This is a genomic window from Spiroplasma endosymbiont of Atherix ibis, assembly GCF_964020005.1.
GTDB lineage: Bacteria > Bacillota_I > Bacilli_A > Mycoplasmatales > Mycoplasmataceae > Spiroplasma_A.
The window spans coordinates 634,387-749,729 of sequence record NZ_OZ026474.1 but is presented as its reverse complement, the minus strand read 5'-3'; the positions used below and the strand labels follow the sequence as shown (position 1 = coordinate 749,729).

Sequence of the window (115,343 nt, the reverse complement as noted above, 5' to 3'; positions counted from 1 at the left end):
TACAAGAGCTTTTTTAAAATCTAAACAAGTAAAAATGGTTTCTGAAGGAGATTATCTTGCAAGACTAAGATGTTGTTGTAAAGTAGTATATAGCATGCCAATTCAAATTATCTGAATTGCTTTATTCTTTTATGCAAGAATTGTAGTTCAAAAATATATGAATAATTCAGCAAATGGAATAAAATTAGAAGATTTATGATTATATAAAGATCAAATAAATGTTTTAAATACATTTATGTTTATTCAAATTTATCATTTATTTATAATGTCAGCAGTTTTAATTGTTATGTTAAATATGACGATGGGTAAAGGAACCACTTTTTTTACAACAATATTTAATATTCTCTATATTTCAGAAGGATTACTTTATGGAAGTTTTTTATTTGTATTAGATTGAGTGGGAATCCTTCATAAATTTCAAGATATTTCACAATTGCTTGAAATTCTTAAAACACAATGACTTTGAATATTTGCTATTTTTATAGCGTTATTTTCATATGTTCCACTAAAATCAATTTTTAAAGATATAAATATGTGAAACAGAGAATGAATTAGAATTCAAAGATATCGAAAAACAGAAGATAGAGAAAATGGTTTTATTTTTAAAACATGAGTTACTCCTGGAGAAATTAAAGCAAGAATATTAATGATTAGTGCTGGATGATTTTTAATTGTTTCTGCTAGTGTATTTCATTTAATGGATGTTTTTGCATCAACCAATTTTAATACTATTAAATATATAATACTTATTTCTGGATACATTATCTTTTTAACTTCTTATGTAATACCTTACAATACAATAAGTTTAATTTTTTATTGAATATATCAATTTTTATTATTTGCATTTGTAATATATGCACTTTATATGGTACAAAATGTAGCGTGACTTTCATTTATGTGATATCATTATTTAAATTTAATATTGCTTATTCCTTGAATGCTTTCATTAAGCTCATCAATAAGATATACTTGAACCATAAAGGACAAAGAAGAAATAAAAGCTGTTGCTTTAAATATGTTTGAAACTGAAGATGATTTTGAAGAATTTATAGATGAAAAAGAAGTAGAACAAAAAGTTAAAGAATCAGAAAATATAATTTAGGAGAGAAGAAATTGCAAAAAATTAAATCAGGATTTATCAGTATTATTGGAAGACCAAATGTGGGTAAATCAACACTTTTAAACACTTTATTAGAAAAAAAAGTATCAATTGTTACAGATAAAGCACAAACAACAAGAAATAGAATAAATGGTATATTAACACAAAGTGATGCTCAATATATTTTTGTTGATACACCTGGAGTTCATAAAGCACAACATGAATTAGGAAGATTTATGAATAAAGTAGCACTATCTTCTACAAAAGGAGTAGATTTAATTTTATTTTTAGCTCCTGCTGATGAATTTATTGGAGATAATGACAAATATATTTTAAATGCTCTAAAAGAACGTGATGTTCCTATATTTTTAGTAATAACAAAAAGTGATTTAGTAAAAAAAGATAGACTAGAAACTAAAATTAAAGAATGAAAACTACAAGATTTTCAATTTAAAAAAATATTAACTATTTCTTCTACAATGGGAAATAATTTAAATGAGCTTTTAATTGAAATTAAAAATGCTTTACCTGAAATAGGTATTAAATTTTATCCTGATGATACTTTTACAGATCAACCTGAACGTTTTTTAATAAGAGAAATTATTCGTGAAGAAATATTGTTACAAACTGAACAAGAGATTCCTCATTCAGTTGCTATTTTAATTGATAAATTTGAAGAAAAAAAAGATATTATTAAAGTAATTGCTTCAATAATATGTGAAAGACAAAGCCAAAAAGGAATTATTATTGGAAATAAGGGGTCTAAAATTAAATCAATAGGAATTAATTCAAGAGAAAAATTAGAAAATTTATTTGATAAAAAATTTTATTTAGAATTATTTGTTAAAACAAAAGAAAAATGAAGACAGTCAGCTTCACTAATTAAACAGTTAGGTTATGATAAAGATAGTTATTAGGTGAAATAAATGGGGGCAATAAAAATAAATGCTGTAGTTATTGAATCAAATTATTATGATGACTTTGCAAAAATTGTTAAAGTATTTAGTAAACAATTTGGAAAACTATCTTTTATTGCTCCAGGTTTAAATAAATCAACATCTAAAAATAGATATTCTATTCAAACTTTTAGTTTAAGTGATTTTGAAATTTTTAAAGCAAGAAAAGAAGAAAAAATAAGTAAATTAAAAACAGGAATTTTAAAAAAAGATTATTTTAAAATAGCTCAAAATTATAATAATTATGTTTATTGCTCAATTATATTTAAAATTTTAGATCAAATAGAACAAATTAGTCATAAAAACTACAAGATTTTTAAGATGCTTATTTTTTCTTTAGAGAATATAAATAATAATAAAAATTCTTTTATAAATTATTTATTTTTTATAACTTATTTAATACAAGAATCTATTCAACCTTTAAGAATTAAAAGCTGTGTAAGATGTAAAAAATCACCATTTCCTATAGTAAGATTTGAATATAGTGAATATGGTTTTATTTGCACTAATTGTTTATTACCAGATGAAAAAAAGCAACCAGATTCATTTATTAAATTATTGGCAAATATTAATAAAAAAACAATTTATTTTAATGTTGAGCAGAAATATTATTATACTGATTTAATAGTGTTGCACAATATTGTTGTTAATTATTATGAAAACGTTTTGGGTATTTATATGGGACCAATAAAAATGCTAAAAGATACTGTAGCTTTAAATGTTAATGAAATAGAATCAAATAAATATAAATAACACTCATATTTTATTGACAATAACTAATATATATTAGAAAATTCATAAGTATCTCGATATATGCAAACTAGAAGTTTGCTTTTTTTATTGTTAGGAGAAAACTATGAAAATAGAAATAGATAAATTAATTTCCCATTTAAAATCACAAGGATTTGTATTTCAAGGTTCAGAAATCTATGGAGGACTTGCTAATTCATGAGATTATGGTCCATTGGGTGCAGAAGTTAAAAATAAGTTAAAAAAACTATGATGAGATTTTTTTGTAAGAAGAAATGAGTACAATATAGGTTTGGATTCATCAATTATATTAAATCCAAAAGTTTGAGAAGCTTCAGGTCATTTAGGTAATTTTAATGATCCATTAATAGATTGTAAAAAATGTAAATCACGTTTTAGAGCAGACAAATTAATTGAAGAAAAATTTACAGAAATGAATGTTGGGGGATGAACAAATCAAGAAATTGAAGAGTTTATTAGAGAAAAAAAAGTTAATTGTCCAAAATGTGAAGCTAATGATTTTACAAATATTAGACAATTTACATTAATGTTTAAAACTAATCAAGGAGTTATTGAAGATGCTTCTTCAACTGTGTATTTAAGACCTGAAACAGCTCAAGGAATTTTTATACAGTATAAAAATTCACAAAGAGCTTTAAGAAAAAAACTTCCTTTTGGAATAGGACAAATTGGTAAATCATTTAGAAATGAAATTACTCCAGGGAATTTTATTTTTAGAACAAGAGAGTTTGAACAAATGGAATTGGAATTCTTTTTCTCTCCAAATGATTCAAATGATTGATTTGAATATTGATTAGAAAAAGTAAAATTTTTCTTAGAAAAAATAGTTCAAATTAATAAAAAAAATTTTTCAATAAGAGAACATGATAAGCAAGAACTTTCTCATTATTCTAAAAGAACTGTAGATATTGAATTTGATTTTCCATTTGGAAGAGGAGAATTATGAGGTATAGCTCATAGAAGTGATTTTGATTTAAATCAGCATCAAAAGTATTCTGGTCAAGATTTAACTTACTTAGATCCAGAAACAAATAAAAAATATTTAGCCAATGTTATTGAACCAAGTGTTGGACTTGAAAGATTATTATTAGCAATTTTTTGTCAAAGTTATGTTGAGGAAAAAATTGAAAATGGAGAAAGAATTGTAATGAAATTACCTTATAAACTTGCTCCTTATTTAGTTGCAATTATGCCTTTACAAAAACAACAAAATGAAAAAGCTAATCAACTTTATAAAGAACTTTTAGTTGATTTTGATGCAACTTTTGATGAAACAGGTAATATTGGAAAACGTTATAGACGACAAGATGCAATAGGTACTCCATTTTGTATAACAATTGATTTTGACACACTAACAGATAATTGTGTAACTATAAGAAATAGAGATACAATGAGTCAAGAGAGAATTGAAATTACAAAAATTAAAAAATATTTGGTAGAAAAATTAATTTAAGTAAGGAGGGATAATTTGTCAATCTCACAACAGCAAATTGATTTAGTTTTAAATAAAGCCAATATTGTTGATGTTATTGGCAAATATATTGATCTTCAAAAGAAAGGAAGAAATTATGTTTCTATTTGTCCTTTCCATGATGATTCAGATCCTTCACTAAATGTATCTCCAGATAAAAAAATATTTAAATGTTTTGTCTGTGGAACAGGTGGAAATCTTATTACATTTGTTCAAGAATTTAACAATATAACATTTTTTAAAGCATTATCATTAATTGCAAAAGATTTCAAAATTAAAATTGAAGGTTTAAAGGATTTTGATGATAAGCCTAAATATAATTCAAAAGAAAGTATTTTATTTGATATTAATAAAGCAGCATCAGAATTTTTTAATGGTTTATTAATTTCTTCTTTATCAGCTAAAGCAAGAAATTACTTAAAAGAAAGAAAAATAACTAATGCAGAAATTAAGAAATTTAAAATTGGTTTTTGTCCTAATAAAGTAAAAATTTATGATTATTTAATTAAACTTGATTTTTCTCAAGAAAATATCTTTGAATCAGGAGTAGTTTATAAAAATGGAATTGATTATAATTGTGCTTTTGAAAATAGATTAATATTTCCAATTACAGATGAAGATGGAAATATAATTGGATTTTCTGGAAGAGTGATCGATTCAAATGAAAGTCCAAAATATAAAAATAGTAGTGAAAACTTAATTTTTAAAAAATCACAATTAGCTTATAATTTTGATTGTGCAAAAAAAGAAGCTAGAATAAAAAATGAAATTATTATTTTAGAAGGTTTTATGGACGTAATAAGTTTGGAATCTATTGATATAAAAAATACTGTAGCTATTATGGGAACAAGTTTAAGTGATTATCATATAAGACTTTTTTCAAGAGTTGCTAAGCGATACAAATTATTCTTGGATGGAGATAAAGCAGGAGTTAATGCTGCTTTAAAAATATCTCAATTTCTACTTGAAAAAAAAATAGATGTAACTGTAATTGAAAACAATACAGGAAAGGATCCTGATGAACTTGTTAAATTAGGAGAAAAGAATTTAATCAATCAAATGATTGAAAATTCTATTCATCCAGCAAATTTTGCAACAAGATATTTTTCAAAAGATCTTGATACAAAAAATTCAATTAAAGTTAGTGAATTCATTGATAAAGTTGTTTCAATTTTAAAATTTGAATCCAACGAAAGTATAATAGATTCTACAATACTAAATTTATCTGAAATCACTAAACTTGAAAAAAATATAATTAGAAATATTTTTAATCAAGAAAAAGAAAAAATAAAACCTTCATCATTTAAATTAGATAAACCTAATTTAAATGAACATTATAAAAATAATTTTATTAATAATGAAGATTATATAAATAGAATGATGAACAGTTATGTTGAAGAAGAAACTTCTAACTTTGAAATTCCAGAGTATGCATATGATACAATTAAAAAAGAAAAAATTGAAGAAACTAAATATAAAAATATTAATAGTAAAAGTTCAAAAAATTTTGCTGAAGCAGCTTTAATTTGAAATTTATTGGAAAATGATTCTTTAAAAGAAGAATTATTAAAAAAAATTAATATTATTGAATCTGTAGGGGTCAAAAAAATACTAAAATTTATAATTAATCATTATAAAGAAAATAAGTATTTTGGTCATAATTGAGAACAAATAGCAAATGACTTAAAAGAATTTGGCCCTAAATATTGTGAATATATATATGAAATTAAAAATAGGCATTTTTCTTCAATGCAAAAAACTTTATCAAAAAAAGGTGTAGAGGATTGTTTTGATGCAATAGAACTTTACAATATTGAAGATGAAATAAAAACTTATAATGAAAAAATAAATTTAACAAAAGATCCAGAACTTAAAATTCAATTTGCAGAACATATAGAGCAGTTATTAAAAGATAGAAACAAAATTTATGAAAAAAGGAGAAAAATATAATGGCACTAAATTTAAAAAAATTTGAAACAATAGAAGATTTTAAAGAATATCTTTGAAATTATTTAGATAAAAATGACAATGAAATAGCTCAAGAAGAAATTCAAGAAGTTATTTTTAAAAAATTTCAAGATATTGATGAAGATGAAGTAAGTTTACTTTTTGATGAACTTGCTAAAAGAGATGTAGTTTTTACAGATGATTTTATCGATGAAGATGATGATGAAGATGAGATAGATGAAGAAATAGATGATGATGCTGATGAACTTGAAGGAGAATTTAGAAAAAGAGATAAAGAAAGAAAAGATCTAAAAAAAGCAAATGAAAATAATACACCTGTTAAATATAGAGTGGGTGGAATTAGTAATGAAACTAAAATTCAAGATATTATTAAATCATATTTTAATCAAATAGGTTCTTCAAAAATTTTAACTAAAGATGAAGAAGTTGAATATGCAAAAATGCTAGAAGATTTAGATCCAGAAATAGCAAAAGAAGGAAGAGATAAATTAATTACTTCTAATTTAAAACTTGTTATTTCAGTTGCTAGAAAACATTTAAATAGAGGTTTAGATTTTGCTGATTTAATTGAAGAAGGAAATATTGGTTTAATGAAAGCTGTTGATAAATTCGACTATAAAAAGGGATTTAAATTTTCAACTTATGCAACATGATGAATTCGTCAAGCTATAACTAGAGCTATTGCCGATCAAGCAAGAACAATTCGTATTCCAGTTCATATGGTTGAAACTATCAATAAACTTACAAGAATCGAAAGACAACTTACTCAGGAATTAGGAAGAGAACCTACATCAAAAGAAATTGCAAAAACTTTTGGAAAAGGAATCACTTCACAAAAAGTTATTGAAATTAAGAAATTATCTATTGAACCAGTTAGTTTGGAAAAACCATTTGGTGATGAAGATGATACACATTTTGGAGATTTTGTTGAAGATAAAGATATTTCTTCTCCAGATGAGTACGCAGAAAAAGAAGCTTTAAGAGAAGTTATTGATCAAGTATTTAATGATATTTTAGCTCCAAGAGAAGAAAAAGTTGTAAGAATGAGATTTGGCATATTGCCAACTAAACTAAGAACTTTAGTTAGACTTGCAGAAGATTGTGAAGATGAAAACTGTGAACAATTAAAACAAGTAATTGCAGATTTAGATATTCACTATGACACATCAATTGAAAAAATTCAAAAATACAACAATCCTGTTATTCAATTTCATCTTGCAAAATATGATTCTCCAAAAACTTTAGAAGAAGTAGGTAAAGAATTAAAAGTTACAAGAGAAAGAATTAGACAAATTGAAGCAAAAACAATTAGAAAATTTAAACCATCTGCATCAAATCCTAAAGCAAAAGCTTTAAAAGATTTCTTTAAAGGATAAATTGAGTTTTCTTACTCCACGATTATTTTCACTTGCTAGTTTAATAACAGAAGGTGAAGTAGTTGCAGATATTGGAACTGATCATGCATATCTTTCTATTTATTTGGCCAAAGATGGCAAAGCAAAGAAAATATATGCAACTGATGTAGCATTAGGCCCACTTAAAGTAGCAAAAAATAATTTAACTTCTTTTGGTGTTGCTGATAAAGTTGAAACAATACTTGCAGATGGTATTGAATGAACAATATTAAATAAAATAAAATTAGATTCTTGTATTATAGCAGGAATGGGTTCAGCTTCTATTTTGGATATTCTTAAAAAAGATAATGAGAATATTTATTCTTATATTATTGCTTCAAATACAAATTTAGAACCAATTAGAAAATGAACTAAAGACAAAAAGTATTTTGTAGAAAAAGAATTAATTGTTGAAGATAATAAAATTATTTATGAAATTATTAAAATAAATAAATTTGCAGGAACTAAAATAAAAAATAAAAAGGATATTTTATTTGGTCCATTATTAATTAAAGATAAAAAAAATAAAGTATTTCTACAAAAATGATTAGAAGAAGAACAAAAACTTTTTAAACTATTACAACAAATTCCTAAAAAAGATAAAAAATATAAAGTTACTTTAAAGCGAAAAAAAGAAATTAGTAAACTTTTAAAAAGGAGAACTTTAATAAATGAATAAAATCAAAGCAAATGCTTTAACTAATTATTTAAATGATATGTTTCCACAAAAAAGTGCAGCTGAATGAGATAAAGTTGGTTTTCAATTAGAAGAAGTTTACAACTTGGAAAGTCAAGATGAAATAGAACATATAGTTATTTGTCTTGATGTTACAAAAGAAGTTGTTAAATATGCAATTGAAAAAAAATCAAATTTTATTATAAGTAGACATCCATTTTTGTTTATGGATTTTGAAGTTGAAATGAAAAATTTAGCAAAAAAAGAAATTTATGATATGTGTATAAAAAACGAAATTCAAATTTTTTCAATACATACAAATTATGATAATAGTGATAAACAAAATATTGTTGATTTAATTGAAACACAATTAAATGTTAAAAGTGTAGATAAAGTTGGTCTATTTAATGAAGGTTACAAAATTAAATTATTAAGATCATTTACTTTAAAAGAAACAATTGAAAAATTAAAGTTTATATTTGGCAAACAACAAGCACTATTAACAAGAAACTTTAATTTAGAAAAAGAAATTGATAAAATTTATTTAACTTCTGGTAGTGGAGCATCAACTATGATGGAATTAAAGTTACAAAATACTTTTTTTGTAACAGGAGAGGCAAAATGAAATGAGTGACTTTATGCTGATCAAAATAATATGGATATGTTAACTCTTGGTCATTATATGGAAAATCATTTTATTGATGATTTAAGAAGCAAATTATTAAAAACATTTGGAAATGAAGTTAAAATTAGTGCATTTGATATTAAAAATACATTTATAATTTATTAAAAATATCTGGTAAAATATTATTTAAAAAAAGAAAATTGTTTTAATATTTAGTATAATTATTTCTTTTTTAGCAGCTATTTTTTTGTGATATTTTATTTTTAATTGCTAAATATGAATATAGTAGAATAAAATAAGAAACTAAATTAGATACCGTAATTAAAGTAAAAGAAGAATTAAAAAATGAAATTATTTAATTGATTTCATTTTTTAATTCTTCTAAATATTTAATGAACTGGTTTTGAATAACACTTGAAGTAGATGCTCCAGCAGTAACAGCTACCTTATTTATATTTTTTAAGTCATCTAAATTTATTTCTTCTTTTCTATTTATTCTAATAGTTTTAATACCTTTATTTTCAGCTAATTCAACTAATTTTAAAGTATTATTACTTCTTTCATCTCCAACTACATACAATAAATCAACTTCTTTGGGATTCAAATCTAATACAGCTTGTTGTCTTACAAGAGTTGCTTCACAGATATCATTTTTATAAACTACATTAGGATATTTTTCTTTTACTTTTTTGTATATTAAATCTATATCAATTATTGAAAGAGTTGTTTGATTTGTTATAAAAATATTTGTATTTACAATATTTAAATTTTCTACTTCTTCTAAATTAGTTACTAAGTGAATTTTTTGCTCATCTAAACTAGTTAAAGCAATTGTTTCTGGATGATAGTGTTTTCCAATAAAAACAATATCATATTGTAAATTTAGATATTTTTGAATAACTTCTTCTGTTTCCAAAACTCATTCACATTTTGTATCTACAATTATTAATTCTAATTTTTGAGCTAAGTTGATAACTTTAGGATCTGTTCCGTGAGCTGAAAAAATAACAACACTTCCTTTAGGAATTGTTTTTATTATATCTAAACGTGATTTTTTTCAATCATCAATAGCAATTATTCCAAGCTCTTCTAATTCTTTTACAATTATTTTATTGTGGACTAAAAGACCTATCATGTAAATTTTCTTTTCAGGATACATTTTAATTGCATCTTTTGCCATTTTTATTGATTTTACTACTCCAAGACAAAAACCTCTTGGAGTTACTTTTAAAACATTCATAAAGCACCTCACACTATTTATTCTACTATTTAAAATTAGTAAATAAATATTATCTTTTTTACTTTTTCTTAATTTATAAACAATATTTTCCTTTAAAATATTATTATGGAGCAAAAATATGAAAAAATTTAGTAATTTCTTAATAAAATTAAAACCATATAAAAGATTGTATAAAATTTTTTGAATGATATTTATAATTGTGAGTTTATTTATTTTTCAAATAATTATGTTAAGTCTTTCTTATGCAGTGCCCCATAAAAATGGTGGATTTTACTATTGAATTAAAGGACTATATTTTTTATTTTGAGAATCTCGAATAGAGCCAAATTCAGCACAAGGTTTCATTTTTGCAGCAACAGTTATTGGTTGCCTTCCAATTATTCCAATTATTCCAATATTGTATTTCACATTTGCAAATTGATTTATTCAAGAAAAATTAAGTGATAAATTTATTAATGTACCAAAAGATAAATATTTATATTGAACAACTTTTATTCACTTTTCAGGAATAGCAATTTTATTTTTAATAATTCCAGGACTTTTAACTTATATTAATGGGGGAGGAATACTTCCACATCAAACATACAAAGCAGTTCCAGGAGCTTTTAGTAATAATTTTGCAGAAAGAATTGCAGGAGCAAGTGCAATTGTATATTATGCAATAGGTTGTCTTTTTGCAACAATTATCTTATTTTGAATTATTTGAATGGGACTTTGTTGAATTGGAAAACAAATTCAAAAACTTATTGAATCATTTAAACGCTGAAGAATGATACAAAAAGAAAAAAAACGTGAATTAAAACTTCAAAAATTAGAAAGTAAAAAAAGTAAAAAAACAAATAGTAAAAAATAATAGTATAATAAAATAAATTTGAAAGGAATGTTAAGATATGAAAAAATTATGTTCGTTTTTAGGTGTGCTTAGTTTAACAATAGTTTCTTCATCAACTGTTATTGCTTGTAATGGTGGTCTTGACATGTCACTTAGTCATACTGATCAAGAAAAAATAGTATCAATATACAATTTAACAGAAGATCAGCTTGTAAAAAATGGAGTTCGTATTAATTCTTTAATGACTGATGAAAATATTGATAAAGTAGTAGAAGCAATTGGTTTAACAGAACTAATTAATAAAAGTCCAAATGGAGCAGTACTTAAAAAAACTTTAGGTGTTTATATAATGTCTAATCAGTTTTTAAATGAAATTTCTTCAAAAGTACCGGGATATGAATGAATTGCAAATAAATTATCATGACAATCACAGTGAGCAATAAAAGATTTAGTAAAAGATGAAAATACAAGTTTAGCACTTTTTAATAATGTAAGTGGTTGAATGACTAAAAAAGATAGCAATTGATCTTTATCAGTTACTTTTTTAAATGAAGAATTGTTGGGATGAAATGGAATAGAAGATCCAGTTTATGCTAGAGTTAATATAAACAGAAAACTTAAGTCAAACAAGGATGGAGAAGTACAACCTAAAGATTCAAATGAAGAGGCAATTCATTTAGGTGATGATACATCTTATATTCCAAATTCACAAGATTCATTCTTAGATGAAAAAAATCCAAATAAAGGTATGATTTATCAAGGATATGCAAATTCTTCAAGTTTATTTAAACTTGAAAAGCTTCTTTCAAAAGAATCTTCAAAATTACCTACAGGCTTTTTTAATTATTCACCAAGTGCAACTGATTTTATTAATAATACTGTAATTAACTTAGATTTTGCAAATATGGTTTTACAAAATTCTCAAAAAGAAATTGAATCTATTTTAAATCAATATCTATTGGATAATCCTATTTTTTTAAGTGAAGGAATGAGCAGTACACAAGTAGAAAATATTGTTAAAAATCAAATTTATGCTGTTATGCTTAAAAATTCAATTGACAGAAGAAATCTTATAGATAGCAATGGAAATCCAGTTTTTATAAAAGAACAATTAATAGAAGCTGATTTAATTATTAAATCTATGATACTAAAATTAGAACAAAATATTAAAAGAATAACACAAGAAAATTCATGAATTGATAATCAATTATTAAAAAAATTTGCAAATATGATAGATACATTACAATCAGAAAATAATGAATTTGTATCAGTAAATAAAGATGAATTTTTTAATTCTTTTAGAGCTATCATAGAAGATTCAAGAGAAAAAGATAATCCAGAATCTGGACAGTATGCTTTTTTTACAGGATGATTAAATGCTAATTTATATAAAACTAATGAACAAGGAAATTTAGCTTTAGTAAAATTCTCAGATTATTTAGATTTTGGCTATGATTCTTCATATAAATTTAAAGTTCATTATTGATCAAAAGTAACTCCAGTTGATGGAAGTGAAAAACAATGATATTCTCCTGATGATTCTAGAGCAGAAGATGAGTATATTGCAGATAAAGGATTTAGAAATGTTTTTTTAAGTCAAAGATTAATGAATAAAGCTTATAATATAGAAACTTATAATGTTTTAAATAAATATCAATCACTATTGCCAAATGAAAGTTTAGAATTAGATATATTTGGTTTTGATTCAACATCTAGCATTCTAAACCAAGCTAATTTAGAAGCAATAATGCTAGAAAAATTAAAAGAAGCTATGGAATTAGGTTCAAAAAATAGTGATCAAGCAGTTGCTGAGTCATGAAGAATTTATCATTTAGCAGCTTTAATTAATAAATATTCAAATTATAAATTACATGAAGTATTTGAAAAAGCAAAAAATAGTGATGAGCTTGAAATTCACACTAAAAATGTAAGTTTGGATTTTTCAAAAAAAAGTATTAATTTATATACTAATTTTGCAAAAGCAGATGATGATATTGCATTTTATGAGCTACTTAAAAACAAACAAATAAATTTAATAACAAATGATTATAAAGAGTGAATTAATTCTACAATAAGAGAAAATGTTTTTGTACAAGGAATTGAGACTTTGTGAAATTATTCTCAAACTCAATATATTTTTGCAGGTACTGTTAATACTTTTGGAAAATCTATAGATCAAGATATTGAAAATATTAATAAATGATGAAAAAGTAGTAAAAAATCATATAATCAATTTAATTATAGAATTGCAATATCTGATAAATGAAAGGATTTATTAATAAAATATTGAGAAAAAAATGTTTCTAAAAATAAAAAAAATCCAGATTATAATCAATATTTGTAGATAAACTTAAAAGATTAAAAAGAAAGATAGAAATATAATTATAATCTATTAAACTGTTTACGATTAATTAATAGTACAAAAAAATGCACTTTATAAAGTGCATTTTTTTATATTATTAATCATGCTTTCGCATATGTAATTGATTTGCTAATAATTAAAAAGATATGAATGAGTAATAAGACCACTTATGGACTATGATAAATATAAGTGGCCTAAATCGAAAGAAAGGATATTATATTAATTAAAAAATCAAATAACAGACAATTGATGTAATCTGTTTAGATTTTTTAATTATCATAGTCGTGTCCAAAAGGACAATATTAAATATATCAAAAAATAACTAAAAAATCAAATTTTTTAGTTATTTTTTAAGAAATTTACTAAAAAATAAATTTCTTTAGAGATATTTAAAATATAATTAATTTATTAGAAAAGAGATGATAATAATGAAAGAACTTATATGTATTAATTGCAAAAATAAAGCTGATTTTAAGAAAATAAGTAAACTAAATGTTATCACTTTAATTTGTAAATAGTGTGCAATTAAAGAATTAAATGTAAAAATTGCAAATAAAAATAAATGTGAAACATGTGAAAATAATTCTAATTATATGCTAATAACTCAATTAAATAGAGTTAAAAACTATTGTGAAAATTGTTTATTAAAAGATTATAAAAAAATATAAATTCAAAAATTTAGAATGATTTTTCTTTATTTTAAAAATATTAACATTAGAAAAGTTTATATCAAGTTTTATTCTTAAAAATAGTTATTTTAATTAATTGACTATGGTTATTTTTTTATTATATTGTAGAATCATTTTTGGAGGATATAAGATTATGAAATTACCTTATATTGGAAGCGATTTAGATGGAACTGTTGTTAAAAACAATGACTTTGAAATATTAGAAGAAACAGTTAATGATATAAATAATTATCAAAAAGAATCAAATAATAAATTCTTTATTGTCACAGGAAGAGCATTTCAAAATATGAAGTATTACATTAAACAATTAAATGTAACTTTACCTGTAATTAGTTCAAATGGAGGAGCAATCACAGATCCTGTAACTTGAGAAGTGTACTATGAACATGTAATGAATAAAGATTTAGTAATTGAATTATTACAATACTCAATAAAAAATGATTTAAGTTTTTCTTTATATACTGCAACAACTTTATGTGCACTTAAAACTGCAGAAAGAGTTAAGGCATATAAAAAAATTTCTGGTCATTATCTTGAAGAAGATCAGCCAGAATTTATTTTATATAATAACTATAATGAATTAATTGAAGATGTTAAAAATGATGTTCATAAAACAGTTAAATTAATGTATTCACTTGATTTTCAAAAAGAAATTGTAAAAGTTGAAAGCTTAAAAAAATATTTAGAGTCTAAAAATTTATATCATCCTTCAACAATAATTCAATCAAGAATTTTAGTTGATGCAATGCCAAAAGGAATAAATAAAGCTAGTGGTATAAGAAAATGAGCTGAAATTATGAATGTTGATTTAAAAAATATTCATGTAATAGGAGATAACAATAATGATATAGAAATGGTTAGTGAATTGCCATTTGGAATAGCAGTTGGAAATGCTGTTGAAAATTTAAAAAAAGAAGCTTGAAAAGTTATTGATCATATTGATAATAATGGTGTTGGTAAATATTTAAAAGAACTAATTAGTAAGGGATAAAAAAATGAAAAGAGTTGCTTTGTTTGGTGGAAGTTTTGATCCTGTTCATACAGATCACATAAATATAATTAAAAGTTGTAAAAATAAATTAAATTTTGATGAAGTTTGAGTTGTTCCTGCATATATTAATCCTTTTAAAGTACTTTCATCTTCAAGTGTTATTCAAAGATTAGAAATGTTAAAAATTGCAACAAAAAATTTAAATTATGTAAAAATAGAAACATATGAGATATCAAAACATAGTTCAAGTTTTACTTATGATACTGTTAAATATTACAAAGCAAAATATCCTAATTTAAAATTTTCTTTTATTATGGGATCAGATCAATTAGATAATTTTGAAAAGTGAGATCAATTTGATGAACTTATAAAAGAAATTGATTTTAAAGTTTTTTTAAGAACAAAAGAATTTAATCAAAAAATTGTTAAAAAGTATAATTTAGAAATTTTTGAATTTGAAAATAATTATTTAAGTTCAAAAAAAATAAGAAATTTAGAAGATTTAAATTTACAAATAAAAGAAATAAATGATTATGTAAATAATCAATTAATGTATTTGTATGAAAGATTAGAAAGTAAAATGGATGAAAAAAGATATTTTCACTCTTTAAATGTTGGTCAAATGGCATTAGAATTGGCTATTTTAAATAATGTTGATTTACAAAAAGCATTATTGGCAGGAACATTACACGATATTGCAAAACGCTGAAGTGAAAAAGAAATGAAAGAATGTTTATTAAAAAATAATAAAGAACTTTTAAAAGAACCTGAACCAGTATGACATTCTTTTGTAGGAGCATATCACTTGAAAAATGATTGACTTTTAGATGATCAAGAAATAATATCTGCTGTTTTTAACCATACAGTAGCATCTAAAAATATGAGCATATTAGATATGATAATATTTTGTGCTGATAAAATTTCTATAGAAAGACAATATGAAGGTGTAGAGAATTTTAGATCACTTGTTAAAGCAGATTTATTAACTGGCTTTAAAGAATTGCTTAAAAATCAATATGAAGTGGCTATTAAAAAACATTCAAAAGAATCAATTGGTGCCAAATTAATTGAATCTTATAATTATTGAATTAAAGAGGAAAAATAATGAAAAAAGCAAACTGAGCAATTTTATTTGCTATGAAAGATGAAGCACAAAGTTTAATAAATGAACTTAATGCTAAATTATTAGAAAATAAATACTTTGAAATATATCAAAAAGATAATATTTATATAGCAATTTCTAAAATAGGTTTAATTAATGCTACAAGTTGTTTTTCTTATGTTAATCATAAATATCAAATTGATTTTTATATTAATGTTGGACTTGTAGGAACTTTTTGTAAAGATTTATTTTTATTAGAACCAGTAGTAGTTAAAAATTCTTATCTTGGTAATGCTGATGCTACTGGATTTGGTTATAAAATGGGTCAAATTCCTAGAATGAAAGAATTTTATTCTTCTGATAAAAAGTTATTAGAAATTTTTCAAGATTTTAAAAAAGTAGATATTTGTTCAAGTGATGTATTTATTAATTCACAAGAAAAAATAAATACTATAATAAAACCTTTAAGTAATTCAATTACAGTATTTGATATGGAGAGTTTTGGATTTTATCAAGGAGCATATCTTTTTAAAAAACCTTTAATAGCTCTTAAAGTAATAAGTGATCATATTGATAGTGGAAGCAATGAGGAACAATTTAAATTAGTATTAAAGCAAGGTAGTATAAAAATTAGTGAAATTTTATTGCAAATTTTAAAGTAAAAGAATATTTACTTAAAAAGTAATAAAATATATTTGAAAGGAAGTGAAGTAATCGTGGAATGTAATAAAGATTGTAAAGACTGTAATTGTTCTTGTGACTTCGATGATAACTGTGCTGAATGTCAAATGTGTTCAACTGACAGTAACCACGGTTAGTATTAATTTTTAAAACCAACATAAAGTTGGTTTTTTTAGTTTTTAATAAAAATTTCTATATTAAATTTAGATTCCTGCTATAGAGAAAATGTTTTTTTATTTTTATTTATTCTAATTCTATCATTATTATAAAAGTCTAATCATGCTCATGTTATTTTTAGACATTGATTGATGTTTTCAAATCTCATTTTTTTTGCTTCTTTTAGATAATTTTTTCTAATAGTCTCTTTATATTTTTTAATTTCATATTTAGCTTGTTTCTTAATATAATATGTAATATGATTAATTTTTTTAAATATACGTTCTATTTTTTGTGATTTATTATAAAAGGGTCAATATAGTTCAATTTAAAATATAAAGATTATTTTTTAGCACTATAAGCACTAAGAAAATTATTTTTTTCAATTTCTGAAATAATTAAACTTATAATTATTGTATTATTGAGGAAATTCATTAAAGTTTTATTTTTTTTATATGCTGATGCTCTATTGATATCTAAAATTTTGCAAATTATTATTCTATTATATTTTGTATTTATTAATAATTGGTTTAATTCTTTTTGGTTTGCGCTTGTAGGTTCATTGTTTTTTAAAATATTATTCTCCTTAGTTAATTTCTTTATTATAGTTAAATAGAATTCCTACAAACAAATCATTTGCTTTTTGAGATATGCTGTAATCTATTTTATAAGGCTAGTAAGATTTTGCAGCACTTATCTTTGTATTTTTGTATTTGTTAATTTTTGATCCAGTAGTTGAGTTAAATTTTAATGCTATTTCCTTTATAGAATAGCAATTCAAACTTAATTCAATAATTTTTTCTTTTTCTTCTTGAGTTCATTTTCTAAACTTTTGTCCTTTTTTAGCCATATATTTTTTCCTTTCTATTATTATATAAAAGTGTCTCCTAAAATGGGGGAACCTTCTATTAAAAATAGTTAAAAAAAGTATTGAACTTTTTTTTTTTTTTTTATAATTATTGATATGAATTTGAATTGTTTATTTGCTTTTTTAAAGCTCTTAAAAAAGGAGGAAGAATGAAAAAATATTAAGTATATTGGCAACAGTAGGTGTTGTTGTATCATCAACTGTTAGTGTAGTTGGATGTGGTACAAAAAAAGAAGATAAAAAAATTCCAGAAGAACCTAAAAAAGATATTACTCAAATAGTTCAAGATTTTGAACAGGATGTGACAAAAATATGAACAGAGCATTATGAAAAAGAGGTAGATGGTTATTTGATTGTTCTTGAGAGTATGGAATAGGGAAATGAGTTTTTGAATAAGTATAATATTCAGAAGTTTACAAAACAAGAAAATAAAGATAAGTTGACAATTCAAAATAAACAACAATTAACAAATGATGTTGAGAAGTTGTTTAAAGTAAAATTGTTAGAAGAGAAGCTAAATGATCTTAAAAAAGTAAATAAATATAAAATAATTCTTGATGAGGTGGATTCTGTTTTTGAACATGTTGAGTTGGTTTTTAATGATAATTTTAAAATTAATTCAGGGGAAATAGTTTCTGGTAGTTACATAGGGAATGTGATAGTGGACTATAAAGTTGTAACTCACTATAAAGGACTTAATGATGTTGAGAAATTTAAACAATTAGGAACTTTGAAGTATACTTCAACTGAGAGCAAATCTTTTAAAAAAGTTGGAGATGCAATGCATAAGAATATTGCAAAAGATATGTTTACTTCACAAGAAACGCAAAAGTATGTAAATTTGAATTGAAGTGATATTAAACAAGGTAAAGATAATTCAGAAGCTTATGTAAATTCTAATGCTCAGTTAAAAAAATATTATAATGAAAATAATGAATTTCATAATTCATTGTTAAAAATAATTAATGATAAATATTTTAAACAACAGTTTCCATCAATGTAAATTAGTTATGATAAAAAAAGTATTTATAAAACAGATGATTTTGTAGAACAAAATAAGGATTACTTAGTTATAAATAATTTATATAAAAATGATGAAGATATCGTAACTTTCGATTTGGCAAATTCAGAACAAAAAAAACAATCTATTGATATGATTAGATCTTTAAAAGAAAATGTAAATAATTTTTTAATGAGAGATCAATTTAATGCTTTAAAATGATCAAAATTTAGAGATAATTATAAAACTGTTCAAAATATTTTTTTAAATACTTTTTTAAATAAAAATGAAATATCTGAATATCAAAAGACTTATAGTTATAAGCTTGCAATAGCAATGGGTTATGTAGATTTTGTTGGACCTAGTATAAAAATAGGAACTGGTGAATTAACTTATAATCATCAAATGCCTGATTTTAAATTAGCTATTTCTTATTCTATAAATGGACTAACAGATGAAAATTATAAATCTCTTGTAGATTTCTCCTCAAGATTATTTAAAATTTATACTGAATTATATTATACTAATCATCATCATAGTTCATCAAATTGATATTTTGAATGACAATTTGTTTCTTATCATAATATTTGAGATTTAAGTTATCATAAACAATTTTCAGATTTAAAAAATTCAGAGATTAATAATTTGTTAACAACTTTTAGTAGAAAATATTATACTGAAAAGTCAGAAAGATTAAATTGATTAGGAATATCTGATAAATATTTAAAAGAAAAGAATGTGTATTTTTCAATTAAAAATGTTGATGACAATTTAAAAAATGATGTTGAATTTAATTTTATTTCTCAAGAAGGAAAAGATAATTTTTCTTTAGATCCTTTTTTCTTATTAAAAAATGTATCTGATAAAAAACCTTTTAAAAATTTTGATTATATGATATTAAATTTATTTGGAGTAATTAAAATTAAATTTAAATTTAATAGAGAAGAAATAAATACATATAATAAAATTGCTATTCTTTAAGAATATTTAATTATTGTTTATTGACCCAATTTACATTGGTTTTTTATTTTCTTTAAAAGTTATAAATTTATTTTTAAATAATTAGAGATATTTGCAAAAAAACTTCTTTAAAGTAGTAAAAAACTTTATATATAAACCAAGAATTACTAGTTTGTATGGTAAAGTTTTAACAAATATTATAGTTAGAAAATTAAATGAGTGTCTATAAGGTATTATTAAATTTGAATTGAAAGATATAATGAATTATATAAGTTAATTAGATTATTTACATTTTTCTTTAATATTATTATTATAAAAAACATATCTATTAAAAATTTGAAAAAGGCATTCAAGAATAAATTAGAGTTATTCAAATATAGTCACAATATTTTAATTTAAATTTTTATGTTAAAGTTTTAAAAAAAATAAGGAATATATATAATTCTTTAGATAATTATATAGTTCATAAAATTTAACATTTATTTTATATTATTATTTTTAAAAGAATTTTAAAAAGTAGAGGAATTTTCATGGAAAATTATTACAAAAAAATAAGTAGTTTAATTTATAATGTAACAAAAACTCCTGGAACAAGTATTGACAAAGATCTTGAGTTTTACAAGTTTAAACTATTACCAATAGAGGGAAAAGTACTTGAAGCAGTTGTTGGAAATGGAAGATTATTTATTCCACTTTTAAAATATAAAGTAGATATTACAGGAATAGATAAATCACAAGAAATGATTGATATTTGTAAATAAAATTTAAAAAAAGAAAATTTGAAAGCAAATTTAATTTGTCATGATTTAGAAAATTATATTGAAAAAAATACATATGAATATATAATAATGCCTAATGCAAGTTTTAATTTGCTAGAAACAAGACAAAAAGCTTTAAAAGTATTAGATAACTTTTATCAATCTTTAACTGATAATGGAACTCTTATAATTGATTTAATATTTCCCATTGAATTTAAAGCAGGATCAAAGCATGAATTTACTCATCATTTTGAAAATCAAGATATTTTAGTAAAAAATTTATCAAAAGAAATTAATTGAGTAGAACAATATACAATTAATCAAATAGATTATTTTGTAAATAATGAATTAAAAGAAACTCAATAATTTAAATTATCTTGATATGGAGCACAAGAATTTTGTGAAATTTTAGCATCAAAAGGATTTAAAGATGGTATATTTATTATCAATTATGGTAGTAAAATGAACTTAAATGTAAAAACAGTTACATTTATTTTTAAAAAATAAATAGAGTAATATTATTAAATTTTTTAAAAGTAATGAGGTAAAGAGATGAAAAATTTAATTGATAATAAAAATATTTCTTTAAGTGAGAAAAAAGTTATAAATTATATTATTAACAATATTGATATTTTAGATACAATGAGTATAAAACAAATTGCAAATCAATTAAAGGTTAGTGAATCTTTAATAACTAAAAGTTGCCAAAATGTTTCATTTAGTGGTTTTAAAGAATTTAGAGAATATTTATTAAAACAATATCATTTGAAAAAAAATAAAGATATTAAAAATGATTTTTACAATAGTTTAGTAGACAGCTTAAAATTATCTAGTAATACATTAAAATATGATTTAATAGAAAATGTAGCAGATAAATTATCAAAACATAAAGGTAAAGTAATTATTTTTTCAACAGGAAAAAAAGCAATTTTAGCAAAATATTTTTATTTTACTTTATTAGAATATTGATTTAACTGCTCTTTAGTTTCTTCATTATATAATGAAGAAAATTTTGATAGTAAAAATGCTGTAATATTTGTAATTTCTATTTCTGGAAATAACTCTAAAGTTAATCGATATTTAAATATTATTAATTCTATAAAAGAACATAATTTTATATGTGCTTTGACAGCAAATTCTAATTTTTTGTCAAAAGAATTAATAGATTTTCATATTTATGGGAATGTTGAAAAATATTTTTCAATAAATCAAAAAGCAAATCCTATAATTGAAAAATACACAGTTATGTATTTAATGGATAATTTAATATTAAGTTTATTTGAAAAATTAGAAAATAATAGTATTGAGTTTTTTGAAAACGTTAAGTCAAAAAACTTTATATAATTTCGATATTTTAAGAAAAAAGGAAAGAAACTTTTTAAATACTTTTTCATATTTATTATTAAATAAATGTGGAGGTAAGAAAAAAATGAAAGAAATAGATAATGTTCATTGATTAAGGTTTAAAAAAGGTTTATCTAAAAATCGAAGTGGTATGGAATCTTTTGGAAGAGCAATATTGGTTCCAGTAACAGTAATTCCTTTATTAGCATTAATTGGCTCTTTAGGCTATGCTATGCAAGTAATAGCAACTCAAGCTGGAACTTATGAAGGAACTGTCAAAATAATAGCTGATGCTATTAAAAATATTGGTATGATAGCAATTACAAATATAGATTTTTTAGTTGCAATTGGATTAGCAGCAGGATTGGCTAAATCTGAAAAAATAGCTGCTGCACTTTCAGTTTTAATGGCATATGCTGCAATGCACTTTTCAGCTAATTTAATGATTAATTCAATTTATCCTGAAATGTTAGTTGGTGATGGTCCAAAAATAAATGGATTAGCAATTATATTTGGTGTTATGTCCTTTCAATATAATGCATTTGGGGGAATGATTGCAGGATTGATCGGATTTATTGTTCATAAATATACTTATAAATTAAAATTTCCAAAATATTTAGCATTCTTTGGTGGACCTATATTTTCACCCGTTGCTTCTACTTTAGTTGCCTGATTTATAGGAATGCCTTTAGGAATTTGTTAAATTTATATTTCAAAAGGTTTAGTTTCATTTGTAAAAGGATTGGCATCAATGGGTCCTGCTTCGCCATTTTTATATGGAATGGCAAATAGAGCTTTAATTCCTTTTGGATTACATTAAGTTGTCAATTACTTTTTATATTACACATCTGTTGGAACAACATGAATTGATCCAACAGGAAAAACTATTGAAGGGATTTATAATGTAGCAATTGCTAAATTGGGTGCAAATCAATTTATTACTGCAAAAAATACTTGAATTATAAATGGAACATTTCCAACAAATATGTTTAGTTTATTGGGAGCTTCACTTGCTCTATACTTTATTATTCCAAAAGCTAATAGAAAAATAGTTGGAAGTTCTATAATTTCAGCAATGATGGCTTAATTTTTAGCCGGAACAACTGAACCAATAGAGTTTACATTTTTATTTACAGCACCTTGATTGTATGCACTTCATATACTATTTACAGGTATTACATATCTTTTGATGTATGTTTGCAATTTTGCTCAAGTTTCAACTAGGGGAAGTGGTTTAATAACTTGAATTGCTGTTAATGGAGTAAATTTTAAAAATATTCAAAATGTTTGAGGTGTATTTATAATAGGGCCAATAATGGTGGGAGTTTATTTTACTACATTTTATTTCTCAATTAAATACTTTAATTTAAATACACCAGGAAGAGATGGAAAAGCTGCTTTAATTGGTATGGATATTAAAAAAACACAAAATAATGAGAATGAAAATAAAATAGAAAATAAGAATTTAGAAAAAACTCAAAAAAATAAAGATTTAGAAGAAATAGAAATTATTGTTAAAGGTTTAGATGGTAAAGAAAATATAAAAGTCTTAACTAACTGTATTACAAGATTGAGAGTAACTTTATATGATAAAACAAAATTTAATGAAGATATTATAAATAAAACTAATCCTTTTGGAATTAAACAAATAGCAGATCAATATCAAATTATTTATGGAGGTAGAGTTACAAATATTGCAACATTGGCAAAAGAATATTTAGGATTGGAGGACTAATATGGCTTTTAAAAAAATTTTAAATAATTTATATCTTGGAGATCAATTTTCAAATAAAGTAGATGCTAATTTTCAATTAAAAATAAGCAATATTTATTATGATATATTGCTAAATCAAAAAGAAGAACAAATAGAGTATTGTAATAAAGATAATTTTGTTAAAACAAAAACAAAATTAGCTATAAATTTATTAGATTCTCACAGTGAAAGAGATTTTAACAATATTTTATTTGCTTCAGCAATTAAATTTATTGAAGAAAATGTTAATAAAAATTATATCTATACTCACTGTCAATTGGGAGTTTCTAGAAGCTCATCAGTTATATTTGTTTATTTAGTTATTAAAGGTTAAATTAGAAATGATAATTTTCAAAAAGCCTTAACAAAGTATATAGATCAATTTTATTCTTTTATGAAGTTAAATTTTGGAGTTTACAGTTTTTTAAAACATAATTTTCCTTTTAATCAAATAAAAGATTTATCAACAAAAAGCTGAGGTGAATTAGAATGCATTATATAGATATTGATTGAAACGAAATATTAGTTTATAAAGATCAAAAAGTAATTCATAGAGAATCTTCAATGATTTTAAGAGATTTAAAAAATGAAAAATTACTTTATATAGGCAAACAAGCAAAAGAACATTTATCAGATAATATAAATTTATTAGCTATTGTTCCTGTTGAAAGTTTACAAGTGACTTCAATTGATGATTTAAATATACTTTTAGACTATATTTTAAAGAAACTAAATATAAAACAAGCTTATCTTGTAAACAGATACTGTATAAGAGAAAATAATATCAAAGGGAAAATTGATTTAATTGATGTTATTGATTTTATTAAAATAATATCTAACAAAGAAATTTATTTAGAGGTTAGAAATTTAGAAACTAATGTCTTTAATTTAACTTCTAAAATAATAAATTACTTTGATTTAGGAATAATTAAAATTTTAAGATATTTAAATAGATTCTTTTATTTAAATAAAAATGGTTTATTAAATACTTCTAAAACAATGAAGTTATTTAATGATTTAAGTGAAAATAAAAAATTAGATATAGAAATAAAAGAAATAGATACAGGAAAAAATATTCTAATTAAAAATTTAGATAATAAATTATTATTAGAAAATATTGATATTTTTTATAAAAACCTTTTAAACATAATAAATAATTCAGAATTTGAATACAACGAAAATATGAGTAAGCTAATAAAAATATATGACTAGTATATTAATATATGTATTTTTTGGATTATTATTGATAGTTTTAGGTTTCTTATCATATTTTTTATTGAAAAAACAAAATAATAATTTCTGTATAAAAAAAGGTATTGTAAAGTATTTTTTAGACAGTATTCCTATAATCTTATTTGTATCAGGTTTATTAATAATAGTTTGTGGATGTTTCTTTTAATTTTGATCAAATATTTAAAAATAACTTTAAACTATTAGAAAAGAATAAAATAATAATGCTTTTAAATTAAGAGCGTGAAATTTTCTAAAGAAGTGGTATTCAATTCAATTAACTTTTTAAATCCTGAGATAATAATTATTAGAGAGAAGTATCACAGTTAATAATAAAGAATTTATAACAGAAATTATAAAAACTTTGAGAAGTAACTCAAGATGTAAATTATAAGATTAAATTTGAATTTGTTCAAATTTAATAAAATGTAACTTTATTGAGATGTTGTAAATGTAGATTATTCTACATTTTTTTATTTTCATTAATCTAATTAAAATTAAAAATGATATTGCTTTGTAATTTGATATAATAGCAATGGTTAGTAGAAACTTTACTTATTTAAGGAGGGAATTTTATGTGTTTTATAAAAAAAATACAAGAAGATTTTTTTGTTATTAATTTAATTGGCAATATTGTAATTGCAAAGTATAAATATCTTCATCAAGCAGTAATGCATATTAATAGTTTAAAAAAATATACTTATAATAATAAAAGTAACTTTTTAAATACAAATTTTAAAAAAGAACAAAAAAATGATTTTTCATTAGAAGATGAATGTTCAAATAATTTAGAAAATAGTTTAAATGATATAAGTTTTAATTTAGAAAATCAATTAACAATTATTGATAAAAAAGTTGAAAATGAGTTTGAAAATAAGAAAATTAAAATTTTAGTGCAAAATAAAATTAATCAATTAAATCAAAAAGTAGATTTAATGAATAAAAGTGATAGTGAAAAATTAGATGTTTATAATGATTTAGAAAACCTTATTTTAGAAATTAAAAGTTATATGCTTTTATTAAATTCAAAAGAAGTTGAAAACCAAAAGGATTCATACTCATCTGAAATTGATTTAACAGCATTTGATTTAAATTCAGATTTTTTAACAAAATCAGATGAATTATTAGCATAAAAAATTAAAGAGAAAATATAAAAGCATTTTAAATTAACTTAAATAAAAAAGTAGATTGTCTACTTTTTTTATTATGTATTTATTTAAAAAGTTAATCCTGTTAAACTTTTTATATAGAGGTATTTTTTATGGAAAAATTTAAAAAGGGAATATATGATCTTTTAATTAGAGAAAAATAACTACCATTTTTTCAAGAAGATGATATTAGAGAATTAGAAAATATTGATGATGAATGATTAGCAAATCAATTTTCTAGACATATTAAAGAAAATTTATCTAATTTTAATACAATAGAAGATAAAATAATATTTTTAAATAATTTAATAAAGGAAGATAAGTGAACTTCATTAAGAGCAGTAAAGAAAGAGGTTAAAATTAATAGATTAGAAGAGATAAGTACAAATAAACTTATTAAAAAGAATTTATGATCTAATTTAAATAAGGAATTTGAAACATCAAATGATATTCAAATAATTTCGCCTTTTATTTCAAATCATATGATAAATATATTAAGAAATAGTTTAGAAAATAATTCAAGCATAAAATCCTTAAAAATAATAGCAACAACATATGATGGTACTTCAAAATTTTTAGCTTTAGAAGATTTAATAAAACTAGTTAATGACTATAGTAATATAATTCAAGTTAAAATAGAAAATATATTTAAAAAAAGTGAAAAAAGATTACATATAAAATCTTATTTATTTAATAGAGAAAATGACTTTAGTTCTTTATATGTTGGAAGTAGTAATTTTACAAAAACAGGTTTAGTAACTGGAAAAGAACATAACTTAAGAATTAGTGAATTTAAAGATAAAAAAATTATTGAAGAATATAGAAAAGAATTTGATGACTTGTTTAAATCAAGTGATTTAATTGATATAAAAGATAATGAACAGATTCAACAAATAATAATGCATCAAAAATTAGAAAATAATAAATTAGAAGAAATTAATGTTTCTATATTAGAAAATGAAGAAAATATGTCAATTCAGTTTGAAAGATTAAATACAAAAAATAAAGGAATAGATCCATATACTTATCAAAAAGACATTGTAGAAAATATTTTAAATAGAGTGAATAATGGAAAAAATAAACACTTACTTGTCATGGCTACAGGAACAGGTAAAACTAAAACCATGATTTTTACATATGAGGCTCTTGCAAATCTTTGAAAAAAAGAAGAACCAAGTTTATTGTATATAGCTCCTTCAAAAGAAATACTTGATCAAACTGTTAAAGATTTTAGAGATTATCTTGAAATTTATGATTTTGGCTTGGAATTTTATGATAGTAGAAATAATAATGTTGATATATTAAAAGAAAATTGAATATTTACAAATACAGAAACTTTAATAAGAAGAAAAGAAAAGCTAATAAATAAGAAATTTGATGTTGTAGTTTTTGATGAAGCACACCACGTTGAAGCAGATACATTTAAAGAAATATATTTATTAGTACTTCCAAACACTAAACAAATATTTGGATTAACTGCAACTCCAGAAAGAACTGATAATGTAAATGTAAATATTTATTTTGATGATTAATACGCAGCAAATTTAAGATTACTTGAAGCTATTGAAAAAGAATTATTAAGTGATTTTGATTATTTTTTTATAAAAGATGATTCAATTGATTTAACAAATATAGATATTTTGAAAACTGAAAAATTAAATAAAGTTTTAAATATTAAAGAGAGACATGAATTCATTTATGAAAATCATAAAAAAATATATAGGTACAAATTCTAGAAATATTAAAGCTATATTATTTTGTAATTCAATATAACATGCACAAGATTTATCACAATACTTAAATGAAAAGGGAGAAAGAAGCGAATTTTTAGTTTCTGAAAAAATTACAAAAGAAAAAAGACAAAAAATATTAAGAGACTTTAAAAGTGGAAAAATAAATTTTCTTTGTGTAAGAGATATTTTAAATGAAGGTGTGGATGTTCCTGAAATAGATACTGTAATGTTTTTAAGACCAACTGCTTCTATTTTAATTTATTTGCAACAGCTTGGTAGAGGATTGATAAAAGTTACTGATAAAAGATTACAAATATATGATTTTGTAAATAATGTTGATATTAAAGTAAATAAAAAATATAATCCTTTAATGGCTTTTAATGTTCTTACAAGTGACTTAAAAATAAGTGAATTTGAAAAAAATATAGATCATATTAATAACTTTTTACCAGGAGATTGTAATTTTATACTTTCAAAATTTATTAAAGAAGATTTCTTGAAAAAACTTAAAGAGTATGAAAAACATAATTTATATGTAGCAATTATTGATGAATATAGAACTGGAATATTTGAAGATTATGAATCATTTTTTAAAGATAAAGAAGTTAGTATCTATGAATTTTATAATCTTGAAAAAACATATTTTAAAGAAAATCAAATAGCTAATAATCCAACACGAATTCGTCAATTTATTTTCTTTAATAATGAAAATTTAATTAAAGAAATTTTAAAAATAATAGAGAATAAAAAAATTTCAAATAATAAACTTGTAAACAAAGTATTTTTAGCTTCTTTTTATTATTCACCAACAAAAAAAGATAATTTTTACTATGATTTAAATTTTGCTTTTAAATCTATTTTTAATCCTGAAAATGAGATTCTTTTAAAAGAAATTACTTTCTTATTAAAATTTAAATTAAATAATGAGAAATTATTAAAAAAAATTTTAAATAATGAAATTGAAAGTTTTAAAGGTTTGCATTTAAATCATAATCAATTTCAAGCATTATGTTCTATTACAATAAAAGATAATCAATTTAAAGGTAAAGGTGTAGGGGGAATTATTAGTAATAAAGAAGATAAAATTTTTGCAATTGATGCTTCAACCAATACAATTTCAACAAAGTTTGGACATGGTAATATTTATGATTATGAAAAGCAAATTTTATATTGAGATACTCCAGACGATTGAAAATTTGATTTAAATAAAATTACAGAAGTGCAAAAAAATATGATGAATTTAAAAGAATATAAAACTTATATTTTCTTTTCAGATGAAAAACTTAGAAGTGAAAAGGGAGATAAGGCAAAAATTTTTATTGAAAAAATTGAAAAAATAATAGATAGAAAAGAAGTTAAAAATGGATCTGAGAAAAAAATTCATAAAAAACCAAAATTTATTTTTAAAATTAATTAGTTAACCTCTTGTAAAAAAAAAAAAAAAATTAAAATTACTCTTAGCGGGGTATTTTTTTATGAGTAAATTAAGAGTATTTGAAACATTTGCTGGTATTGGAGCACAACATAAAGCATTAGAAATACTTAAAGAAAATGTAGAGGGTTTTGACTATAAAATAGCTGGAACAAGTGAATGAGATATTTGAGCAAATTTAAGTTATAATGCTATACATCATAATAATAAAAATATAGCAGAAAAGCTAGGCGATGATGAAATTAATAACTTTATTGCAAAATATACTCTTTCAAATGATGGAAAAAAACCAGCTTATGAAAAATTTATATTAAGACAACCTAGAAAAGTTAGAGAGTTATTATATAGCTCTTTAATCAATTGCAATAATCAAGGAAGTATTTTAGAAATAACTGGAAAAACACTTATTAATAATATTGGAGAGTTTGATTTATTAACTTATTCTTTTCCTTGTCAAGATTTATCTGTTGCAGGAAGTTTTCATGGTTTTAATCAAGGAATGGCAAAAGGGTCTAATACTAGAAGTGGTTTACTATGAGAAATTGAAAGAATACTTAAAGAATTAAAAAAACTTAATAAATTACCTAAATATTTATTATTGGAAAATGTTAAAAATATGATATCTAATAAACATAAAGATGATTATATTGAATGATTAGAGTTTTTAGCTTTTTTAGGTTATGAAACAAAAACTTATATATTAGATGCTAGTAAATATGGAATACCACAAAAAAGAAAAAGAGTATTTGCAATTAGTATATTAAAAAATGAAGAAATTTTATTAGATATAGAAAATTTCATAAATGATTCAGATGATATTGAAGATGTATCTAAAGAATTTAAAATTAATAAACAACTAAAAAAAATTTTAAAAATAAATTATTCAATACAAAAATATAAAAATGAAGCTAAAATTTGTTCGCCAAATAATACACCGAGTAGAAGAAAAATGTATAAAGAAAATCCTAAAATATTTCAAATTATAAAAGGAGAGCATAGATATCTTAGTTTTGTAAGAACTATTACAATAAAACAAGATAGACACCCTAATGCAGGTATTGTTGTTCTCAAGGAGACAGAAATAATAAAAGAATTAGAAAAAACGGGTAAATCCAATTATAGATTTTTAACTCCTAGAGAGACTTTTTTATTAATGGGATTTACAGAAGATGATTTTGAAAAGGTTACAGTCTTTAATAAAAGAAAAGAAATACTTTATAGGCAAGCAGGAAATTCAATTGCAGTAAATGTATTGGTAGCTCTTTTTAATAATATGATGAAAGAAGGAAAAAAATAATGAGATCAGGAAACGCATGAAATATTGCAACAAATTTTAATATTTATATAAAAGATTATATAAAAACTAATTGTTTTAAAAAAGGAGATATTTTAAATTTTTCTCTTACTCCATCAGGAAAAGAATTAAAAGTTAAAATAAATAAAAAAGATATTAATATAATTAAAAAAGGAGATAGAAGTACATTTGTACAAATTTTAAGAGTTTGATGTACATTAGGATTTATTAAATTAAAAAATGCTGAATTCATTGAAAAACTAGATACTTTTTTTGAATATGATTTTATTGTTGAATATGGTTTTGACGAAGATTTAGAAAAACAAGCAAGAGAAATTATTGAAAAAAGACTAAATGGTTATACTGAATACAGTTTTAAAAATGAACACACTTTTTATAATGGATTTTCTATTGCTACATTAATACAAAATGAATTAACTTATGATGATATTGATTAAAAGATAAAAAATACAATTAATAAAGCTATTTCTAAATGTGATAATAAGGCAGATTTTTTAGTTGATAATTTAGATGATATAAAAAATAATGAATCTCTTAAAAGATTGCTAACAACATATAAAGTAAAAGGAATTTATGATAATAAAAAAATAATTCAAGCCTGTTATAAGTATATTTTTGAAAAAGAGTGAATTGATTATTACAAAATCAATGATGTAGAAAATATGTTTATTTATGATAATTTTAAAAGGTTTAAAGTTAGTAAAGAAAATATTATAAATTTACCTATGAATTGAAGTGGTGAAGAGTTAATTTATTCAAAGAATTATTCTTTTGGAGAGTTTATAAATCATTATTTTTTAAAAACTGGTGATAATTCAAAAATTGCAATTCCTATTTATCAAAGGCAATATAATTGAGATCAGAAACTTGCAATAGGCCTTTTAAATGATATTTTAAATTTAGATTCTGGAAAATATCATTATATTGGAGGTATTGTATTATTTATTTCATTTAGAGATAGATTAAACAATAAATTAATTGATGGACAACAAAGATTAACAACTTGTTTAATAATTTTAAGACAAATATATAATGTATATTTGATAAAGGATTATAAAATACCCGATATTTTATATAATTTATTTAATCTTGATCAATATGATGAAAATGCAATATCAAAGACCTTTAAAAGAATAGATACTAACAGTGATTTTAGAACATTTAACAACATTATAAAAGGTGAACAAATTCAAGAAACCACAACTTCAGTATTTACAAATTCAATTGCAGTTTTTAATATGATTAGAAATTTTGATGAAAACAATTTAAATAGTTTTTTTAAAAAAATTTATGAACAATTAATTCTCTCTGTTACTATAGACCATATTTCAAACGAATATACTTTATTTGAAAATTTGAATACTAAATCTTTACAACTTTCTACTATGGATTTAATAAAAAATTTTTTGTTTATGCATATAAATCATCAAATAGTTGATAAACACGAACAACAGTTACAATTTACTTTTGAAGAAGAAATTATTTCAAAATTTAAAAATTTTAAAAATCCTACATCAAAAATGGATAGTTTTATAAATGTATTTTTAAGATTGAAAGAAAAAAAATATGAAGCTGATTCAGCTTTTGAAAGTTTTAAAGAAACCTTAATTTCTGATTTTATTAATAATAGAAATTTAAAATCTTTTGAAGAATCTAGAAAACTATTTATAGATTTAGGTAAATACATATATATGTATATTTCTGTTTCAGATTCTAATTCATTTAATAAATTAGAATATTTAACATATAGATTTAAAGATATTTTAACCATGTTAGAAGGTAGAGAAATTTATTATCCTCTATTAATGAAAATTTTAATAAACTTTGATTATGAAAACAATAAAACAAATAAAGAAATTACAAAACAAATAAGAAAAGTTTTTTTTGAAATAGAAAAATATGAAGTACGACTTCAAGTTTCCAATTATAAAGGTCAATCCCTTTCTCAATATATTGATCTTAATATCTTAAAAGAGCTAGGAAATGGAATTATAACTCCTGATTTTATAAGAAAATTATTTATAGGAGAACATGAAGATGAATTAAATAATAGAATTTCTTTAGAAAGATTTAAAAATAGTTTAATGGAATATGATATATCAAATAAAATAGCAACTCTTATAGGATATAGAATAGAGAATTATTTATCTAATAATAAGAACTTATTTGGAGATGATTATAATTATATTGATACAAAATATGAAAAAAGAACGCTTGAACATATAATTCCTCAAAAACCTAATGAAGAGTGATATCAAGATATAATTGTATGAAGTGATCATGAATTAACATTAGAAGAAGCAAAGAGATGAAAAACTAAGTTTTTAAATAAATTAGGTAATTTAATGTGTATTGAAGGTAAATCAAACTCTAAAATTCAAAATAAAACTTTTAATAATAAAATTTATGAATATTCAAAAGAAGGAAAAATTCTTAATTCATATCAGTTTAAAGGTTATAAAGATGAATTTTTAGAATTAACAGGTTTAAGAAGTTTTAATAATTTTTATGAAGATAATATCAAAAAAAGAACTAAACAATTAACAAAAATTTGTTGTGATATTTGAAAAGATAATTAAATTTGATAATTCACATTTATAAAATTTTAATTTATTTTATAATTATTTATTATTTTTTTATTCAATCATTAAACATTATAATTTGACCCACTTTAACTTATTTGTTATTATAAAAAAGTTAAAGGGGGTTTTATTATTTTATTGCTTTCATCACAAAGTAAAGAAATGGCTAGTTTAATTCTTGGATGAATTGGATTTGCAACAAGCTTTTCAATGTTAATGCCTCAAGTTATTAAAGTTTGTATTACAAAAAATACTAAAGCACTTTCCCCAATAATGTTCTTTTTAACTTTTTTAAATTCATGTATATGAACAAGTTATGCATTTTTTACAAAAGAAACACCAGACTTACAAGTAGGGTGTGCAAATTTAGCTGTAATGGGTGCATCATTATTTATTTTAATCTTTATTATATGTAATAAAGTTAAAGACAAAATTACTTTAAATAGATTAAAAAAAGATAAAAAAATAAATGAAAATTTAGAAGAAATTTCAGTAACAGAAATACAAAATGAAAATGAGCTTTTAAGTGAAGAAATAATTAATATGCAAAAATAAATTGAAAAATTAGAAGAAAATGTAGAAGTTTTAGAAGAACAAGTTGAAATTCTAGAAGAGAAAATAGAAAATTAATCAATATATTATATATTAATAAAACAGTTTTTTTTTTTTTTTTCAAATCAAAAAAAAAATTTTATTATTATAAAATATTTTTACTTTTAATATATTTTAAAAAACAAGAAACTTTAAATTTATAATTATATTAAGCTTGATTGTGTTAGTCGGGCAAATTATGGAGGAAAAAAATAATGAAAAAATTATTAGGATTATTAGGTGCAGCAGGATTAGTTGCAACTACAAGTGCAACAGTTGTTGCTTGTGGAAACAAAGCAAGTGATGTTACTTTAAGTGAAACTAATTTATCAAAAGAATTTTCAGTTAAAACAAGTAAAATTACAGCTGATGGAACAATTACTTTCAAACTAGCTAAAGATTCAGTTTTAAATGTAGAAGTTAAAGCTGGTTCACAAAAAGCAGGAGAAGTAATTATTGTAGTTTCAACTACAGCAGATAAAGTAAAAGATAAAGAAGTTAAAGAAACAGTTGATGTTATTCATAAAGTTAAAGATTCAACTAAAAGTGAAGAAACAGTTTCATCAGTTTCAGTTAAAATTGAAGCTAAAAAAGCATCTACAGGAAAAATTAAATTAGATACAGCTGATTTTAAATTAACAGCAACAAATTCTACAACAAATGCAGAAGTAATTGCAGCTTTAAAAAAATTTAAAGGACTTGAAAAAGTAGTAGAAAAAATAGATGTTAAAATTACTAAAACAAATGCTACTTTAAGTGCAAAAGGATCAATTAAAATCGAAGCAGTTGGAACTTCAACATTAGTTGAAGCTTCAAAAACTTTTGAAATTGATCAATTAGTAAAAGTTGATTTATCAACAGTTAAAAATTTATTAACTCCAACAAATGATACAACAGTTGATGAAGTTATTAGGGCTTTAAAAACAGTTAAAGGACTTGAAGAAGTAGCATTAACAACAGATGTTAAAATTACTAAAATAAATGCTGGTACATCATTAGATGGATCAATTGTAATCGAAGCAGTTGTAACTTCAACATTAGTTTCAGGTAAATTAGATTTAGTAATTGCTAGATCATAGTTTATTAATTTTCAATTATTAATAATAAAAAAATCTCTATTTTAAAATAGAGATTTTTTTATTTAAAAATTACATTTTTGTTAATTATAAATTCATATGCAGGAAGCTTAAAATCTTTTTCGTTGACTTTATAAGTTGCATATTCATTTTTTTTACTTTTTCTTAAACTAATTGATAGATTATCTTTTGTTTTTACAAAATTAGGCTCTTCTTTATTTAATTTATTTTCTTTGATTAATTTTTCAATTTCTTTTCTAGTATTATAAAAAACTAATTGAGCATTTTTTATATCTTGTTCATTTAAATTAAATAGTTTAAAGTTTAGTATTTTATTAGTATCTTTTTCAATCATAATTACTAAATAATTTTTTAATATTATATCTTGATAAAATGTACTTTCTTCAAATTCATCATTCATTATTTCAAAAGGGTCTAATTCATAATTGGTTGTAATTTGTTCTTGTAAATTACTGTTTTGAGTTAACTTATGTATTAATTTAAAATTTGTAATTTTTAAAAAATTATATAAATCACGATTATTCTCTTTTAAAAATTTTTCAAAAGCAATTTGATGTTTTTGGTTTGCTTTTGATTGTGTATAATTTGAAATATCTTTTCCAATTATACTTGTCATATATTCTTCAATTTGTTCATGTTTAAATTCAACAATATCTTTTATTTCTTTTTCTTCAAAAATTTCATTAATATATTCAACTTTATTTTTGTGCCTTGAAATAATTTCTTTTAAAAAATTAATATTAAATGAATAACTTCTAAATCTTGCAAGTACATTTGAATAGGGCTGTTTTTTTAAATCAATTCTACTTTGACTTTTAGTTGAAGAGCAAAGAATTTTTGTAAATCCTTCATTTAATTCTTCTGCTTTTCCTTTTTTTACTTTCTCTTGAATAGCAATTCAGTCATTTACTATTAATAAAAATTCTTTTTGTCTAGAAATATCTATTATAAAAGCATCATGAATTTTAAAATCCAAAAAATCTTTTTCGTAATCATAAATATAAGTTATGATTAAAAGTAATTGATTTCTATTAATACATTTCGAATCTTTAAATATTTCATTTACTATTTCATCATAGTAAATATCATTTAAAAGTAAACGCTCTTTTACTATTAATTCATCATATTTATTTCTTTTTAAAGCAACTGGCTTTAATTCTAATTGAAGATCTTCAAAAGTATATTCTACTTTACTTAATAGAGGCATATTAAATATTGCTTGTTGAAGAAAATGTTTTACTTTATCTTTATTGTCAAAATATCTTATTTTATCAATATTTTTATTTGCAAGTTCTCTTAAAGTTTTTCCTTTAGCTTTTTGAGCTATTTCATATATTTCTAATAAATATTGTTTATATTGTTTGTCATCCATGTTAACTAAGTTTCCTTTATACTTATTGATTATAAAGTAAATTAAACTATTATATTCTATTTCAAAGAAATTTTTTATAATTATTTTATTTAAATATACTTATAAGTTTATCATTTTTTTATAAGTTTATAAAAAAATATTAAAAAAAACGTTCCCTCTATAGGGGGAACGTTTTTTTTTTTTTTTTATCATTTTTTATTTATTCTAATTTTATCATTATTATAAAAATCTAATCATGCTCATGCTATTTTTAAGCATTGATTGATGTTTTCAATATGACATGTTCTTATAGTTTCATCTTTTAAACGACTATGAAAACTTTCATGCTTGCCATTATGATTAGGTGTTCCTGGTTTTGAATAACTTCTAATGATTTGCAAATCATTACATAAATTTATGTAGTTTTCAGAAGTATATTGATTTCCATTATCTGAATGTAATAATATTGGACCTAAATATTTTTTATTTTTATATGCAATTTTTACAGCTTCAAGTACAAAATCTGTCTTTTGATTATCTATTCTTTTAGATTTTCCTATTATTTCTCCAGTTAAATTATCTTGAACTGTGCAAATATAACCTTTTTTTGTTTTAACTGAAAATTGAGTTATTTCACTAGTTCAAATGTTTTCAAATACCATTTATTTTGCTTCTTTAAGATAATTTTTTCTAATAGTTTCTTTATATTTTTTAATTTCATGTTTAGTTTGTTTCTTAATATAATATGCAATATGATTAAATTTTTTAAATATACGTTCTAATTTTTTGTGATTTATCCTAAAATGGTCAATATAATTCAATTTAAAATATAAAGATCATCTTTTAGCACTATAAGCACTAAGAAAATTATTTTTTTCAATTTCTGAAATCACTAAATTCATAATTCTTGTATCATTGAGGAAATTCATTAAAGTTTTATTTTCTTTATATGTTGATGTTCTATTGATATTTAAAATTTTGCAAATTATTGTTCGATTATATTTCATATTTATTAATAATTCCTGAATTATTTCTTTTTGGTTTCGCCCTTGGAGGCTCATTGCTTTTTTAAAATATTATTCTCCTTAATTAATTCTTTATTATAGTAGAATAGAACTCCTATAAACAAATCATTTGCCTTTTTAGATATGCTGTAATCTATTTTATAAGGCAAGCGAGGTTTTGCTTCACTTATCTTTGCATTTTTATATTTGTTAATTATTGTTCCAATTGATCCAGTAGTTGAGTTAAATTTTAATGCTATTTCTTTTAGAGAATAGCAATTCAAACTTAATTCAATAATTTTTTCTTTTTCTTCTTGAGTTCATTTTCTAAACTTTTGTCCTTTTTTAGCCATATATTTTTTCCTTTCTATTATTATATAAAAGTGTCTCCTAAAATGGGGGAACCTTCGGGGAAGGTAATTTATTTTTCCGGGTTTAAAGCATTGACTTTTTTTTTTTTTTTTACAATCATACATATCAACTTGAATTATTTGTTTGTTTTATAAAAGTCTTAAAAAAGGAGGAAAATATGAAAAAGTTATTAAGTGTATTGGCAACAGTAGGGGTTATTGCTTCATCAACTGTTAGTGTTGTTGCGTGTGGTACAAAATCTGAGAAGAAACCAGAAGAATATAAAAAAGATATTACTCAGGTTGTTAGAAATTTTGAACGGGATGTGGCAAAGATATGATCAGAACATTATGAAAAAGAGGTTGCAAGTAATTTGATTACTCTAGAAGATGTAAAGAATGATTATAAATTTTTGAATAAAAAAAATATTCAGAAATTCTCAAAATCATAGAATAAATTGACAGTTGAAAATAAAAAACAGTTGACTAGTGATGTTGAGAAATTATTTCAAATTAAGTTATTAAAACAGAAGTTAAATGAGTTAAAAAAAGTTAATGAATATAAAGTTATTTTGGATGAGATCGATTCGGTTTTTGAACATTTTGAGTTGCTTTTTAATGATAATTTTGAAATAAATTCAGGAGAAGTGGTTGAGGGAAGTTATATAGGTAATGTGGTAGTGGATTATAATATTGTGACTAACTATAAAGGGCTTAATGATGTTGAGAAGTTTAAACAATTTGGAGCATTGAAGTATACTTCAACAGAAAGTGAGTCGTTTAAAAACGTAGGGGATGTGATGTATAAAAATATTGCAAAGGATATGTTTATTTCACAAAAAACACAAAAGTATGTGAATTTGAAGTGAAGTGATATTAAAGGAGCAAAACAAGATTATGAGGCTTATGTAAATTCAAATGCTGAGTTGAAAAAGTATTATAATGATAGTGAAGATTTTCATCAGGCTTTATTGAAGTTACTTAAAGATAAGTATTTTAAACTTGCTTTTCCAACATTAGATATTAGTTATAGTAAAAGAAGTATATATAGATCAAATGATTTTTTAGTAGAGAATAAAGAGTATTTGATTATGAATAATTTTGATAAAGAAAATGCTATAAAGTTAAAAGAAGGTCAAGATACACAAACTATATCAAAAATTCTTTTAGGTGATGAAGTGCTAATAAAAGAAACTTTGAAGTCACAAGTATTTAATTTAAGAGCTTTGCAGAAATATAGAGTTGCTCAAGATGAGTTTTTAAATAAGTTTTTAAATTCTGTGGAGTTTGAAAAGTATAATGTAACTGATAGTTACTATGATTTAGCAGTGGCTATGGGTTATGCAGATTTTGTTGCTCCTGTTATTGGAGTTGGAGTAGCAGGGGGAAGTTCTTATCAGTATAAGTTGCCTGATTTTAAGTTGGCGATTTCTTATTCAATGAATGGAGAAAATGATGAGATTAGTGAGAGTTTTATAGATTTATCATTGAAATTGTTTGGTGTTTATAAAGAACTATGAAATCCTTATGAAATAAACGAAAGCAGTTTTTTATTTAAAGTATGGTATAAAAATAAAGGAAAAATTTGAGTTTATAAAGATAAAATAAATAACTTTATGACAGGAAAAGAAATAAATTTAGATTTAAATAATTATCAACAGTTTTATTTTGTAGAGTTGGAGAAAGCTTTTAGTTTATTGGATATGACAAGAAATGTTTTTAAAAGTTTAAATGTTTTATACTCAATAAACATGAAAAATTATGATTTAAGATTATCAACTATTAATTTTAATAGTTCAAATGAATATAAATGAACTTTTTTTGCAAAAAGAAAAGTAGCAAAAGATGAATTAATTTTTTATGAAGAGATTAATTATTTACAGTTTGATTTGTTTGGGATAGTAGAAATGGATATTTACTTTGATGAACAGAAATTAACAGAATATATATTTTAAAAGAATTTTTATAAGTATTTAAAAATATAAATTATATAGCTTATGTTTTTTTATTTATTAAAATAATATAATAATAAATAGTAAAATATTTTTATTTTAGAATTAAAAAAAAGTGTTATATTAATATAAATGAGGAAACAAAAAAATGAAAACAGTTATAATTATTGCAAACCCAAAGCCAAATAGTTTTAATCACGCAATTTCAAACTCTGTTATTGAAGGTTTAAAAAAGGCAAATAAAGAATATGAAATTTGAGACTTGTATGAAATGAAATTTAATCCATTAATAACCAAAGAAGAATTTGAACTATTTGGTTATGGACAATATGATGCAACATTGGAACATTTTATGAATGTATTAAGAGATGAATGTGAACAAATTGTATTAATTTATCAAATAGTCTTTTTTGAAATGCCAGCTATTTTAAAAGGATTTCTAGATAGAGTATTTATAGGAACTTTAATTAAGGAAGGTGATGATCCAATTAATTGAATGCCTTCAATTAATATAGAAAAGACTTTCATTATAGAAACTTCTCTTGGAGATATGTGATCTCTTGCAGGAAACCAAAATAAAAAACAAAATGAAGCTCTTACAGCACAAATAATGAGAAGAATAGGTTTATATAATCCTATTATAGAAATATATAAAAATTTATCTAAATCAACTTTAAAAGAGCATGAAAACTTTCTAAAAAGAATAGAACAATAATTTTCAACATTTAATGTTTAAGAATTTTAATTTATTAGTAATTTTGTTAAAACGATATATTAAAACTTATAGTAATTAAAAAACCATAGTTTAAATAATAAATAATTTAAGGTGCTTACAAATAAAAATATCCTTAAATTTGAAAATAATTCTATTTATACACAGATATTTAAAATTAAAAAAATTGTTAATAGTTTTAGTTAAAATGATTTTTAACATAAAAATATAAATTTATAATAAAGTAATTAAAAACATAGTTTTTTACTATGTTTTTTTATTATTAACTATTTAATTAATAACTTTAAATTATTTTATTTTGTTAGGAAGAGTAATTAAAATTCATAGTTGTTATAATAAATAAAGCAAAAGGAGTTTTGTAAAATGACAAACAAAGATGTTCTAATTATTATTATAGTTTCAACATGACTTATTGGAGTAATAATTACAGGACTTTTAGCATTAATTTTTAAAGATAAGTTTAAAAACTTTAAAGAACAAAATATATTAATTCAATCTCAATTAAAGCAAGAAAAAAGTGACTTTAAATTAAAAGAGGTGAATATAAATTTTGAGTTACCAAAAGAGGAAAAGTGTTTTTTTTATGAAAATAATATTAATTTATTTAAAGTAAAATTAAATAATAAGACTTCAAAGCAAAATTATAAAAAAGAATTAAAAGAATCTAATCTTATTTGCTCAATATATGTAACAAATAAAAGAATAATGATTCAATTAAATGATCAATATTTTCAATATAATATAGAAAATATAATTTATTGTAATTATCTTTTAGTTTATTTTAAAAAAACTTGACTAAATTCAATACAATTAGAAATAAGTGAAGATAAATATATTGTTATAAATAAAAAATTTGATTTATTGTTAACTGTTAAAGAATTATGTAAAAAGGAGAAATAAAGTAATGTTATATTCAAATACATGAACAAGTAGTGCAATTACTGGCTATATTTTAATGTTATTTACAACATTAGCTTTATATCTTTTCTTTGCAAATCATTTTAAACGATTAAAAAAAATGAGATTAATTTGACCTAAAAATAAGTATTTGAATAAGAAAATGTATAATTTCTTTAATTTATATATTTTTGTAGGTTTTATACCTATGTTTTTTGCAATGACAATTTTTTTTGCAATAAGCTTAGTATTTAAAGATATTAAATTATTAAGTATTATATTCACATTTTGTTATTTAATTTATACTGTTCAACTTTTTATATACATAATTCTTTTAAATAGTAAACAATCTTCAATTGTAGCTTTTGAATATGAAAATCAATTAATTTTATTTAATGAAGTAATAAAATTAGATGATATTGTTGAAATTAGTTACAATCTTAAAAGAACAATTATTTTTATTACATTTAAAGATGAAAAACAATTAGAAGATATTGTAAAACTTAACTATAATTGAAAATTGTTTGATTTTTTAAAAAGTTTAAACTTGAAAATAAACAAGTAAACTAGTAAATTTGTTTTATAATTTAATTAAGTTTAATAAGGAGTTTTCAAAATGATAGAAAAATTATTAAATAAGCAAGAAAAACAGTTATTTTCTTTAAAAACTTTAAATAAAATTAAAAGACAAGATTTTAAAGATTATTTAGAGATACAAGAAAGTATTTTAAAATCTCTTGAAAAACAAATCCAATTAGAACAAAAATATATTAATGAAATTTTACAAGAAAAAATTTTAAAATAACAAAATTTTATTAATAAATTAACTAGTTACTATAATGAAGTAGTTTTGAAAAAGAATAAAAAAGTAGTAGAAGTTGATTTTATTACAGAAGAGTTTGAAAATATAATAAAAGAATTAGTGAAAATTCAAAAATAAAAGTGGAGAATAAAATATTATGATAAAACAAGCTAAATTTATTACTTCAGCTGCAAATAAAAGTGGTTGATTAAAAGAAAGTATTCCTGAAGTTTGTTTTATAGGAAGAAGTAATGTAGGAAAATCTACTTTTATTAATGCTTTAACTAATCAAAATAAATTGGCAAAAACTTCATCAACACCAGGAAAAACAAGATTATTGAATTTTTTTGATATTAATAATAATCAATTTAGAATAGTTGATGCTCCAGGTTATGGTTATGCAAGAGTTAATAATGATCAAAAATTAGCTTTTGCTAAAATGATGGATGAATATTTAACAAGTAGAGAACAGTTAAAATTTATTTGTCAATTAGTCGATTTAAGACATCCCCCAACTAAAGATGATATTGAAATGTATAAGTTTTTTAAACATCATAAAATTAAAGTTTTTATTGTGGCAACAAAAAAGGATAAATGTAAAAAAAATGACATTCTAAAAAATGAAAAAATAATAAAACAAAATTTAGAATTTGATTCAAATGATAAATTTATATCAATTTCATCAACAGAAAAAAATAATTTAGATAAAGTTTATGATATTTTTATTGAAATGTTTGAAATGAATTAATAATTTTTAACAATAGGAGAGAGAACAATTTTTTATAAAAATTCATTAAAAGCTATTGTAGATGTAGTTTCAAACTTTAATTTTTGAAGTATTTTATTAGCAACTTCTCTTGTTATATTTATAGGGTTTATTTTTCAAAAAAAACGATTAATTTTTGATAATTGAGAAAAGGTAATTGTTAAAATAATATTGTATGTTGCATTACCAGCATTAGCTTTAAAAAGTTTTTTAATAGATATTAATACAGAAAATATTTGAGAATCAGTGGCAATAGCAATAATTGGTCTTATTTTTTACACAAGTTTAACTTTTGGATCAAAGTACTTTTTTCTAAAAACTACAAAATCAAAGCAAGATATCCTTGCAATGAGTGTTGCTTTTTCTTCAGCAGTTTATTTTGGAGTAATGATAATTAAGGCAATATATTCTCAAAAGCAACAAGTAATTGATTTATATTCATTTTTATTTTTAATAGGATTTTGAATTTTTATGTATTCGGCTGCTGCAAATATTATGATGAAAAAACAATTCAAGAATTATTATTGGATAAAAAGAAAAAATGATGAGATTTTTTTAAAGTTTTTAAAAATCCTATTATTATTGCAACTTTTGTTGGAATATTTTTATGACTATTTCAATTAATACCTGGTATTCATATTATTAAAGGAGAATATTCAATAAGTAGAATTGATAAATATATTCCAGGAGTAAATCAAATTTTGTCAATTCTAGCTCCTTTAGCAAGTCCACTTGCATGATTTTCTATGGGATCAATTTTGGCAAAAAGTGAAATAAAAGAGGCATTTAAATCAAAATTAGTTTGATGAGCTTCTTTTGTTAAAAGTTTTATAACACCTTTAATTTGTCTTATTTTATTTATTATATTTTCATTAATTTTTAAATCAATTTCAGGAATTTCAATATCATCTTTAGCTTTAGTTTTAAGCATTGCAATTGTTGCATCTCCAACAGCAAATACAATAGTGGGTTATGCTATTTTATATGATAAAAGAACCTAAAGTAGCATCTTATGTAGGAACATTAACAATATTTTTAAGTATTATGGTAATACCAATATGAATACTTGTTGCATCCGCAATAGGAGCAACAAGTTTATTTACACAATAAGTGCAAAATTAAAAAAAAAAAAAAAATTATTTTTAATAAAAGAAGGTTCCCCCATTTTAGGAGACACTTTTATATAATAATAGAAAGGAAAAAATATATGGCTAAAAAAGGACAAAAGTTCATTTTCTAAACTTTTGTCCTTTTTTAGCCATATATTTTTTCCTTTCTATTATTATATAAAAGTGTCTCCTAAAATGGGGGAACCTTCTATTAAAAATAGTTAAAAAAAGTATTGAACTTTTTTTTTTTTTTTTATAATTATTGATATCAATTTGAATTATTTTTTAAGGGTCTTTAAAAAGGAGAAAAATATGAAAAAGTTACTAAGTGTATTGGCAACATTTGGTATTGTTGCTTCATCAACTGTTAGTGTAGTTGCGTGTGGTGCAAAATCAGAAACTAAACCAGAAAAGCCAGAAGAACCAAAAGAGGATTTAAATGATATTATAAGAGATTTTCAAGAAGAAGTTACAAATATTTATATTGATCATATGAAAATTGAAGTTATTCAAAATCTTATTGTTTTGTCAGAAACAGAAAAAAATTATTTGTTTATTAAAAAAGATAATATAAAAGCTTTTTCAAATAGAGAAAAAGAAATAACTTTTGAAAATAAAAAACAAATTGAAAATGATGAAAATTTAATTTTAAAATCAAAATTATTAGCAGAAAAGTTAAATGAGTTGAAAAAAGTTAATAAGTATAAAGTTATTTTGGATGAGGTAGATTCACTTTTTGATGGTGTAGAAATTATTTTTAATGATAATTTTAAAATAAAATCAGGAGAGTTATTTCAAGGCGTTTATATATGAAATTTTATAAATGAGTATAAAATAAATATTAAATATAAAGGTAAAAGTGATATTGAAAAGTTTGAACTTAAAGATACTTTAAAATATACTTCAACAGATAGTGAAATTTTTAAAGTAGCAGGAGATAATTTAGTAAAAAATATTGAAAATGATTTTTTAGTATCAAATGAAATGAAAAAATACTCTAATTTTTAATGAAATAATATAAAAAGAAATAAACAAACTTATGAGGGGTATGGTTAATTTTTTGATGAAATAAAAAATTATATAAATTCAAGCGATGAATATAAGAATAATTTAATTAATTTTATTAAACACAATTATTTTAAAAGTTTTGAGAACTTAAATATAAACTTTAATCAAAATAATATTTATATAGATTCAGTTTTTAAAACTATTTTTAGAAATGATCCTAATACTGAATTAAATAAAGAATCTTTAAAAGAACTATATTTTACAAATACTAATATGAATAAATGAAATAAAGAATTATTTGTTTTAAAAAATAATTATCTTAAAAATTTAAAATTAACAGAACAACAAAATAACTTAGTACAAGAATCAGTTGAGTATATTAGTGCAGACTCTATTGGAAATATTAAATTAAAGGGAACAACTATTGTTATTGGTTCAGGAGATAATAAATATGTTCATGAACTATCTGATTTTAACTTATCTGTAACATATAATATTTCTTCAAAAGTAGAAGAGAAAATTGACTTTTTAAGTGAGTTTACTTCAAAAGTATTAATAAAAGGTATGCATAATTTTTATGGCATGGATTCAAGTTTTAAATACCCTGAATTTAACTCAGATGAAAATTATTTAATGAATATTGGAAATAAAAAAATTATTCCTAATATTTTGGAAAATCTTGCTAAACCTTATAGCTATCCTGGTTCTATATCTAGAATATTTTGATCTCTTTGAAGTCACCTTAGTGATCAAAACATAAAATAATTTTTTAATAACACAAAATTTTACAGTTTGATACATAATTGAAGAATGTCAGCGTTTATTTTTTTTAATTACTCAAATGATTTAAAAGATTATGATACAAATAGTGATACTACTAGATATAATAATAAAATTGATTTTACTTTTAATAATCAATATGTATCTTTTGTACTAGCAAAAGATGGAGCAAAGGATAAAAATCCTGACTTACTTACTTTTAAATTGGGTTATTTAGCAGTTAACTTTAAGTATGAAAAGTTGTTTAAGTTATCTGAAAATCAAAAATCTAAATTTTTTATTAAATTTATGTAGTTTAAAAATTTATATAAACATTTATCTATTAAAATCTCAGAATATGATATCTTAAATTTACCAGTTAGCATTAGTTAATTGGTTTTTTTCTATTTATATTTCTACAAATCCTTTAAATTTACTATAAAATTCATCTAATAAACTAAAAAGTAACTATAAATTTCATTATTTAAGTAAATAATTATTTTATTTATTTTTTTATAATATTAATTACTATTTTAAAGCTTTATCAAGTCTTTTATTAGCCATAGTTTTTTTCTTTAATTTTAATTGTTTAATTTTAATACTAATTTTGTTATATTTTTCAAAGTTATATATTGAATATTTTAAATTATTTTATTTTAATTTGAATAGAATATGTGTTAATATATCTTTAAGTTTAGGACCAAGATTAATTTTAGGGGTAAACTTTATTTTGTTGTAAAATTTAATGAATAAAAATTCATATAATAAAAAATATACTTATAAGTTATTTTATAAAATTTTGTAGGTGATTTTATGTTAAAAATAAAAAAAATGAATAAACATTTAATGTACTTTCTTTTTATAGCAGTAATTTTTATTCACTTCTTTTTAATAACTATAAGTGAGTATCAAGTTTTTATAAATAAAAGAACATATATTATATTCAAACATTTTAATATTGTTTTAAATACATTATTTATGATTATAATGTTGTTTATTTTGACTATTCAATTCAGTAAATTTATGTACTTTGTTGATATTAATAGTAATAATCAAAATTTAAGATGAATAATAAAAAAAGATACTTTAGAAACTTTAGTTAAAATAGTATTTTTAATTTTGCCTTTTATTATTTTATTTTTAATAAATTTTTATATATGAAGAAGTAGACAAATTGAGTTTACTATCTGAATTTTAACTTGTATTTCCCTAATTACTATTTTAATAATTGCTTTAACAATATTAACTTTTATTTATAAATTTGTTATTAAAAAAAATATTATAACAAATTATGAAGATGACTCTATTTTGGAAATGCAATTACTATATTTAAGTTCTTTGGTTCATTTAGAAACTTTTAATTTTAAAGATAAAATATTTGAATTTAAAGAAGCTATTAAAGTTTTTCTTTCTTATCTATATCAAGAAAATGAAATGAAGTATTCAATAAAAAACTCTGTATCTTTAAGAACTATAAAAAAATCAACAGTTCCACCAAGTATTTATTTTTTATAATAACTTGAAAAAAATATTTATAGGCTTAACTTCAAAGTTTAAAATTTTTAAGTATAAATTTAAAGGAAAGAGAAGTATAAAATTATGAAAAAATTATTATCATTATTAGGAGCAGTTGGAATAACTGCTTCTACAAGTGCAACAACAGTTGCATGTACAAAACCTAGCACAAATCCAGAATCAGAAGATGTATTATTGGATAATGTTTTACCTGAAACTATTTTAAATGCTTATAAAAAGAAAAATCCAAGTGCAAATATAAATGAACTTGAAGTATTTGATTATAATCAAAATAGTGCACAATTAGTTTATAAAAAATCTACATCATCTAATTCTAAATTTAATCCAATTATTTTTAATTATAAAATTAAAGCATTGGATTTATCTGATGACAATGAATCATTGGTTAGAAATATTCTTGTAGGAGAAATGGATGAAAATGGTGTTGTAAATAAATCAATTAGTATAAAAGATGTAATGAAAAATAAAAAAGTTACAAAAAACTCAATAAGAACTTCATTTGCAATAATGAACGGAGTTTTCTTAAATGAGCAAGATATTGAAATAGGAGATATAGATTACAATAACAGTAGAGTTATAATAAAATCAAAAAATCAAAATATTTTAAAAGGAACTGAAGAAGTTATTTTAACAATTAACAAAAATATAAGTTCAGATGATGTTTTAAAAGTTACAGATATAGGAAATATTTATTTACCAGGATCTTTATATGATAACAGAAGAGAATGTTTTGATGGAACTTATAAAGATGAGCATGGCAATAGTGTAGCTAAAGACAATATTTTGATAGCTTTACCTGTGTTATTTCAAAACTTGGGAGATAGAAATAAATTATTTGCTTATTTAGCAAGAGATTTATTTACATCTGCTGTAGCTATTGCAGGAGTTAGTGCATCAAAAATAGAAGAAAATATGTCTATGGATAATTTTAAAATAAATCTATCATGAGGGGGAGAAGAAAAAATTTTAGTTAATGATAATATAATTACAGCAACTGATTCACAAACAGTAACTGTTAAATTCAAATTGGCAAAAGAAGATAGATTGATTTTTGGAGAATATAGACCAAATTCAAAAGATTTTATAGTATCAAAAAAAGCATATTCTTCTAAAAATATTAAAACAATAGTTTCAGAAATTTATGATCAAGCAGGTGAATCTTTTAAAAATCAAGTATCAAAAGAAATGTTTACAAAGTTTTCAACAATTAATTTTGCAAATGAAAATGAAGTTCCAACAATTGAATTACTTCCTGGAGGAGAGTATGTTTATTCATTTGATCAAATGGCATTTTTCTTAGTTTCAACTAAATTAGATCCTGAAAATGATAAAGAATTAATTAAAAAACTAACACCTCCAAAAGAGGGAAAAACTTATGGTTATAAATTTGTAGTACAAGAATAATTTGACTAAGCAAAAATTATTTTTTAGAAACATGTTTAAAAACATTATTAAAAATAAATTACAATTAGTAATGGTTATTTTGTTAATGTTTTTATCTGTTTTTATATTTACTATGACAGATTCTTCTTCACAAAGATTAATTAAGAGTAGAGAAGAGTTTGCATTAAATAGTAATTTACATGACTCTATTATTCAATTTACAGAAAGTAACTACAATTATATAGAAAATGATGAATTTAAATCTATTACAAATAATGAAGTAAGAGATGAAATTATTTTAAATTACTTAAAATATAGTTTAGAGAAAAAAAATAGTAATTTAAAATTTGATTTTGACAGAACTGAAACTAGAAATTTTATTTTAGACTCAAATAAGAGTATTAAAGTTATTAACTTAGAACCAGACAAAAAAGTTGACGTTTTTATTGTTAAAAAAGGAATGAGTTTAGAAACTTGAAAAAGTTATATTGATTCAGAAAATGATTTATCGAAAAGATGAGTTTATCTTTCTGAACAGTTTGCTAAAAATAATAACATTGAAATTAATGATATTATTCGTTTAAATGATGATTCTTTTGGTTCTAGTGTTTTAGTTAAAAATAGTGAAAATAATTCAGTTGACATTTCAAAATATAAAAATAAAGATATTAATGAATGAATTAATAGTTCAAACTATTCATCAATGAATTGATTTCAAGTTGTAGGATTTGGATCAAGTGCTGACTTTATGATGCCTATAATATCTTCTAACTCACCATTACCAAATTTAAATAATGAAGGATTAGCTTATGTAAATCCAAAAAATTTTGGTTGACAAAGAACTTATTTAACAACTTCTTTTAAAAAAAATATTGTAAATAAAATGAAAGAAGTTATTGATGATCATGAAATTGAAAACTTTAGAGTTTGAAATTCTAATTCTGAAACTCAGTCACAAGAAACTCTTAGAATAATATCATCTAAAGATAAAGAAGTTTATTATTCTCTAAAGTTTATAAATAAAATTAGTCAAGAAATGAATATTGAATTAAATTCAATATTAACAAATCTAAATAAAGCACAAGAGTATGGTTTAACAATTAGTTATAATCCTCCAACTCATAGTTCTAACAAAGTTGTTTATGATGTTGCAGATAAAGATTACTCTTTTGTATTAAGAACACAGATGTATATGAAAATAATTAAGTATTTTAAAATAATTATGTATGCAGTAACAATTGTAACTGTGTTAATTGGAGTATGAATTTTAACTATAATTTTAAGAAATAATATTCAAAAAACGTTTGGACAAAATGGAATTTTATTATCTCTTGGTTATAAAAAAAATGAACTTATAATTTCCAATTGTTTATATCCAATTTTTATTTCAATAATAGGGGGAACCTTAGGTTATCTTCTTGCTTTACCAATGCAAATATTTATAATAAATATTTTTAAAAATTTCTTTACAATAAATTTTGTACAAATTAGTTTTTCCTGATTAGGTTTATTAACAATGGTTATAGGATTATTTTCATTTTTACTAATAGTTACACTTTCTATTTACTATTTTGTTTTTAATAAATATAATGCTTTACAGATGATAAATTATGAAAATATATCAACAGTAAATAAATATAAACTTAAATTTCAAAAATTATTAACAAGAAGTAAAAAATTTGATTCTAGATTTAAAGGAGCAATTTTGGCTTCTTCATTATCAAGATTGTTTACTATAACATCAGTTATGTTGATATCTTCAACAATAATTTCTGTAGGTATTATTGCACCTTCAATTTTAAATAACTATATAAAGTATAAATATTTGGACAATGATTATGATAATCAAATTGAATATGAGTCACCAATTTATAATGCACCAACAACTTTTTATAAAACATATAACCCTCTAAGTAAAGAAAAGAATAAATTAAATAGTGCTCAAGAAATATTTGATATGTATTTAAATAATCAAATATCATATTCAACATTTACTCCAAAAGAGGATGTTGCAACATTATCAGATTTAGCTTATAAAAATTTAAATAAAGATTTTTTAACAAATCCTAATTTAAAATTAAACATTAATATTGAAGGAATAGACAATTATATCTTAAGAGGAACTTTAATATCTAGTGTTTGAAAAGATTATAAATTTTATAAACTTGATCATTATTATGAAGTATCAAAAGTTTTAGATGTACTTAGTAGTAAAAATAATTTAAAAGATAAATTAGAGGATTTTGAAAATCTAAGAGTTTTTTATTTAAAATATAAAACAACAATAGGTTTAAATATTCAAAGAAATGAGTATTTTGAAAATGGACAGTATAAAAGTAATTTAAAAGAATTAATTAGCAATGAGCAGTTAAATAAAATTGGAATAAGTGGAGGAGATGTAACTCCAGTATTAGCAAAATCAGGAAGGATTAGAAAAGATTCTATATTTGAAAAAAGTTTTTATGAAGATTTAGAAGCCAATAATGAAAATACATGATGACAAAATACAGCTCGTAATGCAGCTGCTATTTATAATTGAATTAAAGCGTATTTTATTGATAATCTTCAACAGGGATTTTTACAAGGAGTATATGCAAGTTGTCCAGAAGCTTTAAGAAAAGTTATTTCAGATAGTTTCTTAGATGAAAGTAAATATTTTAATGCTTTGTTTAATGTAATACCTTATATTACATCAACAGATGATTTAGGAATCACAATTAAATCATCTTCTAAAAATAAAGCATTTAAAATATATTGTCTTAACAAAAATAATAAAACTCAATCTCTTTTTGATATCAGCAATAATAATTTAAAAGATAAACTTTTTGAAGATGAAAATAATATAGTTATAAATTCATCTCTTGCAAAAATTTTAAAAGTTAAAGTTGGAGAAAGAATAGATATTGAGCACTTTAAAAAAGTTTTAGCTGTAGATGAAAAAGAATTAGATCCATATAGTTGAGATACAACAAAAATGGATGCAGAAGGAGAAGGAGGATATACAAATTCTAAAGAATTGTATTCAAGATCTTTTGCAAGTTCTAAACAAAAAGGATGAAAAAATAATATAATAACTCAAAATAAAGATAAATTTGTTTACAATACAGATTTAGATACAACATCTGAAACAATGACAAAGCCAACAGAAATGTCTGAGAAAGTAGATTCAGGTAGGGTTACTAAAAAAACAGTAAGTGAAAATAAAACTTATAAAGTTGTTGGAATATCTAGACAATATGGAAGTGCAAAAGCATGAATTCAAAATGATAATGTTAAAAAAATATATGGATATGATAAAAGCGAACAAATTCTTTTTCAAAATTTTATTAAAGAATGAATTAATCCAAAAGATAAAGGTAATGTAAATTTAGTTTTAAAAGAGTTTATTCAAAAAATTCCAAACTGAGAAATAAAAGTTTATTCTCCAAATGAATATAAAAATAAATTTGAAGATTTTAAAAACTGAGTTAAACAAGATTCAAAAAGAGAAGATATACTTAAACTTTTTGAAAGTGAATATCCGATATTTAATTATAAAAATTCAAATGATAGTTCCTTTAGTGATTTAAGTAAAGGAATTAATGTAAGTCAACAATTTGGTGATTTCTCAAGCTATGGTTTAAATGGGGGAGTTGCAAATTCTCAAACTATTTCAGGATATCAAATCTCTACAATTAAAACAATTGATCAAAAAGAGGCAGCATTAAAAATAATATCACGCATAATGAAATATGCAAAAGTTGTTGTTTACTATGTAACAGCTACTTTCTTATTAATTTGTGTAATTATAATTATGTTAATAGTTAACTTAGTAATAGTTAAATATCAAAAAAATATAGCTGTATTGAAAGTACTTGGATATAAAGATTTTTATATAATTAAATTATTTATTGGAATGTATATTCCTATAGTTCTTTTAACTACATTAATTGGTATAGGATTTGGTATTTTAATAGTTCAAGTTGTTACTTCAAATTTAGTGTCTTCAGGTATTGTTGTTCCATTTTTTGCAACAACATGATGATATAGTGTATTAACATTTGTATTAGTGTGAATTATTTATATATTAGCTTCAATAATAAGTTGATTTATTTTAAAAAGAATTAATTTATTATTAGCTGTTCAAGAAAGTTAGGTAACTTGTATGAAAAAAATATTGATGCTTTTAACAACTATTTCAATAACAACATCAACTTCTTTTAGTGTGCTTTCTTGTAAATCTTTATCAGATTATGAAGAAATATCAATACCAGATCCTGTATACTTAATAAAACAATCTGGTTTTAAAGGTTTTGATAGTAAAAAAATAGATGTTAAAAAATATATTTATACTTATGATCTTATTGATGAATTAGATAAACATTTGCAATTAGCTGGATATGATTTAAATAATTTAACTTGAGATATAACTCGCAATAAAATGATTCTTGAAAAAGGTTTAGAAGATAATTTATTAAGAAATGGAAATTATATTTTTATTATAAAAAATAAGTTAAATAAAAATGATAAAATTGAAATTAAACAAAAAATAACTAATTCAAAATATCTAAAAGATGTAATTTCGAAAACTAATTTAAAAAATATTGAAGATAATAGAGTAAAAACTGTACTTATGAAAATGATTTTTAATAATTTAAACTTAATTTCTAGAATCGATGATATTGCAAAAGAAATGCTAAATAGTGAAAATATTACAATAACAGATAAAAAGGCGATACTTAATTTTAAAGATTTTGATAAAAATAATAGAGATAAGTTTTATGGACAAATTACATTAGATTTTGATGTTGTTGGTCCAAATCCAAATTTACCTTCTGAAAAAATTGATATTAATAATTTGGCAAAAGAGGCAGGCACTATTGTAAAAAATGATTTAGGAACACTTACAATTGTAAGTCCTTTTCAAATTTTTTCTCAATATGTTACTTTAAATTTTTCAAATAAACTACAGTATTTGACAATTTTGGTAAATGATATTGATATTGAAGGTTTAAAAATTACTAAGATAGATAAAAACTATTATAAAGCAGTTTTTGAAACTATTGAAAGTCATAACAATGAATATAAAAGTTATCTTTCAGGAAAATTAGAATTAACTTTTAATTATTTTGGAGATGAAATAATTTTATAAATAAAAAACTAGTAATGGTTAAGTTTAGTAAATAAAATAAAAAAGTTGTTTTTATAATATTGTCAAGAGCACTTGTTGCTTCATCAAGAATTAAAACTTCAGGATTTTTTAAAATTAATCTTGCAATTAATAAACGTTGTTTTTGTCAACCACTTAGTTGTGCTCCACGTTCAAATAAAATTGTTTCATATTGATTTGGTCAACTCATAATTAAGTCATGAATTTTAGCTTTTTTACAAGCTTTAATTACATCTTCTTGACTTTTATTCTCTAAACCATAACTTACATTTTCATAAATATTACCACTCAATATTTGAGGCTCTTGGTCTACATAACCAATTTTATCTAGTCATGATTTTAAATTTAAATCCCTTAATTTAACTTTATTGTTAATAAAAATTTCTCCTTGTTGAGGATCATAAAATCTAAGTAATAATTTTGCAATTGTAGTTTTTCCACTTCCAGTAGGACCAACAAAAGCATATTTTTTTCCTTTAACTAAATCAATATTAAAATCTTTAATAATAAATTCATTTGTTTCAGGATAAGCAAAACTTATATTTTTTAGATTAATTGAATTAATTGTTTATTTAATTAATTTTTCTTTATCTTTTTGAATAAATATTTCACTTTTAAGTAATGTACTAATATTAGTAGCAGATACTCGTGCTTGAGGTGCATAAGAAATTATTTGTCTCAATTGCATAATTGGAATTGTCATAACAATAACACCAGCTGTAAATGAAGTCATAATACTAATTAAAGCTTGAGTTTGGTTATAAAATAGAAATACTCCAAAGATAATTGCTGCCATTGAAAAACTTCCTATACCTCCAATTATCAATGCAGAAGGGATTTCTGATGCAAAGAATTTTTTCTTTTTCTTTTTTGAAACATGAGTTATCATTTCATCAAAATGTTTTTTTTCTTCTTTAAAAGTTCCAACAGATTTAATTAATCTAATGTTATATATTTTTTCACTTAATTCATTATCTAAATCTTGTGATATTTTGCTAATTTTTTTTGTAGTTTTATTTGAAATTATTATTGTTATAAAAATTATTAACATAAAAGTAAGTAGTAGTCCAAATACACATAAAGCTAGTTTTCAACTAATATTAAACATTAATATTGCAGAAAATGAGATTATAATTACAGATAAAAAGTAAATTATTGGTGCTTCTTTTATATAAGAAGTTACAATTGAACTATCTTTTACTATTGTTGAAATTAATTGACCATTTTTATTGGAATTAAAATAATTTAAATCTTGATCAATTATCTTATTTATCAGATTTATTTTAAATTTTGTTTCATATGCTTGAGCAATATGGCCACTAATAATAAAATTTATATAAGAGAGTATTACAACAAGTGTAACATCAAAAATCATTGAAAAGGATAAATCATATAGGCCAAAATTTTTCCCAAATAAAATTATAGATATATTTTGCCAATCATAATATATAAAATCATAAAAGAATTTTTGAATTATTTGTTCATAGATATTAGAATTAAAGTTTAAACTATTTCAAATTTTATCAATTTGTTCTTGAGTAAAATTTAATCCTAATTGTTTGATTATTTCATAAATGTCAGTTGTTTTCATTGAAAGCATTGAATCCAAAACACTTTTAGATACTAAAAGAGCTGTAATATATTCAATAGCTTTAATATTTCAAATTAACAATAAAGCAATTAAAGCTGTTAAGATAAACATTAAAAATGTTAATAGTTTCTTGTCTTTCATTGCTCTAAATAAGTGTGTATAGAGTTCTATTTTTTTTCTTTTTTTAATAATCATTTTTATATTCTCCATATTTTTCTTTATAATAGATATTAGTAATAAAATTTTATTTTAAATAAATTAACTTGTTTCATATGAAACAAGTTAATTTTACAATAGTATTTGTGAGGTGTCAATGAAAAAACAATACAATTTAGATAATTTAAGTACTCTTGTAAAAGGTAACTTAGTTATTATTATTTTAAGTAAAAGAATAAGTTTAAAAATGATAAAAAAATATTCAGATCTATATAGAATGGCATATTTACATTTAATGTTTATTAAGAATGTTGAAGGTATTAGTCAAGTAGAATTAGCTGATTTAACAGATACAAATATTTCAACAATGCATAGAAATATTCAAACTTTAATTAAAAATAATTATATTGAAAAAAAAGTTTCTTCAAGAGCAAATGAAAATGAGATATATTTAACTCAAAAAGGAGAAAGTGTAGTTAAAGATATTACTCAATGAGTTAATGAATATGAAAAAGAAATGGGTTTTAACGAAGAAAATACAAAAGAGTTATCATTAATGTTTAAAATAATGATAACTAAATATTCTGATTTTTAAAATAAACTTTATATTTTAAAAATAGTATATATATGAAGGTTCCCCCTATAGAGGGAACGTTTTTTTTATCATTTTTTATTTATTCTAATTCTATCATTATTATAAAAATCTAATCATGCTCATGCTATTTTTAAGCATTGATTGATGTTTTCAATATGACATGTTCTTATAGTTTCATCTTTTAAACGACTATGAAAACTTTCATGCTTGCCATTATGATGAGGTGTTCCTGGTTTTGAATAACTTCTAATGATTTGCAAATCATTACATAAATTTATGTAGTTTTCAGAAGTATATTGATTTCCATTATCTGAATGTAATAATATTGGACCTAAATATTTTTTATTTTTATATGCCATTTTTACAGCTTCAAGCACAAAATCTGTCTTTTGATTATCTATTCTTTTAGATTTTCCTATTATTTCTCCAGTTAAATTATCTTGAACTGTGCAAATATAACTTTTTTTTGTTTTAACTGAAAATTGAGTTATGTCACTAGTTCAAATGTTTTCAAATCCCATTTCTTTTGCTTCTTTAAGATAATTTTTTCTAATAGTTTCTTTATATTTTTTAATTTCATGTTTAGTTTGTTTCTTAATATAATATGCAATATGATTAAATTTTTTAAATATACGTTCTAATTTTTTTTGATTTATCCTAAAAGGGTCAATATAATTCAATTTAAAATATAAAGATCATCTTTTAGCACTATAAGCACTAAGAAAATTATTTTTTTCAATTTCTGAAATCACTAAATTCATAATTCTTGTATCATTGAGGAAATTCATTAAAGTTTTATTTTCTTTATATGTTGATGTTCTATTGATATTTAAAATTTTGCAAATTATTGTTCGATTATATTTCGTATTTATTAATAATTCCTGAATTATTTCTTTTTGGTTTCGCCTTTGGAGGCTCATTGCTTTTTTAAAATATTATTCTCCTTAATTAATTCTTTATTATAGTCGAATAGAACTCCTATAAACAAATCATTTGCCTTTTGAGATATGCTGTAATCTATTTTATAAGGCAAGCGAGGTTTTGCTTCACTTATCTTTGCATTTTTATATTTGTTAATTATTGTTCCAATTGATCCAGTAGTTGAGTTAAATTTTAATGCTATTTCTTTTAGAGAATAGCAATTCAAACTTAATTCAATAATTTTTTCTTTTTCTTCTTGAGTTCATTTTCTAAACTTTTGTCCTTTTTTAGCCATATATTTTTTCCTTTCTATTATTATATAAAAGTGTCTCCTAAAATGGGGGAACCTTCTCAAAAGAAGTCAAAAAAAAAGCATTGACTTTTTTTTTTTTTTTTATATATACAATCAGTGATATCAACTTGAATTGTTTTATTTGTTTTATAAAAGTCTTAAAAAAGGAGGAAAATATGAAAAAGTTATTAAGTGTGTTGGCAACAGTAGGGTTTGTTGCTTCATCAGCTGTTAGTTTCATTGGATGTGGTACAAAAAAAGAAGATAAAAATCCTAACCCAGAAGAGCCAAAAGAAAATTTAAATGAAATAATAAAAGATTTTCAAAAATAAGTTACAAATATTTATATTGATCATATGAAAAATGAGGTTAATCACAATCTTATTGGTGTACAAAAAAATGAAAAAAAACATTTATTTATTAAAAAAGAAAATATACAATCTTTTTCAAATAAAGAAAAGGAATTAACTTTAAAAGATAAAAAAGAAATTGAACAAGATGAAAATATAATCTTAAAATCAAGTTTACTTTCTGAAAAATTAAATGAGTTAAAAAAATAAATAAATATAAAGTTATTTTAGAAGATATTGATTCGCTTTTTGATGGAGTAGAGATTATTTATAATGATAATTTTAAAATAAAATCTGGGGAGTTGTCTCAAGGAGTTTATATAGGAAATTTTATAAATGAGTATAAAATAAACATAAAATATAAAGGTAAGTATTCTTTAGAAAAATTTGAACTTAAAGATATTTTAAAATATACTTCAACAGATAGTGAAACTTTTAAATTAGTTGGAAATAATTTTGTAAAAAATATTGAAAAGGATTTTTTAGTCTCAAATGAAATGAAAAAATATTCTAATTTTGAATGAAGTAATATAAAAGATAATAAAAATTTTTATGAGGGATATGGTGAATTTTCTGATGAGATAAAAAAATATATAAACGCTAATAATGAATATAAAACTAATTTAATTGATTTTATTAAACAAAAGTATTTTACGAGTTTTAAAAATTTAAATTTAGAGTTTAATAAAAATGCTATTTACATAGATTCAGTTTTTAAAACTAATTTGCTAAATGTTTTTGAAAATAAAATTGCAAAGTCTTTTGAAAACTATATGGATTCACAACAAAATTCAGAGAAAATTTTTAAAAGTATTTTTAGAAATGATCCTAATAAGCAAGAAAGCATAGATATTTTAAAAAACTTATATTTTACAAAATTGAATATTGATAAATGAAATAAAGAATTATTTAATTTAAAAAATAATTATCTTAAAATTATAAAATTATCTGAAGAGCAACTTAATTTAGTTCAAAAAACAAATGAGTTTATTAATGCAAGTTCTATTGGAAATATTAAACTTAAGGGAATAAATATTATTATTGGTTCAGGAGATAATAAATATGTTCATGAATTGCCAGATTTTAATTTATCTGTAACGTATAATGTTTCTTCAAAAGTAGAAGAAAAAATTAACTTTTTAAGTTAGTTTACTTCAAAAACTTTAATAAAAGGATTACATGATTTTTATGGAATAGATTCAAATTTTAAATATCCTGAATTTTAACTCAGATGAAGATTATTTAATGAATATTGGAAATAAAAAAATAGCTTCAAGAATTAAAGAGAATATTAAAGAAAATCAAAGTTCTTCAGGAAGTTTAAGTATTTTATTTTGATCTATTTGAATTAGTCTTGGAAATGAATTCGATAATGAACTTATGAATAAATTAAAAATATTTAATTTCATAAATGAAAATTCTAGTAAAATATTTTATATTTTTCCAAATTATTTTAATGACTTAAGCAACAATGATCATGCTGGTAATGGTTTAAAATTTAATAATAAAATTGATTATGTTTTAAATGAAAAGGATATATCTTTTGTACCTGCTAGAGGAGGAGCAAAGGATAAAAATCCAGATTCTATTACTTTTAAATTAGGTTATTTAGCAGTTAATTTTAAGTATGAAAAATTGTTTACTTTATCTGAAAATCAGCAATCAAAAGCTTTTATTAAGTTTATTTAGTTAAAAGATTTAATTTTTTGAAAACTTTGATTATATGACATAAATATGTATTTTAAATAACAAAAAGTAACTTACTATAAAAACTAAAAAAATAAATAAAAAACTTTTAAGTTTAAAATTAAACTTATTATAGAAAATATAGTAAAACAACTTTTTAATAAAATATATTTTATATACTTACAAAATATATTTATAAATACTTTCTAGGTATTTTTTTTATTTTATTTATGATTAAATTATTAAGAAATAAGTGATAAGATGATTATTCAAATTATTGATTTATATGAAAAAGATAATAGAAATTTAGCAAAATATTTATCTAAAAAATATTCAATAGTTTTTTGGATATATCTTATTTTACAAATAACTATAAAAAAGAAATACTTGATAACTATAGTTCATTTATTTTAAATAATCAAGATTTTATTATAACTAGTTCAACGTCTAAACTAATTTATTCCTCTTTTTATAATAGAGATTATTTAATTTGATTAGATAAAGAGAAAATTATTAATAATATTAAAATTAAAAAATCTAACTCAATGTAAAAGGAATTTATAATAGCTAAATTTTTTAAAACAATTATTGATTCAAATTTAAAATTAAAAGAGCAAATAAAATATTTTTAAGTATTATGGAGAAAAACAATTATGATTACATACAAGGGAAAAATAAGTAGATTTATTTATAAAGGAGAAAATGGATATGCAATAGCTATTTTTATTTTATTTAATAATGAAAAAAAATCTATTACTTTAACTGGACCGATTTCTTTAATGAAAATGCAAGTTATTTATGAAGTAACAGGAGAAGAAGTTGAAGATATAAGAAGAAATCAAAAAAATTTCTCAGTTAAAAGTTTTACACAAGTTAAGCATTTTGATAGAGAGGGATTAATAAAATATTTAAGTTCTCCAACTTTTCCAACTGTAGGTAAAAGGCTTGCAGAAAATATTGTTGATTATTTTAAAGAAGATATTTTTAAAAAAATACTTGAAAATAAGTCAGAACTTTTAAAAATTAAAGATATGACAGAGTCAAAAGCAGAAATTATTTTTGATGTAGTTTGTTCAAAATTTGGCGATAGCAAAATACTTGATATATTTATTAAAAATAGTTTAAAAATGGAGTTTTTAAACTTGTTGCAAAGAGAATTTGAAGATTCAAATATTATTGAAGATATTTTAAGAAGAGATTTCTATAATTATGCAAATGAAAATAAATTACAACCTTTTTTTGAAATTGATAGAGTAGCTTTAACTTTTGGCATAGAAGAAAATGATGAAAAAAGAATTTCATGATATGCTAGTGAATATGTAAAAGAAATTTTATTTAAAGAAGGCAATACATATACTTCTTTAGAAGAGTTAATAAAAAAATTAAAACAGCAATTTAATTTATCTGAAAAAGAACTTTATAATAAATTGCTTTTTGCTAAAAATGAGAAAATACTTTATTTCAAAAATGAAAAAATTTATACTAAAGAAAGTTATGAAGATGAACAATATATTGCAAAAGAATTATGCAATCTTTCTAATAAATCAAATTCTCTTTTAAAAGAATTTAATTTTGAAGAAAAAATTAAGGAAGTAGAAAAGTTTATTTCCTCTAGAACAGAAATTGAGAATTTTAAATATAATGATGAGCAAATTGAAGCAATAAAAAATTTTATTAATAATGATGTTTCAATTATTACTGGAGGTCCAGGAACTGGTAAAACAACAGTTATTACAGGAATTATAAAAATTTATGAGTTGCTTTATAATGATTCAAATTTTGCCATCACTGCACCAACTGGAAGAGCTGCAGGAAAAATAAAAGATGATTCTGGATATAAAACTTCAACAATTCATAGACTATTGCAATACTCTGGAAATGATATATTTGAAGCTAATGAAGATAAGCCAATTTATAAAAATTTAGTTATTATTGATGAATGTTCAATGATTGATAATCATTTATTTGCTTCACTTTTAAAAGGAGTAAAAGGAATTAAAAAAATTTTATTAGTTGGAGATATTGAACAATTACCAAGTGTAAGTTATGGTAATTTATATCAGGATTTAATTGAATGTAATCAGTTTAAAACTACAAAACTTATTAAAAATAATAGACAAAAAACTAATAAGGGTGAATTAAATTCAATAATTGAAATTTCTAATGCCATTAAAAATGAAACTGTTAAAGATTTTGATTTTGAAAACTCTACAAATGTAAATTTTGTATTTTCAAAAGATTATAATGAAATAATTAATGTTTTAAAAGAAACTTATTTAAATTTGAATCCGTCAAAATTAGAAGAACAGTTAAATGAAATTCAAATTATAGCTCCAATGTATAAAGATCAATTAGGAATTGATAATATAAATAGTATTATTCAGAATTTAATTAATCCTGTAACTTCAAAAGTATATAAGAGATTTGATGCTGAATTTAGAGTAAATGATAAAGTAATGTATATTGAAAATGATCCAATTTTAGAACTTTCAAATGGAGATATTGGATATATAAAGGAATTAAATTTTATTGGAGATAAATTAAAAACAGCTAAATTAGTTTTCAATGAGCGTTTAGTTGAAATGGGGAATAGTTCATTTCAAAAAATTAAATTAAGTTATGCTTGTTCTATTCATAAAACACAAGGAAGTGAATATAAAAATACTATTTTGGTTTTAGATGGGAATAATAAAGTATCAAATTTTATTTTGAATAAAAAAATGCTTTATACAGCAATTACTAGGGCAAAAGAACAATTAATTATTATTTCAGATAATAATTTATTTGTAAAATCATGCTATAAAAATGGAAAAAAAAGATTAACTACGTTAAAAGAGGTTATAATTTCATTGATTATTAAATAATAATTTATATATAATAAGAAGGAGGCAAAAAAATGAAACATAAGAATACGTATATAATTGCCATAATTATAACTGTATTGCTTGCAACAGCATTTATAGTTGCAGGATCATTTTACAGTTTAATCGATGTAACAAAAATTTTAGAAAATAAATTATCAGAAAATAATAAAGATTCTTGAACTAATATTCAAGGACACGATTTTGAAGTACTGAAAACAACAATTAAAAATCCTATATCATTATCATTTTTTTTATTTGGTATAGGGGGAATTGATGAACTTAAGTCAACTTCAGAACCATTTAAACTTATAGTTTTTACAATAACTTCAATTATTATCATTCCAACTTTATTAATTGTATTTTTTCTTTATATGTCAGTAATAGTAATATTATTTTCAATTCAATTTATGAAAAGAAATTCAGAAGTAAATAAATTCAAAAATGTTGGTAAATTTGGTATGTATGTTTCATTTATTTTAACATTTTTATTTGCTTTTATAGGAATTATCATATTTTGTTCAGTTCAAAAAAGTCTTCATAAAAACTATCAAGGTTTTGAAAATTATGACTCATTTTCAATTATGACTTTCTTAATATATTTATCAAAAGGAACAGTTTTTAATTGAGAAAAAAACGGATTGTTAAATGATTCAAGTATTATTACAACATTAAATGTGGGTTTAGTTTTTTTATTTATTTTATTTCCAATATCTTCTATTTGTTTAATAGTATTTTCATCAATGTATATTGCAATTTTTATTGAAAAAAAAGATAATAGATCTTCAAAATTCTTTAATTGATTAAAAAATATTAGAATTGATTCATTAAAGGAATATATTCAATTAAATATTAGAAGTCCTTGAATATGAATATTGTCAATAACTTTTGTTTTTACAATAATAATTCATGGATTTATACATCCTTATACAAACATAACACAAATTTTAATTACTCTAGTTAGCATTTTAATTATACCAATTGCATTTTCACCAATGATAATTGGCTATATTATGGCTAAAAAAATAAAGAGATTTAATTATAATAGATTAATGTTTATTCAAATCTTATTATTAACATTAATAATTTTCTTAATTCAATTAAATACATCAATTTTTTTAAAAGATTATATGTTCAAATTTCCTTGATTAAGCGCCTTTTTACCACTTATTACTTGTACTTTATCATTGTTTGCAACGTTTGGATTTATTAAATTTTCTGACAAATAATACGAATGTATTATTTTTTTTTGTTTAAAACTCAAGGAAATGACTTAAAATATATTTGTTAGGAGTTAAAGTATGATTTTAAAAAATGCAAAAATAGTTTTAGAAACTGAAATTATTGAAAATGGATGATTAGAATTAGAAGGCAAAAAAATTAAATCAATTAATCAAGGAAATACTAATTTGAATGGTATTGATTTAAAGGGTAATTGATTAATGCCAGGATTTATTGACTGTCATGTTCATGGAGGTTATGGTGTTGATTTTGAAAGTGGAACAGTTGAAGCTTTTGAAAAATTTTCAAAAAATGTAGCAATTGAAGGTATTACAAGTTATGTTCAAGGAAGTGTAACAAATTCAAAAGAAAACAATCAAAAATATCTTCGTGAATTTTCTCAATTTATGAAAAAAGAACCTATTGGTTCTAAATGTTTAGGATTGCACTTAGAAGGACCTTTTATTTCAGAAGAGAAAAAAGGAGCTCATGAAGTTTCTTTATTAGAAAAACCAAATATTGATTCATTAAAAGAACTAATAAAAGAGTCAAATGACAATATTAGAATTGTAACTTATGCAGCTGATTTACAAGATGGTAGTTTTACAAAATATATGTTAGAAAATAATATTTTACCAAGTGTTGGACATACAAACATGAAATTTGATCAATGCTATAAAGATTATGAAGTAGGTTTTAGACATGTAACTCACTTATTTAATGGAATGAGTGGGGTGAGTCAATATGAACCTGGTCTTGCAACATTTAGTTTATATCAAGACGATATTTTATGTGAAGTAATAACAGATGGAATACATATTGAAAAAGATACTTTAAAATTAATTTATAAAGTTAAAGGTTCAAGTGGTATTTGTATTATTACTGATGCAATGAATGCAAAAGGTTTACCAGATGGTGAATATAAATTAGGTAATTTAGAAGTTATTAAAAAGGGTATGAAAGTTTCTTTAAAAATTAGTGGAGTATTAGCAGGAGCTGGAGCAACTTATGATTATAATGTTAGAACAATGCTTGAAGCAAATCCTAAAATTAAAATGACAGATTTAATTAAAATGACTTCAATTAATATTGCAAAGCAATTAAAAATATTTGCTCAAAGAGGAAGCATTGATAAATCTAAGTTTGCAGATTTAGTAGTTTTAAACAAAGACATGCAAGTTTTAAAAACAATAGTAGAGGGAAAAATAGTATATGAAAAATAAAATTAATCCTAGAAGTTTCACAATGATAAAATTTTTGTTAACTTTAGGTTTAATTTTTAATTATTCAGTTTCATTAGTATCAGTTATTGATATTTTTAAAGGTAAAGATAATAATTTATTATTAAATACAAAAACATATTTAGCTATTCAGTTATTATTATTTATTTCAGCGATTATAAGCATATTAATTTTTTTCTTTATTAGAAGAGATATAAATAAAAAATTAAACTATAAATATAATAAGAAAGAAAAGAAAATAATTTATATTATTTCTTTACTTATAATTTTGATTTTCTTAATCTCTTTAGTTAACTTACTTATGTTTTTATTTTTATTTAAAAATATTATTATATTAATATTTACATTGCTAATAATTCAATTATTAATAGGAGTTGCAGTTTCAATTTTAGAAAGTTATTCAAGACTTAAAGAACAAGCTTTAGTTAATAAAATATGATTTAGTGATGAAGAAAGTGCAAATAAAGTTTCTAAAAATAAAACAAAAGTTTTAGAAAAAAAAGATGATTTTAACCCATTTATGGAGGACAATAATGATTAAATTTGGAACTATAGGAACTTCTTTAATTACAGAGAGTTTTATTCAATCTGCAATTAAAAATCCAAACTGTAAAATAGTTTGTTGTTATTCAAGAAATAAGACAAAAGCACAAAATATTATTAGAGAAAATAAGCTTTATGCAAAAGCTGTTGACAATTTTGATCAAATGTTAGATGAAATTGATGCTGTTTATATTGCTTCACCAAATGGTTTACACTATGAACAAGCAAAATATTTTTTAACTCAACAAAAACATGTTTTACTTGAAAAACCTTTAACTCTTTTATTTGATCAAGCAGTTGAATTATTTGAGATTGCTAAAAAAAATAATGTCTTTTTAATGGAAGCATATAAAACTTTTCATTGTCCACAATTTTCACATTTATTTGAGTTTGTAAAAAATTATCAACCGTTTATAGCAAATTTAAATTTAAATAAATATTCTTCAAGAATGGAAAAAATCAAATTAGGTCAGTTTGATTCTGTATTTGATGCAAATCTTGGAAAAGGATCAACTTATGATATTTTGATTTATCCAGTTGAATTAAGTATCTCTTTATTTGGACCAGTTATTGAAGTAAAAGCTATGGGTCAGAAATTGGCAAATGGAAGTGGAATGAGCGATTGTGTTCTTTTAAGACATGAAAGTGATGTTCTTACAAATATTGTATGTAGTAAAGTAAGTGCTGGAAGAATTGAAAATGAATTACTCTCTGATATAGCAACATTAACTTTTAAAAATGTTATACAATTAGAAGAGATTAGTTTATATAATCATACAAATTCAGATGAAGTTCAATTAATTTATAAATCAAATAATGACAAAGATTTATTTGAATATGAAATTTCTGTATTTTTAAAAATGATATATGAAAATGATTTTTACTTAAGAGATTATTTACTAGATATTAGTTGTGAAACAGTTCGAGTTTTAAACTTAGTTGAAAAAGATCAAGAAAAATTAGGAGATAACTAAAATGAAATTAAATAGATATATAGATCATACTTTATTAAAAGCAGATGCTCAAAAAAAGGAAATTGAAAAATTATGTAATGAAGCTAAAGAATGGGATTTTGTAACTGTTTGTATAAATCCATGTCACATTAGTTATGCAAAAGAGTTATTAAAAGATACAAATGTAGGTATTACAACTGTTGTAGGTTTTCCTTTAGGAGCAACAACAAGTGAAGTAAAAGTTTTTGAAACAAAACAAGCAATTGAAAATGGAGCAACTGAAATTGATATGGTTATTAATATTGGTGCAGTAAAAGATGCTAATTGAGATTTAGTTTTAAATGATATGAAAGCTGTAAAAAAAGCAGCTTCAAAAAACTGTGTTAAAGTTATTTTAGAAAATTGTTTATTAACAAAAGAAGAAATTGTTAAATGCTGTGAATTAGCTTTAGAAGCTAAATTGGAATTTGTAAAAACTTCAACAGGATTTTCAACATCAGGAGCTAACTTAGAAGATGTTGCTTTAATGAAATCAATTGTTCAAGATAAAGCAAAAGTAAAAGCAGCTGGAGGAGTTAGAGCTTTTGAAGATGCAATTAAAATGATTGAAAATGGAGCTCAAAGATTAGGTATAAGTGGGGGAGTTGCAATTATAAAAGGTGAAGAGCATAAAAATGGATATTAAAATATTTGAATAAATTTTTAAAATTACTTTAAAAGTAATATAATAATAAAATATTTAACGTCAACATAAGTTGACGTTTTTAATTTAAATATTTACTTCAATATTGCTTAAATTTGGTTAATTCAAATTAATTAATATGGTCATCACTCTCTTAATATTTCCCAGAAGGTTCCCCCTATAGAGGGAACGTTTTTTTTTTTTTTTATCATTTTTTATTTATTCTAATTCTATCATTATTATAAAAATCTAATCATGCTCATGCTATTTTTAAGCATTGATTGATGTTTTCAATATGACATGTTCTTATAGTTTCATCTTTTAAACGACTATGAAAACTTTCATGCTTGCCATTATGATGAGGTGTTCCTGGTTTTGAATAACTTCTAATGATTTGCAAATCATTACATAAATTTATGTAGTTTTCAGAAGTATATTGATTTCCATTATCTGAATGTAATAATATTGGACCTAAATATTTTTTATTTTTATATGCCATTTTTACAGCTTCAAGCACAATTTTTTTTTTTTTTTTGATTATCTATTCTTTTAGATTTTCCTATTATTTCTCCAGTTAAATTATCTTGAACTGTGCAAATATAACCTTTTTTTGTTTTAACTGAAAATTGATTTATGTCACTAGTTCAAATGTTTTCAAATCCCATTTCTTTTGCTTCTTTAAGATAATTTTTTCTAATAGTTTCTTTATATTTTTTAATTTCATGTTTAGTTTGTTTCTTAATATAATATGCAATATGATTAAATTTTTTAAATATACGTTCTAATTTTTTGTGATTTATCCTAAAAGGGTCAATATAATTCAATTTAAAATATAAAGATCATCTTTTAGCACTATAAGCACTAAGAAAATTATTTTTTTCAATTTCTGAAATCACTAAATTCATAATTCTTGTATCATTGAGGAAATTCATTAAAGTTTTATTTTCTTTATATGTTGATGTTCTATTGATATTTAAAATTTTGCAAATTATTGTTCAATTATATTTCGTATTTATTAATAATTCCTGAATTATTTCTTTTTGGTTTCGCCCTTGGAGGCTCATTGCTTTTTTAAAATATTATTCTCCTTAATTAATTCTTTATTATAGTCGAATAGAACTCCTATAAACAAATCATTTGCCTTTTGAGATATGCTGTAATCTATTTTATAAGGCAAGCGAGTTTTTGCTTCACTTATCTTTGCATTTTTATATTTGTTAATTATTGTTCCAATTGATCCAGTAGTTGAGTTAAATTTTAATGCTATTTCTTTTAGAGAATACCAATTCAAACTTAATTCAATAATTTTTTCTTTTTCTTCTTGAGTTCATTTTCTAAACTTTTGTCCTTTTTTAGCCATATATTTTTCCTTTCTATTATTATATAAAAGTGTCTCCTAAAATGGGGGAACCTTCAATTTATTTTTCCGGGTTTAAGCATTGACTTTTTTTTTTTTTTTTACAATCATACATATCAACTTGAATTATTTGTTTGTTTTATAAAAGTCTTAAAAAAGGAGGAAAATATGAAAAAGTTATTAAGTGTATTGGCAACAGTAGGGGTTGTTGCTTCATCAACTGTTAGTGTTGTTGCGTGTAGTGCAAAATCTGACAATAAACCAGAATAATCTAAAAAAGATATTGCTCAGGTTGTTCGAAATTTTGAACAGGATGTGGCAAAGATATGATCAGAGCATTATGAAAAGGAAGTTGCAAGTAATTTGATTACTGTAGAAGATGTAAAAAATGATTATAAATTTTTGAATAAAGAAAATATTCAGAAATTCTCAAAATCAGAGAATAAATTCACAGTTGAACATAAAAAACATTTGACTAGTGATGTTGAGAAATTATTTCAAATTAAGTTGTTAAAACAGAAATTAAATGAGTTAAAAAAAGTTAATGAATATAAAATTATTTTAGATGAGATGGATTCTGTTTTTGAACATGTTGAGTTGCTTTTTAATAATAATTTTGAAATAAATTCAGGAGAAGTGGTTGAGGGAAGTTATATAGGTAATGTGGTAGTGGATTATAATATTGTGACTAACTATAAAGGGCTTAATGATGTTGAGAAGTTTAAACAATCAGGAACATTGAAGTATACTTCAACAGAAAGTGAGTCATTTAAAAAAGTAGGGGATGTGATGTATAAAAATATTGCAAAGGATATGTTTACTTCACAAGAAACACAAAAGTATGTGAATTTGAAATGAAGTGATATTAAAGGAGAAAAACAAGATTATGAAGCTTTTGTAAATTCAAATGCTGAGTTGAAAAAGTATTATAATGATAGTGAAAATTTTAATCAGGCTTTATTGAAGTTACTTAAAGATAAGTATTTTAAACTTGCTTTTCCAACATTAGATATTAGTTATAGTAAAAGAAGTATATATAGATCAAATGATTTTTTAGTAGAGAATAAAGAGTATTTGATTATGAATAATTTTGATAAAGAAAATGCTATAAAGTTAAAAGAAGGTCAAGATACAGAAACTATATCAAAAATTCTTTTAGGTGATGAAGGGCTAATAAAAGAAACTTTGAAGTCACAAGTATTTAATTCAAGAGCTTTGCAAAAAAATAGAAAGAAATATAGTTCTGTTCAAGATGAGTTTTTAAATAAGTTTTCAACTTCTGTAGAAGTTGAAAAGTATAAGGTAACTGATAGTTACTATGATTTAGCAGAGGCTATGGGATATGTTGATTTTGTTGCTCCTGTTATTGGAATTGGAGTAGCAGGGGGAAGTTCTTATCATCATGAGTTGCCTGATTTTAAGTTGGCAATTTCTTATTCAATGAATGGTGAAAATGATGAGATTAGTGAGAGTTTTATAGAATTATCATTGAAATTGTTTGGTGTTTATAAAGAACTTTGAGCTCCTAAAGAAATAATCAATAGTCAATATTTATTATTTAAAATTAGTTATCAAAAAAGAGATAGTATTTGAAAATATATAAAAAATAATTTAAAAGATAGAAGCGTTAAAGAAGTAAAAAGTATCTTGCATAATTATGAACAGTTTTATTTTATAGAGTTGGAGAGAAGTTTGAGTTTATTGGATATGACAAGAAATGTTTTTAAAAGTTCTAATATTTTATATTTACTAAATACTGATAAAAAAGATAGCTTTGAATTTAATAACTTACTATTTAGATCAGCTAATGATAACGGATTCTTTAAGGTATATAGTAATAGTTCAAGTAATAATTTTTTTGCAAATATTAATTATTTGACATTTAGTTTATTTGGAATAGTAGAAATGAATATTTATTTTGAACAAAAAAACAAGTTTAATGATGTTATTATCTTTTAAAATAACTTTATAAAGAATTAAAAAATATAAGTTATAAAACTTATATTTTTTTTAATTACTAAAAAAATAACTCTTAATATTTCCCACAACTATTATAATATGCTACTTTATATTTATTCTTAATTTTGTTATAATAAATGTAATTAAACCTTAGGGGAGAAAAAATATGCAAGTAAAAAAAATTATAGCTAAAAATTTCTTAAATCTAGGAGAACAAACTTATATTTTTAATGATGAACAAATTTTAACAAATGGTATATATAATGATGCAAATTAATTTTTAATAATAAATGATTTAATAAATGGTTTATGACTTAATTCAACTATGAGTTTTGAAAAATATTATCCAAAATTTGCAAAAAAATTAAAAGGAAAAGATATGAATTTTCAAATTGATGCATTATTTGTATTAACAGATGAAGAATTAGATCAATTTAATACAATTCTTAGAAGTCTAGGGATTTTAAGACCTTACAAATCAAGAGCAGATTATTATTCAATTAAATGTATCTTTCCATTTATTTTCCCAATAATTACTATAGTTCCTGCAGAATTTGAAAATGAAAAAACAATAGGGGTTGGAAATCACTATGAAAAATTCTTTAAAACAAATTTAAATAAAAGAGATATTTTAGTAGCAATGGGTATTTTTGCTGTTGGAAAAATTAGAGAAAAGTATTTTGAATTTAAAGATATTGAAGTAAGTGAAGAAGATAAATTAACTTATAGAAATTTTTTAGATGTAATTAAAGCAACATATCAATATGATGAAGAGTTTATTAAAAAATTTAGTCAAGCCATTTATAACATCGATGATGGAGATATTATAAATTATGCTGATGAATATGAATTCTTTTTAAAAAATAAATACTTTAATGACTTTTTAGATACAATTCCTTTATTTAGAGAAGAAGAAATATTTAGAGATTATTTTTCAAAACTTTTATATGATATTTACTTGGTAGATATTAAATGAATCTATTCTGTTAGATCTTTAAACAATATTGTTGAACTTAGACAAAATATATTTGATAATTATTGTGAAAATACATATTATTCAGAAGAATTAATTAACTTTTTTAATATTAAATTTAAGTTAAATAAAAAAATGTTTAATTATATTGCTCCTACAAATCAATTTAGAAGAAATTTAAATATGGATAAGACTCTTATTTATAAAGATGAACCAAAAATAACATCAATATTTGAAAAAGGAGCAGTAGATCCAAAAATTATTAGACCAAAAGAAGTTAAAACATTTAAAACAAGAAGAAGATAAATTATAGATAAATAACTAGGAACTGTTGTTCATATTTTATCTATTTTTTTATGGAGAGTTATTATGGCAGAAATTAAAGAAACAGATTTATTAACTAATCTTGTTAATATACAAGAACTGTACAAAAATGCAAGAAATACAAAAATTTCAAATGAAGAAGCAAAAAAATTCATTGACTCAATTTTTGACAATTATTTTTTAGATAATGATAATATAAATTTTTTACTTAAAAATAATTATAATTTTTTTTCATTTGATGATGAATAGTTGTTTTTTTGTTTAAGTGGTTCTAAATTTGAGAAATGCTGTAATTTAGCACTAGAAAAAAAGAAAACTGACAATTACATTCCATTTCTTAAAGCTATTATTAAATCTGAAAAATATAAAGATTATTTACAATTTTCTTCAAAGTTATTTGAAAAGATATATATAAAATTAGCTAAAAATGAAAAATGTAATTTACCATATTGTGAAAATAGTGCAATTGAAAATTCATTATATAATATAAACTTTGATCAAGATGAATATGTTTCAACAAATAAAAGAAATATATTCGACAATTATTATCAAATGGTTTTATCATTTTTTAAAAAAGTGGAAAATAATCAGTTTAAATTTTTTGGGTTTTGTGAAGAACATGACAATCAAATTAAAGATATTAAAATAACAATAAATAGTGTAGATAAAGATATTTTAATTTTAAATTTTGTCACTATAGTTTATAAATTATTTATATCAAGAGTTCAATTAGAGGCTTTAAAAGAAGAGTTTAGAATTTATTTTAATTCTATAGATGAAGAGAATGTAAGGATTTTATTTATATATAATCTAAAAAAAATATCTAATCATGTAGCTTCATTATTAGATTTTTACAGTTTTTTTATTGAAGCTTTAAAAGGTGATTCAATGAATTATGAAATTATTAAGTTTACTTTATCTAAAACAAATAATTTCAAAATTAAAGATGTTTTTCAGCCTCAAATTACACCAGAAAATTTTAATGTTATTAACTCAATTAATAATATTTTTCTTACAGAAAAATTTGCAACTATAATTATGCAAGAAGATAAAAAAAACTCATTTATAACAATGGTTTTTAATAAAAAAAATAAAAATGTTAAAGACTTTTTTGATCAATATTTAAAAGTTATTAAGAAAAATAGCAAAAGTGAAGAAACATTTGTTTCAAATTGTTCTTTAATTTTAGCTGACAATATTATATATAGTAAAAAATGATTTGATAAATTAGAAGAACAAGAAAAAAGTTTTTACTCTGCTTTAAATAAATTTAGATTTGAACATCCAAATATGGGTCAAGAATATTTAAAAATGAAATTTTTTGCAGGTTTTAATAAAGGTAATAATTTTTTTTAAAAGTTACTTTTATATATTATTACTTAATTTAAAAATGCTGCTTTATTAGCAGCATTTTTAAATATTATATAGAATGTTCTCAATCTATATTATTTTCTTCATCTTTACTTTTTTTATAACAACTATCGCATACAAAAATAGCTACTTCATCTTTAATATTTTCATCATAAATATAGATTCTTTTTTTATCCATAAAATTTAAATCATTGTTACAACCAGTATTTTGACATTGTTCTTTCATATTCTCACTCCTTATTAATATTTTACTTAATATTGATAAAAAAGATAGTTAGATATGTTTTAAAAAATAAATATATTTTTCTTTATATAAAAAAATACGATAATAAATAGTATTTTAAAAATTACTTGTTTTTAATATAACATAGTCGACTTTTTTAATATCATTTAATGTTTTTCCCCCTGAATATGAAATAGATGATTGTAAATCTTCTTGCATTTCTTTGTAGGTTTCCATTAATTTTCCTCTTACTTTAATTAATTCTTTTTTTCCTTCAACATATATTTTTTCACCTTTATTATATTCACTTGCACTTCCATAATATTCTTTAAATAATTCTCCATCAACAGTAACATTTTTTCCTGGTGATTCTTCATGAGCTGCAAATAAACTACCAACCATACAAATAGTTGCTCCAAATCTTATTGATTTTGCAATATCACCATTAACTCTTAAACCACCATCAGCAATAATTGGTTTGTTAGCAGCTTTACTACATCATTTAATTGCACCAAGTTGTCATCCACCAGTTCCAAAACCAGTTTTTAGTTTAGTAATACATACTTTACCAGGTCCAACTCCAACTTTAGTTGCATCAGCACCTCAAAATTCTAAATCTCTTACTGCATGAGGTGTTCCAACATTTCCTGCAATTATAAAAGTCTTATTTTCTAAATGTTTTCTAATATGTTCAATCATATTTTTAACACTTAATGAGTGTCCATGAGCAATATCAATTGTTATATAATCTGGAATTATATTTTCTTTTGCAAGTTTTTCAATAAGTATATAATCTTCTTTTTTAACTCCAACACTAATTGATGAAATTAATTTTTTTTCCTTCATTTTTTTTGTAAATAAAAATGAGTCAACATTAAACCTATGCATTACATAAAAATGTCCTTCTTTTGCAAGCTTTTCACATAATTCTTCATTAATAACTGAAGCCATGTTTGCTGGCATAACTGGCATTTTAAATGTATATTTTCCAAGTTTTACTTCTGTGTTACATTCACTTCTTGAATTTACTACACACATACTTGGTATAAGTTGTATATCTTCATAGTCAAAAGCGTACATTTATATTTCTCCTTATGTCCTAAAAAATTATAGCAATAAAATATAAATAAATAATTTTTTTAGGTTATTTATTTAAAAGTTTTTAGCTGCCTTAATTATTTGATCTGCTATTGTATCTATTGCTTCATCATGATTTGTTGTTGAAATTGGAGCAATTTTTGTTCCTGCAAACAAAATAGGTTCTTTTACTGTTGCTCCAACAAATTCTCATGTTCCTTTTAAAAATTCTGTGTGATTTCCTCATAGATATCATCCAAAAGGTGCTCCTTGTGTAGTTAAAATTTGAACAGTTAAGTGTTCTAATAATCCTTTAGCATCTCCTTTTTTAACATATTTATATGAGAAAGTTTGATCTGCTAATAAAATATGATCTAAATAATTTTTAATTAACCCTGAAACATTAAAATTATTCATTGGACTTGAAATAACTATTTTATCTACTTCTTTTAATTGATTAATATATTTTAAAGCATCGTTTTCATTAAAATATACTCCAAAGTTTTCTCTTGATAGAGTTTTGTGAGCCATTTCTTCTTTATTTAAGTCTAAATTAATTATTTCATCATTTGGATTTAAAGTTTTATATTCTTTAATAAATCTGTTTGTTAAAGCTAATGAAAATGATTTTTCAACAGGACTAACAGTTCCTGTAATTACTAACACTTTTTTTGACATATTTTTTCCTCCTTGTCATCAGTTTAATTTTATATTTAAATTATTAAAAATAATTTTTTAATTTTAATAATTTAAATATAAAATGAATAAAAGAGGTATAAAATGGAAAAAGTTACAATAATTATCATTGCTGGGGGAAGTGCTGGGGGCAAAACAACTGTAGCACAAACAATAGCAAATGAAATTTTTATGAACAAAGATGTAGTGCATTTATCAATGGATAGTTATTATAAAGATTTTAGTGATTTATCTTTTGAAGAAAAACAAACCTTAAATTTTGATCATCCCAATTCATTAGATATAGAATTACTTTGTAAACATTTAGATGATTTAAAGCAATTTAAATCTATTCAAGTGCCAGTTTATGATTTTAAAACTCACTCACAAAAAAATGAATTTGTTAAAATAAATGCTTCAAATGTTGTCATTTTAGATGGAATTCTTTCTTTACATATTGAAGAAATCAGAAAAAGAGGAGATATTAAATTATTTATCAGAACAGATGATGATATAAGATTTATTAGAAGACTTTTAAGAGATGTAAATGAAAGAGGCAGAAAGCTAGATGATGTTGTTAATCAGTATGTCAATACTGTAAAACCTATGCACAAATTCTTTGTAGAACCATCTATAGATTATGCTGATTTGATTATTCCTTATTATGAAGGCAATAATATTGCAATTGATATGATTGCTTCAAAAATAAGTAGTTTGTTAAAAAAATAAAATCATTAACCATTATTATATAAAGAAAATGAGTTGACAAACTCATTTTTTTGATAAAACTTTTCTTATATTTAATGTTTTTTTCATAAAAATCACAAAAAAAAGAATAAAAATCCCATAAATAAAGGGTTTTTTAAATAAAATTGACATTAAATATTTAAATGTGATATATTTATTTTAAATGGAATATGAGGTAAAAGTATGAATGAAAATAATAAAGATTTATCTTATACAGAAGATAGTATTCAAATTTTAGAAGGTTTAGAAGCTGTTAGGAAAAGACCAGGGATGTATATTGGATCAACTGATTCAAGAGGACTTCACCATCTAGTTTGAGAAATTGTAGATAATTCAATTGATGAAGCGTTAGCAGGTATTTGTACTGAAATTAATGTTTTAATTGAAAAAGATGGTTCAGTAACTGTAAAAGATAATGGTAGAGGAGTTCCGATTGGTAGTTACAAAGGTACAAAACAATCAACTCCTGAAATAATATTTTCAGTTTTACATGCTGGGGGTAAATTTGGAGGAGATGGTTATAAAACTTCAGGGGGACTTCACGGTGTAGGTTCTTCAGTTGTAAATGCACTTTCAAGTAAATTTAAAGTAACCATTTACAGAGATGGTCTTATATCTAAAATTAAATTTGCAAATGGTGGTAAATTAGTACAACCTTTAAAACAAATTGGAACAAGTAAGCAAAATGGAACAGTTGTAAATTTTTTACCAGATGAAATAATGTTTTCTACAACTAAATTTTCTTTTTCTACAATTAGTGAAAGATTAAAAGAATCAGCACTATTAAACTCAGGACTTAAGTTAACACTTAAAGATAATAGAAGTGATAAATATGTTGAATATATTTATGAAAATGGTTTGACAGAATTTGTAAATGAACTTAAAGGATCACAAAAATCTTTATGTTCTCCAATTCTTTTAAAAGGAAGTGAACAAAATATTGATGTTGAGATTGCTTTGACATATACAACAGATTTTTCAGAAACAGTTTTAGGTTTTGCAAATAATGTTAAAACAAGTGATGGGGGAACTCATTTAACAGGTTTTAGAATAGGTTTAGTAAAAGCTTTAAATGAATATGGAAGAACAGAAAATATCTTAAAAGAAAAAGATAAAAGATTAGATTCATCTGATATTAAAGAAGGTTTAATTGCCATTGTTACTGTTAAAATTCCTGAGAATTTAATTCAATATGAAGGTCAAACAAAAGGTAAATTAGGAACAAGTGAAGCAAGAACTGCTTGTGAAAAAGTTACAGAACAAAATATTAGTTTTTGATTGCAAGAAAATAAAACAATAGCTATTTCTATTATTGAAAAAGCTCTTTTAGCAAGAAAAGCAAAAGAAGAAGCAAGAAAAGCAAGACAAGCTGTTAGAGATCAAAAATCAAAATTTAAATCAAGAAATATGCTTGGTAAATTAACTCCAGCACAAGGTAAGAATAAAGAAGAAAATGAATTATTTTTAGTCGAAGGAGATTCAGCTGGGGGAAGTGCAAAATCTGGAAGAGATAGAAAATTTCAAGCTATTTTACCTTTAAGAGGTAAAGTTATTAATGCTGAAAAAACTAAATTAATAGATTTATTAAAAAATGAAGAGATAACAACAATTATTAATGCAATTGGTGCAGGTATTGGAAGTGATTTTGATTTAAGTGATTCAAATTATGGAAAAATAATTTTAATGACAGATGCTGATACTGATGGTGCACATATTCAAACATTATTGCTGACTTTCTTTTATCGTTATATGAAAGAATTAATAATAAATAAAAATATTTTCATAGCTATGCCACCTTTATTTAAAGTTACAACAGGTTCAAATAAAAAAGATTTTATTTATTTATGAACAGAAGATGAATTAACAAGTTTTATGAAAAAGACCAAATCAAAAGTAGAAATTCAAAGATATAAAGGATTAGGAGAAATGAACGCTGATCAACTTTGAGAAACAACAATGGATCCAGAACATAGAAAGTTAATTCAAGTTACAATTGATGATGCACTTGCTGCAGAAAATTCATTTAGAACTTTAATGGGAGATAATTCTGAAAAAAGAAAAGAATGAATTGAAGAAAATGTAAAATTCACACTTGAAGAAAAAGTTGAATTTATTTAATCAATAATAAACTTTTTAAAGACGTGATAATAATATGACAAATAAATTAAATTTAAATCAAAAGGTAGAAATTATTTTAAGTAAGTTTTAAAAACACAATAAAATAAATAAAGATATTAAAAGATATAAATACCATGAAAAATCTAATTGATTTCATTAATACAGAAATTAGTGAAATCAATTTTGAAATATATTAGGAGGAAAATATAATGGCAGTTAAAGATGAAAAGGGAATTATTAATTTTGCACTTGAGGAACTGATGGGTGATCGTTTTGGAAGATATGCTAAATATATTATCCAAGAAAGAGCTTTACCTGATGTTAGAGATGGTTTAAAACCAGTACAAAGACGTATTTTATTTACAATGAATGAAATTAATTTAACTCATGACAAAGCATATAAAAAATCAGCTCGTGTGGTTGGGGATGTAATTGGTAAATATCACCCTCATGGAGATACTTCTGTTTATGATGCTCTTGTTCGTATGAGTCAACATTGAAAGTTAAATATTCCCTTAGTCGATATGCATGGTAATAATGGATCAATTGATGGAGATAGTGCAGCTGCAATGCGTTATACTGAAACAAGACTTGCAAAAATATCAAGTACTATCTTAGCTGATCTACAAAAAAATACTGTTTTATTTGCTCCAAACTATGATGATTCAGAAAAAGAACCAACTGTTTTACCTGGATATTTTCCAAATATTTTAGTTAATGGAGCAACTGGTATTGCTGCAGGATATGCAACAAATATGCCTCCACACAATATTATTGAAGTAATTGATGCAGTTATTGCAACAATTAAAAATCCAAAAATTAAATTGTCAGATATTTTAAAAATTATTAAAGGTCCAGATTTTCCAACTGGTGGAATAGTAATGGGTCAAGAAGGAATTGAATCTGCATTTGAAACAGGAAAAGGAAGAGTTATTCTTCAATCAAAAATGCACAGAGAAGAAGACAATATTATTATTGACGAAATTCCTTATGAGATTGTTAAACAAGATCTTGTTAGAAAAATAGGAGATGTTGTTGATGCAAATACACAAATTGAAGCAAGAGAAGTTAGAGATGAAACAGATAGAACTGGATTAAGAATTGTAATTGAATTATCTCCAAAAGCTGATTATGAAGTTACAAGAAAATTTTTATTAAAAAATACACCATTACAAATTTCATATAACTATAATAATGTTGTTATTGTTGATAAACAACCAAAGCAATTAGGTATAATTCCAATAATTAATGCTTATATAAAACACTATAAGGAAGTTTTTACAAGAAAAACTCAATATGATTTAGACAAAGCAGAAAAAAGATTAGAAATAATTGATGGTTTAATTAAAGCAATTTCTATTTTAGATGAAGTAATAAAAATTATTAGAAATTCATCAAATAGAAGTGATGCTATTGCTAATTTAATTCAAAAATATGAGTTCACAGAAACACAATCTATTGCTATTGTTGATTTAAGACTTTATAGATTAACTTCAACTGATATTGTTAAATTACAAGAAGAGAAAAAAGAACTTGGGCAATTAATTTCTGAATTTAAATCAATATTAGGAGATATTAAAATTCTTGATTTAAAAATTATTGAAGAATTAACAAAAACAAAAAATGAATTTAAAGTTTCTAGAAGAAGTGAAGTTGTAAGCGAAATTGAAAATATTGATGTAGAAATTAAAAAAACTATTGTGCAAAAAGATTATACAATTTGAATTTCACAAGATGGTTATTTAAAAGCAATTGAAGATTCTCAACTTGGAAAAAACTCAATGGAAGACTTTAAACGTAAACCAAATGATATTTGAATTTCACAAGTACCTGCTTCAAGTTTAGATTTTATTTTGTTAGTATCAAGTGCAGGAACATATTATTCTATTCCTGTTTATAAAATTATTCCAAGTAAATGAAAAGAAACAGGAATGCATATAAATAAAGTTGCAACAATTTCAGGAAATGAAAAAATTCTTGCAGCATTTGTGGTAAAAGAATTTAAAAATGCTAAGCAAGAAATATTATTAGCAACTAAAAAAGGTATGATTAAACGTACTCCAATTGAAGATTTGGAAACAAAGTTATTTTCTAAACCATTTAGAATTATTAAATTACAAAATGAAGATGAACTTGTATCTGCTTCATTAGTAACATCAAAAACAAAAACAGTAACAATGCTTACAAGAAGTGGTTTTGCTGTTAGATATGATATTGCAGAAATTCCTTCTGCAGGTCCAAATGCAAAAGGTGTTAAATCAATAGTTGTTAAAGATGAAGATATTGTTGCAGGTAAAGCATTTACAATTGGAGATATTTTAATAATTACAAATAAAGGTAATGTTAAAAAAATTAAACAAGATCTTGTTCCAATTATGTCAAGACCAAAGCGTGGTGTTAGATTATATCCATGAAATAAAAAACGTGATGAATTTGCAACATTCTTATATAATGTTCAATCAAAAGATATTTTAAATATTTTAGATGAAGAAGATAACTTAACACAGTTAAATATTAAGAACTTTAAATTTGCAGAATTAGAAGATGTACCAGAAGATTTAGATATGTCAGAAATAATAACAAGTACTTTAGAAAAATCATTTATTATCAAAAATGGAGATATACCACCATCACCAAGAAGTGCTGATGAAGAAAATATAAAAATTGTTGAACCTAAGAAAAACACTATAAAGCCTGAAAAAGTAAAAGAAACTAAAAAAGTGGAAATAAAATTAGTTAACAATTCAAAACAGGAAAAAGAAACTTCAAATATTGAAGATGAAGATACAAGTGAACTTAAAATAGATATAGATGATTTAGTTTAATAAATTTTTTAATTATTGTATTTTTATTCCAAAAAATAAAGTTATAAGTTTTTAAAAATAATTAGAGACATTTTAAAAAATAAACAAATTGTTATTAATTAAATTAAGTTCAAAATTATTGCATATTTTATTTAAAAAAGATAATAAGTCATTACAGTAGTGGAATGACTTATTTTTAATAAAAAAGCATTTTGTATATTAAAAAATATAAAAGTGTTTATTTTTTAAATGTATATGTTATATTTAAATAAATTAAAGGAGAAGTAAAAATGCAAACATTAATTGATATTAAAAATATATCAAAAAGTTTTGGGAAAAAAGTTATATTTAAAAATTTTGATCTTAAAATAGAAGAAGGACAAAGGATTGCATTAATGGGAGCTAATGGATGTGGCAAAACAACATTAGTTGAAATGATTGCTCAATTTAGTAAAACTGATTCAGGAGAAATTAAAATAAACTTAGAAAATAATATTAAGCAAGAAATAGGAATTCAATTACAAGAAGGCAATTGACCTACAGGAATTACAGCACAAAATATGCTAGATTTTTATAAGTCTGTATATCCAAAATTTACAAAAGAATGAGAAGAAAAACTTAAAAAAGTTTTTGAAATTGATGAATTTATAAAAAGACCACTTAAAAAATTGAGTGGAGGACAAAGACAAAGATTTAATGCTATGATATCAATTATGAATAATCCAAAAATAATAATTCTTGATGAATTAACAACAGGATTAGATATGGAATTGCAATTTAAAATTATTGATTTTTTTAAAAAAAATACAAAAGAGTTTAAACAAACTTTATTACTAGTTTCACATCATCCTGAAGAAGTTGAAGAAATGTGTGATAGGCTAATTATTATTAAAGATAGCAAAATATGATATGATGATTCAGTTGAAAATACAATTAAAAAACATAAATCAGTAAGAGAATTAATGAATAAATTTTTTAAAGGAGAAAATAAATAATGAACAAAGTTAAAAAACATAGTAAATTTGAAGTTAAAAAACAAATTAGTATTTTTAAAAACTTGTCATTATTACTTTATAAATCTTTTATAAAAGAACCTAAATCAATAATTTTTATGATTTTTGTACCAATATTTTTTAATATAATGTTTTTCTTTATTATGGGAGCGAAAATTCAAGGTGAAAAATATGGAGTTTTATTTGGATATACATTATTACCTTGTTTAACATGTTTAACTTTACTTGCACCTGCTGTTGTTGAGTGAAAAAACTCTGTTTTTCTAAAAAGAATTGATATCACAGGAATTAGAAAATCAATGTTTATAGCAGCACTTTGATTTGTATATTTAATTGCAGGAATTGTTGCTTTCTTTTTAATGATGATATTTAATTTAATTTTTTCACAAATACATAAATTAGTGTCGTCAAGTGATCTGTTAAGTTTTGCTCAACTTTTGGGTCAAATCAATTGAGGATATATGTTACTATCTATGATTTTAATTACTTTGACTTCTATTGCACTTGCAACATTTTTTGGAGGACTATTTAGTTCAGTTGGTTCAATGCAAGGAATGATAATGATGATATATTTCTTTAGTATATTCTTATCAGGAATAATGCTTCCACCAGAAGCATTTGAAACAAGTAAAGGAATGATTATTTTTACATATTTTATACCACATAAATATGGAGTATTTTTATTTTTATATGCAACAAGAGGTTGAAGTGATAAGGGTTGAGATAGTGGATTTAATAAGCATTATTCAAATCCTATGGAAACTACTTCAGAAAACTTCATTGGACAAGACTTCACTTCTACATGACAGCCAATTCTTGGAGCAATCTTAATACTTATTGCAATATTTGCACTTACATCATTTACTTTTAAATGATCAGCTAAAAAATAAGTAAGTTTTTTTCTTTTAAAAAAGTATTTATTAACTTTTTTAGCAACATTTTAATTATTTTAAATCCAATTAATTATTTGATTTTTTAAATTTAATAAATAGTAAAAGAGACTAAAAAATTCTATTTAAAAATGGCTTTGTATTGTAGCTAATATTATGCATACTTTATAAAATTAATATAAATCAAAATATAGTTAGGAAATACAAAAAAAATTTAAAATAAAAACATTAGATACTTTAGTGCTTTATAATTTGTAAAATTTATTTTTCCACCTTATATCTGCACATGTTTTTTTAGCTTTCATTGATATAATTAAGTTGTTCGAATCCCAAACATTTTTTCATACTTTGCTTGTGTATTGAACTTCGTGATCTGAGTCAATAATTATTCCACTCAGATCTTTTATTTTTTTAATAACATTAATTGTTCTTTTTAAAGTAGCAATTACAATTCTTAATCCAGTTCTATCTGTTTCATCTCTAACTTCTTTTATGAATTTATCGATTATTGTTGATTTATAAGCTTTTTTACTTTTCAAATTATATATGTTAAATATTTATGAGATAGTTCTTTTGAAACTTTCCTATATCCAAATTGTTTTCTATTATCATGAAGGTTCCCCCTATAGAGGGAACGTTTTTTTTTTTTTTTATTATTTTTTATTTATTCTAATTCTATCATTATTATAAAAATCTAATCATGCTCATGTTATTTTTAAGCATTGATTAATGTTTTCAATATGACATGTTCTTATAGTTTCATCTTTTAAACAACTATGAAAACTTTCATGCTTGCCATTATGATGAGGTGTTCCTTGTTTTTAATAACTTCTAATGATTTGCAAATCATTACATAAATTTATGTAGTTTTTAGAAGTATATTGATTTCCATTATCTGAATGTAATAATATTGGACCTAAATATTTTTTATTTTTATATGCCATTTTTACAGTTTCAAGCACAAAATCTGTCTTTTGATTATCTATTCTTTTAGATTTTCCTATTATTTCTCCAGTTAAATTATCTTGAACTGTGCAAATATAACCTTTTTTTGTTTTAACTGAAAATTGATTTATGTCACTAGTTCAAATGTTTTCAAATCCCATTTCTTTTGCTTCTTTAAGATAATTTTTTCTAATAGTTTCTTTATATTTTTTAATTTCATGTTTAGTTTGTTTCTTAATATAATATGCAATATGATTAAATTTTTTAAATATACGTTCTAATTTTTTGTGATTTATCCTAAAAGGGTCAATATAATTCAATTTAAAATATAAAGATCATCTTTTAGCACTATAAGCACTAAGAAAATTATTTTTTTCAATTTCTGAAATCACTAAATTCATAATTCTTGTATCATTGAGGAAATTCATTAAAGTTTTATTTTCTTTATATGTTGATGTTCTATTGATATTTAAAATTTTGCAAATTATTGTTCGATTATATTTCGTATTTATTAATAATTCCTGAATTATTTCTTTTTGGTTTTGCCCTTGGAGGCTCATTGCTTTTTTAAAATATGATTCTCCTTAATTAATTCTTTATTATAGTCGAATAGAACTCCTATAAACAAATCATTTGCCTTTTGAGATATGCTGTAATCTATTTTATAAGGAAAGCGAGTTTTTGCTTCACTTATCTTTGCATTTTTATATTTGTTAATTATTGTTCCAATTGATCCAGTAGTTGAGTTAAATTTTAATGCTATTTCTTTTAGAGAATAGCAATTCAAACTTAATTCAATAATTTTTTCTTTTTCTTCTTGAGTTCATTTTATAAAATTTTGTCCTTTTTTAGCTATATATTTTTCCTTTCTATTATTATATAAAAGTGTCTCCTAAAATGGGGGAACGTTCAATTTATTTTTCCGGGTTTTAAGCATTGACTTTTTTTTTTTTTTTTACAATCATTAATATCAATTTGAATTACTTATTTGTTTTTTAAGGGTCTTTAAAAAGGAGGAAAATATGAAAAAGTTATTAAGTCTATTGGCAATAGTAGGGTTTGTTGCTTCATCAGCTGTTAGTGTGGTTGCGTGTGTTGCAAAATCTGACAATAAACCAGAAGAATCTAAAAAAAATATTACTCAGGTTGTTCGAAATTTTGAACAGGATGTGGCAAAAATATGATCGGAGCATTATGAAAAAGAGGTTGCAAGTAATTTGATTACTGTAGAAGATGTAAAAAATGATTATAAATTTTTGAATAAAGAAAATATTCAGAAATTCTCAAAATCAGAGAATAAATTAACAGTTGAACACAAAAAACAGTTGACTAGTGATGCTGAGAGATTATTTCAAAATAAGTTGTTAAAACATAAATTAAATGAGTTAAAAAAAGTTAATGAATATAAAATTATTTTAGATGAGGTGGATTCTGTTTTTGAACATATTGAGTTGCTTTTTAATGATATTTTTGAAATTAATTTAGGAGAAGTGGTTGAGGGAAGTTATATAGGTAATGTGGTAGTGGATTATAATATTGTTACTAACTATAAAGGGCTTAATGATGTTGAGAAGTTTAAACAATTTGGAGCATTGAAGTATACTTCAACAGAAAGTTAGTCATTTAAAAAAGTAGGGGATCTAATGTATAAAAATATTGCAAAGGATATGTTTATTTCACAAGAAACACAAAAGTATGTGAATTTGAAGTGAAGTGATATTAAAGGAGAAAAACAAGATTATGAGGCTTATGTAAATTCAAATGCTGAGTTGAAAAAGTATTATAATGATAGTGAAGATTTTCATCAGGCTTTATTGAAGTTACTTAAAGATAAGTATTTTAAAGTTGCTTTTCCAACATTAGATATTAGTTATAGTAAAAGAAGTATATATAGATCAAATGATTTTTTAGTAGCGAATAAAGAGTATTTGATTATGAATAATTTTGATAAAGAAAATGCTATAAAGTTAAAAGAAGGTCAAGATACAGAAACTATATCAAAAATTCTTTTAGCAGATGAACAGGTAATAAAACAAGTTTTGAAATCACAAGTATTTAATTCAAGATCTTTGCAAAAAAAATAGAAAGAAATATAGTTCTGCACAAGATGAGTTTTTAAATAATTTTTTAAGTTCTGTGGAGGTTGAAAAGTATAAGGTAACTGATAGTTACTATGATTTAGCAGTGGCTATGGGTTATGCAGATTTTGTTGCTCCTGTTATTGGAATTGGAGTAGCAGGGGGAAGTTCTTATCAGCATAAGTTGCCTGATTTTAAGTTGGCTATTTCTTATTCAATGAACGGTGAAAATGATGAGATTAGTGATAGTTTTATAGATTTATCATTGAAATTGTTTGGTGTTTATAAAAAAGTTTGAGATCCTAAAGTACGAAAAGAAGATAATCCTAAATTTGATTTAGATTATAGAAGAAATAGTATTTGAAAAGCAAAAAAATTTCAGAATTATGATATGGATATTAAACAAATAAATCATTATTTAAATGATTATGAACAGTTTTATTTTATAGATTTGGAGAAAGCTTTGAATTTATTGGATATGACAAGAAATGTTTTTACAAGTTCAAATATCTTATATTCAATAGATGCAAATAATTATGACAAGAAAGTATCTAGTATTAGTTTTAGAAATGACAATAGTACTGAATATACGTATTATTTTAAGGTAGATTTCATTGAATCATCAAATAGTAGTGATTTTTTTGCAAATATTAATTATTTGACATTTGATTTGTTTGGGATAGTAAAAATGAATATTTATTTAAAAAAAGATAAACAAAAATTTAGAGTTTTTTAGAAGAGTTATTAAGTTAACGTTAAATTAGTTTTATATAAAAGTTAGGAGTTTAATTAGAAATATGTTATTTTTTAATATAAATTAATAAATTTTAAAAGTAATATAAACTTTTCCTTATAGAGGGAAGTTTTTTTAATTTAATAATTATCAATTTAAATGTTTATCAAATTTACTATAAATAATTTAATTTTTTACTATTTTCATTTAATTTTTAAAAATTAAAGTTATAATGACTAATGAAAAGGATAATAAAATAATGAATAAAATAATTAAATTATCTCCATTTTTCTCAGAAAGAATTTGAGGAGGAGAAAGACTAAAAGAATTTGGATTTGATATTTCAAATAATAAAATAGGTGAAGCATGACTTATTTCTACACTTGAAAATGGAATGTCATACTTAAAAAAACAAAATATATCTTTTAAAGATTTTTTTGAAGCTAATAGAGAAAAATTTGGACTTACTAATAATGAAGAGTTTCCATTATTGACAAAAATAATTACTGCCAATGATTATCTTTCAGTTCAAGTTCATCCAAATGATGAATATGCAAAAGTCCATCATAATTCACTTGGAAAACCTGAAAGTTGATATATTTTAGATTGTCCTGAAAATGCTAAGTTAATTTATGGACATAATGCAAAAACTGTAGAAGAATTTGAAGAGTGTGTTTCAAAAGGAAGTTGAAAAAAGCTTCTTAAAGAAGTTGAAATTAAAAAAGGAGACTTTCTTTATGTTGAACCTGGAAAAATTCATGCTATTACTCCAGGAGTAATAGTTTATGAATTGCAAAAATCAAGTGACATTACTTACAGACTTTATGATTATGATAGAGTAGATGATAAAGGAAATCCAAGAGAATTACATATAAAAGAAAGCCTTGCTAATGTTTCAATTCCAGACACACAAGATATTATTATTAGAATTTCTAATAATTTAAAATTTAATTGTGAATTTTTTTCAATTGAAAAAATAAAATCTAATAGTAATCAAAAAACTATTTGAACTAATTCAAAAAACATTAAGTGATTTCAAATAACAATAATAGAAGGAAATTGTATTATTAATAATATTGATTTCAAAATAGGAGAATCAGCAGTTTGTATAGATAACTTAGATCAATTAGAAATATTGGGAGATGCTGAAATTTTAATTGCTTGATTATAAAAACATTTTTATTTTATAAAATGTTTTTTTTATTTTTTTATATATAAATATTTTCTATTTTTTAGTAGAAAATATTTTATGTGGGAGAAAAAAAATGGAAAATATTTACAAAGAAGAGCTGATTTTTTTAAATATAGATTTAAATTCAAAAGATGAAGTTCTAAAATATATTTGTAATAAGGCTAAAGAATTTGAATATGTATCAGATTCACAATCCTTATTAAAATCTTTCTATAAAAGAGAAGAAGAAGGAACGACAGGATTTGAAGATGGTTTTGCAATACCTCATGCAAAAGTAAAAGGTATTGATAAAGCTTTTATAATTTGTGTTAGAACTATTAATGGAATTGAATGAGATTCACTTGATGGCAAACCAACACAAGTGATGATTGCTTTAATTATTCCAGAAAATGCTTCAGTTGAGCATTTAGAAATTCTAAGTGCTACAGCAAAAAAACTAATGAGTGAACAGTTAAGAAATAAATTAAAAACTGTTGAGACTTCAAAAGATTTTGCAAAAGCTTTAAAAGTTGAAGTTAAAAAAAATATATATTCAAATGATAATTCCTTATCTAATAAATATAAAGGTAAAAATGTTGTTGCAATTACAGCTTGTGTAGTTGGAGTTGCTCATACCTATATGGCAGAAGACAAGCTTCTTGATGAGTTAACAAAAGTTGGAGTTAACATTAGAGTTGAAACTCAAGGAAGTAAAGGAATAGGTACACCATTAACAAGCAAAGAAATTGAAAATGCAGATGTTGTAATTATTGCAGCAGATACAAAAGTAAATTTAGATAGATTTAATGGAAAATTAGTTTATTCTACTCATGTTGCAAGAGCTATTAAAGAACCTTTAAAGGTTTTAGAAGATGCTCTTACAAAAGGTACAGTTCAATCTGGAGTAGAATTTAAAAATGATGGAGGAATCAATAAAACTAAACAAGGTGTTTTACAACATATACTTGCAGGTATTTCTTATATGATTCCTGTAATTATTATGGGAGGGATTTGTCTTGCATTTTCAATTGGACTTGCAAAAGCAATTTGAGGTCCAGAAGCAGGAACAGCAGGACCATTAGATCCAACTGGAAAACCTCAATATCCTTGAAATCCATTAGCAGTAATGGACAAAATTGGTGGAGCTGCATTTACTTTAATGATTCCTATCTTAGCTGGATTTATTGCTAACTCTATTGCAGGGCGAGCTGCAATAGCACCAGCTATGTTAGGAGCTTTTATTGGAAATAATACAAGTTACTTTATGCCATTACCTGGAATGCCAGAAATTCAAACTCCAACAGGGTTTGTAGGAGCTATTTTAGCAGGTTTATTAGTTGGCTATTATGTTAAATGAGTAAATACTTGAAAAGTACATAAATCATTAAAAGCAGCAATGCCAATTTTCTTTATTCCTTTAACAGCAGGAATAGGAATTTCTGTATTATTTATATATGTAATTGGAGGACCAATTGGATATGTAATGCAAAAATTAAGTAATGTTATTAAAGGTGGATATGAAAATCCTAACTTTGGTATTGGATTAGGTATTGCTTTAGGAATCTTAATTGGAGCAATGGCATCATTTGATATGGGTGGACCAATTAATAAAATTGCTTTTGTAACTTGTACAATGTTAATTGATTCAGGCATTTATTATCCTATGGGAACAATGGCAGCAGCTATTCCTGTTGCACCATTAGGTATGGGATTAAGTACAATTCTGTTTAAACGCTTTTTTAGTAAAGAAGAGAGAGGTTTAGGATTTGCTGCAATGATTATGGGAACTATTGGTATATCAGAGGGAGCTATTCCATTTGCAATTCGTGATCCAAAAAGAGCTATAATAGCAAATATAGTTGGGGGAGTTGTAGCTGGTGCCATTGCAGGAGCATTTAAAATTCAAGATTTAGCAGGACATGGTGGACCAATTGTTGCTATATTAGGAGCAGTTCCTTATGGATGACAAACAGCTGTATTCTTTTTAGCAGTAGCAGCAGGAGTTGTTACCACAACTTCACTTTATGGATTAATGTTAATTTCAAGTAAAGGTACAATAGGTTCATTAAAAGAAACTCATGCTAATAATATTGAAAAAATTATTAATGATAAAAATTCTTTAAAAGCAGAGATAAATGATCAAATTAGAACTTTAAAAGGTTCAATTAAATTAGCAAAAAGTGAAGAAGAAAAAAACAATATTTTAGCTAAAATTGATAACTTAAAAAATCAAAAAGCAGAAATATCAAAAGAAGCTAAAGATAAAATTATTAAAGCTAAAGAAGTATTTAGTCAAATAAGAGAATCAGAAAAATTATATGTTAGTCAAAATAAAGAACAAACTAGAAATTTTATTAAAACTGAAAAAGAGTTAAAAGCTAATACTTTAAAAAATAATTCACTTTTAAAAACAAAAGAATTAGAAAATCTTGATAAATATGATAAAAAAAATTATTTGCAAAATTATTCAAAAACAGTTGATCAAATTAAACAAGATTATGAACAATCAATTTTAAATTATCAAATTAAGTTAAGAGAAAAATTTACAAGTGAATATAGTAAAAAAGCAAAATAATAAGAATACTTTTTATTTAAGCTTAATAATTAAATAAAAATAAAAGTCAAAAAAATAAACACGGAAAAATAAATCCTACACTTTCTTTTTAAGAGTTTAGAATTTATTTTTCCGGGTTTAATTGCTTTTTTTTTTTTTTTTATATAATTATTGATATCAATTTGAATTATTTATTTGTTTTATAAAGGTACTTTAAAAAGGAGGAAAAAATATGAAAAAATTGTTAAATGTATTTGCAACAGTGGTGGTTGTTGCTTCATCTACTGTTAGTGTGGTTGCATGTGGTAAAAAAGAGGATAAGGAAGTTTCTAAACCAAAAGATGAATTAATTCAGGTTGTTCGAGATTTTTAACAGGATGTAATAAAAATATGATCGGAACATTATGAAAAAAAGGTAGCAACTAATCTAATTACTTTAGAAGATGTAAATAATGATTATGAATTTTTAGTTAAATCAAATATTCAATATTATTCAAATCCAGTTAATAGAGATAAGTTGACAGTAGAAGAGAAAAAACAATTGACAGCTGATGTTGAAAAAATGTTTAAAGTTGATTTATTAAAACAGAAATTAAATGAGTTAAAAAAGATTAATGAATATAAAATTATTTTAGATGAAGTGGATTCGGTTTTTGAACATTTTGAGTTACTTTTTAATGATAATTTTAAAATAAAATCTGGGTAGTTGTCTCAAGGAGTTTATATAGGAAATGTGATAGTGGATTATAAAGTTGTAATTCAATATAAAGGGCCTGTTGATGTAGAAAAATTTAGTCAATCAGGAACTTTGAAGTATACTTCAACTGAGAGTAAATCTTTTAAAACAGTAGGAGATGCAATGTATATAAATATTGCAAAGGATATGTTTACTTATTCACAAGCAAAAGAGTATGTGAATTTGAAGTGAAGTGATATTAAAGGAGAAAAACAAGATTATGAAGCTTATGTAAATTCAAATTATGAGTTGAAAAAATATTATAATGAAAATGCAGGTTTTCAAAAAGGATTGCTAAAAACTATTAAGGATAAATATTTTAGTAAATATTTTCCTGATTTGGAGATTGCTTATGCTAAGACAAGTATTTATAAGACAGATAATTTTTTAGAAAAAAATAAGGATTATTTATTTATAAATAATTTGGATGATCAAAATGCTATAAAATTGAAAGAAGGTCAAGATACAGAAACTATATCAAAAATTCTTTTAGCAGATGAAAAAGTAATAACAAGAGTCTTAAAAAATGATGTATTTAATTTATTGACTTTAGAAAAAAATAAGAAAAAATATGGAGTTGCTCATGATGCTTTTTTAGATACTTTTTTGAGTAAAACTGAATTAGCTGAGTATAAACGAACAGAATATTATAAGTATGCAGTGGCTATGGGTTATGCTGTTGTTGCTGGTCCTGTTATTAAGATAGGGAATAATGATTTTTCATATGATCATGAGTTGCCTGATTTTAAGTTGGCTATTTCTTATTCAATGAATGGAGAAGATAAAATTGTTATTAATAAAGCTCTTATAGGTTTAACATTGGAATTGTTTGGTGTTTATAAAAAAGTTTGAGAAACTCAAACTATAGAAGATAAAAGATTTATATTAAGAAGGAGCTATAAACAAAATAAAAATATTTGAAAAGGAGATAAAATCTCTAAAAGCATGAACATTAAAGAAATAAATTATTATTTCAATAATTATAAATAATCTTATTTTATAGAGTTGGAGAAAGCTTTGAATTTATTAAATATTACACGAAATATCTTTACAAGTTCTAATATTTCAAATTTAGTAAATACGAGTAAAGATAATAATTTTTTATTTAGTAAAGTTGAGCTTTACACAAATTGGTGAAATAATGGATATTTTTATATATATCAATCTAGTGAAAGTAATTATTTTTTCAAAAATATTAATTATTTGACATTTAGTTTATTTGGGATAGTATAAATGAATATTTATTTTAGTAAAGATAATAGGTCTGATTCAGTTATGATTGTTTAAAGTAATATTATATTCCCCTCTATAGGGGAATTTTTTTTATCATTTTTTATTTATTCTAATTCTATTATTATAAAAGTCTGATTATGCTCATGTTATTTCTATACATTGATTGATGTTTTCAATATGACATGTTCTTATAGTTTCATCTTTTAAGTAACTATGAAAACTTCAATATTTGCTATTATGATAAGGTGTTTCAGATTTTTAATAGCTTCTAATAATTTGTAAAATATATTTGGTGTTTATAAAGAAGTTTGAGCTCATACACCTGTAAAACTAGAAAGCAATAATTTAATGGCACTTAATTATTCGAGTGCTATTTCTAGTAAAAAAATTTGAAAATTATTTAATTTTGATACGAATGATTGATATGTAAAAGATATTAATAATTATTTAAATCAATATAGTTCATATTATTTTAAAGAATTTGAGAGAAGTTTGAGTTTATTGGATATGACAAGAAATATTTTTAAAAGTTCAAATATTGTATATTCATTGGATGTAAAAAAATCTGATTTAAGATTCAACGATCAAATGTGATTTTATAATAAAAATAATATTACATTCTTTAGGATTAAATTTGCAAATGAAAAGAACAGTGAAAATAATATAATTAAACGATTAAATTATTGAAGATTTGATTTGTTTGGGATAGTAAAAATGAATATTTCCTTAGAAGGATGATTTGATATGAAAGAATACATCTATCTATTTTAGAAGAATTATTTATAAGTATTTAAAAATATAAGTTATATAACTTATATTTTTATTTATTAGAAAATTTTCCCTTATTCATATTTAGAGCGTTTTTATATGAAAAATTTTGATTTTATAGAATTATTTGACACAGAAAAAAGTGTTTAGTTTGAATTAAAAAACACTTTAATATCTTATGTCCAAATGATTTAAATTCTAAAATTTACATATGTTCAAACAACTCATTTTGTTGTTTGTTGTGTAAATCTGCTATTTCATTTAGGAAATGTAATTTTATTTCAAATTCAAAATTACCGCTTTATAAGTGGCTTATGATGCTTTATGAATTTTGAATTTCAAGAAATGCAAGGAATAAAAAGTTCTAGTAGCATTATATTTTAACGTTTGCTCTATAGAGCAAACGTTTTATACATATCAATTAAAATTGTTTATTTGTTTTTTTAAAGGTTTTAAAAAAGAAGGAAAATAAAAAAATATTATGTTATATATAGAAAAATAGCAATGAACTATATTATAGTTTATTTTTACATCCAATTAATCTACTTGAAAAAAATTTTTCTTTAACTTATTGATATTTTATATAATTAACCCTTTTTTAAAGACTTTTAATAAATTTATAAAATTTGTTATAATTTTAATATAATTAAAAGAAATGGAATAATATATGGATGAAAATCTCTTAGGTTCTGACTCGGAACTTGAAAAAAAATTAGAAACAAATATCAAAGAAGGTTTGACAAATGATCAAGTTGAATCAAAAAGAGCTAAATATGGACTAAATGAACTACCTCAAGGAAAAGTAACTCCTTGATATTTAGTATTTCTAAAAACCTTAGTTGAACCAATTTTATTAGTATTAATGGGAGCTGCAATTATATCAATTGTTGCTCCAATTATTTCAAATGGTGGTCATATTAAACCCTCTGAATTTATAGATGCTGCTGTTATTCTTTCAATAGTTTTAATAGATGCTATTTTAGAAACTGTACAAACTATTAAAGCACGAAAATCTATGGATGCTTTAAAATCTCTTTCTAAACCAAAAGCTATTGTTATTAGAAATGATATGCAACAAGAAATAGATGCAAGTGATTTAGTTCCTGGAGATATTGTTGTTTTAGAAGCAGGAAAATATATTCCTGCAGACTTAAGAATAATTGAATCAAGTGACTTAGTAATTGATGAGGCGAATTTAACAGGAGAGTCATTGCCTGTTGAAAAAACTCATTTAGCATTAAAAGAAGCAACAACAATATTGGCTGAAATGAAAAATATAGCATTTATGTCTACTTTTATTACTTCAGGAAGAGCAATTGGAGTTGTAATTAAAACAGGACAAGAAACTGAAATTGGAAAAATTGCTAAATCAATAAATGAGAATGAAAAAGAATCAACTCCATTAGAGAAAAAACTAAATTCATTTACTTATTGAATAAGTGGATTGAGCTTTATTTTAGCAGTTTTAATCTTTACAACATTATTCTTTAGTGGAGATCAAAAAGCTTGAGCAAACTACTTAATGGTTGCAATTACTTTAGCAATTGGTGTTATTCCAGAATGTTTAGCAGCTGTTGTGTCAATAACACTAAGTATTAGTACTAAAAAAATGGTTAAACAGCACGTTATTATTAAGAAACTTCAAGCAGTTGAAACTTTGGGAAATGTTAATTTCATTTGTACAGATAAAACAGGAACATTAACTCAAAATAAGATGACTGTTAAAAAAATGATTATGGACAATAAGATTATTTCTTCAAATGAATATGCACAAGAAAAAAATGATAATCATATGGATTTATTTTTAAAAGCATTAGTTTTATGCAATGATTCAGTTACTGAAGGAACTGAAAGAATTGGAGATCCTACAGAATTAGCTCTTATTGATTATGCTGAAATAATTGGCTATGATGAGCAATATTCAAGAGATATTTGAAAAAGAATTGATGAAATGCCTTTTGACAGTGAAAGAAAAATGATGACAACTGTTAATGAAATTAACAAAGTTAATACTATTTTTACAAAAGGAGCAATAGATCAATTACTTCAAAGATGTACAAAAATTATGGTTGATAATTTTTTAAGAGAAATTACCAATGAAGATAAAAAAATATTGTTGGAAATGTCAAATAAACTTTCAAAAGATGCTTTAAGAGTTTTAGCATTTGCATATCATTTAAATTATGATAGTTTAAAAGATAAAGATGATTTAGAACATGATTTAGTATTTTTAGGTGCACTAGGAATGATTGACCCAGTTAGACAATCAGCAGTCAATGCAGTTCAATTAGCTCATGATGCTGGAATCGAAGTTGTTATGATTACAGGAGATCATGCTGTAACTGCTCTTGCAATTGCAAAAGATTTGGATTTAGCACATTCAGAATATGAAGTTATGAGCAGTGAAACTTTAAATAATTTAGATGACAAACAATTATTAAGAGTTATTGAGCAAATCAAAGTATTTGCAAGAGTAAATCCAGAACATAAAGTTCGAATTGTTGATGCTTTAAAACAAAAGGGAAATATTACATCAATGACTGGTGATGGAGTAAATGATGCTCCAAGTTTAAGTAAAGCAGATATTGGTGTTGCTATGGGTATAACAGGAACTGATGTTGCAAAACAAGCTAGTGATATTATTTTAACTGATGATAACTTTGAAACAATTATAAAAGGTGTTAACGAAGGAAGAAATGTTTATCAAAAAATTAAAAGAGCTATTGCTTTTGTTATTGGTGTAAACTTAGCAAACGTCTTGTCAATTTTTATTTTGTCAACTATAAATTCAGTTTCTCCACTAGAAGCTACAAATATTTTATGAATGAACTTAATTGTAGAATCAATAATTGCTCTTGCTATGGGAATGGGTTCTAACGATGATACTTTAATGAAAATAAAACCAGTTAAAGGTAAAAATTCACTTTTTAAAGGTTTAGGATATACTTTATTTAAAATAATTTTATTTACAACATTAACTTCAATTGGAGCTTATTATTTTGGAATGATGTTTGTAAATCAAAATGAATTGCAACAAATTCTAGGAGAAAATCATAATTATGCAAACTGATATGAAGCTTTAAGAAGTAAAAATGTTTCAGTAACAGATAAAATTGAAATAGGAGATTATGGTAGAACTGCAATGTTTATTGTAATAACTTGTTCTCCATGTTTCTATGCAAATTTTATAAAATTATCAAATTGAAAAGCACAGAAAAAAATAAATATAGTTACAAATAAACCTTTATGAATAGCAAGTATGATAGCAGTTGTTTTAAATTTAATTTCAATTTGTCTTCCTCTATTTAATGAAAAAATATTAAATTTAAATAGTTTAAGCAGTTATAATTCAACAAATTGATACTTAATTCCAGGTTCATTGGCAATCTCACTGTTACCAGTAATTTGTATGCTAATTTTAGATGGAGTTGTATTTACAATTTATCATTATAAACCAGATCCATGAAGAAGAAATAGAATTCTAGCTCAAGAATTAGTTGAATTAGACATGCAAAAAGCAAAGCAAAAAAGAAAAAATAAGAAAAAAATAAGTTAAATTTTTATAAATTTATAACTTAATTTTATTGGTTAGTATTAGTTAATTGATTTTTTCTATTTAAGTTATTAATAAACTTAAATTATCTTTTTTTAAAAGTATATTTCATAAAAATTATTTTATTTCATAAAAATTATTTTATATTTGTTTTAAATTATTTTAATAAGTTCCATAATCTAGTAAAATAATTTTAGTGTTTTTAGTCTTGAAGAACAGAAGGTGTCTATTAATATGAAAGAATTAAAGAAAAAAATTCCTTTAACATGAATTATTAAATTTAATTTTAGGATGGTATTTAAAGAAAAATCTTTTATAGTTTTAAATTTAATTTTCTTAATTTTTACAATTTTTATTAGTATTTTTTCAGCTTTTGAAAAAAATAATGCTTTCTTTTTGAAATTTTATGATTATTATTTATTAATTGGAGTATTTGTAAATTTATTTCTTATCTGTTTAAGACTTGTTCAATTTTTTTATATTTCAAAAGTAAATGATAAAACTTTAAATATTCAAGTTGTTCAACAAATATCTAGAAAGAAATTATTTTTATATAATTATTTTACATTTATTTTATTAACTTTTATAATATGTTTAATTCCATTTATACTTTTAAATTCTATTAATTACTTATCTTATTTAAAATTTTCTTGATTTATGTTTAGAATAAGTTCAACTTTCTTTGTTTATTCTTTTGCAAGTTGTTTGTGTTTTATTGGTTTTTTCTCAATGATAACATTATTTTCAAATATTCAAGTTTCAACAATTATGGCTACTTTAATTATGTCAATTACTTTTATTAGTAATTTACCTTATTTATTTTTAAAGCAATGAGAAGATCATAAAACATTAAAACTAAATTATTATAGTGACGCATCTTCATCAACTTTAACCAAAAAAGTAAATATGATTTATGACTCATATGATTTGAAAAAACAAGTTTTAAATGGACAAATAAGATTTCCAGATTTAAGTTTAGAGATTTTTAAAAATTTTATTGAAAATAAATATGTAACTGATACAAGAGCTTCAACAAGTTTTGAACTTTCAGAAAGTATTCAAAAAAGAATTGAATTTTGAAGAACAATTGGTGTAATTGAAGAACAACCATCTACAATTTATTTAGATCATCCAACAGAAATAATTTCAATAAATAAAAATTTTGAAGATCTAGCACTTTGAATTAATAAAAAAGTAACTTTTAAATTTAATTTAAAATATAAGTTTTTATCAATTGAAGAAATTCAAGAAAAAATAAATAATACACAAGAACCTAACCTTAAAAAAGTATTAACTCAATTTATAGAATATACAAATTATATTTTTCAATATAAAACAGATTTTAAATTCTTTACAAATAGTTTTTTTAGTGATTTTATTTTATTTGATGATAAAGATGATAAAAATGTAAACTGAATTGAAAATGAAATTACTAATGAAAAATTTTTATTTGAACCAAAAAATTTAGTAGATATTTATCAATATTATTATTCACCTGCAGATCATAAATTAGGTTTAGAAATAGAAAGTTCAAAAGATTTAATAGAAAATAAACTTTTCTTTAAAACTATGTTATCAATGCATTTATTAGAAAATTATTTTTTAATGTATACAGATAATTTAACAATACTTAACGATTCTAAAATTGTTTCAGGTGATGAATGAAATGAGTATGAAAAATCTAGAGATATTTATAATTATTTATTAAACTTAAACTTTACATCAAATGTTTTACAAAATTATAGATACTTTGGTGGAGAAAGTTATGAAGACATATGATTTGAACCAGATGCAAGAAATAAAATATCTTTTAATAAACAAGATAATTTATTTCTTGCAAAACCAAGTTATAAATTTAAATTAGACTCATATAATAAAATTATAGGCGATACATATAATAATTTTATTCCTCCATATTATTATGCAATAGCACAAATAGTTTTAGGTTTTTTAAATAATTTTATTGCTTGTATAAAATTTAAAAGAATGGATCTAAGTGGTTAGAGTAGAGGTGAAAGTATGAATGATTTAGTTACATTTAAAAATTTTGTTAAAAAATTTAAATCAAAAAAAATAGGACCATTAAGTTGTTCTATAGAGAAATCTAAAATTACAGCTATTTTAGGACCATCTGGGAGTGGAAAATCTGTTATTTTAAATTCTATTTTGGGAATTATTAAAAAATTTAGAGGAGAAATTTCAATTGATAATGTTAGTCGTAAAAAAGGAAATTATTATACTATTAACAAAAAAATAGGTTATTATACACAAATGGATTTTTCTTTGTATGAAATAAGTTGTTATAAATTTTTATTTGATATTTGTATTACTATGGGAATAAGTAGAAAAGATTCAGTTCAAAGAATAGAACATTGATTAAAATACTTTGATCTTTGAGAATCAAAAGATAAAAAAATTAAGTCTTTTTCATGAGGAATGAAAAATAGAGTTAATTTAATTTTGTGTTTTATAAAGGAACCTGAAATTCTAATTTTAGATGAACCAGGAGCTAATCTTGATTCTTTGTGAAGAAATAAAATTAAAACACTTTTAATTGAATGTAAAAAACAAAATAAAACTATTATAATTATAGTTCACAATATTGATGAAATTATTGATATTGTTGATGATCTAATAATTATAGATAATGGTGAATGTGTTTTTAATGGTAAAAAATCTGATTTAAATATTTATGAAAAATATAAAGTTTATATTAAAAATACTTTTGATTTAGAAACTTTTAAAGTATTTTTAAAAGAAAAAAATATAAAAGTATTTAAGTTTGATGAATTTGAAAACTCAATTATTGTTGCTTTTAATACTTATCAACAAATTAATTTCTTATTCTTATATTTAGTAAAAAATAAATTACCTTTAAAAAATATTGTAAGATTACCTATAAATATTGAATCTATTCAAAAAGCATTAAAAAATTAAAATATAAAGTGAGTAGGCGTATTTACGTCTATTTTTTTTATTTGCATAGGTATTTTTTCATAAAAAACTTCATTATTTTTAGTTTGATGAGAATAAAAAAATAAGAGTACTTCTATAGTAAACTTATCAATAAAAGTAGACATAAATTTAATATATTTTACACTGAACAATTTTGTTTTGTGTTTTTATTTAAAAATTCAATAAGATGTTAATCCATTAAACTTTAAAACTGTTCTCATTACATTATAAAAAATTATATAATCAACAACAGATTAAATTAATTCATTTCTTTTTTATTTACTTTTATGTTTAATGTAAATAGCTTTTGTTTTTAGACTAGAAAAAAAGTTTCATAAGCTAATATCTGGCGAATTTCCTTTAATAAAGTGAGTTGAAGTGAGTAGGCATATTTATGCCTATTTTTTTTATTTATATAGTTATTGTGCCATAAAAGACATCTTTATTTTTTCATTCTATATTTAAAAAACTATTTTGAGATTTTTTTGAGTTATATCATTTATCTCATTCAATAACATCAGTTATATAATGTTCAAGTGATTCATATTTGTTATTATGAATTGTTCCTTTTTTAAGTAAAGAGTGATAACTTTCAATAACAATGTTATCTGCACATGTTTTTTTCGCTCCCATTGATATAATTAAATTGTTCGAATCACAAACAGTTTTTCACGTTTTGCTTGTGTATTGAACTCCGTGATCTGAGTGAATAATTATTCCACTCGGATCTTTTATTTTTTTAATAACATTAATTGCTCTTTTTAAAGTAGCAATTACAAATTTTGCAGACATTTTATAAGAAATATCTGATGAAATAACTTCTTTTGTGAATCCATCGATTATTGTTGATTTATAAGCTTTCTTTCCTTTTCAAATTAAATAAGTAATATCTGTATATAAAATTTTGTATTTTTCTTTGACAGCACTATATTTTCTTTGAACAAGATCTGGATATTCTACATTTGAATTTTGTAGTTTTCTTTTATTTGCTTTTTTTAATTGATTTTTAGCAAATCTAGCTATAATTTTATTTTCTCGCATTACTTTTCGAATTATATATGTTGAATATTTATGAGATAGTTCTTTTGAAACTTGCCTATATCCAAATTGCTTTCTATTATCATTAAATACTTTTAAAATATCGTATTTTATATAATCAAATTTATTTTTTTTATCTATGAAACAATGATTTTTATATTTATCTCAATAGGATTTTTTTAAATTTAGTAACTCGAGTAGTTCCTTAATTGTTGTTTTATAATCTCTTGATTTAATAAAATTTATTTTTTCCTCTTTAGACATGTAGTTTCTCATGAGGTTAAAGACTTTTTTAAGGATTCATATTTCTCCTTCAAATTTTCTAATTCTGATTTATCTTCTTTAGATTTTGTATTAATGCATAAATTATTATCTGTTATATAGATTGATTGTCAGGTTCCAATTGTTCCCATTGGCACTTTATATTTTTTATAAGCTTTTGTTACACCGTTTTCATTTGCATAAAGTATTACATTTACTTTAAATTCTTCACTATATTTACTAAATTTTTGACCAAGTTTTGCCATATTTTTTTCTTCCTTTTAAATATTTTACATAAATTTTAATGCCTACTTTTTTCAACTCAGTCGAAGGTTCCTCCTATAGAGGGAACGTTTTTTTTTTTTTTTTATCATTTTTTATTTATTCTGATTTTATCATTATTATAAAAATCTAATCATGCTCATGCTATTTTTAAGCATTAATTGATGTTTTCAATATGACATGTTCTTATAGTTTCATCTTTTAAACGACTATGAAAACTTTCATGCTTGCCATTATGATGAGGTGTTCCTGGTTTTGAATAACTTCTAATGATTTGCAAATCATTACATAAATTTATGTAGTTTTCAGAAGTATATTGATTTCCATTATCTGAATGTAATAATATTGGACCTAAATATTTTTTATTTTTATATGCCATTTTTACAGCTTCAAGCACAAAATTTGTTTTTTGATTATCTATTCTTTTAGATTTTCCTATTATTTCTCCAGTTAAATTATCTTGAACTGTGCAAATATAACCTTTTTTTGTTTTAACTGAAAATTGAGTTATGTCACTAGTTCAAATGTTTTCAAATCCCATTTCTTTTGCTTCTTTAAGATAATTTTTTCTAATAGTTTCTTTATATTTTTTAATTTCATGTTTAGTTTGTTTCTTAATATAATATGCAATATGATTAAATTTTTTAAATATACGTTCTAATTTTTTGTGATTTATCCTAAAAGGGTCAATATAATTCAATTTAAAATATAAAGATCATCTTTTAGCACTATAAGCACTAAGAAAATTATTTTTTTCAATTTCTGAAATCACTAAATTCATAATTCTTGTATCATTGAGGAAATTCATTAAAGTTTTATTTTCTTTATATGTTGATGTTCTATTAATATTTAAAATTTTGCAAATTATTGTTCGATTATATTTCGTATTTATTAATAATTCCTGAATTATTTCTTTTTGGTTTCGCCCTTGGAGGCTCATTGCTTTTTTAAAATATTATTCTCCTTAATTAATTCTTTATTATAGTCGAATAGAACTCCTATAAACAAATCATTTGCCTTTTGAGATATGCTGTAATCTATTTTATAAGGCAAGCGAGGTTTTGCTTCACTTATCTTTGCATTTTTATATTTGTTAATTATTGTTCCAATTGATCCAGTAGTTGAGTTAAATTTTAATTCTATTTCTTTTAGAGAATAGCAATTCAAACTTAATTCAATAATTTTTTCTTTTTCTTCTTGAGTTCATTTTCTAAACTTTTGTCCTTTTTTAGCCATATATTTTTTACTTTCTATTATTATATAAAAGTGTCTCCTAAAATGGGGGAACCTTCGTCTATAATCTTTGTCAAAAGTATTGACTTTTTTTTTTTTTTTTACAATCATATATATCAACTTGAATTATTTGTTTGTTTTATAAAAGTTTTAAAAAAAGGAGGAAAATATGAAAAAGTTATTAAGTGTATTGGCAACATTAGGGGTTGTTACATCGTCAACTGTTAGTGTTGTTGCGTGTGTTGCAAAATCTGACAATAAACCAGAATAATCTAAAAAAGATATTACTCAGGTTTTTCGAAATTTTGAACAGGATGTGACAAAAATATGAACAGAGCATTATGAAAAAGAGGTTGTAAGTAATTTGATTAGTGTAGAAGATGTAAAGAATGATTATAAATTTTTGAATAAAGAAAATATTAAAAAATTCTCAAAATCAGAGAATAAATTAACAGTTGAACACAAAAAAGAGTTGACTAGTGATGTTGAGAAATTATTTCAAACTAAGTTGTTAAAACAGAAATTAAATGAATTAAAAAAAGTTAATGAATATAAAATTATTTTAGATGAGGAGGATTCGGTTTTTGAACATGTTGAGTTGGTTTTTAATGATAATTTTGAAATAAATTCAGGAGAAGTGGTTAAGGGAAGTTATATAGGTAATGTGGTAGTGGATTATAATATTGTGACTAATTATAAAGGACTTAATGATATTGAGAAGTTTAAGCAATCAGGAGTATTGAAGTATACTTCAACAGAAAGTGAGTCGTTTAAAAAAGTAGGAGAGGAAATGTATAAAAATATTGCAAAGGATATGTTTATTTCACAAGAAACACAAAAGTATGTGAATTTGAAGTGAAGTGATATTAAAGGAGAAAAACAAGATTATGAGTATTATGTAAATTCAAATGCTGAGTTGAAAAAGTATTATAATGATAGTGAAGATTTTCATCAAGCTTTATTGAAGTTACTTAAAGATAAGTATTTTAAACTTGCTTTTCCAAAATTAGATATTAGTTATAGTAAAAGAAGTATATATAGATCAAATGATTTTTTATTAGACAATAAAGAGTATTTGATTATGAATAATTTTGATAAAGAAAATGCTATAAGTTTTCAACAAAATAAAAATCGAGAAGAAATTTCAAAAATTCTTTTAGGAGATGAACAGGTAATAAAAGAAACTTTAAAGTCAGAAGTATTTAATTCAAGAACTTTGCAGAAAAATAGAGTGAAATATAAAGTTGCTCAAGATGAGTTTTTAAATAAATTTTTAAGTTCTGTGGAGGTTGAAAAGTATAAGGTAACTGATAGTTATTATGATTTAGCAGTGGCTATGGGATATGCTGATTTTGTTGCTCCTGTTATTGCAATTGGAGAAGGAAATAGTTCTTATCAGCATAAGTTGCCTGATTTTAAGTTGGCGATTTCTTATTCAATGAATGGTGAAAATGATGAGATTAGTGAGAGTTTTATAGATTTATCATTGAAATTATTTGGTGTTTATAAAGAACTTTGAGGTCCTAGAATAATTAATAATAATAAATTTTTATTTAATATAAATTATAAAAATAAAAACGATGTTTGAGATGAATTTAGAATCAATTCTTATTTTAAATTTAAAGAAATAAATGAATGTTTACAAAAATTCAATATATTTTATTTTATAGAGTTGGAGAAAAAATTAAGTTTATTAAATATGACAAAAAATATTTTTGTAAATTCAAATATTAAATATTTAATAAATTATAATGAAAATAATAATGAGCAACAAAAAGGTCTATTATTCGAAAATAACAGTAGTAATAACAACTTTTTTGTTCAAGTAGATGAAGCTTTTTCTAATCAAAGTAAAGAAAATTTTTTTGAAAAACTTAATTATTTACAATTTGATTTGTTTGGAATCGTAAAAATGAATATTTATTTTAATATAATAAAAGATGAAGTATTTTTGTTTTAAAAGTAATATATGTGTTTAATATTAAATTAAGTTATAGTAAAGATAAAACAAAATTAGTTATTTCAGAAATTAGCTTAGTCTAAAAATTTCAAAATTAGAAGAACAAAATTATATAAAAGATTATAAAAATAAAAAATATTAGCAATAATTAAATTTAGAATAGATTTTAATTAAAATTGAATTAAAGAAGAATTTGAAAATATTTTATTTTAATAAGATAAAAACTTTTTATATTTACTTAAAATATAAAAATTTTTTTATATTTTAAAAATTCTTTATATTTTAATAAATTCCCAATAAAAAACCTTATTAATAGGGGCTTTTTTAAAGTAACTTTAATATTCTTTTATTTTTCTTTTTTTTCTATATTTTTTCATTTTTCTTTAATAATTAACTAATAAATTATATTTTTAAAAAGCTATTAAAATAGGCATCTTTTTGAAAATTTTTTTTTAGACTTTATAAAAAAATAAAAAGTCAAGTTTTTGTATGCTATTAATTTTATTGATATAAAAAAGATAAAATAATATAATTTATTTAAGCTTAAATAATATTTAAAATAAAATTAAAAATATTTTTTAGAGATTATTGAGTGAAAAAATTAGTTACATTTTATGTAACTATCCTTTATCGAATCTAATATTTTAAGTGTTAGATTCCAAATAAAATTGTAATAAATATTTAACAAAAGGATGAAAAAAATGAAATTAAAATTTAAAAATTTTTTTGAACAAAAACTAAAATTGAAAATAATTATATCTTCAATAATAGCTTCATTTCTATTTCTGTTAAGTTTTTTAATGGTAACTCCAGGAATTGGATTAGAATCACAAAAATTTATAAATAGTATTGAAAAACAAATTAAACAAATTATGCCAAAAGGTATGTATGTAATAGATGGTCAAGATGTTGTTTATGAGCAAGTTATGAATTCTGCTATTAAAAGTGCATATATAAATGATGCACTTTCAACATTAAATAGTTATGAAGATAAAGAACTATTTGTAAAAAAAAAAAAAAAATACATTAAATTTTCAGAAAAATGATTTGAAAAAAGATGAAGTGAAGATATTAAGAATAAAAAAGATGTAGATCTTTATGATCTAGGTTTAGACTTAATAGAATTTGACAAAGCAGTAGCAACAGAATTTTTAAGTTATGCTTATGTGCACAGTGGCATTCAATGAATGTTTCAAAGTGGAGGATTAAAAGAAGCTTTTTCTTCAAGTTTTTATAAACAAGTAAAAAGAGATCAAACAATTATTGATCAAAAAGTTTATGATTCTTGAATTAAATCTAAAGGTCCAGATTTAGAAGGGATAAGTATAGAAAAGTCTTTGGGAACTATGATTATTAATAATAAAATTTGGTTTTTAAATAAGCAAATTGAAAATATTAAGTTTGGTTTTAACATTTTAGGTCACAGTATTTTTAAAAATAAAGAATTAAATGAATCAAATATGACTAAAAAAAGTGTTAATCATGAAGAATTATCTTATCCTTTTTTTACAAATACTTTAGAAACTTTTAGAGCAGGTGTAATATTGTTATTTATTTTTCTAATAGTTATACTTCCAACATTTTTAACATTTTTAACTTTATGAATTATAAATTGAAAGAAAGGAAATAATCAATAATGAAAAAACTATTATCTCTAATTGCTTCACTTAGTTTTCTAACAACAACTTCATCTGCTGTTTTATCTTGTATTCCACAATCTGATGAGATCAACTTTAAGTTTGATAAAAATATTGGAACACAATTTGATAAAAGAAATGCAAAAGATACAAGTGATGATAAAAGCAATCACATTGGTTTTTCTAACTTTTTTACACTTGGTGATTCATTAAGCGATCAAGGTGGATTAGTTACAATAGCTAAAGATGAATTAGAAGTTAATCTTAAAATTTCAGGTGAATATAAAGGTTGATTTAGTAACGGTCCAACTACTGCATCATTAATAAATAGTAAATTAAACTTTTCAACTCAAGAGTTTGGTTCATCAAATTTAGTTCATAAATCTGATATTAATCGCAATAATGAAAAAGTTTGAGGTAAAAATTACTCTATTGGTGGAGCAACAGCATATGAACAAGGTGGAATTGCTTCAATATTAATGGGAAATACTGGAATTTATAAACAAGCTAAATCACTTGTTGAACAACAAGTAATTCATCAAGATGATTTATTTTTTGTAGAAATAGGTGGAAATGATATGTTTGCTATTTTAGATAATCTAAATGATTCTAAAAAAAGAGAAGAAATAATGCAAGATGCACTTGAAAATATTAAAAATGCATTATATACATTATTAAATAATGGTGTTAAAAAAATAATTTTTCTAACACCTCCAGACATGACACTGATTCCAAAATATAATAAAAAATTACAATCAGATAATTATGTGATTCATCAATGTCAGATTTAAACGATATAGATTTTAACAATTTAGAAGTTAAAGCAACAGTTAGATCTGGTAATGAAGGTAAAGAAGATGATTTATTTTTCCTAGATTTTGTTCATCCAACAAAAGTAGGTCATGAATTTGTAAAAGAATTTATCTTTAAAGAAATTGATAAAAAATGAATACAAAAATAAAAAAGAAAGAAGGCAAAAAAACATGAAAAAATTATTAAGTTTAATAGGAGTTATTACAATTACTGCATCATCAGCTAGTGTTGTTGCGTGTGCTAAAAACTTTACAGAAAATAAGTCAAATCCTGAATTTGAAAAGGATAGCAAACAAGATACTATTTCAAAATTGATGTCTCAATATTCAAAAACACTCTATATAAATCAAAAAGTTTTATCAGATGGAGAATCTCACTTTAGTTCACAATATACAATGGAAAATAAAGTTAAATATGAATATTTATCTACTTTAGGTTTAACTAATTTTGATAAATCAGAAAAAGTTAAGAGTAATACTAAATTTGATACAATAGCTAAAAAATATTTTGATATAAATCTTTTATCAAATGATTTAAAATTATCTGATAACATTTATCAAGGTTATGTAGTTGATCCAAGTAAAAGCAGTGAAGGTATTGTAGAAAAAATTAAAACTATGTTACCAACTGTTTTAGATTTTTTATCAGATCCAAGTGATCTTAAAGGAATATTATCATTAGTTTCAAATAATCCAGCAATGATTGCAGGATTTATTTCACCTGAAATTTTAAAAATTTTAGGAAAAGTATTAAACCAAGAAAATTTAAAATATCTTGAGAATGCATTTAGCAATGATATTTATAAAAATATGACTTATCAAACATCACTTGATTCAAGTGTGATTGTTTTGTCAAATGCTTTAGATAAAACATTAAATGGTAAAAATGTGCAAAAATTAGCATATGTTAGTCAAAGTGATGTTGATTCTAATAAAGAAGCAGCAAAAACTAAATTAGCAACAAATATTCAAGCTTTAATTTCAGGAGAAAAATCATTAAATGTTGATTATATTGAAAATATTGATTCAATAGCTGAAATTATTAGATTTGTAAGAACATTGTTAATTTATATAGAACAATTTAGTTATTATGAAATGACTTCAAGTGTCTTAACTTTAGAACAAATTGAAGCAAAAAGAAATAGCAAAGTTCAATCAAATACAGTTGATTTAAAACAATTATTTAAAAAATTAAATTTTATGGTTAACAGTGATGAAACAGGAATTTCATTTAAAAACTTTATAGGAATTTTATTTGCTACAAATTCAACTAATTTTACTTTAAATCAGGATTTTGAAAATAATGTAAATGATGGATTAATGGGATTAGTTTCTAAAGTTGCTCAAAAATGAATGAAACAAGAAATTATGGAAGTTGATATTTTAGGTGAGAAAGCAAAAATATATGTAAATTCATTAATTAGATTATTTATAAACTCTGGTTTAGAAGCTGAAAATGGAGGAGAATTATTTCCTTTAATAATGATGGCAGCTACTGAAAAGACAGAGTTGTTACCAAGTTCAGTTAAAGATTTTATGGAAAAAATTAAAAAGAATAATGATGGAGAAAAGTTTATGATGGATTGAATGGGATATTTATGAAATAACTCAAATAAACTTCTAAACTTTTCAATTAAAAATTTAATATTAAAACCTATTAATGAAATTAATCTATTAGGTTTATTTGGAGGTGCGTCTTCAAGTAATAAAAATCAATTTAATCAATCAAAAGCAGGTTTATTAAATTATTTAAATAAAAAATCAATTAAAGATATAGTAAATGAATTTAGTAGTGCTCTTGATAAAACTACAAATTCTAAAATTGATTTTAGTGATTTTGTAGAGTTAATTGCAAGATTAAGTAAAAATAATACTATTGAAAATGCTTTAAAAAATTTGGATAAAATGTTTGAAATTCTTGGATATAACAGTGATGGAACTATCAAACAAGGATCAGTATTAGAACAATTATTTAAAATTTTAAATAATATCAAAGAAATAATTGGAGTAACAAATACAATAATTAAAAATTGAATAAAAACTAGTGATGAGTTAGAAAAGAAATTTGAAAAAGAAGTTGATGATTTATTAAAAAACTTAAAAGTAACAACAAAAATTAATTCAGTAAATAATTTCCAATATAGTGTAACAAATGGAAAAGTTGAATATGTATTTAATATTAAATTAACTTACAACAAAGATAACACAAAATTAGTTATTTCAGAAATTAATTTAGTTTAAAAATTACAAAAATAATAAAAATAAGGTAATTTCTTTATTTTTTTTATTTTAAAAAAAATATTATCACAGATTAAAAAAATATAAAATAGTAGAAAAAAATCGTATAATTATAAATATGAAATAAACTTTCTAAATTTTTTAAAATAATAGAAAGTTTTATTTTGTTTTTTTAATTAAAAATATAACTTGAAAAATATAATTGAATAATATTTAAAATTAATTAAAGAAAAATGATATTATAATTATATTCTAATTAAGGAGGAACTATGAAAACCAAAAAAAGAAAATCAAAAAGTATTGAATTTTTTAAGATAATTTCAAGATATTATATAAAATACTGATGAATTACTTTAATTTTGATTATAACAATTTTGTCATTTTGTTTAACAAGAGCTTCAATTCCTCTATTAACACAACAAATAACATTATCTATTAAAAGTGAAAATAAAATAATAAGTGAAAATGAACAAGCTATTTGATGAGGGTGAAATTCAATAATAAATATTATAATTGCTATTTTTATGATTTTAGTTGATGCAATAGGAACATTTATATTCAATTATTTTTCTTGAATTTTAGGAAGAAAAATTGAAGTTGATTTAAGAAATAAAATTCTTGAAAAATTAGTAAGACAAGATATTTCATATTATTCAGATAAAAAAATTGGAGAAATTTTAACAAGTGTTGTTGCAGATACACAAAATTTAGGTGAAGGTGCTGTTAGAATTCCAACAAATATGGGAATTGCAATTTCTCAATTTATAGCTGCATTTACTATGACTTTCATTTTATCTTGAGAAATTGCTATTTTTGGTTCAATCATTTATTTTGCACTATTAATTTTATATTTTGTATTTTATTCAAAAACAGTTAAGAAATATGAAGTAGCTAGAGATGTTTATGAAGAAGTAAATGGTAATGTAACTGATAGAGTTGGAACAATTAGATTAATTAAATCATCAGGAACAGAAGATTATGAAAAAAATTATTTTGAAGAGCAACAACAAATAAACTATAAAGCTCATAAACCTGCTATTTTAAATTTATCTTTTTTAATAACTACAGTTTATGCAGGATCAATGATTTTACAATTTGCTATTCCAATTATTGCAGGTATTATTTATTCAATTAAAGGTGATCCACAAGCAGCTACATTATTTTTTGCAATTACATTTCCTGCTTATATGATTAATCAAGCTTCTTTAATAGCAACATTTAATAGTTTAATGGGAATTACATTTTCATTAGCTATGTCTGGAGTTGCCAGTAGTCATGTTTCTGCACTTTTAAGTTCAGAGTCAAGATTAGATCCTAATTATAATAGTGGAATTATAGTTAATGATATTAAGGGAAATATTGTATTTAAAGATATAGAATTTAGATATCCAGAAAAACCAGAAAAATTAATATTGCCTAAATTTAATTTTACTTTTGAAGAGGGTAAATCATATGCTTTTGTTGGATCAACTGGAAGTGGAAAATCAACAATTGCGCGTTTATTGCTTAGATTTTATGATCCAAGTAATGGACAAATTATAATTAATAAAAATCAAGATTTAAAAGATTTAAATTTAGCAAGTTACTTAAAACATATTGGTTATGTTGAACAAGAACCTCAAATTTTATTTGGTGATGTATTTGAAAATGTTAAATATGGAAGATTTGAAGCAACAAATGAAGCAGTTATTGAAGCATGTAAAAAAGCAGAAATTCATAATTTAATTTCTTCTTGACCAGAAGGGTACAATACTATTTTAGGAGAACGTGGATTTATGTTATCAGGGGGACAAAAACAAAGACTTATTATTGCAAGAATGATTTTGAAAAATCCACAAGTCCTAATTTTAGATGAAGCAACAAGTGCTCTTGACAATATTGTAGAAAAAGAAGTTCAAACTAAATTAAATGAATTAATGAAAGGTAGAACAAGTTTTACTATTGCTCATAGACTTTCAACAATTAAAAATGTTGATCACATTATTGTACTTGGGGGCAATGCACAAGGAATAGTTCAAGAAGGAAAATTTGCTGATTTAATTAAAGTTGAAGGTCATTTTAAAAATTTATATGAAGCAGGACTATTAGAGCAAAACAATTAGTAAGGAGAAAATTATGAAAAAGAAAAAAGAAATATCGAATAATAGAGCTTTTTTGTATCTATTTTTTAAATATTACAAACAAAATTTCAAAAAAAATTGATGAGTAATTCCTAACTTTTTATTTTGGGCTTTTATGTTATTTTTAGCTCCTCTATTAACTAATCAAATTAATTTATCCTTGACAAAACAAAGTGTAAATCATGGTTTTTGATTACTTGATTATTGAGGATTATCAACAGTTCAATTAATAATTATTTCAGCAGTACTTTTATTTTTAAATTTAATTAACTCATTTTTGTTTAATTGATGATCAAATACATTTGCAAAACAAATAGAAACTAATTTAAGAAATGAAATTCTTGAAAAATTAGTAAGACAAGATATTTCATATTATTCAGATAAAAAAATTGGAGAGCTATTAACTAATGTAATTTCTGATTCACAAATTGTTGGAAATCAAGCAGTTGATATACCAATGAACGTTGCAAGTGCATTTTCTCAAGCTATAGTTGGTTTATTATTAACTTTCATTCTTGAGTGAAGAATTGCACTAGTTGGTTTTGTAATATTTATGCTAATTTTAATTTCATTTTTTGTAACTTATGCAATTTTAGTTGCTAAGTATGAAAAAGTAAGATTAACAATGGAAAAAACTAATGGTAATGTAATTGATAGAGTTATTTCCATTAGATTAATTAAATCATCAGGAACAGAAGATTATGAAACAGAACATTTTAAAGAAAAACATGTAGATTATTATAAACAAGCTAAACCTTTAGGAAAATGATTAAGTTTGTTTTCAATGATTGTTTTTGCAGGAGATTTTTTATTATTATTTACAGCTCCATTATTTACAGCTATTTTTTTTGGGGGAAATACAGATACTAGTAAAATAGAAGCTTTCTTTAAAATATTTCCATCATTTGTTATGGCTCAAGGAATTTTAACTGCACCTATTATTACATTATTTATAATTTCAGGATCAGCTGCCATGGCAGGAGTGTCATCATCTAGAATTTTAAGAACTTTAAATGCAGAATCTATTTTAGATTTTCACTATTATGAGGGAATAGAAATTGACAATTTAAAAGATGATATTGTATTTAAAAATATTAAGTTTAGGTATCCAGAAAAACCTGAAAATTTAGTATTACCAAATTTTAATTTTATATTAGAGTATGGTAAATCATATGCTTTTGTTGGTGAAACAGGAAGTGGAAAATCAACAATTGCAAAATTATTATTAAGATTCTATGATCCAACAGAAGGTCAGATATTGATTAATAAAAAAGATGATTTAAAAGAAGTTAATTTATCTACATATTTAAATCATGTTGGCTATGTTGAACAAGAACCTCAAATTTTATTTGGTACAGTTTTAGACAATATTAAATATGGATGTTTTGATGCAACAGATGATGAAGCAATCGAAGCATGTAAAAAAGCTGAATTACATGCTTTGGTAATGAGTTGACCAGAAGGATACAAAACTGTTTTAGGAGAACGTGGATTTATGTTATCAGGGGGACAAAAACAACGTTTAATTATAGCAAGAATTTTTTTAAAAGATCCAGAACTATTAATTTTAGATGAAGCAACAAGTGCTTTAGACAATATTGTAGAAAAAGAAATTCAAACAAAATTAAATCAGTTAATGAAAGGCAGAACAAGTGTTACTATTGCTCATAAACTTTCAACTATTAAAGAAGTTGATCATATTGTTGTAATTGGTGCAAATGGTGGGGGAATTATTCAAGAAGGAACATTTAATGAATTAATTAAAAAACCTGGTCATTTTAAAAATTTATATGAAGCTGGAAAAATCAACAAATAATTAGTTGAAAACTATATCAAAATAGAGCAATATAAGTTTTGTTTTTAATAATAAAAATACTTATTTAATTGTATAAAGTAAATTATATTTAAACAAAAATTTTAATATTTTTTAAAAAACTTTATATAAAATATTATTTTTAATTATAATAATTAGTTTATAATAATTTTATTAATTAAAATAGGAGAAAAAATATGAACAATAAAACTGAAAAGTTAAAACAGGGCATATTTAAAGTAGCTGTTTCTTCAATGATTTTATTTATTATTTCATTAGTTTTAACTAGTATTTTTGTAACATTACTTATAATATATACTTTAAATATAAAAATTTCATGATTATGGCTGGGACTTTCTTTTGTAACAGCTGTTATTGGACTGTTTGCACTTTTTTCAATGATTGGTGGTTTTGTTTTTTTAAAAGCTAATAAAAATTGAGAAGAAATGCAAAAAGTTAGAAAAAAATCAGCTCTTGATTGGGGATTATTTTATTTTGTATTTGCAGAAAAAATTGATAAATTTTCTGATATTGAACATGAAAATCAAATTAAAAATAATGAATTATAGATTTTTTTAGTCTATAATTTTTTATAGAAAAATGGAGATAATAATGTTTATTACAAAGAACAATTTAAAAGATTGAAGATTATGATATAAGTTAATAGTAGCTTTATTAATTTTAACTTTTATATTTGAAATACTTATAAAAGGTCTAGTAATATAGGCAATGATTCTTCTAAAAATGAACCAAGTATTTTAAATATATGATCAAAAGATGAAGCTGGAAAGGTTATTGGATACGATTATTATGGTTATGTAATTAATTTTTTTAGTTTCTTTACTATTCAATCAAATATATTAATAGTTGTATGATTATTGGTTGGTTTTTTCAATCACAATAAAGAGGGAGAAATAAAAATATTGAAAAAATCATTTTCTCTAAGTGTTATAACTTATATAACAGTTACTGCAATTATTTTTAACTTTATGCTATTGCCACAAGTATTAGCATCAGGGGACAATAACTTTGGAGCACTTTGATGAGTAGAACAAATGGTTGTTCATACACTTGGACCAATTGCAGCAGTTGTTTATTTCTTATTTTTTATGAAACAAAATTTAGAATTTAACTTTAAAAAATTTATTAAAAAAGATTTTTGAATAATAGCAATCTATCCAGTTGCTTATTTAATTTATACTTTAAGTCGTGAAGAGTTAATTTATAGAAGTTATGGATCAGATGCAAGTTTAGCACATAAACATCAAGCTTATCAATATTTTTTCTTAGAAATACATAATAAAAATGCTCTAGGTTTAGGAAATGAAAGTTTTATGAATAATGGTTTAACATGATTGTTTATTGCCATAATAACAATTGTTGGAATTATTATAGGTTTAGGAAGTCTTTACTTATTTATTGGTTCAAAAACAAGTAATATAAGAAATAGTTGAAAAAATCAAAATAATGAAAAAAAATTACAACAAGCAACGTAGTGGCAATCTTCTTAAAAAACACAATAAAATAATAAGTAAGTTTTTTAGGACTAACTATCTTGGTTTAATCATATTTTTAATTGATCAAACTATTTTTGGAACAATTCTTGTTTTATTCATTTTAAACCTAGTATTAAAAAATCAAATAAATTGAATTTCATACTCAATTGTTGGGGGTAGCATTTATTTGCTTTTAAAATTTACCTATACAAACTGATTTGCAAAGAATAAGTTTTTTAAATGTATTGATTTTTTTGATTACACAATAAAATTAGAAAATAATAAATTTAGAGCTAAAAGAGCTATTGAATTTATAACAATTTGATTCTGAATTTATATAATTTCTGTAAATTTTACTACTGTTATTTTTATTAACTATGAATTAAATAATGTTTTATCTAATACACCTGTAATGAAAGCTATAGTTACTTCAATATTAAATGTTCTTTTAATCCCTTCATTTTTAAATTCATTTCAAAAATTAGCAGATTCTAATGTTGAAGTAGAATCAAACTATAAAAATTTAATTAAAACACAATATTTTTCAAATCAATCTTTATTTGAAGATGCAAAATTCTCAGATTATTATTTAAATGTAAAATTCTCAAAAAATGATCTAACTTCTAAAAATGGATTGTTTATATTTACAAATAAAAAAGATTTAAATGAATCTGAAATATTGGAAATTAAAAAGGTAAATGAAAAAATATTACAAATATATAAAAAAAATTGAGAAAACTACTATGAATTATTAGATTCAAGTTCAGTGCTACAATTTTCAAAAGGAAGTATTAGAAATTTATTTTGAATTGAAAGAATATATGATCATATATTCTTAGATTTTTTTAATATTTAATAGAAATATATTATAAATTATATTTAAAATTGAATTTTGTCTTTATATAACTAGGTTTTACCTAGTTTTTTTATTTTATTTATATAATTAACAATTTTATAAAATTTCTTTAGAACTAAATTGAAGGTTCCCTCTATAGAGGGAACGTTTTTTTTTTTTTTTTATCATTTTTTATTTATTCTAATTCTATCATTATTATAAAAATCTAATCATGCTCATTCTATTTTTAAGCATTGATTGATGTTTTCAATATGACATGTTCTTATAGTTTCATCTTTTAAACGACTATGAAAACTTTCATGCTTGCCATTATGATGAGGTGTTCCTGGTTTTGAATAACTTCTAATGATTTGCAAATCATTACATAAATTTATGTAGTTTTCAGAAGTATATTGATTTCCATTATCTGAATGTAATAATATTGGACAAATTATTTTTTATTTTTATATTCCATTTTTACAGCTTCAAGCACAAAATTTGTTTTTTGATTATCTATTCTTTTAGATTTTCCTATTATTTCTCCAGTTAAATTATCTTGAATTGTGCAAATATAACCTTTTTTTGTTTTAACTGAAAATTGAGTTATGTCACTAGTTCAAATGTTTTCAAATCCCATTTCTTTTGC

At 22.6% G+C, this 115,343-nt stretch carries 119 protein-coding genes (2 of these 119 only partly in view); 93 read left to right on the top strand and 26 right to left on the bottom strand.

The window, feature by feature from the left end:
* From AACK92_RS04075 to AACK92_RS04040, 8 genes are all read left to right on the top strand, one after another.
* Positions 1-1,102 carry the 3' portion of a hypothetical protein gene (locus AACK92_RS04075; protein WP_339020401.1) on the top strand. 47 nt of this gene lie to the left of the window's left edge, so only the last 1,102 of its 1,149 coding nucleotides appear in the window; its start codon lies off the left edge, out of view; its stop codon occupies positions 1,100-1,102.
* Positions 1,103-1,113: 11 nt separating this feature from the next.
* Positions 1,114-2,016 (top strand): GTPase Era, encoded by a 903-nt coding sequence (era, locus tag AACK92_RS04070; protein WP_339020400.1) that lies wholly within the window; start codon positions 1,114-1,116, stop codon positions 2,014-2,016.
* Positions 2,017-2,025: 9 nt separating this feature from the next.
* Complete coding sequence (gene recO, locus AACK92_RS04065) at positions 2,026-2,808, top strand: DNA repair protein RecO (protein ID WP_339020399.1); 783 nt, start codon at positions 2,026-2,028, stop codon at positions 2,806-2,808.
* A gap of 103 nt (positions 2,809-2,911) precedes the next feature.
* Positions 2,912-4,279 (top strand): glycine--tRNA ligase, encoded by a 1,368-nt coding sequence (locus tag AACK92_RS04060; protein WP_339020398.1) that lies wholly within the window; start codon positions 2,912-2,914, stop codon positions 4,277-4,279.
* A gap of 15 nt (positions 4,280-4,294) precedes the next feature.
* On the top strand, positions 4,295-6,247 hold the full coding sequence (dnaG, locus tag AACK92_RS04055) for a DNA primase (RefSeq protein ID WP_339020397.1): 1,953 nt from the start codon (positions 4,295-4,297) through the stop codon (positions 6,245-6,247).
* Complete coding sequence (locus AACK92_RS04050; protein ID WP_339020395.1) at positions 6,247-7,641, top strand: sigma-70 family RNA polymerase sigma factor; 1,395 nt, start codon at positions 6,247-6,249, stop codon at positions 7,639-7,641. Before dnaG ends, AACK92_RS04050 begins: the two co-directional genes overlap by 1 nt.
* 1 nt (position 7,642) lies before the next feature.
* Positions 7,643-8,338 carry a class I SAM-dependent methyltransferase gene (locus AACK92_RS04045; protein WP_339020394.1) on the top strand — a complete coding sequence of 232 codons (696 nt, stop codon included), beginning with the start codon at positions 7,643-7,645 and terminating at the stop codon, positions 8,336-8,338.
* Positions 8,331-9,125, top strand: coding sequence for a Nif3-like dinuclear metal center hexameric protein (locus AACK92_RS04040; protein ID WP_339020393.1), 795 nt, complete (start codon positions 8,331-8,333; stop codon positions 9,123-9,125). Before AACK92_RS04045 ends, AACK92_RS04040 begins: the two co-directional genes overlap by 8 nt.
* Positions 9,126-9,315: 190 nt before the next feature.
* Here the strand turns inward: AACK92_RS04040 and ispH are convergent, their stop codons facing one another.
* A complete protein-coding gene (gene ispH / locus AACK92_RS04035) occupies positions 9,316-10,200 on the bottom strand; it encodes a 4-hydroxy-3-methylbut-2-enyl diphosphate reductase (protein WP_339020392.1) in 885 nt (294 codons plus the stop codon).
* 118 nt (positions 10,201-10,318) lie between these two features.
* Between ispH and AACK92_RS04030 the strand changes: the two genes are divergently transcribed.
* The 5 genes from AACK92_RS04030 to AACK92_RS04010 all read left to right on the top strand — a co-directional run bounded on the left by AACK92_RS04030 (position 10,319) and on the right by AACK92_RS04010 (position 16,838).
* Positions 10,319-11,053, top strand: coding sequence for a hypothetical protein (locus tag AACK92_RS04030; protein ID WP_339020391.1), 735 nt, complete (start codon positions 10,319-10,321; stop codon positions 11,051-11,053).
* A 37-nt stretch (positions 11,054-11,090) separates the two neighbouring features.
* Positions 11,091-13,376, top strand: a complete 2,286-nt coding sequence (locus tag AACK92_RS04025; protein ID WP_339020390.1) for a hypothetical protein — start codon at positions 11,091-11,093, stop codon at positions 13,374-13,376.
* A gap of 840 nt (positions 13,377-14,216) precedes the next feature.
* A complete protein-coding gene (locus tag AACK92_RS04020; protein ID WP_339020389.1) occupies positions 14,217-15,074 on the top strand; it encodes an HAD family hydrolase in 858 nt (285 codons plus the stop codon).
* A 4-nt stretch (positions 15,075-15,078) separates the two neighbouring features.
* Positions 15,079-16,179, top strand: coding sequence for a nicotinate-nucleotide adenylyltransferase (locus tag AACK92_RS04015; protein WP_339020388.1), 1,101 nt, complete (start codon positions 15,079-15,081; stop codon positions 16,177-16,179).
* Positions 16,179-16,838, top strand: coding sequence for a 5'-methylthioadenosine/S-adenosylhomocysteine nucleosidase (locus tag AACK92_RS04010; RefSeq protein ID WP_339020387.1), 660 nt, complete (start codon positions 16,179-16,181; stop codon positions 16,836-16,838). Before AACK92_RS04015 ends, AACK92_RS04010 begins: the two co-directional genes overlap by 1 nt.
* Before the next feature lie 848 nt (positions 16,839-17,686).
* Here the strand turns inward: AACK92_RS04010 and AACK92_RS04005 are convergent.
* Complete coding sequence (locus tag AACK92_RS04005; protein ID WP_339020386.1) at positions 17,687-17,863, bottom strand: transposase; 177 nt, start codon at positions 17,861-17,863, stop codon at positions 17,687-17,689.
* Between the two features lie 187 nt (positions 17,864-18,050).
* Here AACK92_RS04005 and AACK92_RS04000 point away from each other — a divergent pair, with 187 nt between their 5' ends.
* The 20 genes from AACK92_RS04000 (at position 18,051) to AACK92_RS03905 (ending at position 34,806) form a co-directional block, all read left to right on the top strand.
* A complete protein-coding gene (locus AACK92_RS04000; protein WP_339020385.1) occupies positions 18,051-18,257 on the top strand; it encodes a hypothetical protein in 207 nt (68 codons plus the stop codon).
* A 12-nt stretch (positions 18,258-18,269) separates the two neighbouring features.
* Entirely contained in the window at positions 18,270-18,884 is a 615-nt protein-coding gene (locus AACK92_RS03995; RefSeq protein WP_339020383.1) for a hypothetical protein, read from the top strand.
* Positions 18,885-18,998: 114 nt separating this feature from the next.
* Entirely contained in the window at positions 18,999-19,862 is an 864-nt protein-coding gene (locus tag AACK92_RS03990; protein WP_339020381.1) for a hypothetical protein, read from the top strand.
* 509 nt (positions 19,863-20,371) lie between these two features.
* The gene (locus AACK92_RS03985) at positions 20,372-20,602 is read left to right on the top strand and encodes a class I SAM-dependent methyltransferase (protein ID WP_339020380.1); all 231 of its coding nucleotides are present in this window, start codon (positions 20,372-20,374) and stop codon (positions 20,600-20,602) included.
* Between the two features lie 18 nt (positions 20,603-20,620).
* Positions 20,621-20,965, top strand: a complete 345-nt coding sequence (locus AACK92_RS03980) for a hypothetical protein (protein WP_339020378.1) — start codon at positions 20,621-20,623, stop codon at positions 20,963-20,965.
* Between the two features lie 186 nt (positions 20,966-21,151).
* Complete coding sequence (locus AACK92_RS03975) at positions 21,152-21,943, top strand: hypothetical protein (RefSeq protein WP_339020376.1); 792 nt, start codon at positions 21,152-21,154, stop codon at positions 21,941-21,943.
* An 85-nt stretch (positions 21,944-22,028) separates the two neighbouring features.
* A complete protein-coding gene (locus tag AACK92_RS03970; RefSeq protein WP_339020374.1) occupies positions 22,029-22,646 on the top strand; it encodes a PTS transporter subunit EIIC in 618 nt (205 codons plus the stop codon).
* Between the two features lie 216 nt (positions 22,647-22,862).
* On the top strand, positions 22,863-23,030 hold the full coding sequence (locus tag AACK92_RS03965; protein WP_339020372.1) for a hypothetical protein: 168 nt from the start codon (positions 22,863-22,865) through the stop codon (positions 23,028-23,030).
* Positions 23,031-23,132: 102 nt separating this feature from the next.
* Positions 23,133-23,678, top strand: a complete 546-nt coding sequence (locus AACK92_RS03960; protein ID WP_339020370.1) for a PTS transporter subunit EIIB — start codon at positions 23,133-23,135, stop codon at positions 23,676-23,678.
* A 1-nt stretch (position 23,679) separates the two neighbouring features.
* A complete protein-coding gene (locus AACK92_RS03955) occupies positions 23,680-24,030 on the top strand; it encodes a dual specificity protein phosphatase family protein (protein ID WP_339020368.1) in 351 nt (116 codons plus the stop codon).
* Between the two features lie 155 nt (positions 24,031-24,185).
* On the top strand, positions 24,186-24,908 hold the full coding sequence (locus tag AACK92_RS03950) for a hypothetical protein (RefSeq protein WP_339020366.1): 723 nt from the start codon (positions 24,186-24,188) through the stop codon (positions 24,906-24,908).
* Positions 24,901-25,095, top strand: a complete 195-nt coding sequence (locus tag AACK92_RS03945) for a hypothetical protein (protein WP_339020364.1) — start codon at positions 24,901-24,903, stop codon at positions 25,093-25,095. Before AACK92_RS03950 ends, AACK92_RS03945 begins: the two co-directional genes overlap by 8 nt.
* Before the next feature lie 406 nt (positions 25,096-25,501).
* Positions 25,502-26,059 carry a hypothetical protein gene (locus AACK92_RS03940; protein WP_339020362.1) on the top strand — a complete coding sequence of 186 codons (558 nt, stop codon included), beginning with the start codon at positions 25,502-25,504 and terminating at the stop codon, positions 26,057-26,059.
* 203 nt (positions 26,060-26,262) lie between these two features.
* On the top strand, positions 26,263-27,606 hold the full coding sequence (locus tag AACK92_RS03935; protein ID WP_339021763.1) for a DEAD/DEAH box helicase family protein: 1,344 nt from the start codon (positions 26,263-26,265) through the stop codon (positions 27,604-27,606).
* Positions 27,607-27,859: 253 nt separating this feature from the next.
* Positions 27,860-29,224 carry a DEAD/DEAH box helicase gene (locus AACK92_RS03930; RefSeq protein ID WP_339021762.1) on the top strand — a complete coding sequence of 455 codons (1,365 nt, stop codon included), beginning with the start codon at positions 27,860-27,862 and terminating at the stop codon, positions 29,222-29,224.
* 58 nt (positions 29,225-29,282) lie between these two features.
* A complete protein-coding gene (gene dcm, locus AACK92_RS03925) occupies positions 29,283-30,536 on the top strand; it encodes a DNA (cytosine-5-)-methyltransferase (RefSeq protein ID WP_339020360.1) in 1,254 nt (417 codons plus the stop codon).
* Complete coding sequence (locus AACK92_RS03920; RefSeq protein ID WP_339020358.1) at positions 30,536-30,991, top strand: hypothetical protein; 456 nt, start codon at positions 30,536-30,538, stop codon at positions 30,989-30,991. Before dcm ends, AACK92_RS03920 begins: the two co-directional genes overlap by 1 nt.
* 105 nt (positions 30,992-31,096) lie before the next feature.
* Entirely contained in the window at positions 31,097-33,133 is a 2,037-nt protein-coding gene (locus AACK92_RS03915; RefSeq protein ID WP_339020357.1) for a DUF262 domain-containing HNH endonuclease family protein, read from the top strand.
* A 141-nt stretch (positions 33,134-33,274) separates the two neighbouring features.
* Complete coding sequence (locus AACK92_RS03910) at positions 33,275-33,691, top strand: PQ-loop repeat-containing protein (protein ID WP_339020355.1); 417 nt, start codon at positions 33,275-33,277, stop codon at positions 33,689-33,691.
* Positions 33,692-33,942: 251 nt separating this feature from the next.
* On the top strand, positions 33,943-34,806 hold the full coding sequence (locus AACK92_RS03905; protein WP_339020354.1) for a lipoprotein: 864 nt from the start codon (positions 33,943-33,945) through the stop codon (positions 34,804-34,806).
* A gap of 58 nt (positions 34,807-34,864) precedes the next feature.
* Here the strand turns inward: AACK92_RS03905 and AACK92_RS03900 are convergent, their stop codons facing one another.
* The 4 genes from AACK92_RS03900 to AACK92_RS03885 form a co-directional block, all read right to left on the bottom strand.
* On the bottom strand, positions 34,865-36,196 hold the full coding sequence (locus AACK92_RS03900) for a MutH/Sau3AI family endonuclease (RefSeq protein WP_339020353.1): 1,332 nt from the start codon (positions 36,194-36,196) through the stop codon (positions 34,865-34,867).
* A gap of 185 nt (positions 36,197-36,381) precedes the next feature.
* The gene (locus AACK92_RS03895; RefSeq protein WP_339020352.1) at positions 36,382-36,837 is read right to left on the bottom strand and encodes a DDE-type integrase/transposase/recombinase; all 456 of its coding nucleotides are present in this window, start codon (positions 36,835-36,837) and stop codon (positions 36,382-36,384) included.
* The gene (locus tag AACK92_RS03890; RefSeq protein ID WP_339020350.1) at positions 36,838-37,236 is read right to left on the bottom strand and encodes a hypothetical protein; all 399 of its coding nucleotides are present in this window, start codon (positions 37,234-37,236) and stop codon (positions 36,838-36,840) included.
* Positions 37,203-37,532 carry a helix-turn-helix domain-containing protein gene (locus tag AACK92_RS03885; RefSeq protein WP_339020349.1) on the bottom strand — a complete coding sequence of 110 codons (330 nt, stop codon included), beginning with the start codon at positions 37,530-37,532 and terminating at the stop codon, positions 37,203-37,205. The genes AACK92_RS03890 and AACK92_RS03885 overlap by 34 nt, the downstream gene beginning before the upstream one ends.
* Positions 37,533-37,708: 176 nt before the next feature.
* Here AACK92_RS03885 and AACK92_RS03880 point away from each other — a divergent pair, with 176 nt between their 5' ends.
* The 7 genes from AACK92_RS03880 (at position 37,709) to yihA (ending at position 42,661) form a co-directional block, all read left to right on the top strand.
* The gene (locus AACK92_RS03880; protein WP_339020348.1) at positions 37,709-37,981 is read left to right on the top strand and encodes a lipoprotein; all 273 of its coding nucleotides are present in this window, start codon (positions 37,709-37,711) and stop codon (positions 37,979-37,981) included.
* Between the two features lie 6 nt (positions 37,982-37,987).
* A complete protein-coding gene (locus AACK92_RS03875; RefSeq protein WP_339020347.1) occupies positions 37,988-39,484 on the top strand; it encodes a hypothetical protein in 1,497 nt (498 codons plus the stop codon).
* Positions 39,485-39,629: 145 nt separating this feature from the next.
* Positions 39,630-40,196: an NAD(P)H-dependent oxidoreductase gene (locus AACK92_RS03870; protein ID WP_339020346.1), complete on the top strand. Its 567-nt coding sequence runs from the start codon at positions 39,630-39,632 to the stop codon at positions 40,194-40,196.
* A 381-nt stretch (positions 40,197-40,577) separates the two neighbouring features.
* Positions 40,578-41,114 (top strand): hypothetical protein, encoded by a 537-nt coding sequence (locus AACK92_RS03865; RefSeq protein ID WP_339020344.1) that lies wholly within the window; start codon positions 40,578-40,580, stop codon positions 41,112-41,114.
* Positions 41,115-41,118: 4 nt separating this feature from the next.
* The gene (locus tag AACK92_RS03860) at positions 41,119-41,676 is read left to right on the top strand and encodes a hypothetical protein (protein WP_339020342.1); all 558 of its coding nucleotides are present in this window, start codon (positions 41,119-41,121) and stop codon (positions 41,674-41,676) included.
* 51 nt (positions 41,677-41,727) lie between these two features.
* A complete protein-coding gene (locus AACK92_RS03855; protein WP_339020340.1) occupies positions 41,728-41,916 on the top strand; it encodes a hypothetical protein in 189 nt (62 codons plus the stop codon).
* Between the two features lie 154 nt (positions 41,917-42,070).
* Positions 42,071-42,661 carry a ribosome biogenesis GTP-binding protein YihA/YsxC gene (gene yihA / locus AACK92_RS03850; RefSeq protein ID WP_339020338.1) on the top strand — a complete coding sequence of 197 codons (591 nt, stop codon included), beginning with the start codon at positions 42,071-42,073 and terminating at the stop codon, positions 42,659-42,661.
* A 511-nt stretch (positions 42,662-43,172) separates the two neighbouring features.
* On the opposite strand, the gene AACK92_RS03845 is transcribed toward yihA, so the two are convergent.
* A complete protein-coding gene (locus AACK92_RS03845) occupies positions 43,173-43,610 on the bottom strand; it encodes a hypothetical protein (protein WP_339020337.1) in 438 nt (145 codons plus the stop codon).
* Between the two features lie 53 nt (positions 43,611-43,663).
* Between AACK92_RS03845 and AACK92_RS03840 the strand changes: the two genes are divergently transcribed.
* The 8 genes from AACK92_RS03840 to AACK92_RS03805 all read left to right on the top strand — a co-directional run bounded on the left by AACK92_RS03840 (position 43,664) and on the right by AACK92_RS03805 (position 53,605).
* The gene (locus AACK92_RS03840; protein ID WP_339020335.1) at positions 43,664-43,789 is read left to right on the top strand and encodes a hypothetical protein; all 126 of its coding nucleotides are present in this window, start codon (positions 43,664-43,666) and stop codon (positions 43,787-43,789) included.
* 311 nt (positions 43,790-44,100) lie between these two features.
* The gene (locus AACK92_RS03835) at positions 44,101-44,796 is read left to right on the top strand and encodes a lipoprotein (protein WP_339020333.1); all 696 of its coding nucleotides are present in this window, start codon (positions 44,101-44,103) and stop codon (positions 44,794-44,796) included.
* A 273-nt stretch (positions 44,797-45,069) separates the two neighbouring features.
* Entirely contained in the window at positions 45,070-45,561 is a 492-nt protein-coding gene (locus tag AACK92_RS03830; RefSeq protein ID WP_339020331.1) for a hypothetical protein, read from the top strand.
* A gap of 45 nt (positions 45,562-45,606) precedes the next feature.
* Positions 45,607-45,870, top strand: coding sequence for a hypothetical protein (locus tag AACK92_RS03825; RefSeq protein WP_339020330.1), 264 nt, complete (start codon positions 45,607-45,609; stop codon positions 45,868-45,870).
* 498 nt (positions 45,871-46,368) lie between these two features.
* The gene (locus AACK92_RS03820) at positions 46,369-47,070 is read left to right on the top strand and encodes a hypothetical protein (protein ID WP_339020328.1); all 702 of its coding nucleotides are present in this window, start codon (positions 46,369-46,371) and stop codon (positions 47,068-47,070) included.
* Between the two features lie 84 nt (positions 47,071-47,154).
* A complete protein-coding gene (locus tag AACK92_RS03815) occupies positions 47,155-48,495 on the top strand; it encodes a lipoprotein (RefSeq protein ID WP_339020326.1) in 1,341 nt (446 codons plus the stop codon).
* A 31-nt stretch (positions 48,496-48,526) separates the two neighbouring features.
* Positions 48,527-52,609, top strand: coding sequence for an ABC transporter permease (locus AACK92_RS03810; RefSeq protein WP_339020325.1), 4,083 nt, complete (start codon positions 48,527-48,529; stop codon positions 52,607-52,609).
* Between the two features lie 9 nt (positions 52,610-52,618).
* Positions 52,619-53,605 (top strand): hypothetical protein, encoded by a 987-nt coding sequence (locus AACK92_RS03805; RefSeq protein WP_339020324.1) that lies wholly within the window; start codon positions 52,619-52,621, stop codon positions 53,603-53,605.
* Here AACK92_RS03805 and AACK92_RS03800 read toward each other — a convergent pair.
* Together AACK92_RS03800 and AACK92_RS03795 are read right to left on the bottom strand one after the other, a co-directional pair.
* A complete protein-coding gene (locus AACK92_RS03800) occupies positions 53,574-54,113 on the bottom strand; it encodes an ATP-binding cassette domain-containing protein (RefSeq protein WP_339021761.1) in 540 nt (179 codons plus the stop codon). The two genes, AACK92_RS03805 and AACK92_RS03800, sit on opposite strands and share 32 nt — an antisense overlap.
* Positions 54,114-54,191: 78 nt before the next feature.
* Positions 54,192-55,409: an ABC transporter ATP-binding protein gene (locus AACK92_RS03795; protein ID WP_339020322.1), complete on the bottom strand. Its 1,218-nt coding sequence runs from the start codon at positions 55,407-55,409 to the stop codon at positions 54,192-54,194.
* Positions 55,410-55,527: 118 nt separating this feature from the next.
* Here AACK92_RS03795 and AACK92_RS03790 point away from each other — a divergent pair, with 118 nt between their 5' ends.
* Positions 55,528-55,965, top strand: a complete 438-nt coding sequence (locus tag AACK92_RS03790) for a MarR family winged helix-turn-helix transcriptional regulator (RefSeq protein ID WP_339020321.1) — start codon at positions 55,528-55,530, stop codon at positions 55,963-55,965.
* A 65-nt stretch (positions 55,966-56,030) separates the two neighbouring features.
* Here the strand turns inward: AACK92_RS03790 and AACK92_RS03785 are convergent, their stop codons facing one another.
* Together AACK92_RS03785 and AACK92_RS03780 are read right to left on the bottom strand one after the other, a co-directional pair.
* Positions 56,031-56,885 (bottom strand): DDE-type integrase/transposase/recombinase, encoded by an 855-nt coding sequence (locus AACK92_RS03785; protein ID WP_339020319.1) that lies wholly within the window; start codon positions 56,883-56,885, stop codon positions 56,031-56,033.
* Positions 56,852-57,181, bottom strand: coding sequence for a helix-turn-helix domain-containing protein (locus AACK92_RS03780; RefSeq protein WP_339020317.1), 330 nt, complete (start codon positions 57,179-57,181; stop codon positions 56,852-56,854). The genes AACK92_RS03785 and AACK92_RS03780 overlap by 34 nt, the downstream gene beginning before the upstream one ends.
* 173 nt (positions 57,182-57,354) lie before the next feature.
* Here AACK92_RS03780 and AACK92_RS03775 point away from each other — a divergent pair, with 173 nt between their 5' ends.
* The 11 genes from AACK92_RS03775 (at position 57,355) to deoC (ending at position 66,718) form a co-directional block, all read left to right on the top strand.
* Positions 57,355-57,510, top strand: a complete 156-nt coding sequence (locus AACK92_RS03775) for a lipoprotein (protein WP_339020316.1) — start codon at positions 57,355-57,357, stop codon at positions 57,508-57,510.
* 24 nt (positions 57,511-57,534) lie between these two features.
* Positions 57,535-57,738, top strand: a complete 204-nt coding sequence (locus tag AACK92_RS03770) for a hypothetical protein (RefSeq protein WP_339020315.1) — start codon at positions 57,535-57,537, stop codon at positions 57,736-57,738.
* Between the two features lie 92 nt (positions 57,739-57,830).
* Positions 57,831-58,676 (top strand): hypothetical protein, encoded by an 846-nt coding sequence (locus AACK92_RS03765; protein ID WP_339020313.1) that lies wholly within the window; start codon positions 57,831-57,833, stop codon positions 58,674-58,676.
* 97 nt (positions 58,677-58,773) lie between these two features.
* Entirely contained in the window at positions 58,774-59,217 is a 444-nt protein-coding gene (locus AACK92_RS03760; protein ID WP_339020312.1) for a hypothetical protein, read from the top strand.
* Positions 59,218-59,558: 341 nt separating this feature from the next.
* On the top strand, positions 59,559-59,765 hold the full coding sequence (locus AACK92_RS03755) for a hypothetical protein (RefSeq protein ID WP_339020311.1): 207 nt from the start codon (positions 59,559-59,561) through the stop codon (positions 59,763-59,765).
* Between the two features lie 102 nt (positions 59,766-59,867).
* Complete coding sequence (locus AACK92_RS03750) at positions 59,868-62,078, top strand: AAA family ATPase (RefSeq protein ID WP_339020310.1); 2,211 nt, start codon at positions 59,868-59,870, stop codon at positions 62,076-62,078.
* Positions 62,079-62,110: 32 nt separating this feature from the next.
* A complete protein-coding gene (scm1, locus tag AACK92_RS03745) occupies positions 62,111-63,304 on the top strand; it encodes a motility-associated protein Scm1 (RefSeq protein WP_339020308.1) in 1,194 nt (397 codons plus the stop codon).
* Between the two features lie 72 nt (positions 63,305-63,376).
* Complete coding sequence (gene nagA / locus AACK92_RS03740; protein ID WP_339020306.1) at positions 63,377-64,519, top strand: N-acetylglucosamine-6-phosphate deacetylase; 1,143 nt, start codon at positions 63,377-63,379, stop codon at positions 64,517-64,519.
* Positions 64,509-65,078 carry a hypothetical protein gene (locus tag AACK92_RS03735; RefSeq protein WP_339020305.1) on the top strand — a complete coding sequence of 190 codons (570 nt, stop codon included), beginning with the start codon at positions 64,509-64,511 and terminating at the stop codon, positions 65,076-65,078. The genes nagA and AACK92_RS03735 overlap by 11 nt, the downstream gene beginning before the upstream one ends.
* Complete coding sequence (locus tag AACK92_RS03730) at positions 65,071-66,054, top strand: Gfo/Idh/MocA family oxidoreductase (RefSeq protein WP_339020304.1); 984 nt, start codon at positions 65,071-65,073, stop codon at positions 66,052-66,054. The genes AACK92_RS03735 and AACK92_RS03730 overlap by 8 nt, the downstream gene beginning before the upstream one ends.
* Before the next feature lies 1 nt (position 66,055).
* On the top strand, positions 66,056-66,718 hold the full coding sequence (gene deoC / locus AACK92_RS03725; protein WP_339020302.1) for a deoxyribose-phosphate aldolase: 663 nt from the start codon (positions 66,056-66,058) through the stop codon (positions 66,716-66,718).
* Between the two features lie 202 nt (positions 66,719-66,920).
* On the opposite strand, the gene AACK92_RS03720 is transcribed toward deoC, so the two are convergent.
* Genes AACK92_RS03720 through AACK92_RS03710 form a run of 3 tightly spaced genes read right to left on the bottom strand, consistent with a single transcriptional unit; the run spans position 66,921 to position 68,075 of the window.
* A complete protein-coding gene (locus AACK92_RS03720; RefSeq protein WP_339020300.1) occupies positions 66,921-67,214 on the bottom strand; it encodes an integrase core domain-containing protein in 294 nt (97 codons plus the stop codon).
* A complete protein-coding gene (locus AACK92_RS03715) occupies positions 67,204-67,779 on the bottom strand; it encodes a hypothetical protein (protein ID WP_339020298.1) in 576 nt (191 codons plus the stop codon). Before AACK92_RS03715 ends, AACK92_RS03720 begins: the two co-directional genes overlap by 11 nt.
* The gene (locus AACK92_RS03710; protein ID WP_339020297.1) at positions 67,746-68,075 is read right to left on the bottom strand and encodes a hypothetical protein; all 330 of its coding nucleotides are present in this window, start codon (positions 68,073-68,075) and stop codon (positions 67,746-67,748) included. Before AACK92_RS03710 ends, AACK92_RS03715 begins: the two co-directional genes overlap by 34 nt.
* A 165-nt stretch (positions 68,076-68,240) precedes the next feature.
* Here AACK92_RS03710 and AACK92_RS03705 point away from each other — a divergent pair, with 165 nt between their 5' ends.
* The 5 genes from AACK92_RS03705 to AACK92_RS03685 all read left to right on the top strand — a co-directional run bounded on the left by AACK92_RS03705 (position 68,241) and on the right by AACK92_RS03685 (position 72,684).
* Complete coding sequence (locus tag AACK92_RS03705) at positions 68,241-68,342, top strand: lipoprotein (protein ID WP_339020296.1); 102 nt, start codon at positions 68,241-68,243, stop codon at positions 68,340-68,342.
* Positions 68,343-68,387: 45 nt separating this feature from the next.
* Entirely contained in the window at positions 68,388-70,031 is a 1,644-nt protein-coding gene (locus tag AACK92_RS03700; protein ID WP_339020295.1) for a hypothetical protein, read from the top strand.
* 325 nt (positions 70,032-70,356) lie between these two features.
* Positions 70,357-71,310 (top strand): hypothetical protein, encoded by a 954-nt coding sequence (locus AACK92_RS03695; RefSeq protein WP_339020293.1) that lies wholly within the window; start codon positions 70,357-70,359, stop codon positions 71,308-71,310.
* Between the two features lie 63 nt (positions 71,311-71,373).
* Positions 71,374-71,577, top strand: coding sequence for a hypothetical protein (locus tag AACK92_RS03690; RefSeq protein WP_339020292.1), 204 nt, complete (start codon positions 71,374-71,376; stop codon positions 71,575-71,577).
* Positions 71,578-72,684 (top strand): hypothetical protein, encoded by a 1,107-nt coding sequence (locus tag AACK92_RS03685; RefSeq protein WP_339020291.1) that lies wholly within the window; start codon positions 71,578-71,580, stop codon positions 72,682-72,684.
* A 64-nt stretch (positions 72,685-72,748) separates the two neighbouring features.
* Here AACK92_RS03685 and AACK92_RS03680 read toward each other — a convergent pair whose 3' ends face one another.
* The 3 genes from AACK92_RS03680 to AACK92_RS03670 form a co-directional block, all read right to left on the bottom strand.
* Positions 72,749-72,925 carry a hypothetical protein gene (locus AACK92_RS03680; RefSeq protein ID WP_339020289.1) on the bottom strand — a complete coding sequence of 59 codons (177 nt, stop codon included), beginning with the start codon at positions 72,923-72,925 and terminating at the stop codon, positions 72,749-72,751.
* Positions 72,926-73,039: 114 nt separating this feature from the next.
* The gene (locus AACK92_RS03675) at positions 73,040-74,002 is read right to left on the bottom strand and encodes a GMP reductase (protein ID WP_339020287.1); all 963 of its coding nucleotides are present in this window, start codon (positions 74,000-74,002) and stop codon (positions 73,040-73,042) included.
* Between the two features lie 72 nt (positions 74,003-74,074).
* A complete protein-coding gene (locus AACK92_RS03670) occupies positions 74,075-74,677 on the bottom strand; it encodes an FMN-dependent NADH-azoreductase (RefSeq protein WP_339020286.1) in 603 nt (200 codons plus the stop codon).
* Between the two features lie 102 nt (positions 74,678-74,779).
* Here AACK92_RS03670 and udk point away from each other — a divergent pair, with 102 nt between their 5' ends.
* The 5 genes from udk to AACK92_RS03645 all read left to right on the top strand — a co-directional run bounded on the left by udk (position 74,780) and on the right by AACK92_RS03645 (position 82,246).
* Positions 74,780-75,403: a uridine kinase gene (gene udk, locus AACK92_RS03665; protein ID WP_339020285.1), complete on the top strand. Its 624-nt coding sequence runs from the start codon at positions 74,780-74,782 to the stop codon at positions 75,401-75,403.
* A 201-nt stretch (positions 75,404-75,604) separates the two neighbouring features.
* The gene (gene parE, locus AACK92_RS03660) at positions 75,605-77,539 is read left to right on the top strand and encodes a DNA topoisomerase IV subunit B (RefSeq protein ID WP_339020284.1); all 1,935 of its coding nucleotides are present in this window, start codon (positions 75,605-75,607) and stop codon (positions 77,537-77,539) included.
* A 209-nt stretch (positions 77,540-77,748) separates the two neighbouring features.
* Positions 77,749-80,364 (top strand): DNA topoisomerase IV subunit A, encoded by a 2,616-nt coding sequence (gene parC, locus AACK92_RS03655; RefSeq protein ID WP_339020282.1) that lies wholly within the window; start codon positions 77,749-77,751, stop codon positions 80,362-80,364.
* Positions 80,365-80,633: 269 nt separating this feature from the next.
* The gene (locus AACK92_RS03650; RefSeq protein WP_339020280.1) at positions 80,634-81,338 is read left to right on the top strand and encodes an ABC transporter ATP-binding protein; all 705 of its coding nucleotides are present in this window, start codon (positions 80,634-80,636) and stop codon (positions 81,336-81,338) included.
* Positions 81,338-82,246 (top strand): ABC transporter permease, encoded by a 909-nt coding sequence (locus AACK92_RS03645; RefSeq protein WP_339020279.1) that lies wholly within the window; start codon positions 81,338-81,340, stop codon positions 82,244-82,246. The genes AACK92_RS03650 and AACK92_RS03645 overlap by 1 nt, the downstream gene beginning before the upstream one ends.
* A 245-nt stretch (positions 82,247-82,491) precedes the next feature.
* Here the strand turns inward: AACK92_RS03645 and AACK92_RS03640 are convergent, their stop codons facing one another.
* From AACK92_RS03640 to AACK92_RS03630, 3 genes are all read right to left on the bottom strand, one after another.
* Complete coding sequence (locus tag AACK92_RS03640; RefSeq protein WP_339020278.1) at positions 82,492-82,785, bottom strand: hypothetical protein; 294 nt, start codon at positions 82,783-82,785, stop codon at positions 82,492-82,494.
* A 282-nt stretch (positions 82,786-83,067) separates the two neighbouring features.
* The gene (locus AACK92_RS03635; RefSeq protein WP_339020277.1) at positions 83,068-83,751 is read right to left on the bottom strand and encodes a DDE-type integrase/transposase/recombinase; all 684 of its coding nucleotides are present in this window, start codon (positions 83,749-83,751) and stop codon (positions 83,068-83,070) included.
* On the bottom strand, positions 83,718-83,978 hold the full coding sequence (locus AACK92_RS03630) for a hypothetical protein (protein WP_339020276.1): 261 nt from the start codon (positions 83,976-83,978) through the stop codon (positions 83,718-83,720). Before AACK92_RS03630 ends, AACK92_RS03635 begins: the two co-directional genes overlap by 34 nt.
* Positions 83,979-84,213: 235 nt before the next feature.
* Here AACK92_RS03630 and AACK92_RS03625 point away from each other — a divergent pair, with 235 nt between their 5' ends.
* The 12 genes from AACK92_RS03625 (at position 84,214) to AACK92_RS03570 (ending at position 98,954) form a co-directional block, all read left to right on the top strand.
* The gene (locus AACK92_RS03625; RefSeq protein WP_339020275.1) at positions 84,214-84,810 is read left to right on the top strand and encodes a lipoprotein; all 597 of its coding nucleotides are present in this window, start codon (positions 84,214-84,216) and stop codon (positions 84,808-84,810) included.
* A gap of 24 nt (positions 84,811-84,834) precedes the next feature.
* Positions 84,835-85,275 carry a hypothetical protein gene (locus AACK92_RS03620; protein WP_339020274.1) on the top strand — a complete coding sequence of 147 codons (441 nt, stop codon included), beginning with the start codon at positions 84,835-84,837 and terminating at the stop codon, positions 85,273-85,275.
* A 52-nt stretch (positions 85,276-85,327) separates the two neighbouring features.
* Complete coding sequence (locus AACK92_RS03615) at positions 85,328-86,005, top strand: hypothetical protein (RefSeq protein WP_339020273.1); 678 nt, start codon at positions 85,328-85,330, stop codon at positions 86,003-86,005.
* 229 nt (positions 86,006-86,234) lie between these two features.
* A complete protein-coding gene (locus tag AACK92_RS03610) occupies positions 86,235-87,173 on the top strand; it encodes a type I phosphomannose isomerase catalytic subunit (RefSeq protein WP_339020272.1) in 939 nt (312 codons plus the stop codon).
* Positions 87,174-87,267: 94 nt separating this feature from the next.
* Complete coding sequence (locus AACK92_RS03605; RefSeq protein ID WP_339020271.1) at positions 87,268-89,748, top strand: fructose-specific PTS transporter subunit EIIC; 2,481 nt, start codon at positions 87,268-87,270, stop codon at positions 89,746-89,748.
* Positions 89,749-89,959: 211 nt separating this feature from the next.
* Positions 89,960-90,100, top strand: a complete 141-nt coding sequence (locus AACK92_RS03600; RefSeq protein ID WP_339020269.1) for a lipoprotein — start codon at positions 89,960-89,962, stop codon at positions 90,098-90,100.
* Positions 90,101-90,244: 144 nt separating this feature from the next.
* Positions 90,245-90,433, top strand: a complete 189-nt coding sequence (locus AACK92_RS03595) for a hypothetical protein (protein ID WP_339020268.1) — start codon at positions 90,245-90,247, stop codon at positions 90,431-90,433.
* 33 nt (positions 90,434-90,466) lie between these two features.
* Positions 90,467-91,453: a hypothetical protein gene (locus tag AACK92_RS03590; protein ID WP_339020267.1), complete on the top strand. Its 987-nt coding sequence runs from the start codon at positions 90,467-90,469 to the stop codon at positions 91,451-91,453.
* Between the two features lie 591 nt (positions 91,454-92,044).
* On the top strand, positions 92,045-92,467 hold the full coding sequence (locus AACK92_RS03585) for a hypothetical protein (RefSeq protein ID WP_339020265.1): 423 nt from the start codon (positions 92,045-92,047) through the stop codon (positions 92,465-92,467).
* 664 nt (positions 92,468-93,131) lie between these two features.
* Entirely contained in the window at positions 93,132-96,020 is a 2,889-nt protein-coding gene (locus AACK92_RS03580; protein ID WP_339020263.1) for a cation-translocating P-type ATPase, read from the top strand.
* Between the two features lie 231 nt (positions 96,021-96,251).
* Complete coding sequence (locus AACK92_RS03575) at positions 96,252-98,021, top strand: hypothetical protein (protein ID WP_339020262.1); 1,770 nt, start codon at positions 96,252-96,254, stop codon at positions 98,019-98,021.
* A gap of 15 nt (positions 98,022-98,036) precedes the next feature.
* Positions 98,037-98,954, top strand: coding sequence for an ABC transporter ATP-binding protein (locus tag AACK92_RS03570; protein WP_339020261.1), 918 nt, complete (start codon positions 98,037-98,039; stop codon positions 98,952-98,954).
* 429 nt (positions 98,955-99,383) lie between these two features.
* Here the strand turns inward: AACK92_RS03570 and AACK92_RS03565 are convergent, their stop codons facing one another.
* The 4 genes from AACK92_RS03565 to AACK92_RS03550 form a co-directional block, all read right to left on the bottom strand.
* The gene (locus AACK92_RS03565; RefSeq protein WP_339020259.1) at positions 99,384-100,274 is read right to left on the bottom strand and encodes an IS3 family transposase; all 891 of its coding nucleotides are present in this window, start codon (positions 100,272-100,274) and stop codon (positions 99,384-99,386) included.
* Positions 100,253-100,537: a hypothetical protein gene (locus AACK92_RS03560; protein WP_339020257.1), complete on the bottom strand. Its 285-nt coding sequence runs from the start codon at positions 100,535-100,537 to the stop codon at positions 100,253-100,255. Before AACK92_RS03560 ends, AACK92_RS03565 begins: the two co-directional genes overlap by 22 nt.
* A gap of 173 nt (positions 100,538-100,710) precedes the next feature.
* Positions 100,711-101,493, bottom strand: a complete 783-nt coding sequence (locus AACK92_RS03555; RefSeq protein ID WP_339020256.1) for a DDE-type integrase/transposase/recombinase — start codon at positions 101,491-101,493, stop codon at positions 100,711-100,713.
* Positions 101,460-101,789 carry a hypothetical protein gene (locus AACK92_RS03550; protein ID WP_339020255.1) on the bottom strand — a complete coding sequence of 110 codons (330 nt, stop codon included), beginning with the start codon at positions 101,787-101,789 and terminating at the stop codon, positions 101,460-101,462. The genes AACK92_RS03555 and AACK92_RS03550 overlap by 34 nt, the downstream gene beginning before the upstream one ends.
* 166 nt (positions 101,790-101,955) lie before the next feature.
* Here AACK92_RS03550 and AACK92_RS03545 point away from each other — a divergent pair, with 166 nt between their 5' ends.
* The 11 genes from AACK92_RS03545 (at position 101,956) to AACK92_RS03495 (ending at position 114,718) form a co-directional block, all read left to right on the top strand.
* On the top strand, positions 101,956-102,057 hold the full coding sequence (locus AACK92_RS03545; RefSeq protein ID WP_339020253.1) for a lipoprotein: 102 nt from the start codon (positions 101,956-101,958) through the stop codon (positions 102,055-102,057).
* 45 nt (positions 102,058-102,102) lie between these two features.
* Positions 102,103-103,746: a hypothetical protein gene (locus tag AACK92_RS03540; RefSeq protein WP_339020252.1), complete on the top strand. Its 1,644-nt coding sequence runs from the start codon at positions 102,103-102,105 to the stop codon at positions 103,744-103,746.
* A gap of 701 nt (positions 103,747-104,447) precedes the next feature.
* A complete protein-coding gene (locus AACK92_RS03535) occupies positions 104,448-105,383 on the top strand; it encodes a hypothetical protein (RefSeq protein ID WP_339020250.1) in 936 nt (311 codons plus the stop codon).
* A complete protein-coding gene (locus AACK92_RS03530) occupies positions 105,383-106,174 on the top strand; it encodes an SGNH/GDSL hydrolase family protein (RefSeq protein WP_339020248.1) in 792 nt (263 codons plus the stop codon). The genes AACK92_RS03535 and AACK92_RS03530 overlap by 1 nt, the downstream gene beginning before the upstream one ends.
* Complete coding sequence (locus tag AACK92_RS03525) at positions 106,162-106,344, top strand: hypothetical protein (protein ID WP_339020247.1); 183 nt, start codon at positions 106,162-106,164, stop codon at positions 106,342-106,344. The genes AACK92_RS03530 and AACK92_RS03525 overlap by 13 nt, the downstream gene beginning before the upstream one ends.
* Before the next feature lie 22 nt (positions 106,345-106,366).
* Entirely contained in the window at positions 106,367-108,436 is a 2,070-nt protein-coding gene (locus AACK92_RS03520) for a lipoprotein (RefSeq protein WP_339020246.1), read from the top strand.
* Between the two features lie 266 nt (positions 108,437-108,702).
* Positions 108,703-110,535, top strand: coding sequence for an ABC transporter B family permease/ATP-binding protein (locus AACK92_RS03515; protein WP_339020244.1), 1,833 nt, complete (start codon positions 108,703-108,705; stop codon positions 110,533-110,535).
* A 13-nt stretch (positions 110,536-110,548) separates the two neighbouring features.
* Positions 110,549-112,369 carry an ABC transporter B family permease/ATP-binding protein gene (locus AACK92_RS03510; protein WP_339020242.1) on the top strand — a complete coding sequence of 607 codons (1,821 nt, stop codon included), beginning with the start codon at positions 110,549-110,551 and terminating at the stop codon, positions 112,367-112,369.
* 194 nt (positions 112,370-112,563) lie between these two features.
* Positions 112,564-112,935, top strand: coding sequence for a hypothetical protein (locus tag AACK92_RS03505; RefSeq protein WP_339020241.1), 372 nt, complete (start codon positions 112,564-112,566; stop codon positions 112,933-112,935).
* A gap of 105 nt (positions 112,936-113,040) precedes the next feature.
* Positions 113,041-113,862 (top strand): Pr6Pr family membrane protein, encoded by an 822-nt coding sequence (locus AACK92_RS03500; RefSeq protein ID WP_339021760.1) that lies wholly within the window; start codon positions 113,041-113,043, stop codon positions 113,860-113,862.
* Positions 113,834-114,718 (top strand): hypothetical protein, encoded by an 885-nt coding sequence (locus tag AACK92_RS03495; RefSeq protein WP_339020240.1) that lies wholly within the window; start codon positions 113,834-113,836, stop codon positions 114,716-114,718. Before AACK92_RS03500 ends, AACK92_RS03495 begins: the two co-directional genes overlap by 29 nt.
* A 161-nt stretch (positions 114,719-114,879) precedes the next feature.
* Here AACK92_RS03495 and AACK92_RS03490 read toward each other — a convergent pair whose 3' ends face one another.
* Positions 114,880-115,074, bottom strand: coding sequence for an integrase core domain-containing protein (locus tag AACK92_RS03490; RefSeq protein WP_339020239.1), 195 nt, complete (start codon positions 115,072-115,074; stop codon positions 114,880-114,882).
* A 74-nt stretch (positions 115,075-115,148) separates the two neighbouring features.
* On the bottom strand, positions 115,149-115,343 hold the 3' end of the coding sequence (locus AACK92_RS03485; RefSeq protein WP_339020238.1) for a hypothetical protein. Its footprint extends 390 nt past the window's final position; 195 of the gene's 585 nt are visible here — the last part of the coding sequence; the start codon falls outside the window, past its right edge; its stop codon occupies positions 115,149-115,151.